Raw genomic sequence first — 114,371 nt, 5'->3', positions numbered from 1 at the left:
TCTTGCCTTCTACCAAAGCAGTAGTACTCATCGCTTTTCCTTTAGATACTCAATTCTTCACTCGCGCAAAGGCGCTGTTTCGATGGGATCGCCCAGACCGTTGCCTAGACGGTGCGCCTTACGGGCGCACACGAGGCGACATGCCTGACCCGTCAAGGTCAGACCGCCGCCGCGCCACCGACGATTTCCGACAGTTCTTTCGTGATCGCGGCCTGACGGCTCTTGTTGTACACAAGCTGCAGTTCGTTGATGACCGACTTCGCATTGTCCGAAGCTGCCTTCATTGCGACCATGCGGGCCGACTGCTCCGACGCCATGTTTTCCGCGACGGCCTGATAGACCAGCGCCTCGACATAACGCACCAGCAGTTCGTCCACCACTGCCTGAGCGTCCGGCTCGTAGATGTAGTCCCACTGGGTGCTCGGCGTCGCGCCCTGCTCTTCCTTGCGCTCGAACTGGTCTGCCGCGAGCGGCAGCAGTTGCTCGATCACCGGCTCCTGCTTCATCGTATTGACGAAGCGCGTGTATGCCAGATACACCGCCGAAACCTTGCCTTCCGAGTACAGATCGAGCTGCACCTTCACCGCGCCGATCAGCTTTTCCAGGTGCGGCGTATCGCCCAGATGCACGACATTCGATACCACTTTGGCGCGCAAACGGTTCAGGAAACCCAGACCCTTGGTGCCGATCGCGGTTGCCTCGATCGTCTTGCCCTGGCCTTCCAGTTCCTTGAACTTCTGCAGCGCTGCACGCAGCACGTTGGTGTTCATGCCACCGCACAGACCCTTGTCGGTCGTGACGAGGATGATCCCCGCCGTCTTCGCGCCTTCGTTCGACACCATGAACGGGTGACGATACTCGGGGTTCGCACGGCTCATGTGTGCAGCGATATCGCGGACTTTGTCGGCATACGGGCGAGCAGCGCGCATGCGCTCCTGAGCGCGGCGCATCTTCGATGCCGCCACCATCTCCATCGCTTTCGTGATCTTGCGCGTGTTTTGCACGCTCTTGATCTTGCCGCGAATTTCCTTCATTCCAGCCATTGCTTGCTCCTTGTCGGCCCGAGTGAGCGCCTGAGCGCTTACCCAGGTCCCATGCAAAGCGGATCGAAGCAGCGCGGGTGCATTGACATGCGGCCCGCGCCCCCCGAGGTCCTTTTATGCCTTGCGGATCACTCGCGGATCAATACGCGCCGGACTTCTTGAAGTCTTTGAGGGCCGTGTGCAGCAGGCCTTCGTCGTCCTTCGAGAGTTCCTTGTTGTCTTCGATGCGCTTGACCAGGTCAGCGTGGCTCGACTTCAGATATTCGCGCAGGCCCTTTTCGAACGGCAGAACTTGCGACACTTCCAGATCGTCGAGGTAGCCGTTGTTCGCCGCGAACAGCGAGATAGCCAGTTCCCACACCTGCAGCGGCTGATATTGCGGCTGCTTCAGCAGTTCCGTCACGCGGCGGCCGCGCTCGAGCTGCTTGCGGGTGGCTTCGTCGAGGTCGGATGCGAACTGCGCGAACGCTGCGAGCTCACGATACTGCGCGAGGTCGGTACGGATACCGCCCGACAGCTTCTTCACGACCTTCGTCTGAGCCGCACCGCCGACGCGCGACACCGACACACCAGCGTTAATTGCCGGGCGGATACCTGCGTTGAAGAGGTCGGTTTCCAGGAAGATCTGGCCGTCGGTAATCGAGATCACGTTCGTCGGAACGAATGCGGTCACGTCGCCTGCCTGCGTTTCAATGACCGGCAGTGCCGTCAGCGAACCGCTCTTGCCCTTCACTTCACCGTTGGTGAACTTCTCGACGTACTCTTCCGAGACGCGAGCAGCACGTTCCAGCAGACGCGAGTGGAGATAGAACACGTCGCCCGGATACGCTTCACGGCCCGGCGGGCGGCGCAGCAGCAGCGAGATCTGACGGTATGCCCAAGCCTGCTTGGTCAAGTCGTCATAAACGATCAGCGCGTCTTGGCCGCGGTCGCGGAAGTATTCGCCCATCGTGCAGCCGGCGTACGGTGCCAGGTACTGCATGGCTGCCGACTCCGAAGCCGAAGCGGCGACCACAATCGTGTATTCCAGCGCGCCGGTTTCTTCGAGCTTGCGGACCACGTTCATGATCGACGAAGCCTTCTGGCCGATCGCGACGTAGATACAGAAGAGGTTCTTGCCCTTCTGGTTGATGATCGCGTCGACTGCGACTGCCGTCTTGCCGCACTGGCGGTCGCCGATGATCAGCTCACGCTGGCCACGGCCAACCGGCACCATCGCGTCGATCGACTTCAGACCGGTTTGAACCGGCTCAGAAACCGACTTACGCCAGATCACGCCCGGAGCGATCTTTTCGATCGCGTCGGTCTTCTTTGCGTTGATCGGACCCTTGCCGTCGATCGGGTTGCCCAGTGCATCGACCACGCGGCCGAGCAGTTCCGGGCCCACCGGCACTTCCAGAATGCGGCCCGTCGTCTTGACGATGTCGCCTTCCGAAATGTGCTCGTACTCACCCAGAATCACGGCGCCGACCGAGTCGCGCTCGAGGTTCAGTGCGAGGCCGAATGTATTGCCCGGGAATTCGAGCATTTCGCCCTGCATCACTTCCGACAGACCGTGAATACGCACGATGCCGTCGGTCACGGAGATCACGGTGCCCTGGTTGCGAACGTCTGCGCTCGCTTCAAGGCCCTGGATCCGGCTCTTGATCAGCTCGCTGATCTCAGAGGGATTGAGTTGCATTATTCGCTCCTGATAGTCAATTCTGTTGCGTGCCAGCCGCCTGGCGCGAAGCGCTTCAGGCCGTCAGAGCCGTCTGCATGCTGGCAAGCCGCGCGCGGACCGAGGTATCGAGCACTTCGTCGCCGACCGTTACGCGCACGCCGCCGATCAGCGACGAGTCGACCTCGACCGTCGGCTTCAGCTTGCGTTTGAACTTGCGTTCGAGACTTGCGACGAGGTCGTTCAGCTGCGCGCCTTCGAGCGGGAATGCGCTGGCGATCAGCACATCGGCCGCGCCTTCACGGGCGTTCTTCAACTCTTCGAACTGCGTAGCGATTTCCGGCAGCAATTGCAGGCGATGGTTGTCCACCAGCATTTGCACCAGATTCTTCGCTTGCGCGTTGTCCTTGAGCGGCGACTTGACCGCAGCCAGCAGCAGTTCGCTGACCTGGGCGCGGCTTACTTTCGGGCTCGAGGCGATCGACAGCACTTCGGGCAGACGCGCAACCTGTGCCAGCTCCTGCACGAGCGTGGACCAGGCGGCGATGTCACCAGCTTCGGCCACGCCAAACAGCGCTTCTGCGTACGGACGGGCGATGGTTGCAAGTTCGGCCATGATCAGAGCTCGGCTTTCAGTTGATTCAGCAGGTCAGCGTGAGCCGCCTGGTCGACTTCGCGCTTCAGGATCTGTTCGGCGCCCTTCACTGCCAGTGCAGCGACTTCGCCGCGCAGGGTTTCGCGCGCCTTCACGACTTGCTGCTCCGCGTCGGCCTTCGCTTGCGCGATGATGCGAGCGGCTTCAGCTTGCGCTTGAGCCTTGATTTCGTCAGCGACTGCGACAGCGCGCTTTTCTGCGTCAGCAATACGTTGCTGACCGTCGTTGCGAGCCTGAGCGAGTTCCTGGTCGACCCGCTTGTGAGCGGCTTCGAGTTCTGCCTTGCCCTTTTCGGCAGCCGACAAACCGTCGGCGATCTTCTTCGAGCGCTCGTCGAGGGCGTTGATCAGCGGCGGCCACACGAACTTCATCGTGAACCACGCGAGGATCAGGAACACGACCATTTGCGCAAACAGGGTTGCGTTGAGATTCACGGTGTTTCCTTAAACGTTGCTAGTTCGGAATGAAACGGCAAGGCGCTCATCGATTCAGTGCTCGATCAGCGCCCAAGTGCCCGTTCCGCCCTGCGCCTTTAGTTATAGCTCAGGCGCAAACTTCCGAGGAACCTCAGCCTGCCAGCTTCGACAGCAGCGGGTTCGCGAACGCAAACAGCATTGCCACACCAACGCCAATCAGGAACGCCGCATCGATCAGACCAGCCAGCAGGAACATCTTGGTTTGCAGCGGGTTCATCAGTTCCGGCTGACGGGCACATGCTTCGATGTACTTGCCGCCCATCAGACCGATACCGATACAGGCGCCGATTGCACCCAGGCCGATGATGATGCCGATACCGATGGCGGTCAGACCCTGGATGTTGGCGATGAAAGCTTGCATGATCACTCCTTTGTGAAAAGTCTTTTAGAACTGGTTGGAACTGGGATTTAAAAACTACGATTCTTTCTACGGCAGCGCAGGTTAGTGCGTGTCGTGTGCCTGGCCGATGTACACCAGCGTCAGCATCATGAAAATGAACGCTTGCAGCAGAACGATCAGGATGTGGAAGATGGCCCACACGCTGCCCGCGATCACGTGGCCGATGAAGCCAAGCACCGTCGTGTCCGCGCCGAAGCTCCAGATGCTGCCGAGCAGGGCAATCAGCAGGAACAACAGTTCGCCCGCGTACATGTTGCCGAACAGCCGCATGCCGAGCGAGACCGTCTTCGCGACGAACTCGATGATGTTCAGTGCAAGGTTCGGGATCCACAGGAGCGGATGCGCGCCGAACGGGGCCGACAGCAGTTCGTGCACGAAGCCGCCGGCGCCCTTGATCTTGAAGTTGTAGTAAATCATCAGCGCGAACACACCGAGGGCGATACCGATCGTGCCGTTCAGGTCGGCAGTCGGGACGATACGGTGGTGCGGGATGGCTTCGGACAGACCCAGCCAGCCAATCACGTGGCCCGGCAGGTCGACGGGGATAAAGTCGAGCGCGTTCATCAGCGCGACCCAGACGAAAACCGTCAACGCCAGCGGCGCGATGAACGTACGCGTGCCGTGGATCATCGACTTGGATTGATCCTCGACCATTTCGACCAGCATTTCGATTGCGCACTGGAAACGGCCCGGCACGCCGGACGTCGCCTTACGGGCAGCGAGATGCAGAATGATGATGGTGGCCAGACCGCAAACGATCGACCAGAAAAGGGTGTCCAGATTCCACACGTGAATGTCGAAAATCGACGTTTGGTGCGCGGTGGAAAAGTTCTGCAAGTGGTGCGCGATGTACTCGGACGGATCCATTGCGCGCGTGCCTTCGCTAGCTGCCATATCGTTAAAGCCACCCAAATTGTCGAAAATCGTCTTAGGCCGCTCCCGCTGCAATGCTCTATTGCGGGAACGCGCCGGGCGCGGACCGTGTCATATCCGCACGCTCTCGCCGGCGTCACGCGCCGGCTTCAAATCTTTGCTGTTACCTGTTGCTTCCTCAGCGCCATGCCAAGGCAATCCAGTACGTCTTGAGGGTGATGAGATAAGTCACGAGCAGCGGAACCCAGCGTACTTCGTGATACCAGAAGGCGATGGCTACAAACATCGCGATCGTCGCCCCCATCTTGAGCGCTTCGCCCAGCACCCAACTCATTACTGTTTCTGCACCGCTCAGCGTTCTCAGCCGCGCCGCGAACAATGCGCCCGGCACCCAGCAAATCGCTCCCCCCAGGAACGCGGACAGCGCAGCAGCGCCCGGCGGCTCATAGAACAGCCACCACACCAGCGTTGCAACCAGGGACAAAACCATTTGCGCTGCCACGACCTTGAACGGCGTAACGCGCGATGGACGACTCACATTCGGACCGAACAGCTTTTCGGCTTCGGCCCGCGTGAGCGGAACGATATTGTTATCCTGCTCGGCATCCCACGAATCTTCGCGCGTGACTGACTGAGCGGTGGAGTCGTCCGGAACGGTGCGCTCATCGCGGTTTCCGTCGCGCCCATTGTCGCGCCCATTTTTTGGCGCTTGATTCGACGCTTTGACCGCCATCACAGTGTTCCAGAAGTCCCGTTCCGATCAGCGAGCTTTCGCTGCGCTTACGGGGTTGCCGTGCAATTAAATCCGGGCGATTGTAAGCGATAGTTGCAGGCAATTCAAGACTTTAGGCCGTTCAATAAACCGTGCGAAACGACGCTTCGCGATGTGGAAAAACCTGCATGGCAAAGCGCAGCACGTCAAATGTAAGGCTGTCGGGCAGAGGCAAAACCTGTGCGCATTCTGGCAAGTTTCCATCGCGCACAGGGGCGCGAAAAAGCGTTGCAGCGGACGTCTCGAAAATGCAACAAACGCCGATTGACGATTTAGTTCGGCGTCGTGAGCTGGTTCTCTTCCGCTAATTAGTTAGGAATCCGAGGCAGTCTGGGCGGTGCAGGCGATTTGCCTGCACCGCTAATGCGATGAACCTGCGTGCGGCCATTCCGCTCTAGGCGGTGGCATTCCCGCGCAAGCGCACCAGGATGCCTTCCAGCGCGTCCAGATCGCCAAAGTCGACCAGTACCTGGCCGCGCCCGCGTCGGCCGAGTTTGATCTTGACAGTCGCGGCAAGCAGATCGGACAGCTCTTCCTCAAGGCGCCGCGTGTCACGGCCACCGTCCGGATTGGCGCGCGCCTTGACCGCAGGCGCCGCCTTCGTGGTCGCCGTCACCAATTTCTCGGTTTCGCGCACCGACATCCGCTTGTTGACGACCTGATTCGCCAGCGTGATCTGCGTCGCGGAATCGACTGCAAGCAATGCACGCGCATGCCCCATGTCGAGGTCGCCCGCGAGCAGCATCGTCTGAACCGGCGCGGCAAGATTTAGCAGACGCAGCAGATTCGATACGGCGCTGCGCGAGCGGCCGACCGACTCGGCGGCCTGTTCGTGTGTGAAATTGAATTCGTCGAGCAAACGCTGGATGCCTTGCGCCTCTTCCAGCGGATTCAGATCTTCGCGCTGAATGTTCTCAATCAACGCCATCGCCGCCGCAGCCTGGTCGGGCACGTCCTTGACCAGCACCGGCACTTCGTCGAGTCCCGCCATGCGCGCCGCGCGAAAACGCCGCTCGCCCGCGATGATTTCATATTTATCTGCCGACACCGGCCGCACCAGGATCGGTTGCATCAGTCCCTGGGCGCGGATGCTGGCCGCCAACTCCTGCAGCGCGCCCTCGTCCATCCGCGTCCGGGGCTGATACTTGCCGGCCTGCATCTTCGACAAAGGCAACACGTTCGGCGCGCCTTCTATCGCCACCGCCTCGGTGATGTCGGCGCTGCCGCCGAGCAATGCTTCCAGGCCTCGGCCCAATCCCTTCTTTCTTGCTACTGCGTTCATTGTGCTTCCTTGATCCGCTTAGGATGCCTGGGGCGCGTCGTTCAGTGCGCGCACCCGTTCAATCATTTCGGCGCCGAACTGCACATAGGCTTGCGCGCCGCGCGACGCCCTGTCGAATACCACTCCCGGCAAACCATAACTGGGCGCCTCGGCGAGGCGCACGTTCCGCGGAATCACCGCGTCGAACACCTTGTCGCCGAAATGCTCTTTCAACTGATCTGAAACCTGCTGCTGCAATGTGATGCGCGGGTCGAACATAACACGCAACAAACCGATCACTTTCAGGTCGCGATTCAGGTTCGCGTGGACCTGCTTGATGGTATTGACGAGGTCCGACAGCCCTTCCAGCGCGAAGTACTCGCACTGCATGGGAATGACGACGCCGTGCGCGGCGCAAAGGCCATTTAGCGTCAGCAGCGACAAAGCCGGCGGACAGTCGATCAGCACGAAGTCGTATTCGCTTTCGACCGCGGCAAGCGCGGCCTTCAATTGACGCTCGCGGTTCTGGACGCTGACCAGTTCCACCTCGGCGCCAGCGAGCTCGCGGTTGGCCGGCAGCACATCATAGTCGACGGCTTCGGGGCGCATCCGCGCATCGGCCACCGAGACGCCATCCACCAGCACTTCATAGACGGTGTTCGCGCACGCAGCCTTGTCGATGCCGCTGCCCATCGTGGCGTTGCCCTGCGGGTCCAGATCGATCAGAAGGACCCGCTGCCCCTGCGCTGCCAGGCTGGCCGCCAGATTGACTGTCGTCGTCGTCTTGCCGACGCCGCCTTTCTGGTTCGCAACGCAGAAGATTTTTGCCATCGTTGGAGTGTCCCTTTTTTGCTGCTAAAGATGCTTGAGGCTGCTTGAATGTGATTGCTTGACTGCAATAACGTGGTCAATGAAAGAACGGCAGGTGCGGCTCGGGGCTAGTTCGTCTAGCGGGCCTCGTCCACAAGTACCGTGACCAGATGGCGCTCGGCGTCAAGAAACGGCACATCGAGCCGAACCATCTGTTCCATGTGGGCGCCCACCGGCAGGCGCCCGATTTCGTCGTCCGGACGCACGCCCTTCATCGCGAGAATTGCGCCGTGCTCTGCAACCAGATGACGGGCCAGTGTAACGAAATCGGCGAGTTCTGCGAATGCTCGGGAGACGATTACGTCGAACTTTGCCGACACTTCGGCGCCTGGTTGCAACGTCTCCACGCGACCCGTCACCACCGAAAGATTGCCGAGCCCCAGCTCGGCCTTCGCCTGAGCCTGAAAAGCCGTTTTCTTGTGGACGATGTCGTTCACCGTGACGCTCCACTCGGGCCGTGCGATGGCCAGCACGACACCCGGCAAACCACCGCCCGAACCCACGTCGAGCACCGTGCGCGGATTGCGCTGCGCCAGGTGCGGCACGATCGACAGCGAGTCGAGAATGTGCTGGATCAGCATTTGCCGGGGATCGCGAATGGCCGTCAGGTTATATACGGCGTTCCATTTGGCCAGCAAGGCGACGTAGTCCAGCAGTTTGGCCAATTGCGCGTCGCTCAGGTGGAGACCCAGCGCGCGCACGCCCTCCCCGAGAAGTGGCGCTAATGCCTCGCGGTCGCTTTGCTTCTGCTTCGACGTCATTGAGCCACCGGCGCAGTGTCGGCGCCGGGCTCGGCCGGCTTCGTAGCGCGGCGCCCCAACCCGCGCTTCAAGTGGACCATCAGCAACGAAATGGCTGCGGGCGTGATCCCCGAAATGCGCGACGCCTGGCCGATCGTTTCCGGACGGAATTGCATCAGCTTCTGACGAGCCTCGAATGAGAGGCCCCTCACCTCGGCGTAGTCGAGGCCTTCGGGCAGGCGCGTGCTTTCATGCGCCTCATTCCGCTCGATCTCGTCTGCCTGGCGGTCGATATAGCCTTGATACTTAATACCGATCTCGATCTGCTCCTTGATCTGGGCTAGCAGGACTTCGTCTTCCGCCAAGATCTCGGGCGCGCCGCAGGCACCTTCGCGGAGTGCGCAAACGCCGTCGTAGCTGACGCCGGGGCGCCGGAGCAAATCCGCCAAGCTGTACTCGTGATCGATCGGCTTGCCGAGCAATGCAGTCGCTTCGTCGGCGGGCAGCGTTTTCGGGTTCACCCAAGTGGTCCGCAGCCGTTCGGTTTCACGTGAAACAGCGTCGCGCTTGCGGCTGAAGGCATCCCAGCGGATGTCGTCTACAACCCCAAGCTCGCGGCCGATCTCCGTCAGCCGCATGTCCGCGTTGTCTTCGCGCAGACTCAGACGGTACTCCGCACGACTGGTGAACATGCGGTAAGGCTCGGAGACGCCGCGCGTCACGAGGTCGTCGACCAGCACGCCCAAGTAGGCCTGGTCGCGGCGCGGGCACCACGTTTCCTTGCCCTGAACGAACAGCCCTGCGTTGATGCCGGCCAGCAGACCTTGGGCCGCGGCTTCTTCATAGCCGGTCGTGCCGTTGATCTGGCCTGCAAAGAATAAGCCGTTGATAACCTTCGTCTCCAGCGACGCCTTCAGGCCCCGTGGATCGAAGTAATCGTACTCGATCGCATAACCGGGCCGCAGGATATGCGCATGCTCGAGCCCGCGCATCGATCGCACCAGCTCAAGCTGCACGTCGAACGGCAGGCTCGTCGAGATTCCGTTCGGGTAGAACTCATTGGTGGTCAGGCCTTCCGGCTCCAGAAAGATTTGATGCGATTCCTTCGACGCAAAGCGGTGAATCTTGTCCTCGATGGACGGGCAATATCGCGGCCCCACTCCTTCGATCACGCCCGTATACATCGGCGAACGATCCAGTCCGCCGCGGATGATGTCGTGCGTGCGCTCGTTGGTATGCGTTACCCAGCACGGCATTTGCCGTGGATGTTGCTCGGCGCGGCCAAGGAATGAAAACACCGGCACCGGATCGAGGTCGCCGGGCTGCTCTTCCAATTGCGAGAAATCGATGGTGCGGCCGTCAATACGCGGCGGCGTCCCGGTTTTCAGACGACCTTGCGGCAGCTTTAGCTCCTTCAGGCGTGCCGACAGCGACACGGACGCCGGATCGCCAGCGCGGCCACCCGTGTAGTTGTTGAGGCCGACGTGAATCTTGCCGTCGAGGAACGTCCCGGCCGTCAGCACCACGGCGCGCGAGCGGAAGCGGATTCCCACCTGAGTGACGGCGCCTACAACGCGATCGCCTTCGACCATCAGATCGTCGACGGCCTGCTGGAAGAGCCACAAATTCGGTTGATTCTCGAGCCGATGACGGATCGCCTGCTTATAAAGCAGCCGGTCGGCTTGCGCACGCGTCGCGCGCACGGCCGGCCCCTTGGACGAATTGAGGATGCGAAACTGAATACCGCCCTCGTCCGTCGCGGCTGCCATCGCGCCACCGAGCGCATCGACTTCCTTGACCAGATGCCCCTTCCCAATGCCGCCAATCGACGGATTGCAGCTCATCTGACCGAGCGTTTCTATGTTGTGAGTCAGCAGGAGCGTCTTATTGCCCATGCGCGCGGAGGCCAAAGCGGCCTCGGTGCCGGCATGGCCTCCGCCGACAACGATTACGTCAAATTCTGTGGGAAAAAGCATCGCGGATCTCACGCCAGATCGTCGCGTGAGCCTTCAAAGGAAAATGTATGGGCGAATTATAACGGGTTCGGTTTTGGCACGAATTCGGCCAAACGGCCAATAACAAAAAAGCGGCGTGTTTCACGTGAAACGCGCCGCTTCTGAACGCTCGCAACCGGGAAGTCAGGCTGCTTTTTTCGCCAACCCCAGATAGGTTTCGATGACGCGCGGGTTTTGCGCCAAGTCCGTCGCCGGCCCTTCCAGCGCTAGCTCGCCGGTTTCCAGCACATAGCCGTAGTCAGAAATTTGCAGTGCAGCGCGGGCGTTCTGCTCGATGAGAAGCGTGGCCACGCCGGTTTGACGCAACGCGCTGATGATATGAAAAATCTCTTTCACGATCAGCGGCGCCAGGCCCAAGCTCGGCTCGTCCAGCATCAACAGGTCCGGCTTGCCCATCAACGCGCGCCCCACGGCAAGCATCTGTCGCTCGCCGCCGGACAACGTCCCGGCCTGCTGCTTGCGGCGCTCCTTCAGACGCGGAAAGAGTTCGAAGACGGGTTCGATCTGGTCGAGAAAATTGCGCTCGCCCGCCCGTTTGCGCCGGTACGCACCCAGAACGAGGTTGTCTTCCACGGTCATCGACGCGAAAAGCTCCCGCTTCTCCGGCACGAGGCACATACCGCGCGCAACTCGCTTCTCGACCGGAATGGCGCTGACATCTTCGCCCTGATAGATAACCGCGCCCTTCGCGTGTCCGGTGGAGGGCAGGGCGCCCATGATCGCGTTGAGCAGCGTCGATTTGCCCGCGCCGTTCGGGCCGATGACCGACACGATCTGCCCGGCCCCTACCTTGATCGCCGCGCCGTGCAGCGCCTCGACCTTGCCGTATCGCACGGAAAGGCCATTCACGTCCAGAATGGGCGCCGCTGCATTCATGATCTTCTCCATTACTCCACCCCGCCCAGATAAGCCTCCAGCACCGCCGGATCCTGCTGCACTTCCTGCGGCAGGCCTTCGGCGATACGCGTGCCGAATTCCATCACGACTAGCCGGTCGGTGAGGTTCATCACGAAGTCCATGTCGTGCTCGACCAGCAGCACGCTCATTCCTTCCGCTTTCAGCCGACGCAGCAGATCGGCTAACTGCAGTTTCTCCTGATACCGCAGCCCAGCTGCAGGCTCATCGAGCAGCAGCAAGGTAGGATCGCAGCACAGCGCCCGAGCGATTTCCAGAATCCGCTGCTGGCCCAACGCGAGGCTGCCTGCCTCCTCGTACATATGCTGCTCGAGTCCGACGCGGCGAATCTGGCGCGCGGCTTCGGCCATCAGCCGCGCTTCCTCGGCGCTATTCAGACGCACAACGCTGCGCCAGACACCGGCATGCCCACGCAGATGCGCACCAATCGCGACGTTCTCCAGCACCGTCATGCCCGGCAGCAGCTTGACGTGCTGGAACGTACGGCCGATTCCGCGCTTGACGATTTCACGTGAACTCAGCGAATCGATCCGCTCGCCGCGAAAGGTAATCTCGCCGCTCGTCGCCTGCAGCACACCCGTCACCAGATTGAAGGTGGTGGACTTACCGGCGCCGTTCGGGCCGATAAGGCCGATGATCTGCCCTGCCTTCACGTCGAAGCTCACGTCGTTGACCGCGACCAGACCGCCGAACTGCTTGCGCGCCTTGTTGACTGTCAGCAGCGTTTCACCGGCTGTCGGTTTGCTGCGCTGCGGCAGCGCATCGGCACGGTCCGGCAGATGGGCGCGCGGACCGCGGGGAAAGAAACGCGCGACGAACGGCCAGACACCTTGTCGAGCGTATTGCAGCAGCAGGACCATCAAAATGCCGAAGACGATCACCTCGAAGTTACCGTTTTCGCCGAGCAACTTGGGCAGCAGGGTTTGCAGATAGTCCTGCAAGACGGTGAGGATTGCCGCGCCGAGCACTGCGCCCCACACGTGCGACACACCGCCCACCACCGCCATGAATAGAAACTCGATGCCGTGATTCAGGCCGAACGGCGTCGGATTCACTGCCCGCTGCAAATGCGCGTACAGAAAACCCGACACGGATGCCAGCACCGCCGCGTACACAAAGATGACGACCCGCATCCACGCCGTATTGACACCCATTGCCTCGGCCATCATGCCGCCGCCGCGCAGCGCGCGAATCGCCCGCCCCGGCCGGCTGTTAAGCAGATTCTGAACAGAAACCACCGCGCCAAGCACCACGAGCCAGATCAGGTAATAGATGTGCCGGCCCGATTCCAGGTCAATGCCGAAAACATTCAGCACCGGAATACCGTTGATCCCGTCGTACTTGCCGAGCATTTCCAGGTTACCGAACAGGTAGAACAGCGAAAGTCCCCACGCGATCGTGCCAAGCGGCAGAAAGTGTCCAGACAGACGCATTGTCACGAGGCCGAGGACCAGCGCGATCAACGCCGTCAGCAACACGCCGGCGATCAGCGCAAGCCAAGGCGAGACACCGAAGCGCGTCGTGAGGTACGCCGTCGCATACGCCCCGATGCCGACAAACGCCGCCTGCCCGAAACTGGTCATCCCGCCGATCCCCGTCAGCAGCACAAGCCCGATCGCGACAATCGAATAGAGCCCGATGTAGTTGAGCAGCGTCACCCAATACTCCGGCACATGAATCGGCTGCGGCAGCACCGGCAACGCGAACAGCACCACGAGAAAGAGCCAGAAGAACCTGTTTTCCATTATCCGTTTCATCGCGTCACTCCTCTTCCTCTTCAGCGTGCGGGCTGGCGAGACTGCGCCAGAGCAGCACCGGAATAATCAGCGTGAACACGATCACTTCCTTGTAGGCGCTCGCCCAGAACGACGAGTACGATTCCAGCAGGCCGACCAGGACGGAGCCGGCCGCCGCCAGCGGATAGCTGACCAGTCCGCCGATAATCGCCCCGACAAAGCCCTTCAGACCGATCAGGAAGCCCGAGTCGTAGTAGATGGTGGTCAACGGTGCGACGAGGATGCCGCACAGCGCGCCAAGCCCCGCCGCGAGCGTGAACGCGAGGCGCCCGGCTTGCGTCGTGCCGATACCGACGAGCCGCGCGCCGAGCCGGTTCACCGACGTCGCGCGCAACGCCTTGCCGGAAATCGAGCGATCGAAGTACAGGTACAGCGCGCCGATCAGCACCACGGCCGTGCCGACGACCCACAAGCTTTGCCCCGAGATCGACAGGCTGCCCAGGCTGAACGTCGCGTCCGAAAACGCCGTGGTGCGCGAACCTTCCGCGCCGAACATCACGAGACCGAGTCCGACCATCGCGAAGTGCACGGCCACAGCCACGATCAGCAGCAGCAGCGTGGTCGCCTCGGCAATGGGCTCATACGCGAGCCGGTACACGAACGGGCCCATCGGAATCACGATCAGCAGCGTCAAGGCGATCTGCGCGATCATCGGCAAAGGCTGCAGAAAGACGCCCTTGGTGAGCGCATACACCGCAACCGGAAACAACAGATACTTGCCGACCAGCACGGCCAGCGTGCGCGCTCCATGCCGGCGCCGCTCCGCATGTCGCGCGAGTCCCGCTACTTCGACGACGAAGCAGGCCGCGCCCATCGCCATCAGCAGCCAGCAGGTCGCCGGAAACTTTTGTGTTTGCAACGCGGCGAGCGTGAGCGCGCCGTACGAAACAAACTCACCCTGCGGGATGAAGATCACCCGCGTCACGGAAAACACCAGCACCAGCGCGAGCGCGAGCAACGCGTAAATCGCGCCCGTGGTGATGCCGTCCTGCGCGAGGATCGCCGCAATTGATAGATCCATACTTCCTCGTCCTGAAGCGTCGAAATCGAAACTGGAAACAGTCGTGCCGGCGCAAGCGCGGCCGTCCACGAAACTGCAGTGCTGAAAGACAACCGCCGCGCCGAAGCACGGCGCGGCGGTCGGTGCCATTGTCGTCGAACAGAATGGCAGTGCGGCGTAATGTGCCGCACTTCACGAGAGGCGCGTACCGCTTTTTGTATTAGTCGTTCTGCAGCTTCCACTTGCCGTCGACGATCTGCACGATCACGCGTGCGCGCTTGTCGAGGCCGTTGTGGTCAGTCGTGGTCGTGTTCATGATGCCGTGCGAGACCGGCAGCTCCTTGATGTTTTCCAGCGCGCCGCGCAGTGCCACGCGGAATGCCTCGGTACCCGGCTGAGCCGTCTTCAGCGCTTCCGGAATCGCACGCTGCAGCATCTGGCCGGCGTCCCATGCATGGCCGCCGAAGGTCGCCACCGAACCCGCGCCATACGCCTGCTCGTAGGCAGCCTTATATGCCAGCGACGACTTCTTCACCGGGTTCGATTCCGGCAGCTGATCGGCGACGAGGATCGGGCCCGCCGGCAGGATCTCGCCTTCGCAGTCCTTGCCGCACACGCGCAGAAAGTCGTTGTTGGCGACGCCGTGCGTCTGATAGATCTTGCCCTTGTAGCCACGCTCCTTGAGCGTCTTGGCCGGCAGCGCCGACGGCGTGCCCGAGCCGGCGATCAGGACCGCATCAGGATTCGCGCCCATGGTCTTCAGCACCTGGCCGGTCACTGAAGCGTCGGTACGGTTGAAGCGTTCGTTCGACACCACCTTCAGCTTGTGAGCAGTCGCGGCGGCGGTGAACACGTTGTTCCAGCTATCGCCGTAGGCGTCCGCGAAGCCGATGAAGCTCACCGTCTTCACGCCGTGACGCTCCATATGATCGGCAATGGCGTCGGCCATCAGGCTGTCGTTTTGCGGCGGTTTGAAGGCCCATGCGCGCTTTGTGTCCATGGGCGAGATGATCGCGGCAGAAGCAGCAAGCGAAATAACCGGCGTCTTGCCTTGAGATACAGGATCAAGCATGGCCAGTGAGTTCGGCGTCACGGTGGAGCCGATAATCGCGTCGACATGATCTTCGTCGATCAGCTTGCGCGTGTTCTGCACCGCCTTGCCCGTATCCGACGCGTCGTCGAGAATGATGTACTGCACCGTCTTGCCGCCTATCTCCTTCGGCAGCAAGGCAATCGTGTTCTTTTCAGGAATCCCGAGCGATGCAGCCGGCCCCGTGGTGGACAGCGTCACGCCGATCTTGACCTGAGCGAACGCCGCACCCGCGCCGCACATCAATGCCATCGCGATGCCAGTCCGTACCCATTGCTTTGTCTTTGTCATTGCAAGTCTCCAACGCTCCGAAGTGCGTATCTGTAATCCGACTCGTGGGTCGGGTGTCTGAATCTAGTTATAGGGTCCGGCCGTGCCAAGCATGGTTTTCCCTGCTCGACGCACGTGCCTTCGCCGCTTGTATGTCACTTTCTACTGCTGCAATGCCTGGGATGCCTTTGCGAACTCCTGCGCGGAAAACACTAACATGTTAGTAGTATTGCTTCGTGCCGCGCCGACGGTCAATAGACTGCAAGCCAAATGCGGGTTTGTCCTGAAGCCGCACCGCCACACTTTTCGCACGACACAGCAAGTCAGGCTGTACCGATTGGGCCGCAACAAGCGGGCTGCACTGATCGGGCTGCAATAAGCGGCCTGCAATAAGCGGGCAATAAAAAAGACGCGTCAACTGCACGCGTCTTTTTGTATGAGATCCCCTGTCGCTTCGCCCCTGCTCAGTCGCCGGCCAGCTTCCACTTGCCGCCGACAATCTGCACCATCACGCGCGCCCGCTGATCGAGACCGGCATGGTCGTTCGCGCTCATGTTGAAAATGCCGTGCGACGCGGGCAGATCTTTGGTGCCTTCCAGCGCCGCGCGCAGCGCTTCACGGAAGGCCGGCGTACCGGGCTGCCCTTTCTTCAGCGCGAGCGGAATCGCGCGTTGCAGCAGCAGACCCGCGTCCCATGCGTGACCGCCGAAAGTCGACACCGTGCCGGCGCCATAGGCGCCTTCATACGCGCGCTTGTAGGCGAGCGCACTCTTCTTCACCGGATTCGAGTCGGGCAGTTGCTCCGCAACGAGCAACGGACCGGCCGGCAGATACGTGCCTTCGCAGTCCTTGCCGCACACGCGCAGGAAGTCATTATTGGCGACGCCGTGCGTCTGATAGTACTTGCCCTTGTAGCCGCGCTCCCTGAGCGTTTTCTGCGGCAGCGCGGCCGGCGTGCCCGCGCCTGCGACAAGCACCGCATCCGGATTCTGCGAGACGACTTTCAGCACTTGCCCTGTGACCGACGCGTCGTTACGCGCGAAGCGCTCGTTCGCCACGACCTTGATTTTCGCGAGGTCGGCGGCCTTGCTGAATTCCTTGAACCAGCTTTCACCATAACCGTCCGAGAAGCCGATGAACGCCACCGTTTTGACGCCGTGATTGGACATGTGTTGTGCGATGGCCGTGGCCATCAGGATGTCGTTCTGCGGCGTCTTGAAGACCCATGCCCGCTTCGCGTCCATCGGTTCCACGATGCTCGCGGCAGCGGCGAGGGAGATGACCGGCGTGGTGCTTTCCACGGCGACGTCCATCATGGCGAGAGAATTCGGCACGACGGTGGAGCCGATCAGCGCGTCCACGCGATCTTCGCTCGTGAGCTTGCGGGCGTTTTTGACGGCTTGCGTGGAGTCTGTGGCGTCGTCGAGCACGATGTAGTCGATCTTCTGGCCGGCCACTTCCTTCGGCAGCAGCGCGATGGTGTTCTTCTCCGGAATGCCGAGCGACGCGGCCGGACCGGTTGCCGAGACGGTAACGCCGATTTTCACATCTGCGAATGCAAGGCTGCTCCATGCAGCCGAAACTCCGGTGGCGACCAATGCCGCGCTGATCCAACGCAATGCCGACTTCATCCCGCTCCTCTGCCCCGTTAAGACAATTCGACTTAAATTCGTAACTTAAATTCGTGACTTAAATCCCAACCCAGCGGTCGGTGAATAAGGAGTGTAGCGGACGGGAGTCGCACGCCGCAAGCGTTTTGAAGGGGATACAGCGGGGAATGGGCTGATTATCGGCGACGTAAAACAGTCGTCGACTTAGCAAAAGATTTGAATGACGCAAATGGAAAATCGGAAAATAAAAAGCGCTGTTGGATATCAATCCAACAGCGCTTTCGTGTGGGCACTTAGTGCCTCATGTCTCCTCGTTCTCCACCTGCAAATTCGTGGTGCATCAGAACTGCATGAAGGTTAAATGAGCATCGCCCATGCCACAACTAGCAATTACCCTAGTGGTGCACTGCGGCACTGAGTTGGGGCGCATTTGAGCGGCGCTGCCACATGATGCGCAAATAAGGGCTCAAGCGGGCTTTGCGGCTCATACTGCATAGCAGCGCAATTACATCGGAGGCCGAAGCATTTTGTTTCACCGCCTTTGCCAGCGCCCTGCGTCAATCTTCACGCGCGTAACGGCCGCACGCGCGCGATGACCTCGCCGACAATCCCGCGCCGGAACGCAAGCACGCACGCGATAAATATCACGCCCGTCACGATGGTCACTGATTCGCCCAGCGAGCGGAACCAATCCACGCCCGTCGTCGCGGCGAGCGCGCTGCCGATATCACCCAGGCGATCCTCGAGCGCCACGATCAGCGCAGCCCCGAGCAACGGCCCGAACAGCGTTCCCATGCCGCCGACCAGCGTCATCAGCACGACCAGCCCCGACATGGTCCAGTATGCATCGCTCAACGTCTCGAAGCCCTGCACCACAACCTTCAGCGATCCCGCGAGCCCTGCGAGCCCCGCGGACAGAATGAAGGCCAGCAACTTGAAGCGGTCCGTATCGTAGCCGAGCGACACCGCGCGCGGCTCGTTTTCCTTGATCGCGACGAGCACCTGCCCGAACGGCGAATGCACGATCCGCACGATCAGGAGGAACGCGAGCACCATGATCGCCAGCACGACGAAGTACAACGCGACATCGGACGAAAGATCCAGCACGCCGAACAGTTTGCCGCGCGGCACGCCTTGCAGCCCATCCTCGCCGTGCGTGAAGGGCGCCTGCAGGAACACGAAGTAGACCATTTGCGCAAGCGCGAGCGTCACCATCGCGAAGTAAATGCCCTGGCGCCGGATCGCGAAGATGCCGACGACAAAGCCCAGCAAGGTCGCGCAAGCCGTGCCGGCCAGCACACCCAGCTCGGGCGAAAAGCCGAGCGTCTGCATCGCATAGCCGGTGACATAACCCGCCGACGCGAGAAACATCGCGTGTCCGAACGACAGCAGACCCGTGTAGCCGATCAGCAGATTGAACGCGGCGGCGAAGAGCGCAAAGCACATCACCTTCATCACGAAGAGCGGATAGATGCCGAGCACGGGCACCGCGAGGAGCGCGAGCAGCAGCAGACCGTAGAGCACTTTTCTCTGCATCATTTTTCCTTGCCGAAGAGACCCGCCGGGCGCACCAGCAACACGACTGCCATGATGACGAACACGACGGTGGCCGACGCTTCCGGATAGAACACGCGCGTCAGCCCTTCGATCACGCCGAGCATCAGGCCGGTCAGAATCGAGCCCATGATCGAACCCATTCCGCCGATCACCACAACCGCGAACACCGTGATGATCATCGGCTGGCCCATCAGCGGCGAAACCTGGATGACGGGCGCCGCCAGCACGCCGGCAAACGCAGCGAGCGCAACGCCGAAACCGTAGGTGAGCGTAATCATCAGCGGCACGTTGATGCCGAACGCTTCAACCAGCTTCGGGTTTTCGGTGCCCGCGCGCAGATAGGCGCCAAGCCGCGTCTTCTCGATGACGAACCACGTCGCGAAGCAAACAATGAGCGAAGCCACCACGACCCACGCGCGATAGTTAGGCAGGAACATGAAGCCGAGATTGGTCGCGCCCGAGAGTGCCGAGGGCACGTCGTACGGCTGGCCGGACGAGCCGTAGATCGAGCGGAACACGCCTTCGACGACGAGCGTAAGCCCGAACGTGAGCAGCAGCCCGTACAGATGATCGAGCTTGTACAGCCAGCGCAGCATCGAACGTTCGATTACGACGCCGAACAGCCCGACCAGCAGCGGCGCGATGATCAGCATCGGCCAGTACGGCACGCCGAGGTATGAGAAGCCCATCCACGCGAGCATCGCGCCGAGCATGAACAACGCGCCGTGCGCGAAGTTGATCACGTTCAGCAAGCCGAAGATCACCGCAAGTCCCAGACTCAGAATTGCGTAGAACGAGCCGTTCACGAGCCCGAGCAGCAACTGGCTCAGCATCGCGGGAAGCGGAATGCCAAAGATGTCCATTGAAGCCTTTAACCCCTGAACGCATCGTCAAGGTGAATCAGTTGTGCGCGATCGGCCGACACGCGCTGAACACACGCATGACACCCGCCACGCGCCGCACATGAAACAGACGGAATCACGCAAACGAACGGCTGTCTGCCCGCGCGGACAGCCAGCCGTCGACCGGACCTTCAGGCCGCGCTTACTTCCACAGCGCGCAGCGCGTTTCCGTCCTGGTCGTGAACGCCTGCTCGCCCGGGATCGTCGCCGTGATCTTGTAATAGTCCCACGGTTCTTTCGACTCCGCGGGCGTCTTCACCTGCATCAGGTACATGTCGTGAATCATGCTGCCGTCCTGACGGATGTACCCCTTCGCATAGAAGTCGTCGATCTTCGTCTTCTTCAGTTGCGCCATCACCTTGTCGGCGTCGGTCGAACCGACCGCCTGCACCGCCTTCAGATAATTCATGGTCGCCGAATAGTCAGCGGCCTGCAGGCTCGACGGCATCTTGCGCATCTTGTCGAAGTAGCGCTGCGCCCACTTGCGCGTATTCGCGTCCTTGTTCCAGTACCAGCTGTCGGTGAGCACGAGGCCCTGCGTCGTTTCGAGCCCCAGGCTATGCACGTCGTTGATGAACATCAGCAACGCCGCGAGCTTCATGCTCTTGGTAATGCCGAATTCTTTCGCGGCCTTGATCGAGTTGATCGTGTCGCCGCCTGCATTGGCAAGACCGAGAACCTGCGCCTTCGAGGACTGCGCCTGCAACAGGAACGACGAGAAGTCCGACGCCGACAGCGGATGGCGCACCGCGCCCAGCACCTGGCCGCCGCTCGCCTTCACCACATCCGACGTGTTCTTTTCGAGCGCCTTGCCGAACGCGTAGTCCGCGGTCAGGAAGTACCAGGTCTTGCCGCCCTGCTTCACCACCGCGGACCCGGTGCCCTTTGCGAGCGCCGTCGTGTCGTACGCATAGTGAATCGTGTACGGCGTGCATTGCTCGTTGGTCAGCGTGTCGGCGCCCGCACCGATGCTGATGTACACCTTGTGCTTTTCACCGGCGACGGTGTTCATCGAAAGACCAGTTGCGGAATTCGTGCCGCCGACCAGCAGATCGAGACCCTCGCGGTCGAACCATTCGCGTGCGCGCGAGGCCGCGATGTCCGCCTTGTTCTGATGATCCGCATACAGCACGGTGATGGGTTTGCCGTTGACCTTGCCGCCGAAATCGGCAACGGCCATGCGGATCGCCTCGAGGCCGCCCTGGCCGTCAATGTCCGCGTAAAGCCCCGACATATCGGTGATAAAGCCGATCTTCACTGCATCGTCTGCCGCTTGCGCGCTGCTCGTGGTGATGGCGGCGCCGGCGGCGACCGCGAAACAAACTGAAGCAAGCCGCGCGAGTGGGTTCTTTTTCATTCCTGTCTCCTGGTTCTTCGCTTGTGGTTATCAGAGGCAATCGGGCGCGCGCTCTACACGCCCAGCAGATCATGCAGTACCGGCATCTTGCTTTCGAGTTCACTTGCCCCGAAGTGCTCGACGATCGTACCGTGCTCCATCACATAGAAACGATCGGCAAGTGGCGCCGCAAAGCGGAAATTCTGTTCGACCATCACAATCGTGTAGCCGCGCGCCTTCAGCGTCACGATCATGCGTGCGAGTGCCTGCACGATGACAGGCGCGAGCCCTTCGGAAATCTCGTCGAGCAGCAGCAGGTTCGCGCCGGTGCGCAGAATTCGCGCAACCGCAAGCATCTGCTGTTCGCCGCCCGACAGCCGCGTACCCTGGCTCATGCGGCGTTCCTGCAGATTCGGGAACATCGAATAGATTTCCTCGATCGACATCATGTGCGCCTTATCTCCGACGGGCGGCGGCAGCAACAGATTTTCCTCGCACGAGAGGCTCGAAAAAATGCCGCGCTCTTCGGGACAGTAACCAATGCCGTGATGTGCAATGCGATGCGTAGGCAGATTGATCGTTTCGCGTCCGCCAATGCGGATCGAGCCCGTGCGCCGCCCGGTCAGGCCCATGATCGCGCGCAATGTCGTGGTGCGCCCCGCGCCGTTGCGGCCGAGCAGCGTCACAACCTCGCCGCGATCCACCGTCAGATCGACGCCATGCAGGATGTGAGACTCCCCGTACCACGCTTGCAGGCCCGCAATCTCAAGCGCGGGCGCGCCAGCGGCCTTGCCGCTTACCTCGAGGCTTTCGCGCTCGGCAATTGTGTTCATGCGTGGGCTCCGGCGAGCGCCGCGTCGGCGCTGCCCATGTAGGCTTGCATCACGAGCGGATTCTTCGACACGTCCGCATACGTGCCCTCGGCGAGCACTTCGCCTCGTTGCAGCACGGTGATGGTGTCGGAGATGCCGGCGATCACGTTCATATTGTGTTCGACCATCAGAATCGTGCGGCCGCTCGATACCTTCTTGATCAATGCGGTCACGCGGTCGACGTCTTCGTGGCCCATGCCTTGCGTCGGTTCGTCGAGCAGCATCAGTTCCGGTTCCATCGCAAGCGTGGTGGCGATTTCAAGTGCACGCTTGCGGCCATATGAGAGTTCGACCGTCAACACATCGGCGAAATCGGTCAGGCCCACTTGCGTGAGCAGGTCCATCGCGCGGTCGTCGAGGCGACGCAACGTGCGCTCGCTCTTCCAGAAATGGAAGGACGTGCCGAGCGAGCGTTGCAGACCGACCCGCACATTCTGCAATGCCGTCAGATGCGGGAATACAGCGGAAATCTGGAATGAACGGATGATGCCGCGCCGCGCGATCTGCGCCGGCCGTTCATGCGTGATGTCGACGCCGTTGAAGACGATGTGCCCGGCTGTCGGTTCGAGAAACTTGGTGAGCAGGTTAAAGCAGGTGGTCTTGCCCGCTCCATTGGGGCCGATCAGCGCATGAATGGAGCCGCGGCGCACGCGCAGGTTGACTCCGTTCACGGCAATGAAGCCTTTGAACTCACGAGTGAGGCCGCGCGTTTCGAGAATCGTATCGCCGAGAATCATGTTCCCTTCCATACGGAGTTAGGCGAAGCATTACGATTTTTCGCGCGAAGCTCTGCGCGACTTTTATTTTGACGGCGGCACCCCGTGCACGCTCGTTGGCGTGCTGCACCAATCCGGACGGTAATCCTTGGGGCAACACGCAGCATGGCTGCCATTGTCGCGCCAATGATGCAGCGCATTCATTGGGATTTGCACTTAGTGGATGGCGGGTCTGGGCGATCTTATGTCGCAGTCTCTGATCGGAGACATGCAGGCGTGAACGTGCAGGCGATTGCATGGCACGCGCCGAGCGTGCCATGCTACGACGCAATTTGCCGCGATGCGAGGCCTGTCACACTGCGGACATCGACACCGCATGTCCCGCATGCGCGGCCACGCTGCCGCGCACACGCGCGCTACGGTCCTCGCGAATCATATCGCTGGCTCGCTCGGCAATCATCAACGTGGGCGAGTTCGTGTTGCCCGATGTGATGGTTGGCATGACGGATGCGTCCACCACGCGCAGACCGTCAACACCGATAACTCGTAGCCTGTTGTCCACCACTGCGCCGGGATCGTCGGTCGTGCCCATGCGGCATGTGCCCACCGGATGAAAGATCGTGGTGCCGACCACACCTGCCGCACGTTGTAGTTCTTCCTCCGTCTGATACTCGATGCCCGGCAAGATTTCCCGAGGCTGGTAACGCGCCAATGCCGGTGCGGCCGCAATGCGCCGAGTGAGACGGAGCGCGTTCGCGGCGACGTGCCGATCGTAGTCGGTTGAAAGATAGTTGGGCGCGATAAGCGGAGGCGCAGAAGCGTCTGCCGATTCGATATGGATGCTGCCGCGCGAAGTTGGCCGCAACTGGCACACGGACGCCGTGAATGCATTGAAGCGGTGCAGCGGTTCGCCAAAGCGATCCAGCGAAAGCGGCTGCACGTGGTATTCGAGGTCGGGTCGAGTAAGCGAGCGGTCTTCCGGATCAGACTTCGCGAACGCGCCCAGTTGCGACGGCGACATCGACATGGGACCGCTTTGAAAAAGCGCGTACTGCACGCCGATCATCAGCTTGCCCCACCAATGCGCCGACGCCGTGTTCAAGGTGCGCACGCCGTCGACCCGATACGCCATGCGCAATTGCAAATGGTCCTGGAGATTTTCGCCGACGCCGCGCAGATCGTTGACCACCTCGATACCCAGCCTTTGCAGACGCGCGCCGTTACCAACGCCGGACAACTCGAGCAGTTGCGGCGAGTTCACCGCGCCTGAAGCCAGTATCACTTCGCAGCGCGCTTTGGCGACGAAGTCGATATCGTTGCCGCGATATTCGACGCCGGTGCAGCGGCGCCCCTCGAATATCACGCGCTGCGTGTGCGCGCCGGTGATGATGGTGAGATTCGGGCGCCTCATCGCGGGACGCAAGAAGGCCTTCGACGCGTTCCAGCGAATGCCGCGCTTCTGATTGACGTCGAAATAGCCGACGCCTGTGTTGTCGCCGCGGTTGAAGTCGTCGGTGGCGGGAATGCCGGTCTCTTGTGCGGCCTTCGAAAATTCCTCGAGTATTTTCCACTTCAGGCGTTGCTTCTCGACGCGCCACGGACCGCCCGCGCCATGCGATTCGCTCGCGCCCGCGTAGTAGTCCTCGCTACGTTTGAATATGGGCAGCACCGAGTTCCACGACCACGACGCGTCGTTCGTCACGCGCGCCCACTCGTCGTAATCCTCGCGCTGGCCACGCATATAGATCATGCCGTTGATGGACGAGGAGCCGCCCAGCACCCGGCCTCGCGGATACGACAGCACGCGACCGTTCAGTCCCGGCTCGGCGCGCGTTTTATAAAGCCAGTCAGTGCGAGGATTGCCGATGCAGTACAGGTAGCCGACCGGCACGTGGATCCAGTGATAGTCGTCCTTGCCGCCCGCTTCGAGCAGCAGAACCTGCACGTCCGGATCTTCGCTCAGCCGATTCGCGAGCACGCAGCCCGCTGTCCCAGCGCCGACGACGATGTAGTCGAATTCGCCTTCGAGACGCCGCTCCGAAGACGCGGCTTGCACGTGGCCCATCGTTCAGTCTCCTAATCATTTTTTGCCGGTGGCATAACGCCCGGCTTTATCGATGCCTTCGGGGCGCCGCGCGAACAGCGCGCCCGAAGGCCAACATCTCGAACTACTTCGCGACCGGCATCGTGAATTCGGCACCCTTCGCGATGCTATCGGGCCAGCGCTGCATGATGCTCTTGTAGCGCGTGTAAAACCGCACGCCCTCCTCGCCGTACGCGTGATGATCGCCGAACAGCGACTTCTTCCAGCCGCCGAACGAATGCCACGCCATCGGCACCGGAATCGGCACGTTGATGCCGACCATGCCGATCTGGATCTGCCGCGAGAAAGCGCGCGCGATGCCGCCGTCGGACGTGAACAACGAGACGCCGTTGGCAAACTCGTTCGCGTTGATCAGTTCCACCGCCGACGCGAAATCAGGCACACGCACCACGCACAACACCGGTCCGAAAATTTCCTCGCGATAGATCTTCATATCCGTCGACACGTTGTCGAACAACGTACCGCCGAGGAAAAAGCCCTTCTCGTGCCCGTCTACCCGATGAGCGCGGCCATCCACCACAAGCTTCGCACCCGCGGCCACGCCGGCTTCGATATAGCCGAGCACTTTCTCGCGATGGGCGGCCGTCACCAACGGTCCCATTTCGGCAGCCGACTCCATGCCGTTGAGAATCTTCAGGTTCTTCACGCGAGGCGTGAGCCGCTCGATCAACTCATCTGCGATATGCCCGACTGCAACGGCCACCGAGATCGCCATGCAGCGCTCGCCGGCCGAACCGTATGCTGCGCCGATGAGTGCGTCGACGGCTTGATCGAGATCGGCGTCCGGCATCACGACGAGGTGATTCTTGGCGCCGCCCAACGCCTGCACGCGCTTGCCGTGCTTCGTGCCTTCAGTGTGGATGTACTCGGCAATCGGCGTGGAGCCGACAAACGACACGGCGCTCACGTCGGGATGCACGAGCAGCGCGTCGACCGCGACCTTGTCACCGTGTACGACGTTAAACACGCCGTCGGGCAAGCCGGCTTCCTTCAGCAGTTCGGCTAGACGGTTCGATGCCGACGGGTCGCGCTCCGATGGCTTCAGCACGAACGTGTTGCCGCACGCGATCGCAACGGGGAACATCCAGCACGGCACCATCATCGGAAAATTGAAGGGCGTGATGCCGGCGACCACGCCGAGCGGCTGGCGCAAATTCCAGTTGTCGATGCCGCCGCCGATCTGGTCGGTAAAGTCCGTCTTTAGCAGATTGGGAATGCCGCATGCGAACTCGACCACTTCGATGCCGCGCATCACCTCGCCTTTCGCGTCGGAAAACACTTTGCCGTGTTCACGCGTGATGAGCTCCGCGAGCTCGTCGTGATGGCGGTCCAGCAGTTCCTTGAACTTGAAGAGCACGCGAGCACGCTTGATGGGCGCGGTTTCGCTCCACGCGGGAAAGGCCGCATACGCGGCGGCAACCGCCGCATCCACTTCGGCGACGCTAGCGAGCGGCACACGCGCGCTCACTTCGCCGAGCGCGGGATTAAAGACGTCGCCAAAACGGCCGCTCGTTCCGTCAATGGCTTTGCCGTTGATGAAATGCGTCAGCGGCTGGACGCCGGCGCCTGTGCGAACGATTTCGTCCGGATATGTCTCGCTCATGTTTGTCCTCGCGGTTGTGGACCATCACCAGGATGGTTGCTGCGAATTTTTCCGCCACCAAAATGGCGTACTGAAACACGAGCGTACGGCGCTTCGCCTGCGGAAATCCAATGAGTAATGCTCAACTGCGCTATAAGCGGAGTTAATATCAGAGGATGGATCTCACTCTGCTACGTGCGTTTGTCACCGTTGCACGCGAGGGCAACCTCACCCGCGCGGCGGTGCAACTGCATCTGACGCAGCCGGCCGTCAGTCTGCAGATCAAACATCTGCAGGAAACGCTCGGCGTGGCGCTGTTCACGCGGACCTCGCACGGACTCTCGCTCACGCGCGACGGCCAGGCGCTGCTGCCGCATGCCGAGCGTGCCCTGGCCGCGGCGAGCGACGTACAGCGCGCGGCGCAATCGCTGCGTCACGAAGTGCGGGGACGCCTGCGCATCGGCACCATTCTCGATCCGGAGTTCCTGCGGCTCGGCGGCTTTCTGAAACAACTGGTGGAAACCTGGCCGCACATCGAGACGGCCTTGCGGCACGGCATGTCGGGCTGGGTGCTCGAGCAGGTTCGCGCCGGCGAGCTGGATGTCGGCTATTACATCGGCGTGCCTTCCGACGACGAGAGCCGCGATGCGCGCGCCTTTCACACGCTCACGCTCACACATTTCCAGTACCGCGTGCTGGCGCCGGCCGGCTGGAAAGACCGTGTCAAAGGCGCGCGCGACTGGCGCTCGCTCGCCGCCTTTCCGTGGATCTGGACGCCGCCTGCATCCGCGCACAACCGGCTGCTGTCGCGCGCATTCAGCGAGGCGGGCGTGAAGCCGGTGAAGGTCGCGGAAGTGGATCAGGAGCCTTCCATGCTCGATCTCGTCAAATCGGGCGTGGGTCTTACGCTGGCTCGCGACGCGATTGCGATTGCCGAAGCTCACGCGCATGCGCTGACCATCGTCGAAGGAATTACGGTGCCGACGCAACTAAGTTTCGTCACGCTGGCCGAACGCAAGGACGAGCCCGCGATAGCCGCTGCGCTCAAGCTGATCGAGCTGCAATGGACGAGCTGAAAAACGCCTGAGCACCGCTGGGCCGCCGCCCAAGCATCGGCCCTGGCATGATGCGCAGCGATATGAGCGGCTCTCATGACAGCGGCCGGCAATCGCCGTCAAACGCTTGCACGCCGGAGGAAACCGCGGCATCCCGCAGTTTTTGTTAGATTGGCGGTTCGCTGATGCGCCAGTCGCCACCGTTTTTTCGTTCCAACCGACTCTGTCTTTCCCGGCAGCTTCGCCCGCTCGTGACGCAAGCCGCCGGCCATCCCATTCCCGACAGGAGCCTGATATGGCACGCAACATCGAAATCAAAGCCCGCGCTCAGCATTTCGAGCAACTGCGCGAACGCGCGGCGCAACTCGCGCCGGACGCGCCGCTGATCTTCCGCCAGCAGGATTTTTTCTACGACGTGCCGCGCGGACGTCTGAAGCTGCGCCAGTTCGACGACGGCACGCCCGCCGAACTGATCTTCTATCAGCGCGACGACCGCGACGGGCCGAAAGCGTCGTACTACACGCGCAGTCCCGTGACGAACCCCGAAGCCATGCACGCGCTGCTTGCCACCGCGCTGACCACACGCGGCATCGTCACGAAGGAGCGGCACGTGTATCTGGCGGGGCGCACGCGCATTCATCTGGACCGCGTGGACGGCCTCGGCGATTTCGTCGAACTTGAAGTGGTGCTCGCGCAGGACGACAACGAGGAAGACGGCCACGCGGAAGCCCACGCGATGTTCGCGAGCCTCGGCGTAGCGGAATCGGATCTGGTGTCGGTGGCCTACGTCGATCTGCTGAGCCCGGCTAGCGAGCCGAAGCAGGCCGCATGAACCGCGCGTGCGGCCGCCGGGCCTGATTCAGGCGGCGGCCGTTCCGGGAGAAGACAGATGTGCAAGCGGCAACGGGCCGTTGCGCTTGAACGTGGTGAGCACGATGTTGGAGCGCACGCTGTCGACGCCCGGCACGCGCATGAGCTTTTTCATCACGAACGTAGACAGATAATTCAGATCGGGCGCGACGATGCGCAGCAGATAATCGGCGTCGCCCACCACCGCGTGGCATTCCAGCACTTCGGGCAGCAGGTCGATCTGCTGCTGGAATTGCTCGATGACGGAATCGCCGTGATGCTTGAGCTTGAGACTCGTAAAAGCGGTCACGCTCAAGTCGAGCTTTTCCGGCCGCAGCACGACCCGATAGCCGTCCACCACGCCGATCTGCTCGAGCCGCTGCAAGCGCCGTCCGATTTGCGACGGCGACAACGGCACCTGTTCAGCAAGCTGCTGATGGGTGGCGCGGCCGAAGCGCTGCAGTACATCGAGCAGCGCGAGGTCGAAGTGGTCGAGATCCAGCATGTAACGGTCCGGCATCAAATAGGCGCTTAATGCGCGATTATTGCATGAGCCCGCCAATCGGCCGGGATGCCGCCCAAGGCAAATCACCTGACAATGCGTGGAGCGAATGGCCTCGCGACGCAGCACATTGCACCCGGCGCGCTTCATCGGCAGTGTTGCAGCGCACACGGCCACCGCGAGGGATTCATCGTATTGAAAGGGCTTTGCAGGCCACAGCGCGCATAAACCTTCAGTTCTACAGGCTATCTTTAAGGCGCACGTAAGAATCCCACGCTTGCCCTGCAATAGCGTCCAAACGATCGCGCGATAGGGAGTTCTGACGCTGTACAATCAGGAGCGCGTACGGCTTGGAGAGCGCGCTTGCCTCCTTGCACAGAACGAGTTCGTCTCCGCTCGAAGGTGAGCGGGTGCGCCAGAAGTTGATCGCGGCTTCGAGTTCCTGAATGCTGATCTCGGACATGGCTTCGATTATCCGGAGGGCGCGAGCACGTCGGCTCGACGACTGCCTGGCAAGCGCCCCGGCGAACCGCTTGCCCGAACGCCTAAACCCATTGTACTTGAGCGAAATCCATGCGACTCCTTCTGATCGAAGATGACCGTCCCATCGCACGCGGCATCCAAAGCAGCCTCGAACAAGCCGGCTTCACCGTCGACATGGTCCACGACGGCATTTTCGCCGAACAGGCCCTCACGCAAAACCGCCACGAACTGGTGATTCTCGACCTTGGCTTGCCTGGCATCGACGGCATGACGCTGCTCTCGCGCTTCCGTCAGAGCAATCGCCATACGCCGGTGATCATTCTCACCGCGCGCGACGAATTGAACGACCGCGTGCAAGGCCTGAATTCCGGCGCCGACGACTACATGCTCAAGCCGTTCGAGCCAACCGAACTAGAAGCGCGAATTCGCGCCGTGATGCGCCGCAGTGGTCCGCACGGCGACATGCCGCGTCCGGAAGTGTCGCTGGGCGGTGTGCGTCTGTCGGGCGTGGATCGCCGCATTTTCAACGACGACAAGCCGCTCGAACTCTCGCCGCGCGAATTCGCCGTGCTCGAAATGCTGCTGCTGCGCCATGGCCGCGTGGTCAGCAAGGCGCAATTGCAGGACCATCTGACGCATTTCGGCGGCGATCTCGGCGACACGGCAATCGAAGTCTATGTGCACCGCGTGCGCAAAAAGCTCGAGAGCTGTCGCGTCGAAATCGTCACGGTGCGCGGCTTCGGCTACCTGTTGCAGGAAATCCGCCAGGCCGCATAATCGTCGTGAAGGCCGCCATTCGCTCGCGGCCTGACGGCGCCGGGCCGGCGCCGCGCACTGCGTGCGCGAGTCGCCGGCATCCGGTGAAACTTCAGGGCGCCTCGCGCCAGCCTTTTTCCCGCGCGTTCGATCATGCCCCAGCCGGCCGCCAATAGTCTGCGCCGCACGCTGCTGCGGCGCCTAGCTGCTCCCCTTTCGCTGCTCGCGCTGATGAGCGGCCTGATCGCTTACTGGCTCGCGTGGCAGTACACGCAGCATGTGGTCGACCGCTCGCTCGCGGATCTCGCGACCGCCATCTCCAAGCAGATTCAGATTGCGGGCCCGGAAGCGCCCGTTACCGTGCCGCCGCTCGCGCAAGCCATGTTTTCCGATCCGGTCGAACATCTGGTCTATCGGATCAGCGATGGCGAAACAGAAATCGCCGGCGATGAAACGCTTCCGCTGCAAGGCACGAGTGTTCGGCGTATGCACTATGCGTATGTCTTCGAAACGCAGCACCAGGGCGTGACCGTGCGCGTCGCGCAGGTGCGGGTGGATCAGCCGGTCGGCAATCCGATCGTCGTGGAGGTCGGGCAGCCGGTGCATCACCGCTTTCGCATCGCCGCCGAGTTTCTCGTTGCGATCATGATGCCGCTGTTGTTGCTGCTGCTCGCGGGCTGGGTGATCGTGTGGCGCGTGGTGAACCAGCAGCTCAACCCGCTGACCGATCTCGCGGATTCGCTGAACCGGCAAACGCACACGTCGCTTGAACCCGTTGACGAAACCTATGTGCCCGTTGAAATCCGGCCGCTGACCGGCGCCGTGAACGCGCTGCTCGGCCGTCTCAAGACCGCGCTCGACGGGCAGCGCAAATTCATTGCGGATGCCGCGCATCAGTTGCGTACGCCGCTCACGGCGGTCAAGCTGCATGCGGAGCAGGCCGCAGTCGCGCGCGACCCGCAGCAGACGCTCGCCGCGGTGCGCGAGTTGCGCGCGGCAGCGGATCGCGCGGTGCGTCTGTCGAATCAGCTGCTGTCTCTCGCGCGGGCGGAGCCGGCAGAGCAGGCCGCGCGCTTCGTCAATGTCGACATGGCCGCGCTCGCGTTCGACACCGGTGCGGAATGGGTGCCGCGCGCATTGACCTCGCACATCGACCTGGGTTTTCAGCGGCTCGACGACCCTGCCAACGATCATCCGTTGATCGTGCGCGGCAATCCGGTGCTGCTACATGAAGTGATCGCGAACCTGCTGGACAACGCGCTGAAGTATGTGCCGCCGTCGCGCTTCGACGGCGGGCGCATCACGGTCACTGTGTCGCAAACCGTGACCGACGACGTGCCCATGGCCGAGATCGTGGTGGAAGACAATGGCGCGGGCGTGCCTCCTACGCAGCAAGCAGATCTGTTCAAGCGGTTCTTCCGCGGCGACGGTCAGAGCGATAACGGCGTGGACGGCGGCGCCGGTCTCGGGCTTGCGATCGTTCACGACATCATGGTCCTGCATCGCGGCAGCGTGCATTACGAAGACGCGCCCGAAGGCGGAGCGCGCTTCATCGTGCGAATTCCGCTAGTGCAAGCCGCCGTGCTGCCGCCCAACGCCAACCACGACGCGCAAGGTCACGAAAAAAAACCGGCGCACTCGGCGCCGGTCGATATGTAGCGGTGAATCCCGGCAGCGGGCTCGCCCGGCGTCATTCGCATGACGGTCCGGGCAGCGCGTGCGTCACTTCTTTTTGGCTTTTTTCGCCGATTTCGTGGACTTGGCGGACTTGGCCGACTTCGGCGTTTTCGACGCTTTAGCTGATTTAGCCGCGCCCTTCTCCTTCTCGGGCGGCGCCAGCATCGTGCCGCGGCACTTGCGCGAGCCGCAGCGGCATTCGTATTCCTTCTTCAGCTTGTTGGTCTGGCGGGCGTCGATCACGAGGCCGTAGTCGTAGAACAGCTCTTCGCCCTCGGCGATGTCGCGCAGCGCGTGCACATACACATGTCCGTCGATCTCTTCCGCTTCGCAGTTCGGCGCGCACGAGTGGTTGATCCAGCGCGCGCTGTTGCCGTTCACCTTGCCGTCGATCACCTTGCCGCTGTCCAGCGCAAAGTAGAACGTGTGATTCGGTTCGTCAGGATTGTGCGGGTGGCGGCGCAACGCTTCTTTCCAGGAAATGCGCTCGCCCTTGTATTCGATTAGCCGCTCGCCGGCCGCAATCGGTTCGAGCGCAAACACGCCTTTGCCGTGCACACCGGAACGACGCACGGCGATCCTGCGTGAACTCATTGAATGAATCCTTGTGAAGAACTGGGGATGAAGTCCGGCAGCCGTCGGAAACGCCCGCGTCTGACGCGCTGATTTTTTCTGGCGCTCATAGCAAACGCGGCGCCCTGCGAGCGCCGCGTCGACCTGCGACGCACATGCGCCACATCCGGCATCGTACACGCTGAAGACGGCTTCGTTCAACCGTCAAAAACGTCTGCCGGATATGCCCGCGCCGTGCGCATGGGCCGCTTCATCTTTGTCCAAACGAAATCTCGCCGAACAGCGCCTTCTGTTCGCGCGGTTGCGAACGCCAGTACTGCGGCGGCGCCTCGACCGTCGCGCCAAGCTGTGCAGCCGCATGCCACGGCCAGCGCGGGTTATACAGCAATGCGCGAGCCAGCGCGATCAGATCGGCATCGCCCTGTCCGATCAGTTGTTCTGCGTGGAGCGGATCGGTAATGAGCCCAACGCCGATGGTGGTGAGGCCCGTCGCTTTCTTGACAGCCTTTGCGAACGGAATCTGATAGCCCGGTTCGAGCGGAATCTTCTGCAACGGCGATACGCCGCCGGACGAAACGTCGATCCAGTCGCACCCGCGCTTCTTCAACTCTTGCGCGAACGTAATGGTGTCTTCGAGGGACCAGCCGCCTTCGACCCAGTCCGTGGCGGACACACGCACGCCGACGGGTTTGTCGGCCGGGAAAGATGCGCGCACGATGTCGAAGATCTCGAGCGGAAAACGCATGCGGTTTTCGAGCGAGCCGCCGTAGTCGTCACTGCGTTGATTGGCGAGCGGCGACAGGAACTGGTGCAGCAGATAGCCGTGCGCGGCATGCACTTCGAGTGCATCGATGCCAAGGCGCGCCGCGCGGCGCGCAGACGCCGCGAAGGCTTCGCGGATGCGATTGAGCCCGGGCGCGTCGAGCGCGAGCGGCGGCTCTTCGCCCGCCTTGTGCGGCAACGCCGAAGGCGCATGCGGCAACCAGCCGCCCTGCGATACGGGAATCAGCTGACCGCCTTCCCATGGCACGTGACTCGACGCCTTGCGTCCCGCATGCGACAACTGCATCGTCACGTTGATATGCGAATGCTTGCGGATCGCGGCGAGCACCGGCTTGAGCGCCGCCTCTGTCACGTCGTCCCACAAACCGAGATCGCTCGGCGTAATGCGGCCGTCCGGTTCGATCGCCGTTGCCTCGATGCACAACATGCCGGCGCCGGACAACGCGAGACTGCCGAGATGAATCATGTGCCACGCGGTGGCCTCGCCTCGCTCGGCGGAATACTGGCACATCGGCGAAACGACGATGCGGTTAGGAAGCGTCACGCTGCGCAGCGTGAGTGGGGAAAATAGCGCGCTCATGGATCACCGCCCAGTAGAAACCCGAGAGCGGTCGAGCATAGCACCGTGAGTCATTTGCTGCAGGCAGGCTACCGTCGCACGGAGGTGCGACGCTTAGGCTTCGTTCAGGGTTTCGCTTCTACCTGATCCAGCCATTCGCCGAACATGCGGCACGCAGCAGCCTCCAGAGCCGGACCGAATTGCGCAGTCTCGGCGCGCAACTGGCGCGCGTCGATTCCATGACTCACGAGCTCGCCTGCATTGCCGATCAGCCAACGCTCGAAGCCGTCCGTGCGAATCTCCGGATGACATTGCAACGCAAGCACGTGGCTGCCCCATGCGAAAGCCTGGTTCTCGCACGCATTCGTGGAGGCAAGACGCGTGGCGTTCGCGGGAAGGTCGAAGGTGTCGCCATGCCAATGCAGCATGGAGGTCTGCGCGCCGTCCAGATGACGTACCGGCGAGGCACGTCCCGCATCGGTCAGCGTGAGCGGTTCCCAGCCGAGCTCGGTACGGCCCCCCGGATACACGCGAGCGCCGAGCGCACGCGCGATCAGTTGCGCGCCGAGACAGATGCCGAGTGTAGGAAGCCCTGCCTGGATGCGCTTTTCGATCATCGAAAGCAGCGGCACGAGAGTGGGATAGAGCGCGTCGTCGGTGGCGCTGATCGGGCCGCCGAGCACCACCATCAGCGACGGCGTGACCGGGTTCGGCGCCTCGATGCGTGCAAAGCCGACATCGAGATAACGGACCGGACGCCCACGCTCGCCCAGCACCAGTTCGAGACTGCCCAGATCTTCGAAGTGCACGTGGCGAATGGCCAGAACTTCCTGATGCATCAGCCTGTCACCTTCAGGTTGACTGGAGACTGCCGCTACGCGGCACCGAAAAGGCTGGCAGGCGGCGAACGCCGTCTGCCGCTGCCGGTTGCAGTGTAGCGGATTGCCAGGTGAGCAGCCGCCTTACTGGGCGAAGATCTTCCAGGTCTTTTTCTGAGTGGCGACGTCAGCGGTTTCATGCACCGCGCAATCCAGACGCAGGTCCGTATCCGCCATGTTCAGATCGAGCAGCACGCAATGATGCGGCGTCTTCTTCGGATTCTTGCTCGGCTCGAAGTGCGTGCAGCTCAGGCACATGCGGTGCGGCGGAATAGTGCCCTGCGCTTCCAGTTGATGAACCGTCTTGAGCAGCGTGCGATAAAACATCGCCTGCTCGTCGTCGCGCAACGTGCCAACTGCCTTGGCGAGGAAGTCCGGCCATTGCGCGGCGCGCTTCGCAGCCGTGCGGCCGCGAGCGGTCAGGCGCACGGCGAGCGCGCGGCCGTCATCGAGCGCGCGGCGCTTTTCGACCAGCCCCTTGGTCTCGAGCGTGCTGACGGCGTCGCTGGTGGTGGCGGCGGTCAGCGCCGTTTCGCGCGCGATTTCCCCGAGCCGCATGGGGCCCTTTCGCTGCATCAACAAAACCAGGATCTCGCCCTGCGTGGGCGTGAGGCCCGCGCCTTCCGCCCACTCCCAAGCCTGGCTTCGCATTGCCGTGCTCAGTCGCAAGAGGCTGTGGGTGACTCGCCCGGTTGCCTGTTCTCCGTATACGCCTTCGCTCATAATCTTCGATTGGTTTATTTACAGCTTTTGTGCGGTGCCGGCCGATTGCTGCCGGGAACGCCCGTAGCCTGTGTGGGGTAGCCCCGCCCAAAACAGGACGAGACGGTCTCAACTATCTCAAAAATTCACCGCCTTGCAAGCCAAAGCAGTTAAGACGACATTCTATGCGAGAGCGGCGAATCGTACAGCTAAGTTATCCAACGTAATCTGTGGATAACCGTGGGACAACATCGGGCAAGACATGTGTGCCGATTCTTGATAAGCGTGCACCCTGGGTCAACCAGTCGTTAAGTTGTCCTCGTTTACCGCGGCCGACGCACCGCTGCCCAGCCCACTTATGCTTTGCCCAGCGCCTTGACTTTGCAGGAAATTATTCAGTTGTCCACAGCCCGGGGCGATGCTTGTTAACTACTACTACGTTTGTATACGTACATATTGGAAAAACCTTAAGGGCCCCGAACTGGAAAATTTTATCGTCAAAAAAACCCGCACGCGGCGGGTTTCTTACGGTTTAACACACGCTAAGGCGCCAGGCGGCTTAGGCCCGCCACTTCAGGCACTGTTGCCTGACTACTTCATGCAGCGACTTTTCCTGTTCGGCGACGCCTCTTAGCCAGGTCGCATCGTTGATCTGACCGCGCGCGATCGCGCCGATTTCGGCCAGCGCATGGCCCGAGCCCAACGCGTCGCCGTGCGGCGCGATCCGGTCAAGCGTTTCGAGGATATCTTCGGCAATGGTCTTGCGTTCGCCGGTCTGCGGATTGATGCAGGTTCCAGCCAGACCGAAGCGGCATGCTTCGAAGCGGTTGAAGGTGTAGACGAGGTAGTCGTCTTCGTGCGGCGTGATGGGCTTGTCGAGCAGCAGATGCCGCGCGAGCGTCTGGATGTAGCACGCAATGGCCGCGGCGCGATCTACAGAAAGCGGCGTATCCATCACGCGTACTTCAATGGTGCCGAAGCCGGGCTTTGGCCGGATGTCCCAATAGAAGTCTTTCATGCTGTTGACCACGCCCGTATGGACCATCTTCGAGAAATATTCTTCGAAGCTGTCCCACGTCAGCACGAATGGCGCGCGGCCCGACAGCGGAAAGGCGAACACGGAATTCAGGCGTGCCGAATGAAAGCCGGTGTCCACGCCCTGCACGAAAGGCGATGATGCGGACAACGCAATGAAATGCGGGATGAAGCGCGACATCGAATGCAAGAGGAACAACGCGCTGTCCGCATCGGGGCAGCCGATATGCACATGCTGGCCAAATACCGTGAACTGCTTCGCGAGATAGCCGTACAGCTCGGAAAGGTACTGAAAACGCGGCGTATCCACGATCCGCCGCTCGCTCCATTGCTGAAAAGCGTGCGTGCCGCCGCCGCACAGGCCGACATTCAGATGATCGGCTGCGGCCACGAGCGTGTCGCGAATCTTGCGCAGATCGGCAAGCGCCTGTTCGTGGTTCGTGCAAATGCCGGTGGACAGCTCGATCATGCTCTCGGTGATTTCCGGCGTGATGTTGCCGGGAATCTTCTGATCCTTGACGAGGCGCAACAGATCCGAGCCGGCTTTGGTCAGATCATAGTCATGCGTATTGACGATCTGCATCTCGAGTTCGACACCGAAAGTGAACGGCTTCGAATCGATGAAGGGTTCGAGTGACATGGCGTCCCCTGAGTGAGGTCGACCGGGCGGTTGTCAGAAGCCCGGCCGTTTTTTAAAGCGAATTAATCGAATCATGTGTGGCCTGCAACGCGAGGCGTTTATTCTTCGCGCCGCTCCGCGACCAGCGCGAGGCTGCGATAAACGAGCCATGGTCCGAGAATCTGCAGCACGACAATCGAACACATGACGATCGCGCGCAATTGCGGATCGAAATTCGGATACAGGTTGTAGGTATCGTCGACGAGCAGATAGGCCAGCGCCGACATGGGCGATAACGACAGACCGAGCGCCATGCCCTGCTTCCAGTTCAGTCCGCTCGGCTTCGCGAACGCGAGCACGCCGACGAGCTTCGCGACGAGACGCGCAACAATCAGGCCCAGCGCCGCGACGCCGCCAAGCGCAATGTCTTTCCATTCGAACGAAGTCAGCGTCAGAACGAACAGAATCACTGTCAGGAGCCACCCGGCGGTGCCGAAATGCTGCGGCCACAGCTGCGGCCGCGCTTCCAGATTTTTCACGATGATGCCGGCGGCCAGCAGCGCGAGAATCGTCGACAGCTTGAACAGGTGCGCGACCGCAATTGCCAGCAGGACAAGGCCGAATAACGCGACGAACGAATGCTCGTCCTGCATGTTGAGCCGCCGATAAAAGAACGTGCAGGTACGCGCGAGCAGAAACGCGAGCACCAGCGAGCCGACCAGCAGATAAAGCGGCTGCAGAATGGTGGCGAAAACATTGCCATACGCTTCCTGATGCAGCCAGCTCGAGACGAGCTTTTCGATCACCACCGCATACATGCTGTTCAACGCGGTCAGCGTCAAAAGACGCTGCGTGACCTGGCCTTCCGCGCGCAGCTCGGTCTTGAGCTGGATGACCATTGCAGGCGAAGTTGCCATGGCGATGGCCGCGAGTACCGTTGCGACCATCAGCGGCACGTTCAGGAACAGCAGCACTGGCAGAACCAGCGCGAAGGTGAGCGTGGCTTCCGCGACGCTCGACATCACCAGCCATGGATTACGGCGGATCCAGCGCAGATCGAGCCGGCTGCCAAGTTCGAACAGCAGCAAGCCGAGCGCTACGTCCAGCAGCGGCCGCGCGGCCTTGGCCGCCTCTGCGTCGATCACGCCCGAACCGGCCGCGCCGGCAATCAGACCGATGACCGCGTAGCCGGAAATACGCGGCAAACGCCACGCGCGATAGCACAACTCGCCGCACAAACCCGCGGCGAGCAACGCTAGACCAGCCCAAAAGATGGCGTCGGGTGCGAGCGGCCAGGCTGGAAAAAATGAAAACGCCGAGTTCATCGTTATGGCTTCTCCTTAGCAGCAACGGCAGATGACACGAACCAGCGTGAGCCGGCGCGAACACCGGCGAGCGGGTGAACGCACGAGACGTCCACTGTCGCAATCGCTTCGCGTGATCCGCGTTGCGAGTTTTTCAACGATCGGATGATTCGAACGTGCCGCAGTCGTAGGGAACTCGGCGCATTCTGGAGTGCGGCCGTAGCAGCCGGCACGGCACGGTGAAAGGACGCCGTCGACGTTGAATCAGAGTCGGATTGAACGGCACCGTTCCGTAGCAGCGGGTACCGCTAGAGGCAAGGCACCACGCGGAAAAGAATGGCGATTGTGCCATAGCTTGTTTAGCTTCGACCGAAAACACGCGAACATGCAGGCAAAAAGGTAAAACGTACTTTATCTTGGCGACATGTGGAAAAAGCGACCGTTTTACCGGCCCAACGTGCACGCGTTGCCGACGTGTTCGCGCACTTGTCGAGGGAGTGTGCACCGATCGCATGTGCTTTTCAGGACAGCGCTTAGCACAAGGTTTCAGACGTTGCCTGATCTGTGCGGTGACGCACGGTCCAGCTCAGGCCTTGCTGTTTACGCGTTTACTGTATGTATACGTAGTAGCAGTTAACAAGCTGCCCCGTTTTCTGTGGATAACCGCTGTTTACCGAATCGAATCAGCGCGTTGCAGACTTCATAACCGGACGCACAGCATGTGCGGCGGCGACTCGTATACGCGGGTAACTTTTTGCGGAATTGCGCGGCGGCGGAGTTACCCCGTTTACGTCCACAACGATTCCACACGAGTTGTGCCGGTAAACAGCGCAGTTATCCACAAACTGCGGTGGATAACCGGGGCGCACGCCGTGGAGTGTTAACCGGCGACGCTTCCCTGCCGCAATGCGCGAAGCAGAAAGCGCGCGGGGTCGATGTCTTCTGCGAGGTCGCGCTCCAGCGGCCACGGCTCGCCTTCGATTTGCGAGGCAATCAGTTCGGCGCCGAGCGCGGCCCACACCAGACCGCGTGAACCATAGGCAAACGCGCCATACAGGCCTTCCGCACGCGGCAGATCGAGCGGCCATGCCCCGCGCAAGCGTTCGGCGTCGCGGGCGGCGAGCGCTTCGTCGGCGAGGTTGCCGATCATCGGCATGCGGTCGCTTGTCACGCAGCGAAAAGCAACGCGGCCCGTGAGCGCGTCGCCAGGCGAGCCGGCACGCGCCGCTTGACCGGCGCGGCTGGCCACGCGCGCGAACGCCGGCAGCATTTGCGCGACGCGCTCCAGATTTTCCAGATGACCGGCCGGACGAAGCGACGTATCAGCGTCGTCGAGTTCATAGGTCGCGCCCGTCAGCGTGACGCCGTCGGGCAGCGGTATTGCATAACCCTCGCCGATCACCGGCAATTCGAGCGACGGCGCGGCGCCGCGAGGCAGCAATGTGAGCTGGCCGCGGATGCTGCGGGTCGGCGCGTGGCGCAAGCCGGCAATGCGCGCCGCATCGTGAGCGCTCGCGACGATCACGACCGGCGCCCGCGCGAGCAACTCGCCCGCCGCGTCGAACACGCTCCATCGATTGCCCGAACGCTCGAGGCGCGCGACTTCCACGCCAAAGCGCCGCTCGAGACGGTCACCGGCGGCGGCGCATTGGGCCGCGCAAAGAGACGCCGGATCGATCCAGCCGCCGTGCGGGAAGAGCCAACCGCCGCGCGCGAGCGGCGTGCCGGCGAGCTTGTGTGCGGCGTCGGCGGAAAGCGGCCTGACGAACTCCGGCGGATAGCGCAGTGCCGCGATGGCTTCGCTCATCGCGCGCGCTTCGTCTTCGTTTTCGGCGATCTGTAGCAGACCGGAGCCGTCGCGCCGGGGCGCGTGGCCGAGCCGTTCCAGCGCCGCCCAGCGCTTGAGCGCATACAGAAAGCCGGCGCGCGTGACGCGCGAGGCGACGCTGTCGTCGCGCGAAATCATTGGGTGGAACACGCCCGCCGGATTGCCCGAGGCGTCCTGAGCCACCGACGCGTGCCGCTCCAGCGAAGTGACGCGCCAACCGCGCGCCGCGAGGCGCTCGATCACCGCGCATCCCGCAAGGCCGGCGCCGATCACCACCGCGTGCCGTTCGTCGGGCGCGAACGGCCCGAGCGCGACGGGCGGTTCGTGCCGGCGCACACGCCAACGCGGCGCGAAGTGGCCGACCAGCATCGCGCGCTTCCAGCCGAAGCCTTCAACCTTGCGATACTCGAAGCCGGATTGCGTCAGCGCGCGCTTGATGTCGCCGGCGCTGCTGTAAGTGGCGAAGGTCGCCCCCTCGCCCGCCAGTCGCGCGAGCGACTTGAAGATAGCGGGCGTCCATAGTTCGGGATTTCTGGCGGGCGCAAAGCCGTCCAGATAAAAGGCGTCGGCGCGCAGCCGGAGACTCGGCAAGCTCTGCTGGGCGTCGCCGAAAACCAGCGTCAGGACCACGCGGCCATTTTCGAATTCCAGCCGATGCGTGCCCGGCACGAGCATCGGCCATTCGTTGGCCAGTGTGTCGGCAAGTGCCGCGATCGCCGGATTCATAACGATCGCGGCATACGCCCGGCGCAGGTCATCGAGCAAGAACGGATGCTTTTCCGTCGAAACGAAATGGAGCCGCTCGCAACGTGACGGATCGGCGCGCCAGGCGGCCCACGTCACGAGGAAGTTGATACCCATGCCGAAGCCCGTCTCCAGCACGGTGAAAACGCGCCGGCGGTGCCAGCGTTCGGGCAGCGCGTTGCCGCGCAGGAAAACCTGATGGGCCTGCTCGAGACCGCCGACGGCGCTGTGATAGATGTCGTCGTAGAGAGGCGAAAAAGGCGTGCCGTTGTCCCGGAACGAGAGCACGGCTGGGATGAGCGGATCGGTCATGCGCGACGCAAAGTGACGCCCCGGGTAGCGGGTGCAACGTTACCGCCAGCGCGTGCGGCTCGCCGGGCGGCGAAAAAGACGCGCCGAGCGTTGGCAAAAACCAACGTCAAAGCCCCGTCCACACTGGGTTTCGGACTTTTCAGCGAGGCCGGAGCAGCAAAAAGTGCCGTTTCCTTGCTCAATCTGTTCCAAAACCGCGTAATTCTTCGAAACCCTTGTCCTGATTGGGTTTGCGCTGCGCTATCATAGCAAGCGCCGCGAAGGGAGCGGCAGCACGGCCGACAGACACTCGCTGTCTGGCGCTTTCGATCCGGAGGGGCTCCGGAGCCGCAGCTGCTCGACGGCGCGGCGCGCGCACGTATAATCGGCGCGTTCGCGCTGTTCGTGTCAACCTAAACTCAGAAAGGAACCTTAATGAACAAACAGGAACTGATCGACGCCGTCGCAGGACAGACGGGCGCCAGCAAGGCTCAAACCGGTGAAACGCTGGACACGTTGCTTGAAGTGATCAAGAAGTCTGTGTCGAAGGGCGACGCGGTCCAGTTGATCGGCTTCGGCAGCTTTGGTTCGGGCAAGCGCGCAGCGCGTACGGGTCGCAACCCGAAGACGGGCGAAACCATCAAGATTCCGGCCGCAAAGACCGTCAAGTTCACGGCAGGCAAGGCGTTCAAAGACGCAGTCAACAAGCGCTAAGCAGATTACTGCCAGGCAGTTGACACCCGCCCACGGCGGGTTTTTTTTCGTCTTTTTTCTGTGTGAATGGATTGCGCGCGGCGCGGGAGTGGGCCGCGCGCTGGTCTTGCGGGTAATGCCGGGACGGTTGGCAGAGCCGCCTAGTCGTGGCGATGCACGATCTGGCCGTGACCGTGACCGTGCCCGTGCCCGTGACCGTGGTCATGGTCATCGTGATCGTGATCGTGGTCGTGCCCATGCCCGTGGTGATCATGATCATGATCGTCTTCGTCGAAACCCCATGCCGGAAACGGGTCGGCGAACTGTTGCCAGCCTTGCGGTCCCAGTGCGTATTCGTCGTCCGTCAGCAGGCACGCGTCGAATTTCGCCGACCACAGCATCGGGTCGATACCGACGCCGATCAGCACCAGCTCCTGGCGACGGTCGCCGATGCTCATGTCGTCCGGCGGCCCATACCAGTCGGCGGCGATTTCGGCGGCAAGTTCGGCGTCCTGATCAGCGTCGGGCCATTCGCTGCGATCCTGCGCGGCCCACCACATGCCCGCCGGACCATGCCGGCAAGCGCCGCCCGCCTGCGACAACGAGCCAGCAATGTCGTTACGCGTCGCCAGCCAGAAAAATCCCTTGCTCCGCAACACGCCCTTCCATTCCTCGTGCAGCAGCGCCCATAAGCGTTCCGGATGAAATGGACGGCGCGCGCGATAAACGAAGTTGCCAATGCCGAACTCGTCCGCTTCGCTGTGATGGCTATGGCCGTGCTCATGTTCATGCTGATTCAGTGACGCGAGCCAGCCCGGCGCGCTGGACGCCTCGTCGAAATCAAAGCGGCCGGTGTTCACCACCTGCCCGAGCGGCACCGCGCCAAAGCGGCTCACCACCTGCACGGCCCGCGGGTTGATCCGCGCGAGAATGCGTTGCAGGCGCGTCAGCTCGTCGGCGCTGACGAGGTCGGCCTTGTTCACCACCAGCACGTCGCAGAACTCGACCTGTTCGATCAGCAATTCGACGAGCGTGCGGTCGTCTTCGTCGGTGGCGGCGATGCCGCGTTCGGCGAGCGCATCCGCCGAGCCGTAGTCGCGCAGAAAGTTAAAGGCGTCGACTACCGTGACCATCGTGTCGAGCCGCGCGACGTCGGTAAGCGCCGCGCCGTCGTCGTCGACGAACGCGAAAGTCTCGGCAATCGGCATCGGCTCGGCCACGCCGGTCGACTCGATCAGGATCGCGTCGAAGCGCTTTTCGGCGGCAAGGCGTTTGATCTCGACGAGCAGATCGTCGCGCAATGTGCAGCAGATGCAGCCGTTCGACAGTTCGACCAGTTGCTCTTCGAGATGCGACAGCGCGGCGGCCTCGCGCACCAGCGTTGCATCGATATTCACGGCGGCCAGATCGTTGACGATCACGGCCACGCGCAAGCCGGCGCGATTCGCGAGGATGTGATTCAGGAGCGTGGTCTTGCCGGCGCCCAGAAAACCGGACAGCACGGTGACGGGCAATGGCGGCTGGTTCATCGCAGTACGGGAAATCGGGAGGATTGGAAGGCGCGCCGGGCCGAGCGTCGCCGCGTGAGTCTAGCGACGGTCGAGCGCCGGCGGCAGCACGAAGCCGCATTGTGCATCAAATCTGCAAGGGCCAAGAGACAGACGGCCGGGAGGGGACGCGACTTGCCAATGACCCGGCGATTCAGCGTGCGGCCGGCATCAGATTCCACTTGCGCAGGATCGCGGCGATCTGTTGAGCGTACTTGTCGCGCAACGCGGGCGTTTCCGAGTGATACGCGCCAATGGCCTGCCAGGTGTTGCCGTACTTGTTCATCTGCCGGCGCAAATGCCAGGCGGCGATGTAGACGTTCTTGCACGGCTCCATCAGCGTGCCTTGCGAGATGCCGTATTGAGCCAGCGTGGGCAGGTGAATCGAGTTGATCTGCATCACGCCGTAGTCCGTCGAACCGTTGGCGTTCTTGTGCTGCGCGTCCGGACGGTTATGCGATTCCTGCCACGCGATCGCGCGCAGGATCAACGGGTTGACCTTCTGATATTTCGCGGCTTCGTCGAAGCAATCGGCGTGTGCAGTCCCGGCCGCTGCCAACACGGTAAATCCTGCCAGAAAGGTGACGAAGGTTCGTTTCATCGGTCAAGACGACTAGGCAAACCGCGAGGGTAAGGGATCGTAATGTTGTGTATCAGACATTGTTCAGCTCAGGCGAGCCGCGAAGCCCAGTCTGGTCGCGGCATTTGGCGGCAGTACGGGAAAACCCGCGTTCGCAGCGGTGAACCGGCGACTTGAACGGCTCGTATGATACCGGCAGACCGTGACCCGTCAAGTTGGCTAACAGACATAAGCCTGCGAAAACACGGCGTTTTCGGGCGGCTTTCGATGCGCAGCGGTTCAGCTTTCAACGCCTGGCGAGCGGCCGTGAACTTTTGGGAAAACTCTCCTGGGCTTTCCTTTTGTGACAAATCAGACATGAAAAACTGTTACTGTTCCTTCTTTTCGGACATCGGATGGCCAGCATTTTAGGGCGGGTTCGCCCACCTGGCCCGCCGGCAGACCAGCCGAGCGGCGGTTTGCTCCCCTGTCCGCGCTGCATGACCGCCGGCGGCTTCCGCTGTTGGCATCGACATTACATTCCATGAGAAGAAATCGTATGGCTTTGCGTCGCGTCGCAACGGCGTTGCTGCTGGCTGGACTGATCACCGCGCAGACCGCACACGCACAGGTGACACTCAACTTCGTCAACGCCGATATCGACCAGGTTGCCAAGGCGATCGGCGCGGCGACTGGCAAGACGATCATCGTCGACCCACGGGTCAAAGGTCAGTTGAATCTCGTGTCGGAAAACGCGGTGCCCGAAGATCAGGCGCTGAAGACGTTGCAATCGGCGCTGCGCATGCAGGGCTTTGCGCTCGTCCAGGATCACGGCGTTCTGAAGGTTGTGCCCGAGGCCGACGCCAAATTGCAAGGCGTTCCCACCTACGTCGGCAATGCGCCCACCGCGCGCGGCGACCAGGTTGTCACGCAGGTGTTCGTGCTGAAGAACGAATCGGCGAACAACCTGCTGCCGGTGCTGCGCCCCCTGATCTCGCCGAACAACACCGTGGCCGCCTATCCGGCCAACAACACGATCGTCGTTACCGACTACGCGGACAACGTGCGGCGCATCGCGCAGATCATCGCCGGTGTCGATACGGCGGCGGGTCAGTCCGTGTCTGTCGTTCAACTGAAGAATGCCAACGCGCTCGACATCGCCACGCAGCTGAACAAGATGCTCGACCCCGGCGCGATCGGCAGCACCGACGCCACGCTGAAAGTGTCGATCACCGCGGATCCGCGCACCAATTCGCTGCTGATCCGCGCGTCGAACGGCGCGCGTCTTGCCGCCGCAAAAACGCTCGCGCGCGAACTCGACGCGCCGACCAGCATGCCGGGCAACATGCACGTCGTGCCGCTGCGTAACGCCGAGGCGACCAAGCTCGCCAAGACCTTGCGCGGCATGCTCGGCAAAGGCGGCGAAACCGGCTCGGCCGCAGGCGGCAACGAGGCGAATGCGTTCAACCAGAGTGGCGGCGGAATCGGCGGCAGCAATTCGACGGGCACGGCCGGCACGCCACCGCTGCCGTCGGGCGGGCTCAACACGAGTTCCATGTCTTCGCCGATGGGCGGCGGCGGCGCGGGCGGCTATGGCGCGAACAATGCCGCTCAATCCGGCGGGCTTCTGGGCGGCGACAAGGACAAGAACGAAGACAATCAGCCGGGCGGCATGATCCAGGCGGACGCCGCGACCAACTCGCTGATCATCACCGCGTCTGAGCCGGTGTACCGCAATCTGCGCGCCGTGATCGACCAGCTCGACGCGCGTCGCGCGCAGGTCTACATCGAGGCGCTGATCGTCGAGCTCAATTCGAACACGAGCGGCAACCTCGGCATTCAGTGGCAGGTCGCGAACAACTCGGTCTTTGCCGGTACCAACCTCGCAACCGGTTCCAGCAACAGCATCATCAACCTGACGGCTGCCGCCGCGGCGGCGGGCACGACCGGCGGTCTCGCGACGGCGCTTGGCTCGCAGGGTCTCCAGCAGGGCCTGAACGTCGGCTGGATTCACAACATTTTCGGCGTGCAGGGGCTCGGCGCGTTGCTCCAGGCGCTGTCGCAAACCGCGGACGCCAACGTGCTGTCCACGCCTAACCTGATTACGCTCGACAACGAGGAGGCGAAGATCGTCGTCGGGACGAACGTGCCTATCCAGACGGGCTCGTATTCGAACCTGACGAGCGGGACCGCGAGCGCCGCGTTCAACACCTATGACCGCGTCGACGTGGGCCTGACGCTGCACGTCAAACCGCAGATCACCGACGGCGGCATCCTCAAGCTGCAGCTCTACACCGAAGACTCGGCCATTGTGAACGGCACGACGAACGCGGCGACCAACCCGGCCGGCCCGCAGTTCACCAAGCGCTCGATCCAGTCGACGGTGCTCGCCGACAACGGCGAAATCATCGTGCTTGGCGGCCTGATGCAGGACAACTATCAGGTCAGCAACAGCAAAGTGCCGCTGTTGGGCGATATCCCGTGGATCGGCCAGCTGTTCCGCTCCGAGCAGAAAAACCGCAACAAGACGAATCTGATGGTGTTCCTGCGTCCGGTCATCATCAGCGATCGTGATACGGCGCAGGCTGTCACGTCGAACCGCTACGACTATATTCAAGGTGTGCAGGGCTCGTACCGTCAGGACAACAACCTGATGAAGGACAAGGACGATCCGGTGGTGCCCCCGAAGCCGACCGGCCCGAGCCAGGGCGGCTCGACGCTGAATCTGTTCGATCTCGACCAGATGCGCCGTCAGCAGATGCAGCCGCGTGTCGCCACCCCGCAGTCGAACTCTGCTCCGACGACCGCGCCGGCCCCGGCAACCGCGCCGGCTCCGACGACCGCGGCGCCGGCCGTGAACGGCGCGGTGCAAAGCAATCCGGTGCCGGTCGCGCCGTCCACCGAATCACCAGGAGTCAAGCCGTGAATACGCCGTCCATGCCGCCGTCAGCTTCAACGTCGCCGGCATCGGCGCGGGCTGGCAGAACGCCCGCCAGTGGAATGCCGGCTGCGGGCCTTGCATCCGCGGGCATAGCGGAGCAGGCGGAACGCGCGGCGCCGTCGGCGATTGCCGCGCGGCTCGTGCCTTACGGCTTCGCTCGCAGTGGCCAGATACTGGTCGCACACCAGCACCCCGACAGCCTCGAAGTGTGGATCAGCGAGCGCACGAGCGAAGCGGCGCTCGCCGAAGTCGCGCGCAATTTCGGCGCGGTTTCGGTGGTGCGTCTTCCCGCCGATGAGCTCGCGCAGGCGATCAATCAGGCCTATGCGCGCCAGGACGGCAGCGCGGCACAGGTGGTCGGCGAGGTGGAAGGCGAAGTCGACCTGTCGCGCCTCATGCAGGACATTCCCGAGGTGGAAGACCTGCTGGAATCGGAAGACGACGCGCCGATCATCCGCATGATCAACGCGCTCCTCACGCAGGCCGCGCGCGAACAGGCGTCGGACATTCACATCGAGCCGTTCGAGAACGCGTCGGTGGTGCGCTTTCGCGTGGACGGCACGCTGCGCGACGTCGTCCGCCCGAAGAAAGCGCTGCACGGCGCGCTGATTTCGCGGATCAAGATCATGGCGCAGCTCGACATCGCCGAAAAACGTCTGCCGCAGGACGGCCGCATCACGCTGCGCGTGGGCGGCCGGCCGGTGGATGTGCGCGTCTCGACGCTGCCCACCGGCCACGGCGAGCGCGCGGTGTTGCGTCTGCTCGAAAAAGACGCCACCCGCCTGAACCTCGAGGCGCTTGGCATGGGTCAGGACACGCTCGGCAAGTTCGACAAGCTGATCGGCAGGCCGCACGGCATCGTGCTCGTGACCGGCCCGACCGGTTCGGGCAAGACGACCACGCTGTATGCGTCCATGTCGCGTCTGGAAACGGCAACCACGAACATCATGACGGTCGAAGACCCGATCGAGTACGACCTGTCGGGCATCGGCCAGACCCAGGTAAACGAGCGGATCGGCATGACCTTCGCACGGGCTCTGCGCTCCATATTGCGGCAGGACCCCGACGTCATCATGATCGGCGAAATCCGCGACCTGGAAACCGCACAGATCGCCGTGCAGGCTTCGCTCACCGGCCACCTCGTGCTGGCCACGCTGCATACCAACGACGCCGCTTCGGCCGTCACGCGTCTGACCGACATGGGTGTCGAGCCGTATCTGCTGGCGTCGTCGCTGCTCGGCGTGCTGGCGCAGCGGCTCGTGCGGCGATTGTGCCCAGTGTGCCGGGAACAGCGCGTCGAAGAAGACGGCAGCGTGCGCTGGCATCCGGTTGGCTGCGACAAGTGCGGCCAATCAGGCTATGCGGGCCGGCGCGGCGTGTACGAACTGCTGTTGATCGACGACGAAATTCGGACGCTGATTCATCGCAATGCGTCGGATGCCGAAATTCTCACCGCGGGCCGCGCGCAAGGCATGCACACGCTGCGCGAGGATGCGCAGCGCTGGCTCGAGTCGGGGCTCACATCGCTAGAAGAAGTGATTCGCGTGACGGGCGGAGCGTAAGCGCATGCCGGCATTCCGTTTCGAGGCGATCGACGCAGCGGGCAAGGCGCAAAAAGGCGTGCTCGACGCGGACAGCGCGCGCGGTGCGCGCACCAATCTGCGTTCGCAGGGACTCACGCCGCTCGTCGTCGAACCGGCGGCCACGCGCACGCGCGGCGAGCGCAATCAGCGTCTTTCGCTGGGACGGCGGTTGTCGCAGCGCGAACAGGCGATTCTCACGCGGCAGCTCGCGAGTCTGCTGATCGCGGGATTGCCGCTCGACGAAGCCCTCGCCGTGCTGACCGAGCAATCGGAGCGCGACTACATTCGCGAGCTCATGGCGGCGATTCGCGCCGAGGTGCTCGGCGGCCACTCGCTCGCCAATGCGCTGACGCAACATCCGAAAGACTTCCCCGAGATTTACCGCGCGCTGGTGGCGGCGGGCGAACATACCGGCAAGCTCGGCCTCGTGCTGTCGCGGCTCGCGGACTACATCGAGCAACGCAACGCGCTCAAGCAGAAGATCGTCCTCGCGTTCACTTACCCGACCATCGTGACGATCATCGCATTCGGCATCGTCACGTTTTTGCTGAGCTATGTGGTGCCGCAGGTGGTCAACGTGTTCGCGAGCACGAAGCAGCAACTGCCCTTCCTCACGATCATGATGATGGCGCTATCCGGTTTCGTGCGGAACTGGTGGTGGGCCGTGCTGATCGCCGTGGCCGTGCTGTTCTATGTGGTGCGCTCGACACTCAGGCAAGCCGGCCCGCGTCTCGGGTTCGACCGGTGGCTGCTCACCGCCCCGCTGCTCGGCAAACTCGTGCGCGGTTACAACACGGTGCGGTTCGCGAGCACGCTCGGCATTCTGACGGCGGCGGGCGTGCCGATTCTGCGCGCGCTGCAGGCTGCCGCCGAAACGCTCAGCAACACGGCGATGCGCGGCAACATCGACGACGCAATCGTGCGCGTACGCGAAGGCACGTCGCTCTCGCGCGCGCTCGGCAATACAAAGACGTTTCCGCCGGTGCTGGTCCACCTGATCCGCTCCGGCGAAGCAACCGGCGACGTCACGACCATGCTCGACCGCGCCGCCGAAGGCGAGGCGCGCGAGCTCGAACGCCGCACGATGTTCCTGACAAGTCTGCTGGAGCCGCTGCTGATTCTGGCGATGGGCGGCGTGGTGCTGGTGATCGTGCTGGCGGTGATGCTGCCGATCATCGAGTTGAACAACCTGGTGCAGTGACGCGGGCCCGGTGACGCGCGCGGCTGCGTTACGACAGTGCGGCGCGGCCCGGGCGATAGGACCGCTTTAACGAACGTAGATGGTCGGGCCCGCTGCGTTGGCCGGCAGGAATACTTCGGAATGGGCGCCATTGCGATCGATCACGATGGAGCGGGCGCGCACTTCGGAGAGCTTTGCGCCTTGCATCAGCGTACCGCCGAGCGAGACCGCATGCGGCGGCTCGCCGCCCACGCTGACGATGGCCGCGGCGCCTTTCTGCAGCGCGAGGATGCCGAACAGATGCACGTCCTGATTGACCGTGCGCGTGAGCTGTCCGCCGAACAGCGTGGCGGCCTGATCGGTCGAGACCTGCGCGTGTGCGGCGGCTGCCGGCAGCGGCGCGCCGGACATCGTGGTGAGCGTGATGGTCCAGTAGGTCAGCGTCGCGCAGAAAACGGCGAACAGCGCGAGCGACAGAAGTCGGATTTGGAGGGCGTTCATGCGCCTCATTGTACGGACTATTGTGAAAATTGCGTTGGGTTGAAACCCTTCAACTGCGTGACATTAAAATGACCGGCCGGGCGTGTTCAATCGCATCCAAAGTGCTAGACGCGAACTTCCGCAGTCAAAAATTTATCTGAAAAGAGGTAGCAAGCTATGCAACTGTCGACCACTCGCCGCACAGCAATCGCGGGTCTGCGCAGCCGCCGTCAACGCGGCTTCACGCTGATCGAAATCATGGTCGTGATCGCGATTCTCGGCATCCTGGCCGCGTTGATCGTGCCGAAAATTATGAGCCGTCCCGACGAAGCGCGGCGCGTCGCCGCGAAGCAGGACATTGGCACCGTGATGCAGGCACTCAAGCTTTATCGCCTGGACAACGGCCGCTATCCGACTCAGGAGCAAGGCCTGCGCGCGTTGATCGAAAAGCCCGCCACGGACCCGGTGCCGAACAACTGGAAAGACGGCGGCTATCTGGAGCGTCTGCCGAACGATCCCTGGGGCAACAGCTATCAGTATCTGAATCCGGGCGTGCACGGCGAAATCGACGTGTTCAGCTACGGCGCGGACGGCAAGGCAGGCGGCGAAGGCAATGACGCCGACGTGGGCTCGTGGCAATAGACAATACCCATGCGCGTGTCGCGACCACTCCGCCGCCTCACGCGGCGGGCGCGGCGCTGCGCGTGCGCGGCCGCGCCGGCATGAGTGCCAACGTCACCGCTAAGGTCAACGCCAACGCAAGCCGCCGGCTTCAGGCGGGTTTCACGCTGCTCGAAATGATGGTGGTGCTGGTGATTGCAGGCCTGCTGGTGTCCTTGACCGCCTTGACGATGACGCGCAATCCGCGCACGGACCTGAACGAGGAAGCGCAGCGTCTCGCGCTGCTGTTCGAGTCGGCCGGCGACGAAGCGCAAGTGCGCGCACGTCCCATCGCATGGCAGCCGCTGGACGGCGGCTTTCGCTTCGACCTGCGCACGGACGACGGCTGGCGTCCGCTGCGCGACGACGTGCTCAAGCCGCGCCAGTGGGAAGGCGGCGTGACCGGAGTGACGATCGACTATCCGGGCTCGGACTCGCACGCGAGCCGCGTGGTGTTCGGCACGGAGGCGATCGACGTGCCTGTGCGCATCACGCTGTTTTCCGCCGTGGGCCGCGCGACGATTGTCGGCACCGGCAATGGCCGCTACGAGGTGCACTGACATGCGTCGTCGCAGCAGCACGGCGGCCCGCGCGGCCGTCAACCGCGAGCGCGGTTTCACGATGATCGAGGTGCTTGTCGCGCTCGCGATCATCGCAGTCGCGCTGGCTGCATCGTTGCGCGCGGTCGGCGGGCTCGCGAGCGGCGAGGCCGATCTTCACCGGCGCCTGCTCGCCGGCTGGAGTGCGGACAACACGCTCGCGCAATTGCGTCTCACGCATGCATGGCCGAATGTCGGCTCGACGAGTTTCGATTGTTCGCAAGGCAATCTGCAGTTGATCTGTACAGAGCAGGTAACGGCGACGCCAAACCCGGTGTTTCGCCGCGTCGAAGTGATGGTGACGATGCCTGGGCGTTCCGGCAATCTCGCCCAGATGGTCACGGTGGTCGCGAATGAAACCAATCGTTCGCTCTGAGCCCCGCCGCAGTCGCAGTCGCAGCCTCGGCCGCGTGAGCCGGGGCGCGCATGGCTTCACGCTGATCGAGCTGCTGGTCGCGATCGCGATCCTTGCGGTGATCGCCGTGCTGTCGTGGCGCGGGCTCGACCAGATCATTCGGGGCCGGCAGACCATCACGAACGCCATGGAAGACGAGCGCGTGTTCGCGCAGCTGTTCGACCAGATGCGCATCGACGCGCGCCAGGCCGCCTCCGACGACGAGTCCGGCCAGCCCGCCGTGTCGCTCGCGGGCGGCGCCTTGCAGATCGTGCGGCAGATGAACTTGCCCGGCTCCGCGCCGCGTTTGCAAGTGGTGCGTTACCGCGTCACGGAAGGCCGCGTGATCCGCTATGCGTCGCCGCCGCTAGCCAATGTCGGCGATCTTCGCGCGGCCACGCGCGGCGGCGAAGGCGAAGGTTGGTCGGCCGTGCCGTTGATGGGCGGCGTCGGCGCGATTTCCGCGCGCCTCTATGTGCCGCGCGTCGGCTGGACCACGCAGATGAAGGACGTGCAAGGCGCGATCACGGAAGCCGACAACAACCTCAAGGTGCCGCAGCTTGGCAACGCGCCGCTGCCGCGCTCGGTGACGGGGCTGGAAGTGAGCGTGGGCGCGAAGTCGCTCGCGCGTCCCATCACGCGGGTTTTTCTGATTGGAGAATGAGATGAGATTCTCCTCTTTCCATGCGCGACGCCCGGCCGTTGTCTTGCGGGACGAGCGCAATTCGCGCGCGGCGGCCCGGCGTCACGCGACGCAGCATGCGCAACGTCCGCAGCAGCGCGGCGCGGCGATCATCAGCGCGCTGCTGGTGGTGGCGCTGTCGGCGATCCTCGTCTCCGGCATGTTGTGGCGTCAGCAGGTCCAGGTGCGCCGGATCGAGAACCAGCGTCTGCTCGCGCAGGCGCAATGGGTCGCGCGCGGCGCGCTCGACTGGACGCGTCTGATTCTTCGCTCGGAAGGCGATACGTCCGCGGGCATCACGTACCTCGGCGGCGTGTGGGGCGTGCCTATCGCGAAGACGCGGCTGTCCGACTTCCTCGGCCAGATCGGCGAAGTGCGCGCGCAGCAGGGTGCGGCGACCTATCTTTCGGGATCGATCGAAGACGCTCAGGCAAAGTTCAATCTGCGCAACCTGGTCGCGAGCCCCGCGCCCGGTGTGATGCAGCTCGACACGGAGCAGATCGGCGCCTATCAGCGGCTGCTGGTCTCGCTCGGCGTGAACAGCCAGCTCGCGAAAAACACGGCGGTGCAGGTGCGCGCGAGTCTGCTCCAATCGGCCACGCGGTTCCAGACCGTCACGTCGACGTCCGGCACGACGTCCACGCCGGCTATCCAGGGCGGCGCGACGGGTGGAGGCTTCACCGACAAGCCCGGTATCGAGGACAGCGAAGACAGTGCCGCGCACGCGCCGCTGCAAATGACGAGCGTCGATTCGCTGCTCGACATTCCCGGCTACACGCCGGAGATGGTCGCGCGCTTGCGGCCCTTCGTCACCGTGCTGCCCACGGTGTCGGCCGTCAACATGAATACGGCATCCGCCGAGGTGATCGCGGCGGTGGTGCCGGGCATGAGCCTGTCCTCCGCGCAGGCGTTTGTCGCGCGCCGGCAGACAGTGTTCTTCCATAACGTGGGCGATGTGCAGCTCGCGTTGCGCGGCGCGGGCGTGCAGTCCGTTTCCATCGATCCCGCCGAGCTCGACGTCAACACGAACTACTTCCTGATTCACGGCCGCGTGCAGCACGAGCGCGCCGAAGTGGATCGCACGACGCTCGTCTATCGCGATGCTTTGACTCACACTACGCGTATCGTGCGGGTACAAGACCAACTATGAACAACGCCTTTCCCAGAGAGAGTGGCCTTTGAGCACGCTGATCGTCTTATTGCCGCCGCGTGATCCGGCGGTGCCGTCGCAGGAATGGCAGCTGCCGGACTTGCCGTTCGTGCTGCTCGACAAGTCGGGACGCACGCAGCGCGCCGGGCGTTCGGCGCTTGCGCTGTTGCCGCGCGCCACATCGACGGTGCTGATGGTCGCCGCGCGCGACCTGCTGATGATGCCGGCCACGCTGCCGCCGCTGCGCGGCCCGAAGCTGCGCCAGGCGTTGCCGAATATCGTCGAGGATCAATTGATCCAGGACCCGCAAACCTGTCATATCGCCGTCGATCCACAACCGGCCGCGGGCGGGCGGCAGGTGCTCGCGATCGTCGACCGTGGATGGTTCCGCTTTATCTGCGAAGCCTTTTCCGCTGCCGGTCACCGCAGCTTGCGCGCCGTGCCCGTCACGCGCTGCCTGCCGGAGGCGCCGCTTGCGGCGCCGCTCGAAGTCGCGGAAACGGTGAGCGCGGCCGAGCCGGCACTGGCGGGCGCGGGCCCGGCTGCGGGCACCCCGGCGCGCGATACCGCGCCGGGCAGACGCGCGGCCAATGCATCGTCGGATGCCGCGCCTGAAGTGGTGCCCGAAGTCGCGCCCGAAGTCGTCCCGATGGTAGCGGCCGTACTTGGCACGGTGGTGCAAACTGCGCCGGCCATGCTGCTGGAAGGCGCCGTGGAAAGCGGCACGCCGCGCGTCGAACTGGCGATTGCACGCGGCGCGCAAGGCGAAGGACTGGCGGTGCCGGCGAGCGCGGTGAACGCGACGCTTGCCGCGCTCGCCGGCGCAACGCCGGTGTCGCTCTACATGCTGACCGAGGTGCCGGGCAACGAGCCGGGTCTCGGCGCGAGCAGCCCGGCGCGGCTCGCCGCGCATGTGCACGGCGCGAGTCCGTTGCCGTTCGAGCAACTCGCGCGGCGCGCGCTCTCGTGCCGCTTCGATCTGTGCCAGTTCGAGTTCGCGTCGCAGCCATGGCGGCTCGACCGCGCGACGCTGCGTCGCCTGCGCCTGCCGGTGCTGCTGGCGGCGGGCGCGTTGCTGGTCGCGATCGTGGGTGCGAATGTGCAGTGGCTGATGCTGTCGCGTCAGCGTGACGCGATCAACACGCAGATGACCGAGTTGCTGCTCAACGCGTTCCCGAAGACGACAGTCGTGCTCGATGCGCCCGATCAGATGTCGCGTCAATTGCAGCAACTGCGCGTGGCAGCCGGCCAGTTGTCGCCCGACGACTTCCTGTCGCTTGCCGATGGTCTCGCGCGGTCGCTGCCGCCGGTGCCCGTCAACGGCATTGCCGCACTGGATTATCACGACCGACGGCTCGACGTCACCTTCAAGCCCGAGGTCAAGCTCGATCCGGATTTCGCGAAGCGCCTCGCGCGCAACGGACTCAACGGCGCGGTGGACAGCAATACCGGCAAGTGGACCATCAGGAACGGACAATGAAAGCTGAACTCGCTCAAACTTGGGCAGGCTTCTGGGAGCAGCGGACCGACCGCGAAAAAGCGCTGCTGACGTGGGGCGGCGCTGTGCTGGCGGTGGTGATCGCGTGGTCGGTGCTGTGGGCGCCCGCGCAGGAGGGGCGCGCGCGTCTGCGTGAATCGCTGCCGACCTTGCAGCGCCAGCTCGCGCAGATGACGGCGCAAGCCAACGAAGCGCGCCAGCTCTCGGCGGCGGCTCAGGGTGTCGCGCCGACCGGCGGCGCGCTGAAGGACGCGCTTTCCGCATCGCTTGCCGACCATGGCCTTGCGGCCACGCAGGTGCAGGTGATCGGCAACGCGGTGCAGGTGCAGATGAAGAACGTGTCGTTTCCCGCGTGGACGACCTGGGTCGACGACGTGCGTCGTCAGTTCAAGGTACAGGTCGCGGAAGCGCACGTGACCGCGCTCAAGGAAGACGGCCAGGTGGATCTGACGGCGTCGCTGCAGCCATCCACGGTGAAATGAGCGCGCTGGCACGGGATCTCGCATGACTTACTGGATGCGGCGCCTGCGCGCCGCCCTGCCCTGGTTGCTGGTCGCAGTGTTGTCCAACGCGGTTGTGATGGTCGCCATGTTGCCGGCCGCGTGGATCACGCCGCAGTTCGCCCGCCAGAGCGGCGGGCACGTGAACCTCGTGGATCCGGCCGGGTCGCTCTGGCACGGCTCCGCCACGCTGATGCTGGCCGCCGGCTCCGATATGAGCGCCGCGACGCTGCTGCCTGGGCGAATCGAATGGCGCACTGCGTTCTGGCCGCTCTTCACGGGCCGCGTGCGCATGACCATGCGGCATAGCGAGGCGATGCCGGACCCGATCACCATCGACGCGACGCCGCGCAGCGCGAATCTGACGCCTGGCACGATCGCCGTGCCCGCTTCGCTGCTGACCGGTCTCGGGGCGCCATTCAACACGCTCGACCTGCAAGGCGATGTGCGGCTCTCGTGGTCCGACTGGCGCAGCTTCAACCGGGAGGCGTTCGGTCAGTTGACCGTGGCGCTCAACGACGTGAGTTCGCGGGTTTCGCCGGTGAAGCCGCTCGGCTCATACCAGCTTGCGTTTCAGGCCGAAGGCGTGTCGTCCACGCTCGAATTGCGGACCATCAAGGGGCCGTTGATGCTGAGCGGACGTGGCGTGGTGTCGCCGGCTTCCACGTCGTTTCGCGGCACGGCGACCTCCGCGCCCGAGGCGCGCGAGAATCTGGCGGGCCTGCTGAACCTGCTCGGAAGGCCGAGCGGACCGGACACCGTGACCTTGTCGTTCATGCATTGAGCGAGGTTCGGGCTCGAGGGCCCTGCGAATGTGCAGGGGAACGGAATACGTTGGACTGGCCACCATCGAAAAATCAAAGGCTTACCAGTTTACTCGCTCGCGCGTTTCACGGCCCGGAAGCGAAATAGGTTGGACTTGCCGGGTTTGCGATGCGAATTCGTTGGATTCGCACGCGAGTAGAAGTTGGCATGCGGTTCCCCTGCCACGGAAGGCTGCGTGCGGCCATGACCGGTCAATCGACGAAGCCGCATCGATCGTCGACAATATGCCTTGGTTCAACGCCCGAGCGTCCGGACGCCCATGATCCACGACTATGACCTTTCGGTTATCTTGCCGCGTCTCAGCGGCCCTCTTCGCGAGATACTCCACGCCGAGCTTTCTATCGGTAACGTGATGGTCGAGGTCAGCAGTGGTTGGCCAATGCCAAACGTGAATGTATGGCTAAAGAACCCGCTGAGCCAAAAATATGTGACCAATTATCCAGACCTCGAATACGCCTATCTCGGAGACCCGAGAAACTGGCTGGAGCATTACATCGACACCCGGATCGGAGCGATGGTTGCAGCGAAGTGCTAGCGCATGAGCCGTCAGGCTCTCGCGCCAGTGGCGTAGAGATGGTCGACGCAGTACGCGCTACCATTCAACTGATTCTTCTTGCAGCCGCTCCACATGCATTTCGCTGCTGTATTTCCTCCACGCGACTGAGCAAGATACTCCTTACGCAGAGCCTCGTCTGAAGTGCTCCAGCCTTCCACATCTGCGACCTTTACCGCAAGCTGCATCTGGTATTTTTCCCACTCATCGGCAGCCCATAGCTGTCCGCATACTGGGCATCGAAGAAGCGCTCTCCAGGAACCAGAATCCACATGCTGGAAGCCGGGAAACAGGGAAGACAAAGTTCCGTCAATCCGGCGTATCGCAGGCTGATCGTGGCAATCACATTTCATGGGTTTACCGCGGTCGCTCACCGCTGAATGAAAGGCTCAATGATGCACTATTTCGGATGACCGCTATCGCGCACAACGAACATCGCCTTTGGGCATCGCGCGTTCACCGGAGATCATCCTCGCACTCGGTCGGCGGGCTCCGGTCGGCCACAAACGGTTATTCGACACGGGCTCCTCAATCGTTGACAATGCCGACAAATTTGCCAGTTCCGTACACGAACATGAACATGAACCTACTTGGACATCGCATACTCCATCGACCAGCGACCGGGTCGGGGGGGCTACCTGCACTGAAAGAACCTCTGCGGACTTCCTGATAGACGGACAGTCTTTGCTGGAAATGCTGGTGAAAAATGTTCGAGGACACTCCGATTTCATGGGTTGCTTTGTGAGCGGGTACGGAGGAGTGCGAGCGTATTCGCGCGACGCTGCTCGACGCTCCGCCTGAGAACGGAATGCGTGTGCTGCTTTACATCTGTCCAGAGTGCGGCGACATTGTATGCGGGGCATATGCTGTCATGGTGCGACGAGAACAAGAGTCTGCATATGGGACAGCTTCGCCTACCAAACGAGCGAACGAGAATTGAAGGAGGTTGAGGCGCTTCGCCCTTTTGTTTTCAGCGCAACTATGTATGAGCCGCTGTGCTCGCTGCTGCTACGTTTGCTGGGACCCCCCTAGGTCTGCGGCAACAGGCGGCCGAGGCTGCCGCTAATCACATCAATACGCTTCACCAACAATTCCTGGGCGGTTGGTTCTCTGCCTCGGCAACGTAAAAATGAAATCTTTTCGGTCTGGTACTTACGCGTCCCTTCTGACAGCCTTCGTAACGCTAGTAACGATTTTGTTGTTGGATCGGTCCGAACCTCGGCGTTGGCCTGCCTTGCTGGGATGCTTCGCGATCTGTGTTTACGGACTTTACATAGTGTTCTGCGCCGCTGCGGGGACTGCGGTCAGATACGGGGCCATCGCGATACCGATTCAGACTAACGTTGGACGGTGCTTTCATTTCATCTCCGGGATTGCCTTCATTCTTATCGGCATCGGAATAACGTGGCGGTAGTCGGCCAACATGAGACATCGGACAAAGCCGGCAGGATCGGCGACAATCCGCTTTGGATGAAAATATTCCGCGCTACCATGTCCAACAAACAAAGACACGTTTGTCAAAGATTCGGCGCAGGCTACATGCCGCCCGAGGCGAACCAAAAGGTAGGGATCTCGCTCGCGTCGCTTGAGCATTTACCGCTTCACGCGGTTAGGCTGTCTCCCGGGAACGGTAGGAGCGGTTGGTATATCTACGGTGGCGAGTACTCACCGGATGCTGACTTCTACCAGCCGCTTTATGTCGCTCACTTGACCGAGCGTTGTCCAAACATCGTTCCTTACTTGGCACTGCCGCCGGGATGGCGTGTATTGCTGGCGCCGGACTATGAGGATGTCTGGTTCGCCGGTGAACTGCTGAAAGAACGCCATTGATAGCCTGTAACGGCCACAAGCGGCCGTTCGGCAAGAATCCGTGAATCGTCAATCCGAGCAATCAGCCTAGTTCTTAATGCCGATAGCAAAAGCGGCCCCCCCCGCCCGCAGACTATCTCTCGAAAATGCTGTTTCACAAAAGACCCGAATTTCGACGCCCACCGCTGAGTCCGTATCGGGAACGAAGTCTGGTCGATCGTGCGACCACCTTGTTCTCTTGGCTAGGTCGGGGAATATTCGGTCTTTTGACCGTTGTCTTGTTACTCGTGACAGCGGCGGCAGGGCCTGGAGCGGACTTGCCAACATCGAAGAAAGGGTGGTTCGCATTGGCTGCCATCATCGGTGGTGGCGTCCTTATTTGTATAGTTGCAGTTCGCTGGATGCGCCTTCCGGTTACTCAGTAAAGGTAATGACGTGCACAGGAGGGCTCGCCTCGGATCGGTATCTTGCTTCTTGCAGAGGGGCGCTGGCGAGGGATACTGGGACTTACGAGGCAGAGTGCGGCCACAAACGGTCATTTGAGATTGGGATTCGGATCGTCGACAATTTCCCACCTCAGCGTCACAGCGATCCCGCTCGGCAAATCAAGGTCGAATGATCGACGCGGTATGCGTCATGCCGGCAGACAGACTGCTAGCCGCTCCAGTCGCCAGAGTAAAGGTCGTAGACCATCATGTGCTGTAGCGCTTCTCGAATCTTGTCCTCGCCGACTGCGTCAAACAAGCGGGTCGGGATTGCGATCCCGACGTGTTCAGAGTCGACCGAAAATACTTCAGCTCTACCGTTGAGGAAAACCAGGCTGCGCTCAACGTCCCTCAGGGATACACCGCGAACCATAAGTTGAAAGCTCATGCCCGTTTTACTCGAATATCGGCCACGTCCCCGAGCGCCCGTTGAAGACAATCTTCAAGCTCGCCTGTCACTTTTTGTCCACGGACGTCATAGACCACCACAAATCTTGCAGCAGGCAGGGGCACGTGCTGTCGGCCAAAGAGTACACGTGCCCGAACGAACGCAAAGCTGAGGTTCAGCGCTGCTTGCGTCTCGACAAAATGATTAGCGATCAGTGTATGTTCCCTGGCGTCGGCTGTAGAAAACTCTGGCGTGAACATCATATTTTGATCCGAACATCCCAGACTGTTGAACGGCCGTTCTGGAGAAAACTGAAGGGCAGTTCAGGGTCGTAAAGCGTCTCTCGCGCTCCCGCAGGAAACGTCGATCAGTACAGTACCCAGACGGCGAACTACGCCGCCCGGTGATCCTTCGATCTGCGGTTTCAGGGCAGTCCAGTCAATCTCGTGCTTTCGAGTCCAGCCAACCGTTCCTTAGTCCAACTAATTCGGTTTCCCAACAAATGCGCGGCCAGGTCAGATTCGGTTAGTTGAAAAAAGAGGCATGACTGGTTGCGTTGACCGGCCATGCCTCTTTGCGTTTCCGCGTTCCGCGGGCGGTGCATTCGCTTCGCCCGGCGAGCTTCAATTACTTAGCGGTGGCGTCTGTGTCTGCCTGGGCGCTGTTATGGCGCCCGTTTGTGCCACCGGCGCGGCCGCTGATGCCGGCAGTGGCGCCGGTGCCGCCACGTCACCGGTTTCGCGGTTCATCTGCGACATGTCCCAGCCGCCGCCCAGCGCCTTCACCAGTCCGACCGACGACACCATGCGCTGCCCCGCGATGGTCTGCAGCTTCTGCTCGGCCGTGAACGCCGTGGTTTGCGCGGTCAGCACATTGACGTAGCCGACCGTGCCCGCCTTGTATTCGTTCGTCACGATGGCAAGCGCCTGACGCGCCGACTCCACCGCCTGCTGCTGGACCACGATTTCCTGTTCGAGGATGCGCTGCGACGCGAGGTTGTCCTCCACGTCCTGGAACGCCGTTAGCACCGTCAGACGGTAGGTAGCGACACTCTCGTCATAGGCGGCGCGGGCTGCTTCCGTTTTCGCGCGGCGCAGGCCGGCGTCGAACAGCGTTGCCGCGAGTTGCGGCCCGACCGTCCAGAACCGCGATGGCGCCGTCAGCAGTTGTGAGAACACCGAGCTTTCGAAGCCGCCGGTCGCCGACAACGTCAGCGACGGAAAAAATGCGGCAATGGCGATGCCGATCTGCTCGTTGGCCGCCGCAGCTTTGCGCTCGGCCGACGCGATATCTGGCCGCCGTTCGAGCAGCGCCGACGGCACTTGCGCCGGCACGGCGGGCGGCGTCGCGGTGAGCGGCATGGGCGGAATCGAGAAGGTGGAGGCCGGTTCGCCCACGAGCACCGCGATGGCATGCTCGTCCTGCGCGCGCTGCACGCCGTTGTCGATTGCGGATGCCTGCGCCGATTGCAACTGCGTTTGTGCCTGAATCACGTCAGAGCGCGCGGCCACGCCCGCGGCGTACTGGTTCCGCGTGAGTTGCAGCGAGCGCTGATAGGCGGCGACGGTTTCGTCGAGCAGTTTCTGGTTGGCGTCAAGCGCGCGCAGCGCAAAATAGGTCTGGGCGAGCGTGGCTTGCGCCGACAGACGCGCGTTCGCCAGATCCGCTGCCGCGCCTTGCTGGCCGGCCTTCTGCGCGTTGACCGAGCGGCTTACCGAGCCCCACAGGTCGGGCTCCCAGCTTGCGTCGAGTTGCAGGCTATAGCTGTTGGACACGCCCGAGCGGCTGACGCTCGTCGAACTCGTGGTCGACGAAGAACCGCTCCCTGAGCGCGTGGCGCCCGCCGTCAGGCCGACAGTCGGAAAATACGCCGCGCGCGCCTCGCCGACCAGCGCGCGCGCCTGCCGGTATGCGGCGGCATATTGCGCGATGGTCTGGTTGGCGGCGTTCAGTTTGTCTTCGAGCGCATTGAGCTGCGGGTCCTGATAGATCGTCCACCATGCTCCGCGGTCCTGTTGATCCGCCGGTTCCGCGACTTTCCACCCGGGCGCGGCTTCCTTGTATGACGCGGGAATCTCGGCGGCGGGGCGCTTGTAGTCGGGGCCGACCGCGCAGGCGGCGACGAGGCCCGCAGCGGCGAGCGCTACCGCCATGGTCAGGGCGCGCGGCGCAGATGTCCGCGCGGGTGAGATTAGGTCAGACTGCATGCACTGTTTCCTTCTGGACGCCACGATGCCGCCGACGACGGCGCCGGCCTGTGGATGTGCCGGCATGTTAGCGTATGAGCCCGCCAGGCGCGGGAAACAGAAAGGGTAATTCGCGCAGCGACGAAGGTGTGTTACTGACGGTGTCGCGAAGGTTACGCGCTGTTACCGGCGGGAGGAGCGGGGCGGATTTTCCTGCGCGCCAGCTTCCCGGCCGCTGCCCGGCACGGCGCTTCGCCGCGCGCCTGGCAGGCGCTCGTTGCGCCATGCGCCGTGGCGGCGACAGCGCTTGCCGGAAGTGCGGTCGGCGCCGCCATTTCCGCCGATTGTCCCTGCGCACCCTTGCGCGCCCGACGATGCTCGACCCAAGCCAGTACCGCGACGCCTACCGATCCACCGGGCAGCACGAACAGCACCGCGAACAACGCGAGCTTCCACCAGCGGCGCGGCCCCTGGAAGCTGTGCAAAGTATGCAAAGCGGAATCGGTCAGGGAGCGGCCGAGGCCGCCGAGGGTATTTTTCAGGTACAGCATGGGAGGAACATCCTTGGGTCACGCCGGGTCAGCGGCGGACAAAAAAGCGGTCAGAACATAGGCTCGGTTGGCGCGAATCGCGTAACTCGTTGCTTAACATAATATTGACTATGCAAGTAAATTTCAAGATACTGTGCGCGTTGCACGGCCCCATTGTTGTTTTTCGGCGGCTTGCACGCCTCTTAATCCGGTTTGCTGCAATGTCCCCGTACCCAAATGACTGACGGCCCCTACAAAGCCGACGAAATCCGGCTCGATACGAGCCTCGGCTATTACCTGTCGAAAGCGCGGAATGTGCTGGTCGAGCGCACGGATCGGGCGGTCAAACCGCTGGGACTGACGGCGCAGCAGATCGGCGTGATCCTGATGCTCGCTGCCGGCCGCGCGAATACGCCGTTCGAGTTGTCGCGCGTCATGTCTTACGACAGCGGTTCGATGACGCGTCTGCTCGACCGTCTTGAAAAGAAAGGCTTTCTGCTGCGCACGCGCAGCGACTCGGATCGCCGGATGGTGAAGCTCGAGCTGACGCCGCAAGGGCAGGAAGCCGCGCAGCAGTTGCCCGGCATCGGCGCCGCCGTGCTGAACGAGCAGTTGCGCGGATTCTCGGCCGCTGACCTCGCGACTCTGATCGATCTGCTTGGCCGCTTCATTGCCAACGGTATCGATTCCGGCTCGGATACCGGCTGCGGTCTGTGCCCGGACGGGGAACCGTCCGACGCAACGCTCGACGATTCATCGCCGGAAAACGGCAAGCAATAAGTGATGGGCGCCTTTCGAGGCGCAGTTGCAATCCATTCTCTGTCTGGGCAGAGTGTGATGCAGCATGTAACGGTGCTGCCCACGACGCGATCAACCTGGCGACAATCTTTTCCGCGCTGAGGAGAACAACAATGGCCGCTACGGCTTCAAACGCTGCCGAACCGGCAGCTCAACCCGCCGCCCCGTCCGCTACTCCGCCCGCGGCGGAGCCGGCGCCGCTGAAGGGCGGAGCGCTCGCGCTGCTGACCGTCGGGCTCGCGCTCGGCACCTTCATGGAGGTGCTGGACACCTCGATTGCCAACGTCGCCGTGCCGACGATCTCCGGCAGTCTCGGCGTGGCGACGAGCCAGGGCACGTGGGTGATCTCGTCGTACTCGGTTGCGTCCGCGATTGCCGTGCCGCTAACCGGCTGGCTCGCGCGGCGCGTCGGCGAGGTGCGGCTCTTCACGCTGTCCGTTCTGCTCTTCACGATCGCCTCGGCGCTGTGCGGTTTCGCGCAGAACTTCGAGTCGCTGATCCTGTTCCGTCTGGCTCAAGGTCTCGTGTCCGGGCCGATGGTGCCGCTCTCGCAGACCATTCTGATGCGCTCCTATCCGCCCGAGAAACGGGGGCTTGCGCTGGGGTTATGGGCGATGACTGTGATCTGCGCGCCGATCTTCGGGCCTGTGATGGGCGGCTACATCACGGACAACTACACGTGGCCGTGGATCTTCTACATCAACGTGCCGATTGGCCTCTTCTCCGCGATCTGCGCGTTCGTGCTGTTGCGCGGACGTGAGACGAAAACCACGCAGCAGCGTATCGACGCCGTCGGTCTCACGCTGCTTGTGATCGGCGTGGCCTGCCTGCAGATGGTGCTCGACCTCGGCAAGGATCGCGACTGGTTCAACTCCACGTTCATCGTGACACTCGCGGTGATCGCGGTGATCGCGATCGCTTTCATGCTGGTGTGGGAGATGACCGAAAAGGAACCCGTTGTGGACCTCTCACTGTTCAAGGACCGCAACTTCGCGCTAGGCGTGGTGATCATCTCGTTCGGCTTCATGGCCTTCTTCGGCTCCGTCGTGATCTTTCCGCTGTGGCTGCAAACCGTGATGGGTTACACCGCCGGGCTCGCCGGTCTTGCCACCGCGCCGGTCGGCATACTCGCGCTTTTCCTCTCGCCGATGATCGGCAAGAACATGCACCGGCTGAATCTGCGCGTCGTCGCGAGCTTCGCGTTCATCGTGTTCGCGTTCGTGTCGTTATGGAACTCCACGTTCACGCTCGACGTGCCGTTCGATCACGTGATCTGGCCGCGCCTCGTGCAAGGCATCGGCGTGGCCTGCTTCTTCGTGCCGATGACAACCATTACGTTATCGAGCGTGCCGGACGAACGGCTCGCGAGCGCCTCCGGCTTGTCGAACTTTTTCCGGACCTTGTCTGGCGCGATCGGCACCGCAATCAGTACGACGTACTGGGAAAACGACACGATCCGCCATCACGCGATGCTGGTCGATAACGTCAACGTCTACGCCGCGAACACGAACGAGTACACGAACGCGCTGGCGGGCATTGGCCTTTCCGGCGGCGGCATTACGGCGCAGTTGAACCAGGTGGTGACCGCACAGGCTTATATGCTGGCCACCAATGACTTTTTCCGCATTTCGTGCGCGGCCTTCCTCGTGCTCGCCGTACTCGTGTGGATCACGAAACCGCGCAAAGGCGTCGGGCCTTCGATGGGGCACTGAGCGCACAACGCGCCACTAATGCGTTGGTCACTGACTCGCGGCCTCTCCAGTGGATGGCACGACCGACTGCCCTTGCTGCGCCTCGGGATGCATGGCCGAGGACGCGGGCTGCGCGGGCTTCACCCCGGTTCCCTGCGTGCCCTGCGCCGCGCCGCGTACGTACTCCTTGAAGTCGGCGCCCGCTTCCCACGGGTTCGGCTTGCAGCCAAGCGAGCCGTCGCAATGCGCGGCAAAGCCTATCGTCGCGGTTCCGTCGGGGTTGGGCGCGCGGGTGATCTGATACGCGAGCGCGCGCTTGCCGCCGTCGGGGCCGGCGGTCTGAATCAGCGTGTCGGTCGCGGCTTCGACTTTGTACTTCGAGTTGTTGGTCACCCATGTTTGCGCGCGCTGCCACCAGAGGTCGCACTGCGCTTTGCCGGAACACGTGAGCGGCGTGGTGGCGATCTGCATCACGTCGGGATCGACTTGTCCGCGGGTCGAGCACCCCGCCGCGCCAACAGCCGCCGCGCCGACGCACAGTACGGCCAACAGGTTTTTCCTTATCACGTTGATCCTCCCTCTCGCTAGCGTGTCGTAAGAGTTTGGACCGCATCGTGCAGAGCGTGTTTCGTTTGGATCAGAGAAACGTGGAAGTGCGCGGAGAATTTGCCGATACGACCTATGCCTGGCGTAGTCGTTACCGCCCTGCACCACGCAACAAAAAAGCGGCTACTGGAGCCGCTTTCCTGTCTTGCCGTTTGCACGCGCCACGTGTGCGCGGGCCGCTGCGCTCACACGCTGAAGCGGTTCAACGTGTACGCCCGATAAGCGGCGACGAACGCATCGAACGAGCCGACTTCCTCGCGCTCGAGCTTCGCCTGTTGTTCGAGCGACTGCGCGGCGAGATCTGCAAACTCCTGGGCCACGCCCGCCTCCAGCGGACGCGCGCGGAAATGGGCTGCATGCGCTTCGCTCTGCTCAAGACCGAATTCGAGGAAGCTCTGCTGCTTGTCGCGCATGGTCTGCAACACGCGCGCCGACGGCGTCAGCGACGGATCGGCCAGCTTCACGCGCTGAACCGCTACGGAGCGGGCGTGCGCGTCGCCGCCTTGCAGCGCGTCGAGCGCGGCTGCCGCTGCGTCGATCTTGACGAACAGTTCGTCGGCCCATTCGCTCATGGCGATGGCGCGGCCGTCGCGCGTCAGTTCGAGGCCGGGCTTGCGGCCTTCGGTCGTCACGCGCGCGAAGTTCTGGTTGGCTTCGCAATATGCGGGCGGCGGCAGCGGCGCGCTGTCGTCGAGCGCGCACACGAGCAGATAGGCGTCGAGAAAGCGCGACGTCTCCAGCGAAATGCCGACCGGCTCGAACGGATCGATGTCCATGCAGCGCACTTCGACGTACTGCACGCCGCGCGCCGCGAGCGCATGCAGCGGACGTTCGCCGGGATACGTCACGCGCTTCGGACGGATCGTCGAGTAAAACTCGTTTTCGATCTGCAACACGTTCGTGTTGATCTGCACCCATTCGCCGTCGCGCTGCGTGCCGATTGCCTCGTACGCGGGGTACGGCTGGCTCACGGCCTTGGCGAGCGCGTCGAGATAACCGGGCAGCGTGTCGTAGTCGGCATGCAGCGCGGCTTGGGCGGTGGTGTTCGAGTAGCCGAGATCGCTCATGCGCAGGCTCGTCGCATAAGGACGGTACAAGGTGTCGGCGTCGAAAGTTTCGAGCGTATGTTTGCGCTCGCGCAAGAAGCGGCGATCGAGCGCAGGCGACGCGCCGAACAGATACATCAGCAGCCAGTTCGTGCGGCGGAAATTGCGGATCAGCGCCAGGTAACGCTCCGACTGGAAATCCACGGCGCTCGCGGTGGATTGCTGATCGGCGTGCAACAGCCGCCACACTTCTTCGTTCAGCGAATAGTTGTAGTGGATGCCCGCGATGCATTGCATGGTGCGGCCGTAACGCAGCGCGAGGCCGATGCGGTACACATACTTGAGCTTGCCGATGTTGGATGTGCCGTAGTTCGCGATCGGAATGCCTTCGTCAGTGTCGGGCAGCAGGCCCGGCATCGAGTTATTCCACAGAATCTCGTCGCCGAGCTCGGCGTAGACGAAACGATGCAGCGTATCGAGCTTCTCGAGCGTAAGCGCGACGTCGTGCTCAGCCGGCGTGATGAGCTCGAGCAGCGCTTCGGAATAGTCGGTGGTCAGCGAAGGATGCGTCAGCGCCGAACCGAGCGCTCGCGGATGCGGCGTCAGCGCGAGCTGGCCTTCGTGCGTCACGCGCAGGCTTTCTCTTTCTATGCCGCGCAGGCCGCGCAGCAGCGCGTCGCGCTGCGGCCCTGAAGTCAGCACGGACAGGCGGTGCAAGAACGCGTCGGTCGTGCGGGATGAGGTCGTGTTTGGCATTGATGCGAGTCGGGCGTTGTCGGCCGCCATGTGCCGCTTCGCTGCTTGCTGGCAGCAGCTTGCGGTCGACAACGTTCGGCGGAATTTTCAGTAGCGGGCACTTTAACATCTCGCCACTGCGCCTGCTTGAGGCCGCTACGGCGGGCTCTCGCGGGGCGCGCGCCCCTCTGTTATCACGCCGGAACCCCGACTTTGGCCCCACGGTTTCCAGGCTATTGCGGGCATTAGTGTGGGATTGCAAGCCCGCAATTCCTAACCGCCGCGCGCAGCCCCAACCCGGTCTGCCACCTCGTTCCACAGATGCATCGCCGCATAGGCACGCCATGGGCGCCACCCGTCGGTGCGCGTGCGCTGCTGCGTGGGCCGCACGAGCGACGGGTCACGCGCGCAGATCGACTGCATCAGCACCAGATCCCACGCCGGCCAGGCGTCGGGATCGCGCCACGCGCGCATCGCCACATATTCGACGGTCCATGGCCCAATGCCCGGCAGCGCCAGCAACGCGGCGCGCAGGCTGTCCGCGTCGGCGCTGGCGTCGGCGCTGTCGAGCGGCACGTCGCCGCTCGCGACGGCGCGTGCAAAGCCTTGCAGTGCCGCCACGCGTTTGCCCGGCATGCCGATTTGCACGAGATCGACGGTGGCCAACGCCTCGGGCGTCGGAAAGCGCCAGGCCGTGTTCTCATGCGCATGCCCTTCGATACGCTCGCCCGCGCGTTGCACCAGCCGTCCGATAATGGTGGTCGCGCCCTTCACGCTGATCTGCTGGCCGACGATTGCACGCACCACCAGCTCGAAACCCGACCACGCTCCCGGCACGCGCAAGCCCGGCGCCGCTTCGATCAGCGGCGCAAGCCATGGGTCCGCGGCGAGCGCGGCGCCGATTTTCTTCGGATCGGCGTGCAGGTCGAACATCTTCGCGATCGGCGCGGCGAGCGCGTCGGCGTGGCGGCTCACGGGGCCTTCGATGCTCGCGACCAGACAGCGCTTGCGCGGATGCTGACGCACGCTGAGCGTGCCGCTCTCGCCGGCCCATTCGATGGCGCGGCGATATGCGTCGTCTTCGACTGTTTCGACGCCGGGCGTCGCGCGTCCGCGGAAGAAGCGCAGCAGGCGTTGCCAGTCGAACGGGGCCTTGTAGGGAAGTTCAAGAGTTGCAACGTCGTCGAGCGTGCTCACGCGGCATGGTCCAGTTTGGTAGCGAGGATCGGATCAGAAGTGGTTTCGGGGCTGCGGGTTTGGTCGGCAGAAACGGGGTACGCGTGCTGCGCCTCGTTGTCGAGCAGCGCGGCCTTGCGCGGCAAGCCCCAACGGTAGCCGGCCAGCGCCCCGCCCTTTTGCACCACGCGATGACACGGAATGGCGAGCGCAACCGGATTGGTCGCGCACGCGCTTGCCACTGCGCGCACGGCGCGCGGCGCGCCGACCGCTTCGGCAATCTCCGTGTAGCTGCGCGTCTCGCCGTACGGAATGCGCCGCAGCGCGTCCCACACCCGCTGCCGGAAAGCCGTCGCCGCAATGTCGAGCGGCAGATCGAAATGCTGACGCGTGCCGCGCAAATAGGCGTCGATCTGGGCGATGAACGGTGCAAGGCGCTCGCCGTCTTCCAGCAGACTCGCATTGGCGAACTCGCCGCGCAGTTCGTCGACGAGAAGTGCCGTGTCGTCGCCGAAGCCGATTTTGCAGATGCCTTTGTCGGTCGCGGCCACCAGCACGAAGCCGAGCGAGGTGGGCGCGCTCGCGTAGCGCACCGTGAGCCCCGCGCCCTTGCGGCGATATTCGGATGGCGCCATGCCCAGTTCCGCGGATGCGCTGTCGTACATCCGCGAAGGCGAGTTGAAGCCGGCGTCGAGCGTGGCGCGCGTGACGTCCGCGCCGCGGCTGAGCGCATCGCGCAACGCGGCGCCGCGGCGCGCGGCCTGATACTCGCGCGGCGACACGCCCACCACCCGCTTGAAGATCCGCTGCAGATGAAACGGACTTACGTGAACGGCGTCGCTCAATTGCGCGAGCGTGAGACGCTGCTGCGGATCGGCGTCGAGCGCGGCGCACGCCCGCTTCACGATTTCCAGTTCGCGCGGCAGGCCGCCCGGCTGACAGCGCTTGCAATCGCGAAACCCGGCGGCGCGGGCCGCGGCGGCATCGGCGAAAAAGGCGACGTTCTCGCGGCGCGGCTGGCGCGACGCGCACGACGGGCGGCAGAACACACCCGTCGTCTTGACGCCGTAGAAGAAAGCGCCGTCCGCGAGCGCATCGCGGCGGGTGACGGCTTCCCAGCGTTCGTCGTCGGAATGCCAGGCTGGGGCGCTGGCGGCCGTGTCGGTTTCGGCGGAATGATGGGTGCGGTTCATGATGGTCCCGGAAAGTGCTTTCGATGCTCACCAATGTAGGCCGCATGCCGACACAGTACGCTCCGGTTCTTGCTCTGTCATTGCGGTTCCTCGTAGACGGCAGGGGCGCGCGAGTCCCGCTATATGCACGTTTTGCCTCAAGCTGCGACAAATTTGCACGATATCGGGTTTTCCCCTAAAAAGTTATTGCGTCGCACCAACCCCATGTGTATATTAGTACCTGTCTCCTCCATGTCTCCTCCTGATATGGATTCAGCCCGCTCCACATAGAGCGGGCTTTTTTTCGTCTGTACGTTCTGGACCACCCGCTCGGGCTCCGTCAACGCCCGCCCCGCTTTCCTCCTACACTGGCTGTTCACGGTGATAAACGAGCGAGAAGAGGCGTTTCTATGAAAATTCATATTCGCGAGATCGACCACGTGGTGATCCGGGCCGCGAACGTCGACGCGATGGCGCGTTTTTACTGCGACGTTCTCGGCTGCACGCTGGAGAAGGAGCAGCGCGAACTCGGCCTCACGCAATTGCGCGCGGGCCGCTCGCTGATCGACCTGCTGCAGGTCGGCGCGAAAATAGATCGCCCGGAAAACGGCGCGCCCGGCGCGGCGCGCAATATGGATCACGTGTGCTTGCGCGTCGAACCGTTCGACGCCGAAGCGCTCAAGGCGCATCTGGTCGCGCACGGCGCGCGGCTCGGCGAAGAAGGGGTGCGTTATGGCGCGGACGGCTACGGGCCGTCGCTCTATCTGTTCGATCCCGAGGGGAACATGGTCGAGTTGAAAGGCCCGCCGCAAGCGGCTCGCGCGACGTCGCTCTGAACGCCGCGCAAAGGGCCGGTGGAATGTCAGGCGTTGGCGGGCGCCTTCAACACCGTCCAGTCGATCTTCACCGCGTCGGCTTCGGCGCTGCCTAGCCACGCTTCGCCGTCCTGCACCGTGCACTGCAGGCGCATGGTGCGCTGCGCGAGCGAGCCGAGTTCGGCGGCCACGTTTTCGCCGAGCGACCACACCGTCACATTGCGCATGCGCTCGACCTTATTGCGCACGCCGTGCCACCAGATGTCCGAAGTCCTGCCGCCGTAGGCAATCAAGATCACCTCGTTGGAGCGGCCGCTGGCCTTCGCGATGCGCCGCTCGTCAGGCTGGCCGACTTCGATCCACGTTTCAATGGCGCCGGTCAGGTCCTTTTGCCACAGATCCGGCTCGTCGACATCCGACAAACCCTTGCAGAACTCAAGCCGTTCCTGCGCGAACAGTGCGAACGCGGCGACGCGCACCATCATCCGTTCGTCGGTTTCCGACGGGTGACGGGCGATGGTGAGCGAATGATCGGCGTAATAGTGCCGGTCCATGTTGGCGATCTGCAATTCCGCCTTGTAAATCGTCGATTTCAGAGCCATGCCGTTGCTGAACCAGACGCTCGCTCCACCGGAGCGAACGGAAAATGAGTCGTCGACAGCGCGTTGCCGTCTTCCGTGTTTGTTGTACATTTTGCGTCCCTCCCGCGCCGTCAGCCGGCCACTTCATGAACGGGAAGAAGCATTTAACGAGCCACGAGCGCCTCAGAAGGCGTGCCGTACACCTCGCCGGCCGCCTCGCGCAGCGCTTCCAGCACCACTGAGGCCGCCGGCGACAGCAGATGCGACTGGCGCGTGATGATACCGAAAGTGTCCATCCTGCACGGTAAATCGATCGGCAGGCGCTTCAACACGCCGTACTGTTGGTACTGACCCGCCACTTCGTTCGGCAGCACCGCCAACATGTCGCTCTGGAGCAGCAGGCTCGAAATCGCGAGAAAGTTGTTGGTGTTCACCACGTTTTGCGGCGGATTCAGGCCGATCTGCGAAAACATCAGATCGAAACGATGCCGCAACACGCTGCCGGGCGGATGCAGCACCCAGCTTGCATTGACGATGCCGCGCAAGGTGAGCCCAGTCTCGTTTTCGAGCGGATGGCCAGGCCGCGCGACCACGCACAGCGGCTCGTCGGCGAGCGGTTCATAGCGGACTTCGGTCTTGAACTGGTTTTGCCGCTCCAGCACCCGGCCAATCATGATATCTAGCTCGCCTTCCGCGAGCCGCGGCAGCATCACGTCGGAGGTCTCAACTTCCGCCCACAGTTGCAATTGCGGATAGCGCTCCTTCACGCTCGAAATCGCGCGCGGCACCATGGTGGCCGCCGCCGCCGCGATCACGCCGATCCGAACCTGTCCGGCCAGCCCCGCCCGCAGCGCCGAAATTTCGTCATGCGCGTGGCTCAGGTTGGACAGCACCATGCGCGCGTGGCGGATCATCACCTCGCCGTACAGCGTCGCATGCATGCCGTGCGGGGTGCGGTCGAAGAGACTCACGCCCAGCATGTCTTCCAGTTCCTTAAGAAGCCGCGAAGCCGCCGGCTGCGTCATGCCGAGCACGTCGGCGGCTCGGCGCACGTTGCCTTCCTCCTCCATTGCGGCGAGCAGCAGCAACTGCCGCGTCTTGAGCCGCGCACGCACGAACCAGTTCGAGTAGCTACGCGTCATGGCCTGTCTCCAACGTCTTTGTGGTTGGCTCAATCATGCCATACCGGAATTGTTATCGGGATAGCCCAAAAAGGGATTGGAAAGTTATTGCGCCCGCTCATACCATTCGTGGACTTTCACGCTTCCCATATGGCGCCATTCCGTCGATGAACCGCGATCCGCTCGTCCCGCTCGTTGCCAGCCCGCTGCGCCATTACATCAATGGCGGCTGGGAGACGGGCGCGACCACCGGCGTTTCGCTGAATCCTTCGGATCTCGACGACCCGGTTGGAGAATATGTCCGGGCCGACGTGCGGCAGACGGACACCGCGATTGAAGCGGCCAACGCCGCGTTCCGCGAATGGTCCCTAAGCCCGGGCCAGCGCCGTGCGGACGCGCTCGACGCGATCGGCGGCGAAATGCTCGCGCGCCGCGACGAACTCGGCCGGCTGCTTGCACGTGAAGTCGGCAAGACCCTGCCCGAGGCGCTGGCTGAAGCCACGCGCGCGGGCCAGATTTTCAAGCTGCTCGCCGCCGACGCTCATCGCGCGTACTCAGAGCCCGTCGCATTGGCCCGCGCTGGCGTGGAAATCGACATGACTCGCGAGCCGCTCGGCGTGGTCGGCATCATCGCGCCGTGGTGCGCGCCGCTCGCGACGGCCGCGGCAAAAATCGGCGCGGCGCTGGCGCATGGCAACTGTGTCGTCTTCAAGCCCGCCGAGTCGACGCCGGCCTGCGCGGCGGCGCTCGCGTCCATCGTGAGCCGCGCGGGTTTGCCGGCGGGCGTCTTCAATCTGGTGATGGGCAGCGGCCGGCAGGTCGGCGCGCGGATCGTCGCGCATCCGCTCGTCGGGGGGATCAGCTTCAGCGGCTCTGCGGAAACCGGCACGCGCGTGCTGCAAGCCGCCGCGGCCCGCCAGGCGCGCGTGCAACTGGAGATGGGCGGCAAGAATCCGTTCGTCGTGCTGGCCGACGCCGATCTCGACACAGCCGTCGATGCCGCGTTGACCGGCGCCTACGGCTCGACCGGCCAGCGCAGCACGGCGGCGGCGCGATTGATTGTCGAACGCGCGCTGTATGAGCCTTTTATCGACGCATTGCGGGCGAAGCTCGCAAAACTCACCGTCGACCATGCGCTCAAGCACGGCACCGACGTGGGCCCGGTCGCGAATGCCGCGCAACTCGAGCGCAATCTCGACTATGTCCGCATCGCGGCGCAGGAAGGTGCGCAGCTGCTGCACGGCGGCCGGCGGCTCGAACGCGCGACGCGCGGCTACTTCTTTGAACCGGCGCTTTTCGCTGGTGAGGCCGAGCATCGGATCGCCCGTGACGAAATTTTCGGGCCGCTCGCCGTCGTGCTGCGCGCCGACGATTACGAGCACGCGCTGCATCTCGCCAACGACACTGCCTATGGCCTGTGCGCCGGCATCTGCACGCGCTCGCTTGCCCGCGCGCGGCATTTCCGCCGTCACGTGCATTGCGGGCTTGTCGCGATCAATCTGCCGACGACGGCAACCGAACATCACGCGCCCGGTGGCGGGCGCAAGGCGTCCGCGTATGGATCGACGGACGCCGCGTTCTGGACCGCCGTGAAAACGGCTTACGTGGCGAGCTAACGGTGACTCACATGAACGGCGCCGCTCACATCGCTTTACTCGCCCGCTTTTCAAGTCCCGGCTGACGCCGTGTATCGCCTCGCTGCACACAAACGAAATCAATGCAGCTTTTCAACCTCAGGAGACAGACATGACCAGCAAGCTTCGCCGTTTGACGCTGACCGCGATCGCCGCGGCCACCCTTGCCGCACCCTTCGCGATGCAACTTTCCGCGCACGCGGACCAGCCGCTGAAGGTCGGCTTCCTCGTGAAGATGCCGGAACAGGCGTGGTTCATCAACGAACAGAAAGCCGCGACCGCGCTCGGCCAGAAAGACGGCTTTTCGGTGGTGAACATCGGCACGCCGGACGGTGAAAAAGTGCTGTCCGCCATCGACAATCTCGGCGCGCAAGGCGCGAAGGGCTTCGTAATCTGCGCGCCCGACGTGCGTCTCGGACCGGCGATCCAGGCGCGCGCGAAGCGCTACAACATGAAGTTCGTGACTGTGGACGATCAATTGGTCGATTCGACCGGCAAGCCGCTCCCCAATGTGCCGCATCTGGGTATGTCCGCGTTCAAGATCGGCAACCAGGTTGGCCAGGCCATCAGCGATGAAATGAAGCGCCGCGGCTGGAAGCCGGAAGAAGTCGGCGCGCTGCGCATCACGAACTACGAGCTGCCGACCGCGAAGCTGCGCACCGACGGCGCGACGCAAACACTGCTCGCCGGCGGCTTCAAGAAAGAGAACATCTTCGACGCCCCGCAAAAGACGACCGATGACGAAGGCGGCTTCAACGCTTCGTCGCCGGTGCTCGCGCAGCATCCGAACATCAAGAAGTGGGTGATCTTCGCGCTGAACGAGGAAAGCGTGCTGGGCGGCGTGCGCGCCACCGAACAGTTGCATATTCCGGCGGCGGACGTGATCGGCGTCGGCATCAACGGTGCGGGCGAAGCCTTTGCCGAATTCCAGAAGAAGGAGCCGACGGGCTTCTACGGCACGATCGCCGTGAGCTCGACGATGCATGGCAAGGAAAGCACCGAGAACCTCGTCGAGTGGATCAAGAACGGCAAGCAGCCGCCCGCCGACACGCAAACCACCGGCAAGCTGATGGTGCGCAGCAACTGGCAGGACGTGCGCAAGGAACTCGGCATTTAAGCCGCGTTTGATTTCTGCACGCGGCGGGCCGCGCTTCGTATTCCGCATTCCGTCTCTCGCGTGAAGCGGGAGCGGCCCGCACAGGTTGTCCACCACTGAGGTTTTTTTGATGATGTCCTCACACACTGCGTCTTCCGGCGGCGATGCTGAGCCGGTCCAGGCGCCCTCGCCTTCGCTCGCTTCCGTAGAGCCGTATCTGCAACTGGAAGGCATCACCGTGCGCTTTCCCGGCGTGCTCGCGCTCGACCAGGTGTCGCTGGAAGTGCGGCGCCGCGAAGTGCACGGGTTGATGGGCGAGAACGGCGCCGGCAAATCAACGCTGCTCAAGGTGCTGTCCGGCGTGAATCAGCCGGCCGCGGGCACGTTATCGCTCGGCGGCGTCGAGCAGCAGTTCACGACGACGAAGGCGGCGATTGCAGCGGGCGTCGCGATCATCTATCAGGAACTGCATCTGGTTCCGGAACTGACGGTCGCGGAAAACCTGATGCTGGGCGCGTTGCCGAATCGCTTCGGTGTACTGGACGAAAAGGCGCTGGTGGCGCGCGCGCTGCGTGAGCTCGAACGGCTCGGCGAAAAGATCGATCCGTCGCAGCAGGTGAAAAATCTGTCGATCGGTCAGCGGCAGATGATCGAAATCGGCAAGGCGCTGATGCGCGACGCGCGCGTGATTGCATTCGACGAACCGACCAGTTCGCTGTCGTCGCGCGAGACCACGCAGCTGTTCCGGATTATCCGCGCGTTGCGGGCCGAAGGCCGCGCGATCATCTACGTCACGCATCGCATGGACGAGGTCTACGAGTTGTGCGACCGCGTGACCGTGTTCCGCGACGGCCGCCGCATCGACACCTTCGACGCGTGCGCCGGGCTCGACCGCGACCGCCTGATCAGCTGCATGGTGGGCCGCTCGATTGCCGACGTGTATGGCTATCGCACGCGCGAACTCGGCGACGCGCAACTCAGCGTCAAGGGACTCATGGGTCCGGGGCTGCGCGAACCCGCCACCTTTTCCGCGCGCAAGGGCGAGATTGTCGGCTTCTTCGGGCTCGTGGGCGCGGGGCGTTCCGAGTTGATGAAGCTCATTTACGGCGCGGTGAAGCCGACGGCCGGCGAGATCACGCTCAAAGGCAAGCCGGTGCGTTTCGCCACACCGCGCGACGCGGTGCGCGCGGGTGTCGCGTTGTGTCCTGAAGATCGCAAACAGGAAGGCATTGTCTCGATCGCTTCGGTGTCGGACAACCTCAATATCAGTTGCCGCCGCCATTTCAGCCGCTTTAACGTGCTCAACGGCCGCAAGGAAGCGCAGACCGCGAAGGAGTTCATCGGCAAGCTCGCTATCAAGACGCGCAATGGCGAGACGCCGATCGGCACGCTCTCAGGCGGAAATCAGCAGAAGGTGATTCTGTCGCGCTGGCTAGCGGAAGAGATCGATGTGTTTCTGATGGACGAGCCCACGCGCGGCATCGACGTCGGCGCGCGCAGCGAAATTTACGGTCTGTTGTATGGGCTTGCCGAAGCGGGCCGCACGGTGATCGTCGTGTCGAGCGATCTGGCGGAAGTGATCGGCGTGGCGGATCGCGTGATCGTGATGAAGGAAGGATGCCTTGTGGGCGATCTGCCGAAAGCGCAGGCCACGCCCGATGCGCTCATCAAGCTCGCCCTGCCCCGCTGACTTCACACGTTCTCGTCATACAGGCAACTGAATCGCGCCGTAGAACCCAAAACGGCATTGAAACGGAACACACATCATGAACACACCTTCAACCGAATCGTCCACGCCAGCCGTCGCATCCGCGGGCTTCAGTGCGCGCGCCGCGCGCACGTGGGATCTGATCAACAAGTCCGGCATCGTGATGGTGTTCGTCATTCTGTTCGCGGTGCTGTCGTTTACCGTGCCGGACTTCCTGAGCTCGCGAAACATTCAGGGCTTGCTGCTTTCCGTCACGCTCATCGGCTCGATCTCGGTGACGATGATGTTCGTGCTCGCGCTCGGCGAAGTCGATTTGTCGGTCGCATCCATCGTGGCTTTTGCGGGCGTCGTGGCGTCGACGCTGATCACGGCGACGCATAGCGTGCTGCTCGGCGTGGCCGCCGGCGTGCTCGCGGGCGGCGTGGTCGGGCTCGTGAACGGCGTGCTGGTCGCGCGCTACAAGATCAACTCGCTGATCGTCACGCTCGCGATGATGGAAGTCGTGCGTGGCCTCGCCTACATCACGTCGAGCGGCGACGCGGTGATGATCTCGGAGGAACGGTTCTTCGACCTCGGCGGCGGCTCGTTCCTCGGCATTTCGTATCCGATCTGGAGCAACATCGTCGGCTTCGTGCTGTTCGGTTTTTTGCTGAAGAAAACCGTGTTCGGCAAGAACGTGCTGGCCGTCGGCGGCAATAGCGAGGCGGCGCTGCTCGCGGGTCTGCCGGTCACGCGCATCAAGATCACGGTGTTCGTGCTGCAAGGTCTCGTGACCGGATTTGCGGGCGTGATGCTTGCGTCGCGTATGAGTCTCGGCGATCCGAAAACCTCGGTCGGCCTGGAGCTCGGCGTGATTTCCGCGTGCGTGCTCGGCGGCGTGTCGCTGACGGGCGGCGTCGCGACGATTTCCGGCGTGCTGGTGGGCGTGCTGATCATGGGCTCGGTGCAGGACGCAATGAGCCTGATGAACGTGCCGACTTTCTATCAATACCTGATTCGCGGCGGGATTCTGCTGCTTGCGGTGCTGTTCGACCAGTTCCGCCGCAGCAAGCGCGTGCACTGACCGGCGCCCCGCTCTACACGTTTGCCAACAGGAGATTTCATGGCTGATTCCAATCAGACTAAAAAGCCGCTGCGCAGCCAGGCGTGGTTCGGCCTCAAGGACCGCGACGGTTTTCTGCATCGCTCGTGGATGAAAAACCAGGGCATCCCGCACGACGAATTCGACGGACGCCCGGTTATCGGCATCTGCAATACGTGGTCGGAACTCACGCCTTGCAACGCGCATTTCCGCGAACTCGCCGAGTATGTGAAAAAAGGCGTGCACGAGGCAGGCGGCCTGCCGCTGGAGTTTCCGGTGATGTCGCTTGGCGAAACGAATCTGCGGCCGACTGCGATGCTGTTTCGCAACCTCGCTTCGATGGACGTCGAGGAGTCGATCCGCGGCAATCCGATGGACGGCGTGATTCTGCTGGTCGGCTGCGACAAGACCACGCCCGCGCTGCTGATGGGCGCGGCGTCGTGCAATCTGCCGGCGCTCGCGGTGTCGGGCGGACCGATGTTGAACGGGCGCTTTCGCGGCAAGCATATCGGCTCGGGCACGGGCGTCTGGCAGATGTCCGAGGAAGTGCGCGCCGGCACGATGACGCAGGAGGAATTCACCGAAGCCGAGTCGTGCATGAACCGCTCGCGCGGCCATTGCATGACGATGGGCACCGCTTCGACGATGGCCTCGATGGTCGAATCGCTCGGCATTGGCTTGCCGCACAATGCGGCGATTCCCGCGGTCGACGCGCGCCGTCAGGTGCTCGCGCATCTGGCCGGCCGGCGCATTGTCGACATGGTTCGCGAAGATCTGACGATGGACAAGATCCTCACGCGCCAGGCATTCGAAAACGCGATTCGCACGAACGCGGCGATTGGCGGCTCGACGAACGCGGTCGTGCATCTGATCGCGCTGGCAAAGCGCATTGGCGTGGAGCTCTCGCTGGAAGACTGGGAGCTTGGCTCGAACGTGCCGTGTCTCGTGAACTTGCAGCCGTCGGGCGAATACCTGATGGAAGACTTCTACTACGCTGGCGGTTTGCCGGCAGTGCTGAAGCAACTCGGCGAGCAAGGTCTCCTGCATCGCGAGGCGCTTACGGTGAACGGCAAGACCATCTGGGACAACGTGCGCAACGCGCAGAATTACGACGAAAAGGTCATTACCAGGTTTGAGGAGCCGTTCAAGCCGAAGGCGGGCATTGCGGTGCTCAAAGGTAATCTGGCGCCGAACGGCGCGGTGATCAAGCCGTCGGCGGCGACTGCGGAACTGCTCAAGCATCGCGGCCGCGCCGTGGTGTTCGAGAACATCGAGGAACTGCACGCGAAGATCGACGACGAGTCGCTCGACATCGACGAAAACTGCATCATGGTGCTCAAGGGCGCGGGGCCGAAGGGTTATCCGGGCTTTGCGGAAGTGGGCAACATGCCGTTGCCGAAGAAGGTGCTGCAAAAAGGCATTACGGACATGGTGCGCATTTCCGATGGACGCATGAGCGGCACGGCGTACGGCGCGGTGGTGCTACACGTGTCGCCGGAAGCGGCTGCGGGCGGCCCGCTTGCGCTCGTCCAGACCGGGGACATGATCGAGCTGGACGCGGAAGCCCGGCGCCTGCACCTGGAAGTCAGCGACGAGGAACTCGCGCGCCGGCGCGCCGCATGGCAGGCGCCCGAGTCGCCCAAGCGCGGCTATTACAAGCTCTATGTGGAGCACGTGCTGCAGGCCGACCAGGGCGCGGACCTCGACTTCCTCGTCGGCTCGAGCGGCGCGCCGGTGCCACGGGATTCCCATTGAACGGCGCGAGCGGATCGACGAAATAAACGGTGTTTTCTGCGCTTTGCGAGAAGGCGTACTGCCGATGCGGGTGACATGCCGCATCGGCTTTTTTATCTCGCTGCGTACTCGAGTGTGAGAAAAATAAAAATCGGCTTGACACATTAACAGTGCCCAGCCGATTTTTTAATTGCAAGCTCACCGTCTCCGGCTTTTTAAAGCCAGAGAATTCGCTAATGCGCCATAACGTTCCGGCGCTTTTGCCGGAATGTCACCGCATCCAGTGCTACAAGGTTTATTGCTTAATGAATCGATCGTTCGCCCAAAGGCCTTGCGTGTCGCTATTGCCGGCATTCACGAACTCGAAATCGTGGCCGACCACGCGCACGACGCGGAAGCTCGAATTCTCCGGCGTGGAAACGCACTGGTATCCGGAAAAGAACTCCTGCATTTTCTGCTGTTCACCGGCCTGCGCATGCTGATTGACGGCGTCCAGCTTGTCCTTGGACAGACAGCCGTATGCGTTGGCCTTGAACTGAATGGTTTGCTGCGGCTTGATCACGACGTCTTGCGCCTGAACGGTCGTTGCGGCAGCCAGACTTGCAATGGCGAAAACAAGGGCGAGTCGAGTTTTCATAGGTTCCTCCGGTGCGGGCCAAATGCTCAGGTTAGCTATGTATTTAACTCCATCGTCTAACCCGCACATTGCACTTTAGGAGAACCGCGAAGAACAACAAGCACATCTTGTGTGCGGTTGCAACAGCGGCGAATTGTCGCACCGCGCGCCGCACGTGCCTAAACCTTAGGCAGCACCGAAAAGCAGGGGAACTACGACGGATAACTAAACGATGCGTGCCGCGCAGTGCTTTAACCGGTAAAGCTTTGCGGCCTGTATTAGCGTAAACGCGGTATCCGATTTAAGCGATTTAATACATCGATAAAGCGCGCTTGGTGCATTGCACACAAAGTCGTTCGTGTAACGCCAGGCGGGAAGCGCAATAACGCTGCAAATGCAGAAAATAAACAATGCCAGCTGTCGCTTCGCATTGTGTGCCGGACTTAACGGCAGTGGCCGTTAGTGCTGGTACGTGCGCTGCTCTAGAATAAGTTCAATGCTCGTGCAAACGGAGGCTACCGTGATCGAGAACGTGATCCTGGGCGTTTTTCTTGTTCTTCCGCTAATCATCGTCGCGTTTCTTTTTTCCGACGAATTGTGGCAGGAGCACCGCCATTTGCACGACATGCGGCCCATGCACGCAAAGCCGCGGCGGCTCGACTGGCGTCATCCGCTGCGGCGGTCGCGGCATAGGCTGTAAGTAAGTGGTGTGCGTGCGGCTTCGTCAAGGAGCAAATGCGCGGCACACGGGCGCCTGAGATGCGCGACCCGTCAATCCGCGCGCCATTGCGCGCGAATGCGTTTGGCGAGCGCTTCCAATGTGTCCGCGTCGGCGACATCACGCGCATGCATGCGTAGCGGCTGACCTTCCCAGCGCGGAATCACATGGAAGTGCACATGCGGCACCGTCTGGCCCGCCGCCGCGCCGTTGAACTGACCGATGAACACGCCGTCCGGACGCAACGCCGCGCGCACAGCGATGGCGAGCTTCTGCGTCATGCGCATGCACGCGACCGTCGCCGCGTCCGACAGGTCGAAAATTTCCGCGGCGGCTTCCTTCGGCACGACGAGCAAGTGACCGTCGGCTTGCGGCATCAGGTCCATGAAGGCGAGAGCCGCATCGTTTTCCGCGACTTTGATGCACGGTAGTTCGCCACGCAGAATCTTCGCAAACGGGTTGCTGTCGTCGTAATTCATTGCCTTTTTCTCCAGATGGTCATTGCGGTTTTGCTTCGCGCGCAGGCGAGCCGCCGTTTCGGCGTTAGCGCCAGTCGGTCGCGACATCGTCCGGATCCGTCAGCGTCAATCCCGACGCCGGCAGCGGCAGCGCGGTCTTGTAGCGCACCTGCTTGAGCGCGAAACTCGAACGGATATTGGAAATGCCGGGAATCTTCGTCAAATGATCGACGATAAAGCGTTCCAGCGTCTGCATGTCCGGCATCACCACGCGCAGCAGATAGTCGGCGTCGCCCGTCATCAGATAGCACTCCATTACCTCGGGGCGCTCCGAAATCGCCTGCTCGAAGCGCAGCAGCGCGTCTTCCACCTGTTTTTCCAGACTCACCTGAATGAACACGTTGATGCGCAGCCCGAGCGGTTCCGGATTCAGCAGCGTGACCTGCTGTTTGAAGAGGCCGAGCTTTTCGAGCGCGCGCACGCGGTTGAAGCACGGCGTGGGCGACAGATTCACGGACCGCGCCAGGTCGGCATTGGTGATGCGCGCGTTCTGCTGCAACTGGCTCAGGATGCCGATGTCGATGCGGTCGAGCCGTCTGGGTGGCGTGGTCATAGATGAAATATTCCGTGAGCGATGCGAAATCCGGAACAAATAGCCTATCGCAGCCCGAGATCGCAAGCAAATGAGACGCTCATTTTGTGAACCCGCAAGTACCATTGACTCACTCGATCCTGAGCCGAACGTGTCGATGCGGGAGTGGTGCCATGACGGATTTGTCCAGCGGTAACGAGCGGTTGCGGTCTCTCGGCGGTGAGCGGGCCGACGCGGTGGACGCCGATCCGCAAGAAACCGCCGAGTGGCTGGAGGCGCTCGACGCCGTCGTCGAACACGTGGGCCGCGAGCGCGCGCAGTTTCTGTTCGACAGGCTGGCGAGCCACGCCGTCGCGCTTGGCGTCGAGTCGGCGCGCAGCAACGTCACGCCATACCGCAATACGATCGCCGCGGAAGACCAGCCGCGCTATCCGGGCAATCTGAAGCTCGAAGAACGGCTTGCGGCCGCGCTGCGCTGGAACGCGCTCGCAATGGTGGTGCGCGCGAATAAGGCGTATGGCGAACTCGGCGGGCATATCGCGAGCTACGCTTCGGCGGCGGATCTGTTCGAGGTCGGCTTCAACCATTTCTTTCGCGCGTCGGCGCCCGGCGCGGGCGAGCAGGCAGGCGAGGGTACGGGCGATCTCGTGTACTTCCAGCCGCACTCGTCGCCTGGTGTGTATGCGCGCGCGTATCTGGAAGGCTTTCTCTCCGAGGAGAACCTGCAGCATTACCGCCGGGAGATCGGCGGACCGGGCCTGTGTTCGTATCCGCATCCGTGGCTGATGCCGGATTTCTGGCAGTTCCCCACCGGCTCGATGGGCATTGGCCCGATCAACGCGATCTACCAGGCGCGCTTCATGCGCTACCTCGCCAATCGCGGCCTCGCCCAAACGGAAGGGCGCAAAGTGTGGGGCTTTTTCGGCGACGGCGAGATGGACGAGCCCGAGTCGACTGGCGCTTTGTCGCTGGCCGCGCGCGAAGGGCTCGACAATCTCGTGTTCGTGATCAACTGCAACTTGCAGCGTCTGGACGGGCCCGTGCGCAGCAACGGCCGCATCATCGACGAACTCGAGGCGCACTTTACTGGCGCCGGCTGGAACGTGATCAAGGTGATCTGGGGCTCGGACTGGGACGCACTCTTTGCGCGCGACCGCAGCGGCGCATTGCTGCGCGCGTTCGCGCATACCGTCGACGGTCAGTTCCAGACTTTCTCGGCCAACGACGGCGCGTACAACCGCGAGCGCTTCTTCGGCCAGAACGCCGAGCTGGCGGCGCTCGCCGCCCAATTGAGCGACGAGGACATCGACCGCTTGCGGCGCGGCGGCCACGACGTGCGCAAACTGCACGCCGCTTACGCGAAGGCGCTGGCGCACCGTGGCCAGCCGACCGTGATTCTCGCCAAGACAATGAAGGGCTTCGGCATGGGCACGGCCGGGCAGGGCCGCATGACCACGCATCAGCAGAAGAAGCTCGATTACGACGACCTCAAGGCGTTTCGCGACCGCTTCCGCCTGCCGCTGACCGATGCCGACGTCGAACAGTTGAAGTTCTACAAACCCGCGCAAGACAGCCCGGAAATGCAATACCTGCATGCTCGCCGGGCTGCTCTCGGAGGCTATCTGCCCAGAAGGCGGAGAGTTGCATCGGAGGGGCTGATCGTCCCTCCGATGTCCTCCTGGAGCCAATTCGCGCTTGAATCCAACGGCCGCGAGATGTCCACGACGATGGCGCTCGTGCGCATGTTGACGGCGCTGCTGAAAGACGCCGCAGTGGGCCCGCGCATCGTTCCGATCGTCGCGGACGAAGCGCGCACCTTCGGCATGGCCAACATGTTCCGCCAGGTCGGCATTTATTCGCCGCTTGGCCAGTTGTACGAGCCCGAGGATCTCGGCTCGATGCTGTACTACCGCGAAGACACGCAAGGCCAGATCCTGGAGGAGGGCATTTCGGAAGCGGGCGCGGTGTCGTCGTGGATCGCGGCCGCCACTTCCTACAGCGTGCACAACCTGCCGATGCTGCCGTTCTATATCTACTACTCGATGTTCGGTTTTCAGCGTATCGGCGACCTGATCTGGGCGGCGGCGGATCAGCGCGCTCGCGGCTTTCTGATCGGCGCGACGTCGGGCAAGACGACGCTCGGCGGCGAGGGCTTGCAGCATCAGGACGGCACGAGCCATCTGGCGGCATCAACCATTCCGAATTGCCGCGCGTACGATCCCGCGTTCGCTTATGAAGTCGCGGTGATCGTCGACGAGGGCATGCGCGAGATGGCCGAGCGCCAGCGCGACATGTTCTATTACGTCACGGTGATGAACGAGAACTACCCGCAGCCTGGCGCGCCGGGCGGTGATCCTGGCGCCGTGCGCGAGGGCATTCTCAAGGGCATTTACGCGCTTTCCGCCAGCGCCGGGGAGAGGGCGGCGGTGCAGGTTCAACTGCTCGGCGCCGGCGCGATTCTCGGCGAGGTCATAGCGGCGCAGCGCATGCTCGAAGACGACTGGCAGATCGCCGCGGCCGTGTGGAGCGTGACGAGCTTCAGCGAATTGCAGCGCGACGGGATGGCGGCGGAACGGCTCGCACGTTACGGGGAGCCGTCGGTACAAGCGCCTTACGTGACCCGCGTGCTCGGCGACTCGCAAGGGCCGATTGTCGCCGCGACGGATTATGTGCGCGCCGTGCCGGAGTTGATCCGCGCGTACGTGCCGCGCCGCTACGTGACGCTCGGAACGGACGGGTTCGGCCGCAGCGATACGCGTGCAGCACTGCGCGGGTTCTTCGAAGTGGATCGCAAGGCTATTGCGCTCGCCGCGCTGAAAGCGTTGGTAGACGAGGGCGCGATTGAGGAACAGCTGCTGGCCGACGCGCGCCGCAAGTATCACGGTGATGCGCCGGTGCAAGCCGCGTCGTGGCAATGTTGACTCCCGGCCGGTGAGCGGCGACGGTGGCCATAGCAATAGAGGTCGGCAATGCTCGGGACTCCGGCAGTTACAGAGGTAATGTGTCGTTACCACTTGCAGCATCTATTTCTGCGCGCGTGGCCGACAATTCGTTCCATGCCTCAACGGCGGGAGCGGAAAAATGAAAAAGTTAGCAGTGGCTTTGGTGATGGCGGGCAGCCTGGGTGTCGCGGGACAAGCGTCGGCTCATGGGCATGACGGGGGCGATCTGGTCGGCGCGCTGATCGGCGGCGCCGTGCTGGGCGCGGTGGTGACTTCGGTTTTGAATCCGGCGCCGGCGGTGGCCTATCAGCAGCCGGTTTACGCGCAACCGGTATACGCGCAGCCGGTGTATCAACCGGCGCCGGCTTACTCTGGTCCTCCGCCGGGCTACTGCTATGACCAGTACCAGCGCGCGTATGTGACGTGTGAAGCGCCGCCGCGCCAATACGAATATGCGGACCCGGCACCGAGGTGGTAAGCCGCGGGCGCGTCATGACGGCGCGCTGCACACAGAAAGGCCGTCGCTCGCCGCGACGGCCTTTTCATTTGAGGCGCCGCCTCGCGCTGCCGCTCAGTGCCTGTGATGCAGCCACTCCGCGTAATGCGTATCGAGCCAGCGCTCGAGCTTCTGCGGCCCCGCCTTGTGGTGATAGCGGGACGCGGCCCAGATTGCCGCGCCGACCAGCAGCATGACAGTCGGCCCAAGCAGGTAAGCGATCAACGATTCGGACATGGCAGCCTCCTTGGAAAGGTTGCATCGTTGCTCCAGTGTAGGCGATCGATTGCAGGAGAAAAGTGCTGTGTGAAGCGGCGGCATGGTGTGGCGCTTCCGGGCGGTATGCAGTGTTTTAGTAACCTTATGAACGCATCGTTTTTCAATGCAGGTACAAAGGTTTGCAAAGCCGGCTTGTAGTCCTGTGTACCTAAAATCGGAGCGCGGCAGTATACCCTCGCTGCGCTCCGAGCCTGGGGCAAGCTCAGTCGCCGCCACTTGCTCCTGTCCGCGCTGCGTCAAGCTGGGCGCCGACATAGTCCGCCCAGCGCTGCGCGATTCGCCGCTGTTCGTTCGCATCGCTTCGCGCCTCGGCTTGCGACACGCTTTGTCGCGTTCGCGCTGAGGTTTTGTCCTCTTGTGCGTGCTGCGCCATCTCACGCAAATGTGTCGACGCCGTTCGCCGGAAGTCGTGCAGAACGAAATGCTCGACCGCGAGGCCGAGCGCCTTCACCGCCTGGTTGAGCGTACTCCTGGCGATGGGCTGGTCGTCGCCCCTCACGCTCGGAAAGACAAACTTGGTCGCCGCTCGCGTGCGATGCAGCTCGCGCAGCATCGCCACCGCTTGCTGCGGCAGGTAGATCAACTGGTCGGCCTCCTGCTTCAGACGTGCGGCCGGGATTCGCCACAACGCGTGGTCGAGGTCGAATTCGTCCCACGTCGATTCCACGAGGTCCGACTTGCGCACCATGGTCAGCACAAGCAGATGCAGCGCGATTTTGAGCGGCCGGCGGATGCTCGATGTTTCGATTGCATGCAGCATTGCGCCGATTTCGTCGCCGGACAGCACGCGAGTACGGCTCTCGAAGGTGGCGATGGAGCGGGCCGGCACGACCTCCGCCGGATTGGCCGTCGCGAGTTGCCGCGCGATCAGGTACTCGTAGAGGCGCTTGATCACGTTGCGGGTGTGCAGCGCCATTTTCGGCGAGCCGCGGCTTTTGATGCTGTCGCAAATGGCGACGACGTGCTCTGCCGTCACGCTCTTCACCGGCAGGCCGCCGATGGCGGGCAATACGTCCTTGTCGAGCGCGCGCCGCGTCGTGCGGCGATATTCGGCGGACTTGCCGGCCATTTCGGTGGCCATGTAGAGCTCGGCGGCTTCTCGCAGCACGTCGGCTTTCGCCTCGGCGCCGCGGTCGCGGCGCGCGCTCGCGACCGGAGAAATGCCTTGCGCGACCAGCTCCGCGTACTTCTGCGCCTTGGCTCGCGCGACGCGCAGCGAAATCATCCGGTAATCGCCGATGGTCGCGAGCGGCTGGCGCTTGCCGTTCAGCGAATAGCGGAAGCGCCAGACTTTCGTGCCGGTTGTCATCACCTCGATCACGAGGCCGTTGCCGTCGGCGATGCTGTAGCGGGTGGCGCGCGGTTCGAGCGCGCGGATTTGGGATTCGGTGAGGGGGACGGCTCGGCGGGGCATGCTTTGAAGGGCTCGTAAGCGACAGCGCGAGTTTAAACTTTCTGGCTTTGTGTACCAAGCATTAGCGGTTTTTATGGCCTACAGCATTGAGCGCTGGGATGTGCTTAAGATTCGCGGATGGCCCGGGTTACGAAGCTTGTCAAGCGATGAAGGCGTCCTTCACGCCTCGCCCTACTTGCCGATGCAAAACCTGCTAAAAATCACTCCGAGCAGATCATCCGAGCTGAACTCGCCAGTGATCGAGTTGAGCTGATCCTGCGCAAGCCGCAGTTCCTCGGCGAACAGATCCAGTGCCTGCGAGTTCTGGTCGGCATGGGCGGCGGCTGTCGCAAGATGTTCCTGTGCCGCGCGCAATGCGATCAGATGACGCTCGCGCGCAAGATACACGCTCTCCGCGCCAGCCTGCCAGCCGGCGATGCGCAGCAGCTCGTCGCGCAGTAGACTCACGCCGTCGCCCTGTTTCGCCGACAAACGTACTTCGCTGAGGTCGAGATCGGCGTCGAGCGCGCGCGTCTGCGGCGGCAAGCCGACCAGATCTGTCTTGTTCAGCACGCGCACGACCGGCACGCCGGCGGGAAAGCGCTTCGCGATGGTTTCGTCCTCGGCGGTCATGCCGGTGCGCGCGTCGAGCAGATGCAGCACCACGTCGGCCCTCTCGATCTCGCTCCACGTACGCGCAATGCCGATTTTTTCGACTTCGTCTTCCGTATCGCGCAGGCCGGCGGTGTCGATTACATGAAGCGGAATGCCCTCAATCTGAATGGTCTGCGCCACCTTGTCGCGCGTGGTGCCCGCAATCGGCGTGACGATGGCGAGTTCCGCGCCCGCGAGCGCATTCAACAGCGACGACTTGCCGACATTCGGCTGCCCCGCGAGCACCACCGAGAGCCCCTCGCGCAACAGCGCGCCTTGCCGGGCCTCGGCGAGCACGCTCGCGAGGCGCTCGCGAATGCGCACGAGTTTGCCGCGGGCGTCGGCGGCTTCGAGAAAGTCGATCTCTTCTTCTGGGAAATCGAGCGTGGCTTCGACCAGCATGCGCAGCGTGATAACTTCCTCGACCAACGTGTGGATGTCGCGCGAAAACGCGCCGTCGAGCGAACGGCCCGCGGAGCGCGCAGCGGCCTCGGTGCTCGCCTCGATGAGGTCCGCGACCGCTTCTGCTTGCGCGAGGTCGAGTTTGTCGTTCAGAAACGCGCGGCGCGTGAATTCACCCGGTTCGGCTAGCCGCAGACCGAATGCGCGCCCGGCGTCGATGCAACGTTGCAGCACGAGCTGCAGCACGACCGGCCCGCCGTGGCCTTGCAACTCGAGCACGTGCTCGCCGGTGTACGAATGCGGCGCGGGAAAGTACAGCGCGATGCCGCGATCGAGCGGGTTGCCGCCGCCGTCGAGAAACGGCACGTAGCTCGCGTGGCGAGCCGCGAGCGCCTGACCGGTGAGCGCCTGCATCAGCGGCTGCGCGGCAGCCTCGCCCGCGCGACCGAACGAAATCCGCACCACGCCGATGCCTCCCCGGCCGGGCGCAGTGGCAATGGCAACGATGGGATCGGAGTCGGTGGTCAGCATGTGAGAGGCGGCAGCGAAATCGGAAGAATGGAGCAGGGCGGCGCGTGGGCTTCACGCGGCGCTGGGCATTGTAACGCGGGGCTAGGGGCAAGCCTGGCGGCGATCCGCCTGCGCATGTACGTGCGCGGTTTTTGCGGCGCGCTTAAGATTGATCCTAATCAAGCTAGGATTGTTACTACGCCAATAGGACGAATCCAAATTCGGCGCGAAGGGTGGATCGCCCAAGCTCAAGCCCAGTAAGGAAATTTCGCAAATTTTGACATCCCGCCGGAGTGCCGATGCGTTGGGCGGCTCAGGCTAAATCTATCTCAAATACGCTAAACATGAGCCTGTTCAGTTGTCAACTGGGAGGACGCTGAATTGCACAATCTGGCCCATGCCGACCCCCAAAGAAAAAGCCGCCTTCGCCAGGAGGCTGAAGGACAGCCTGGAGCCGCTGAAGATTCGCGGCGGGACCAAGCTCGCCGAGCAGTTCAATCTTCGCTATCGCGGCGACCGTCCGGTCACGCCGCAAACCGCCCACAAGTGGCTGACTGGCACGACGATTCCCAAGCCCGACAAACTCCGCACGCTAGCCGAGTGGTTGAACGTCAAGGAGCATTGGCTCCACTATGGACCTTCGCCTGGCGCGAGCGCCAGACCCATGGCGCGCGGCGAGAAATATCCGCCGTCGCAGGAGACGATCGAACTGGCTTCGAAGATTCAGTCGCTGGCGCCGAAAGACCGGTTTCTCGTCGAAGAAATGATCGTGCGCTTCTACGGTGAGGATACCGAAGAAGGATAACCAATGCGCTGTTTGCACTCGCATGGCACATAAAAAAGCCGCCCGGTTCATTGAACCGGGCGGCTTCGTTTTTGCGGCTGTGTAGCCGCGTCTTTTCAGGCTGCGATCAGGCCGGCTTCGCTTTCGACTGACCCATCATGCGCGTGATGTAGTACTGCTGCGCGATGGACAACACGTTGTTCACCACGTAGTACAGCACGAGACCCGCCGGGAAGAAGAAGAACATGACCGAAAACGCGATCGGCATGAACATCATCATCTTGGCTTGAACCGGATCCGGCGGCGTGGGGTTCAGCTTCGTCTGCAGGAACATGGACACGGCCATCAGCACGGGCAGGATGAAGTACGGGTCCTGTTGCGACAGGTCGTGAATCCACAGAATCCACGGCGCGCCGCGCATTTCCACCGACGACAGCAGCACCCAGTACAGCGAGATGAACACCGGAATCTGAATGACGACCGGCAGGCAGCCGCCGAACGGATTCACCTTCTCGGTCTTGTACAGCTCCATCAGCGCGGCGTTCATCTTCTGCGGATCGCCCTTGAAGCGTTCGCGCAGCGCCTGCATGCGCGGCGTGATCGCCTTCATGCGCGCCATCGACTTGTAGCTCGCGGCCGACAGCGGGAAAAACACCGCCTTGATCAAGAGCGTGAGCAGCACGATCGCCCAGCCCCAGTTGCCGACATAGCTGTGGATCTTTTCGAGCAGCCAGAAAAGCGGCTTGGCGATGATCGTCACCCAGCCGTAATCCTTCACCAGTTCGAGACCCGGCGCGATGCCTTCGAGCATGCGCTCTTCTTCCGGACCGGCGAAGAGGCGCGCGGACACGTCGACCGTCTGCCCCGGCGCAATCGCCGCAACCGGCTGCTTCACGCCGACGCGGTACAGCGCCGGATCGATCTTCTCGACGTAAATGTCGCGCTTTGCGCCCTGCTGCGGAATCCACGCCGACGCGAAGTAATGCTGCACCATCGCGATCCAGCCGTTATCGGCCTGCTTCGCGTAGTCTTCCTTGTTCTTGTCGATGTCGCCGAACGTCATCTTCTGGAAGTGATGCTGGTCGGTGTAGACAGCCGGCCCGATGAACGTGTGCGAGAAGCGCGGCGTTTCCACCGGCTGGTCGTCGCGCACCAGTTCCATATAGACCGACGGGCTCACCGGGGTCGTGCCGACGTTCTGAATCTTCGTATCGACGCCGATCACATAGCTGCCGCGCGTGAACGTGTAGGTCTTGATGACCTTCAGGCCACCCTTGACCGGCGACTCGAAGCTGAGGCTGAACGATTTCTGGTCGCCCTTCAGATCAGTCTGCTGATTCGGCATCAGCGTGTAGACGTCGTTGTGATTCGGGAAATCGCCGCCGAGCAGACCCGTGCGCGCCAGGTACGTGTGATTACCGGCGCGGTCGAACAGCGTGATGACGAGATCGGGCTGCTTGCCGTCGCCCTGCTTGACGAGCGACAGCTTCGACAGCGTGCCGCCGCGGGTGTCGATTTCGCCGTTATAGACGTCGGTGCTGAACTTGACGAGCTGCGATTGCGCGGCCGCCGGCGCGTTGGCCGGCGCGGTTGCGTTGGTGGCCGGCAAATCGGCGGGCTGGGTTCCCGGCGTCGTGGTTCCCGGTGCGGCGCTGCCGGCCGTTTTAGTCGGCGTGGCGCTCGGGAAGAACATCGACGGGCGTCCGTGGTCACGTTGCCAGTTGTCGAACAGCATGACCGCTGACATGAAGAAGATGACCCATAGGACGGTGCGTTTGATATCCATGCGTTGTCTCAGTGTCGATGGAACGGCGCGTCAGCGCTTTTCAGAAGTGGGAGGCGGGACGAGATCGATGCCGCCCGCGGAAAACGGATGGCAGCGGCAAATACGCCTGGCGGCGAGATAAGTCCCGCGCGCGGCGCCATGATACTGGATTGCTTCGCGCGCGTAATCAGAGCAGGAAGGGTAAAAACGGCACCGATTGCCGAGCATGGGGCTCACGGCAAGCTTGTAAAAGCGCAATAAAGCGATGAGTACCGTTTGCATGGCTCATGCGGCCGGACGGCGCCGCGCAACGTAAAGTACCGGACGACGCCCGCTGCCGGCGGCCGACGAAGCTACGGCGGCACGCGCGAAAAAGCGGGCGGTCACCGGAGCGTCATTCCGTCTTCGGCGCTTCCGCTGGCGGCGCCTGACGACGGACAATTTCGCGCGCTGCCTTGTCGAGCAGCGCCTCGATCTCACTGCGGCACAACGCCTTCAACGGTGGCGACGAGGCGCTCGGCAACGCTTTTTTGTCGAAGCGCGTGTGCAAACGCAGCAGCACATCCCAACCGCCGAACTCGGCGCGCCGCAGCCGGAAGGCTTCGCGCGCGATTCGACGTACCAGATTACGCGTGGCCGCGCGCGGCGCATACTTCTTGCCGATCACGAGGCCTAGGCGCGCGTCATTGCCGGTGGGTCGCCCGTACACGACGAAGTGCGCGGTGCGGCGCCACGGGCGCAAACGAAAAACGGATGAAAATTCATCCGTTTTCAGTAGCCTTGCGGCTTTGGGGAAGGCGGCTTGCGCGCGCAACGGTACGGAGCCCTGCTGCGCCGCCTCTGCCGGTTCCGCTTTGCCGCGTGGGTTGCCGCGGGTGTCATCTGGCACGTTCAAACCTTGCACGTTCAAACCCGGCGCAGCCACGCCTCGCGCAGACAGAGCGCGCAATCCGCTTGCCGGCCTTAGATGGCGAGGCGCTTGCGGCCCTTCGCGCGACGTGCGTTGATGACCTTGCGGCCGCCAGCGGTCTTCATGCGAACGCGAAAGCCGTGGGTGCGCTTGCGACGGGTAACGGAAGGTTGGTAAGTACGTTTCATGTTGCTCTCACTTGATCGAAAAAAAACCGCGCGATCATCGCTGAAAGCGCAATGGCCGGAGGTTTGCTGAATTGGTTTTCGCGGAACCCGCTATTTAAACCCGTTTTTCGTTGACCGTCAATAGCTTAGCCGGTGCCGCCCGCGCGCGCCGGCGGCTGGCCGAGATGATCAGTCCCTGTGGATAACTCACTTCCGGCTCCGATTTGGCGTTAGAATCTCGCCTTACTTCCCAAAAATGATGCACGCCGCTCCGGCTCGCTTGCCCCGCAAACCCTTGTGGCACAAGCGCCTGGGGCTGTTACGCCTGGCTGCTCCGGGCCTTGTTGCGTGCGCGCGACGGGGGCAGCGGCGAACCCCGTGCACACCATAACGACAGCAACTTGATGAACGAATTCTGGCAACACTGTTCCGCATTGCTGGAGCGTGAACTCACGCCCCAGCAGTACGTGACGTGGATCAAACCGTTGGCCCCGGTCGCCTTCGACGCCGCTGCGCACACGCTCAGCATTGCTGCGCCGAACCGCTTCAAGCTCGACTGGGTCAAGAGCCAGTTCTCCGGCCGCATCGCGGATATGGCCCGCGATTTCTGGCATGCCCCGATCGACGTGCAATTCGTCCTCGACCCGAAAGCCGGCATGCGCGCGCCTGCGGCAGCGGCGCCGGCTGCGCCGCGCGCGGGTTCCTCTTCGGCGCATGCGGGCGGCAATTTCGGCAGCAATTCCGGCGGCAATGCGGCTGTGAATGCCGCCGTCGGCGCGGTGCAAGCGGCGCAGGCCGCGCGCGCCAATCCGACCCTCGCCGCACAGAACGCGAACGCGCGCGCGGCCGCGGAAGACGCAGCCGACCTCGACCTGCCGAGCCTCGACGCAAACGAAGCCGCGGCGGCGCGCCGCACTTGGCGTCCCGGCCAGAGCGCGAGCTCGAACGGCTCGGGCGACAACGACTCGATGTACGAACGCTCCAAGCTGAACCCGGTACTGACCTTCGACAACTTCGTGACCGGTAAGGCCAACCAGCTGGCGCGCGCTGCGGCGATCCAGGTCGCGGACAATCCCGGCATTTCGTACAACCCGCTCTTCCTCTACGGCGGCGTGGGTCTGGGCAAGACTCACCTGATTCACGCGATCGGCAACCAGTTGCTGATGGACAAGGCCGGCGCGCGGATTCGTTACATCCACGCGGAACAGTACGTGTCCGACGTGGTGAAGGCGTATCAGCGCAAGGCGTTCGACGACTTCAAGCGCTACTACCACTCGCTGGATCTGCTGCTGATCGACGATATTCAGTTCTTTTCGGGCAAGTCGCGCACGCAGGAAGAGTTCTTCTATGCGTTCGAGGCGCTCGTCGCGAACAAGGCGCAGGTCATCATCACGAGCGACACGTATCCGAAGGAAATTTCGGGTATCGACGACCGCCTGATCTCGCGCTTCGACTCCGGCCTCACGGTGGCCATCGAGCCGCCCGAGCTGGAAATGCGCGTGGCGATTCTGATGCGCAAGGCGCAGTCGGAATTCGTCAGCCTGAATGAAGACGTCGCCTTTTTCGTCGCCAAGCATTTGCGTTCGAACGTGCGTGAACTGGAAGGCGCGCTGCGGAAAATTCTCGCGTACTCGAAGTTCCACGGTCGCGAAATCACCATCGAACTGACGAAAGAAGCGCTGAAAGATCTGCTGACGGTGCAGAACCGGCAGATTTCAGTGGAAAACATTCAGAAAACGGTGGCTGACTTTTACAGCATCAAGGTCGCGGACATGTATTCGAAGAAGCGTCCGGCGAACATCGCGCGGCCGCGGCAGATTGCCATGTATCTGGCGAAGGAGCTCACGCAGAAGAGTCTGCCGGAAATCGGCGAACTGTTCGGCGGACGAGACCACACCACGGTGCTCCACGCGGTGCGCAAAATTGCCGACGAACGCAGCAAGGACGCGCAGCTGAATCACGAATTGCACGTGCTGGAACAGACGCTGAAGGGCTGAGCGGCGCGGGTGGAAAAACGACCTGTTTATTTCCAAAGTCGCCCCCAATTTAGTGAGGCGGTTCCTTTTTCAGGCACAATACAGGTTTAACCGCCCGGCGCGGCCGCGGGCGGATTTCACGCCGTGACAGGCGCTGCGTGGCGCCGGCGGGGAGCCACGGCTGCGTGCGGAAATGCCTTGAACGGCTCGAAGGCGCGCAGACCGTTATATCAACGAAGGAACTCTATGCAACTGGTCAAGACCGAACGCGATAACCTCCTCAGGCCGCTGCAAACCGTGAGCGGCATTGTCGAACGCCGCCATACGTTGCCGATCCTCGCCAATTTGCTGATTACCAAGAACGGCGCGGACGTGTCGTTCCTGTCAACCGACCTGGAGTTGCAGATCACCACGCGCGCCGATTTCGGCGTGGGCGGCGAATCGGTGGCGACGACGGTGGCAGCGAGAAAGCTCCTCGACATTCTGCGCGCCATGCCCGACGGCCAGGTCACGCTCACGCTGAACGACAAGCGTCTGACGGTGCAATCCGGCAAGAGCCGTTTCGCGCTGCAAACGCTGGCCGCGGACGAGTTCCCGACGGTCGCGCAAGCTAAAGACTACGGTGCGAGCCTCGTGGTTCCCCAAAAGACGTTCCGCCAGTTGCTCGGCATGGTCCATTTTTCGATGGCCCAGCAGGACATCCGCTACTACCTGAACGGCATGCTGCTGGTGGTGGATGGCGACCAGCTGATGGCAGTCGCGACAGACGGCCACCGCCTCGCGTTTTCGTCGATGAAGATCGAGGGCTCGTTCGCGCGCCAGGAAGTGATCATTCCGCGCAAGACGATTCTCGAACTGCAGCGCCTGCTCGAAGACATCGACGACACGCTGAAGATTGACATCGCGCAAACGCAGGTGAAGTTCACGTTCGGCCAGGTGGAACTCGTGTCGAAGCTCGTGGAAGGAAAATTCCCCGACTTCCAGCGCGTGATTCCGAAGTCGCACAAGAATCAGTTCGTGATCGGCCGTGAAGAACTGCAGCGTTCGCTGCAACGCGCGGCGATTCTGACGTCGGACAAATTCAAGGGCGTGCGCTGCATCATCGAGCCGGGCCAGTTGAAGATCATGTCGACCAACGCCGATCAGGAAGAGGCGCAGGAAGAACTGGAAATCGCGTACGACGGCGACAGCGTCGATATCGGGTTCAACGTCACGTATCTGCTCGACGTGCTCGCGAACCTGAAGGTCGACATGCTGCAAGTGAGCCTCGGCGACGCCAGCTCCAGCGCGTTGATCACGATTCCCGAGAACGACGAATTCAAATACGTGGTGATGCCGATGCGCATCTGACGCGTCCAATACCAGGAACACACCAAGGGGCGCAGTGCCCCTTTGGCGTTTTTATGGCGTTTTGAAAAGTCCCGAGCAGCAACCCAGCAGTAATGCAGAACCGGAAAAAATCCATGACTGAAACGAACAATACGCAACCCGACAACAGCTACGGCGCCTCGTCCATTCAGATCCTCGAAGGTCTGGAGGCGGTGCGCAAGCGGCCGGGGATGTACATCGGGGATACATCGGATGGCACCGGTTTGCACCACCTCGTGTTCGAAGTGCTCGACAACTCGATCGACGAAGCGTTGGCCGGGTATTGCAACGACATCCAGGTGATCATTCACGCCGATAACTCCATCTCGATCACCGACAACGGCCGCGGCGTGCCGACCGGCCTGAAGATGGACGACAAGCACGAGCCCAAGCGCAGCGCCGCTGAGATCGTGATGACCGAGCTGCATGCCGGCGGCAAGTTCGACCAGAACAGCTACAAGGTGTCGGGCGGCTTGCACGGCGTGGGCGTTTCGTGCGTGAACGCGCTCTCCGCTTGGCTGCGCCTGACCGTGCGCCGCGACGGCAAGAAGCACTTCATGGAGTTCCACCGCGGCGTGCCACAGAACCGCGTGATTGAAGAGATCGACGGTGTGGCCGTGTCGCCAATTCCGGTAGTGGGCGAGACCGAAAACCGCGGCACGGAAGTGCATTTCATGGCCGACGAGACGATCTTCGGCAACGTCGAATATCACTACGACATTCTGGCCAAGCGCATTCGCGAGCTGTCGTTCCTGAATAACGGCGTGCGCATTCGCTTGACCGATCAGCGTTCGGGCAAGGAAGACGATTTCGCGTTTGTCGGCGGCGTGAAGGGTTTTGTCGAGTACATCAACAAGACCAAGAGCGTGCTGCACCCCACCATTTTCCACGTTAGTGGCGAGAAAGACGGCGTGGGCGTGGAAGTGGCCATGCAGTGGAACGACAGCTACAACGAAAACGTGCTGTGCTTCACGAACAACATTCCGCAGCGCGACGGCGGCACGCACCTCACCGGTTTGCGCGCGGCCATGACGCGCGTGCTGAACAAGTACATTGCCGATCACGAAGTCGCGAAAAAGGCGAAGGTCGAGACGTCCGGCGACGACATGCGCGAAGGCCTTTCGTGCGTGCTGTCGGTGAAGGTGCCCGAGCCGAAATTCAGCGCGCAGACCAAGGACAAGCTGGTGTCGTCGGAAGTGCGCGCGCCGGTGGAGGACGTGGTTGCCAAAGCGCTCGAGGAATTCCTGCTGGAAACGCCGAACGACGCGAAGATCATTTGCAGCAAGATCGTCGACGCAGCTCGCGCGCGCGACGCGGCCCGCAAGGCGCGCGAGATGACGCGCCGCAAGGGTGTGCTCGACGGCGTCGGTCTGCCCGGCAAGCTTGCGGACTGCCAGGAAAAGGATCCGGCGAAGTCGGAGATTTATATCGTCGAGGGCGACTCCGCAGGCGGCTCGGCGAAGCAGGGCCGCGACCGCAAGTTCCAGGCGATCCTGCCGCTGCGCGGCAAGGTGCTGAACGTGGAGAAGGCGCGTTACGACAAGCTGCTTTCTTCGGAACAGATCGTCACGCTAATCACTGCGCTCGGCTGCGGCATCGGCAAGGAGGACTACAACCTCGAGAAGCTGCGTTATCACCGCATCATCATCATGACCGATGCTGACGTGGACGGCGCGCACATCCGCACGCTGCTGCTCACGTTCTTCTATCGTCAGATGCCGGAGATGATCGAGCGTGGGTATATCTATATCGCGCAGCCGCCGCTGTACAAGATCAAGGCGGGCAAAGACGAGCGGTATCTGAAGGATGAGACCGAGGTCAATGCTCACATTCTGAAGCTCGCGTTGCAGGGTTCGGAGCTGCTGCCTTCCGAGAACGCGACGCCGATTACCGGCGACGCGCTCGGCGAGTTGGCTCGAGCCTATTTGCTGGCGCAGGCGGTGGTGGACCGGTTGAGCCGCTTGTACGACGCGGGCGCGCTTGAGGCCGTAATGGATGGCGTGGTAATCGACCTCTCCAGTGAAGCTGCGGCTGAGGCATCGGCCAGGGCTCTTGAAGCAAAGCTGCGTGATGATGCTTTGAAGCCCGAGGTTACCGTGACTACGATGTACGACCCGGTGCGCGAATTGCGCTCGCTGAAGGTTGCGCGGACGCATCACGGCAATCAGAAAATCTCTGTGCTCGACGAAGAGTTTCAATTGACTGCCGACTATCAACAGTTGGTGAACACCGCGAATACGTTCAAGGGATTGATCGGCGCCGGCGCCGTTATCAAGCGTGGTGAGCGGAGTATGGCTGTTGGCGACTTCAAGTCTGCGATGAAGTGGCTGTTGGCTGATGCTGAGCGGAATGTATCCAAGCAGCGCTATAAAGGCTTGGGCGAGATGAACCCGGAGCAGCTTTGGGAGACGACGATGGATCCGGCTGTGCGTCGATTGCTTCGCGTGCAGATTGAAGATGCTATTGCAGCCGATGGTATCTTTACGACGCTGATGGGGGATGATGTGGAGCCGAGAAGGGCTTTTATTGAATCTAATGCGTTGCGGGCGGGGAATATTGATGTTTGAGGGGTGTTGTAGAAGATAGCCTCATAACCTGAGAAAAACAGACCCATAAGTTGAGAAACTTATGGGTCTTTTCTATTGGTAGCTTGGATTTATCGAGACTTCGTCGACGGCACCGTATTAGCCGGAACTAGCGGTCGCACGCCGTAGCTGACATCTCAAGCGTGCGTTTTGCGACGCGAGCTGTAACAAGAGCCACTCGAACGTCCCTTCAGATAACCTTGCCACCAGCCCTTTGTGAGCAATTCCACTGCAGCTCGGGACATTCGTGGCCAGGTCCGCTGTGGAGCGAAAAAAGCCCGCCGATTAGGGGGCTATCCACAAGCGAGGGCATCGCTTGTTAACTATTACTACGTATACATATACAAAGACTATAAAAACACAGACGCACCTGCAGCCGCGGCGCGATAAACGAGCAACCGGCAGGGATTCCCAAACCGGGCCCCGCCCACCCGCCCAATCAAGCCTGCTGGGACGGAACCCCAACTTTGCCGAATTTCGATAACACATCGAATAATGGCTCACTACCATCGGCGAAAGCCTGCCCGCCCATGCACCGCAAAGCCTTGCGGTGTCCAGCAAGCGGCAAACTCAGGGAGCGTCCGATGAAGTCAGAGTCCAACAGTCAGCACGTCGGTAAAGTCACGCATCACGAGTTAAAGCAGACGCTCGGCACGTGGCAACTTTGGGGCATCGCGGTCGGCCTCGTGATTTCCGGCGAATATTTCGGCTGGAGCTACGGCTGGGCGAGCGCGGGTACGCTCGGCTTCGTGATCACGGCGATCTTTATTGCCGCGATGTACACCACTTTCATTTTCAGCTTCACCGAACTCACCACTTCGATCCCGCATGCGGGCGGCCCGTTCGCCTACGCGCGTCACGCGTTCGGCCCGACCGGCGGCTATCTCGCGGGCGCGGCCACGCTGGTCGAATTCGTGTTTGCGCCGCCGGCCATTGCGCTTGCAATCGGCGCGTATCTGCACGTGCAGTTTCCGGGGCTCGAACCGAAACACGCGGCAATGGGCGCGTATCTCGTCTTCATGGCCTTGAACATAGTCGGCGTGCAGATCGCCGCGGCCTTCGAGCTATGCGTTACGTTGCTCGCCATTTTCGAATTGCTGGTGTTCATGGGCGTCGTTTCGCCGGGCTTTCAGTGGTCGAACTTCACGAAAGGCGGCTGGGCCGGCGCGGATACCTTCAGCATGGGCTCCTTCAATGGCATGTTCGCGGCGATTCCGTTCGCGATCTGGTTTTTTCTCGCCATTGAAGGCGTCGCGATGGCCGCGGAAGAAGCGAAAAACCCCAGGCGTTCCATTCCGATCGCGTACGTCGCCGGCATTCTGACGCTGGTGGTGCTGGCCATCGGCGTGATGGTGTTCGCGGGCGCGGCCGGCGACTGGACGAAGCTGTCGAACATCAACGACCCGTTGCCGCAAGCGATGAAGTTCATCGTCGGCGAAAATAGCGGCTGGATGCACATGCTCGTGTGGCTCGGTCTGTTCGGTCTCGTCGCGTCGTTTCACGGCATCATCCTCGGCTATTCGCGGCAGATTTTCGCGCTGGCTCGCGCCGGCTATCTGCCGGAGTGGCTTTCGAAAGTGCATCCGCGCTTCAAGACGCCGCATCGCGCGATCCTGGCTGGCGGTGTGATCGGCATCGCGGCGATCTACAGCGACGAGCTGATCCAGTTCGGCGGCCAGACGCTCACCGCGAACATCGTGACGATGTCCGTGTTTGGGGCTATCGTGATGTATATCATCAGCATGTTGTCGCTCTTCAAGCTGCGCCGCGCAGAACCGGACCTTGAGCGTCCGTTCCGCGCGCCGCTTTTTCCGCTGTTCCCGGCGTTCGCGCTGGTGGCCGCGGTCATCTGTCTGGCGACCATGGTGTACTTCAACTTTCTGGTCGCCGTGGTGTTTGCCATCTTCCTCGCGCTCGGCTACGTCTACTTCCTCATGACGCGCCAACAACGCGAGGCCGCGCCGGCGGACGCATTGCTCGAAGAATGACGGGAATGACGAACCAGGCCGCTGCGCGCGCAGCGGCGCTGCACACGTAAGCTGGAGTCGCGACAATGAGCTATACGGAGACAATCGGCAGCCGCACTTATCGCTTTGCCGATCTGAAAACACTCATGGCGAAGGCGAGCCCGCAACGTTCCGGCGATCAACTTGCGGGCGTCGCGGCGGCGAGCGAGGAGGAACGTGTCGCCGCGAAAATGGCGCTGGCGCAGGTGCCGTTGCGCACGTTCCTGAATGAAGCGTTGATTCCCTACGAAAGCGACGAAGTCACGCGTCTTGTGATGGACGATCATTCGCCGCAGGCATTCGCCGAGATTTCGCATCTGACGGTAGGCGACTTTCGAAACTGGCTGTTGAGCACGTCGACGGATGCGGATGCGCTCACACGTATCGCTTCAGGCCTCACACCGGAAATGGTGGCAGCCGTTTCGAAGCTGATGCGCAATCAGGACCTGATCGCAGCTGCGCGCAAGCGTCCGGTGATTACGCGCTTTCGCAACACGGTTGGCTTGCCGGGTCACATGTCGGTGCGTCTCCAACCCAATCATCCGACGGATGACGTAAAAGGTATTGCGGCCTCTATGCTCGACGGCCTCATGTACGGCTGCGGCGACGCGATGATCGGCATCAATCCCGCCAGCGACAACCTCGCCGCCATCACCAGACTGCTGCTGATGATCGACGATTTCCGTCAGCGCTATCAGGTACCCACTCAGTCCTGCGTGCTGACGCACGTCACCAACACAATCGCCGCGATCGAAAAAGGCGCGCCCGTCGACCTCGTGTTCCAGTCGATTGCGGGCACGGAAAAAGCCAACGCCGGTTTCGGCATTTCGCTGGCGCTGCTGCAGGAAGCATACGAAGCAGGACTGTCGCTCAAGCGCGGCACCGTCGGCAGCAATCTGATGTACTTTGAAACCGGACAGGGCAGCGCATTATCGGCGGATGCGCATTTCGGCGTCGATCAACAGACTTGCGAGGCGCGCGCCTATGCTGTCGCGCGCAAGTTCAATCCGTTTCTCGTGAATACCGTGGTGGGTTTTATCGGCCCCGAGTATCTGTATGACGGCAAGCAGATCACGCGCGCGGGTCTCGAAGACCACTTCTGCGGCAAGCTGCTCGGCGTGCCGATGGGTTGCGACATCTGCTACACGAATCATGCGGAAGCCGACCAGGACGACATGGACAACCTGCTCACGCTGCTTGGCGTGGCGGGCATCAACTTCATCATGGGCATTCCCGGTGCGGACGACGTGATGCTCAATTATCAAAGCACGTCGTTTCATGACGCACTGTATGTGCGCGAAGTGCTCGGCTTGCGCCGCGCGCCCGAATTCGAGGAATGGCTGGAGTCGATGCAGATCACCGACGCACGCGGTGCACTGGTGAGCGCATCGGCACAGCAACCGCTGCTCGAAGGCGCGCGCGACTGGATGGGTATCGCATGAGCGACTTTGTCGACAAGAACCCGTGGAATGCGCTGCGTCAGTTCACCAACGCGCGCATTGCATTGGGCCGCGCGGGCAACAGCGTGCCGACAGCGCCTTTGCTCGCATTCAATCTTTCGCACGCGCAGGCGCGCGACGCCGTGCATCATCCGCTTGATACGGACGCATTACATCAGCAGTTGCACGCGTTGTCGTTCAGCACGCTTGATGTGCATAGCGCCGCGCCTGATCGCGAGCATTATTTGCGGCGTCCCGATCTCGGCCGGCGATTATCGGAAGAAAGCCGTGCCGCGCTCGCGCAATTAGCGGACGAATCGCCTGATGTGGTGTTCGTGATCGGCGACGGGTTGTCGGCGTTCGCTGCATCGAAGCAAGCGGTTCCGCTGCTGCAAGCCGTGGTCCCGCAACTCGCGGATTGGAAGATCGCGCCTGTGGTCGTCGCGCGGCAGGCACGCGTTGCGCTTGGCGACGAGATCGGCGAGTTGCTGCACGCGAAGATCGTGGTGATGCTGATCGGCGAGCGGCCAGGGCTAAGTTCGCCGGATAGCCTCGGCATTTATCTCACGTACGCGCCGAAAGTGGGCTGCAGCGACGCGCAGCGCAATTGCATTTCCAACGTGCGCCCCGAAGGGCTCGACTATCCGCTCGCTGCGCACAAGCTGCATTATCTGCTTACGCATGCGCGGCGTCTGGAGCTCACCGGCGTCGGACTGAAAGATGACAGCGACGCGTTGCTGCCGGCCGCGCCTGCCGCGCCTGCGATCGGCGGCGCGGCGAGCTCAAACGCCAGTCCAGACCCGACGAGCCCCGACGCAAACGCCAGCGCGACCTAGCAGCGAATTCACGCATCGGCGCGCAGCACAGGATGCGATGCGAGCCACGCGTTCTCGTCGTCGGCGAATAGACGCGAGCGCGTGAGAAAGCGCAGACCAGTCGGCCGTTCGAGCGAGAACATGCCGCCGTTGCCCGGCACCACGTCGATAATCAGCTGCGTGTGCTGCCAGTACTCGAACTGCGAATCGCTCATGTAGAACGGCACGCCCGCAATGGTGCCGAGCTTCACGTCCGACGAACCGACCATGAATTCGCCTTGCGGAAACATCATCGGCGCGCTGCCGTCGCAACATCCGCCGGATTGATGGAACAGCACATCGCCATGTTGCGCGCGCAATCTGTCGATCAACTCGATTGCAGCGGGCGTTGCAATCACGCGAGCCACTTCCTTTTCGTCGGCCATCATATGTCCTTGCAGAAATGAAGCGAGCCGCGCATAGCGGCCCGCATCAGCACAATTCTCGTGTTTGGACGCTTAGAAGAAACCGAGCGGTTTCTCGCTATAGCTGACGAGCAGGTTCTTGGTCTGCTGATAATGGTCGAGCATCATCTTGTGATTCTCGCGGCCAATGCCCGATTGCTTGTAGCCGCCAAACGCCGCGTGCGCCGGATACGCGTGATAGCAATTGGTCCACACGCGGCCAGCCTGAATCTGCCGGCCGAAGCGATAGGCGCGCGTGCCGTCGCGTGTCCAAACGCCGGCGCCGAGACCGTAGAGCGTGTCGTTGGCAATCTCGAGCGCTTCTTCTTCGGTCCTGAACGTGGTGACGGAAACCACTGGCCCGAAGATCTCTTCCTGGAAGATGCGCATCTTGTTGTTGCCGCGGAACACGGTCGGCTTCACGTAATAGCCCTTGCTCAACTCGCCGCCCAGCACGTTGCGTTCGCCGCCAATCAGACACTCGGCGCCTTCCTGCTTGCCGAGGTCGACATACGAAAGGATCTTCTCCAACTGCTCCTGCGAAGCCTGCGCGCCGATCATCGTCTTCGTATCCAGCGGATGACCCTGCGTAATGGCCGCGACGCGTTTCAATGCACGTTCCATGAAGCGGTCGTAGATCTTTTCGTCGATCAACACGCGCGAAGGGCACGTACACACTTCGCCCTGGTTCAGCGCGAACATCGCGAAGCCCTCGAGCGCTTTATCGAAGTAGCTGTCGTCCTGATTCATTACATCGGCGAAAAAAATGTTGGGGCTCTTGCCGCCAAGTTCGAGCGTGACCGGAATGATGTTCTGGCTTGCGTACTGCATGATCAGGCGGCCGGTCGTGGTCTCGCCTGTGAACGCGATCTTCGCGATGCGCTTGCTCGATGCGAGCGGTTTGCCCGCTTCCAGACCGAAACCGTTCACGACGTTCAGCACGCCCGCGGGCAGCAGATCCTGGATCAGTTCGACGAGTACGAGAATCGACGCGGGCGTTTGCTCGGCGGGTTTGAGCACCACGCAATTGCCGGCCGCGAGCGCGGGCGCGAGCTTCCATACGGCCATCAGGATCGGGAAATTCCACGGAATGATCTGGCCGACCACGCCGAGCGGCTCGTGAAAGTGATAGGCCACGGTGTCGTCGTCGATCTCGGAGATCGAGCCTTCCTGCGCGCGCACGGCGCCGGCGAAGTAGCGAAAGTGGTCGATGGCAAGCGGAATGTCGGCGGCCATCGTTTCGCGCAGCGGCTTGCCGTTGTCGATCGTTTCGGCGACGGCAAGGCGCTGCAGGTTTGCTTCCATGCGGTCGGCAATGCGGTTCAGAATGTTCGCGCGATCCGTCGTCGAAGTTTTGCCCCACGCGGCTTTGGCGCGGTGCGCTGCATCCAGTGCGAGTTCGACGTCTGCTTCACGCGAGCGCGGAATCGAGGTGAAGGGCTCGCCGGTGACCGGCGATACGTTGTCGAAGTACTCGCCGCCCACGGGCTGCACCCATTCGCCGCCGATAAAATTCGCATACTGCTTTTTGTACGGGAATTCGGTCGTCAGAAACTGCATCTCCGCGTGATTCATCTCAGTGCTCCTCACATGTTTGAATGGGCTATAGTCCGCGCGATGTCGCGCTCGGTTGCAATCCGTTGAAGCTGGCCGCGACACCCGTAGAGCCAGAACCATGCCAATGCACCCGGCTGGTGAGCCGTGCACGCGCGGCAGGCACGAGCGCACCGAAGCATGTGCCGTGAGACCTGATTAGCGGTGGGCAGGCGCGTCGTTTCTGATCAATGCAGTTGTTGCTGTTCATGAATTGAACAGGGACCTGGCCCATGCTGGAGCAATCGGTGCGGTGGCTGGGCGCACATGACCGGCATGACACTTGCCTTGTTTTTCTCCTCGATAATCAATCGCGCGGAATCGCCATGACGATCGAAACCCTCAGCGACAGCTTCGCCAGCCTGGCCACCGGTGTCCATTCATCGCCTGCACCGCAGGCCGGCTTTCGCGTGCAAACCTGCGTCGCTCATGACGCGGACGAACAGGCGCGCAACCTTCATGGCTGGCATCAGACCTACGATCAGCTGACCTCGGGCAGCTTCGTGGGTGGCCTGACGGAGCTGTGCCTCGATCACATGCAGGTGTTCGTCGAAACGACGAGCCACACGTTGCGGCAAACCTGCGAGGTGCAGAAAGACGCCTACTGGTTCGGCATTCCGACGTGTCAGGCCGGCTCGGGACGCATCGATACGCAGATGATCAGCGGCGACGCCCTCGCGTTTCGTCCAGGCGGCATCGAATTCGAACTGCTGACATCGTCGGGCTACGAGATTTTTGGCGTGGTGGTGAAGGGCGACGTGTTGCGCCGATACGCGGCGGAAGTGGAGCACGTAGGGCTCGCCGAAGCGTTGCCGGACAGGGAGGTGGTCTCCATCGGCATGGACCGCAAGCAGCGTTTGTGTGCTTCGTTGCGCGAGTTTCTCGAACGGAGTGCGGCGAGCGGCGCGCCTTTGTCGCCGTCCGCACGCGACGACCTGCAGGCCGCGGTGCTTTCGTCGCTGTTCGACGCAGGCGCCTTGCCCGCGTCCTCTGAGCAGATTGCGATACCGGTTCGCGCGCGGCGTCAGTCGATCGTCTCGGAAGCGCGCGATTATGTGCTTGCCCATCGCGACCGCGCGGTCGGAGTGCCAGAGCTTTGCGAGCGTTTGCATGTGAGCCGGCGCACTTTGCAGTACTGCTTTCAGGACGTGCTCGGCATGGCGCCCGCCCATTATGTGCGGGCGCTTCGCCTTAACGGCGCGCGGCGCGATCTCTGCAACGCCTCGCGCGATTCGCGCTCCGTGCAGGACGTGGCGGCCGCCTGGGGCTTCTGGCACTTGAGCCAGTTCGCCGCGGACTACCGCAAGCTCTTCGGCATGCGGCCTTCGGATACCTTGAAGGCTGCAATCGGCGCGCACGCTGCAACGAATAGCCGCTCGTTCGCGCACGAAGCGGCTTTCAATGAACGGCGCGTGGGCTTGCGTCGTGTCCTCGGCGCTTCATTTGCGCAGCAGCCGCAAGCCGTTCGCGACAACCAGCAGGTTCGCACCGACGTCGGCGAACACGGCCATCCACATCGTGCCGAGACCCATCACCGTCAACACCAGAAAGACGCTCTTGATGCCGAGCGCGAGCGCAATGTTTTGCACGAGCACTAAATGCGTCGCTTTCGACAGGCGGATGAAGAGCGGAATCTTGCGCAGATCGTCGTCCATCAACGCGACGTCGGCGGTTTCGATCGCCGTGCCGGTACCCATTGCGCCCATCGCGAAGCCGATGTCGGCGCGCGCAAGCGCGGGCGCGTCGTTGATGCCGTCGCCGACCATGCCCACTGTCGCGCCTTCGGCCGACCACTGCGTCACAGCGTCCAGCTTGTCTTGCGGCAACTGGTTGCCGCGCGCTTCGTCGATGCCGACCTGCGCAGCAATGGTCGCGGCTGTGTGCGGATTGTCGCCGCTGAGCATGGCGGTGCCGACGCCTGCGCGATGCAGTTCGGCGATAGCCGCGCGGCTCGTCTCCTTGACGGTATCCGCGACCGCGAAGAGCGCGAACACACGTTGTGCGTCGCTTAGCAGTACGACGGTTTTCCCCTGACGCTCGAGCGCGTCGAGCCGTGCTTCGAGCGATGGCGAGCATCGCCCGAGTTCTTCGATAAGCCGATGATTGCCGAGCCAGTACGTGAGACCGTTTATCTCGCCGCGCACGCCGCGTCCGGCGAGCGATTCGAATGAATCGACAGTGACGGTTGCCACGCCGTTCTTTTGCGCGGCGCTTGCAATTGCCATCGACACGGGATGGTCCGAACGCGCCGCAAGACTCGCGGCAAGCGTGCGGCAGCGTGTGATGTTTGCATCGGCGTCTGCATCGGCAACGGCATCCGTTTCGGCGAGCATCGCGAAATCGGTTTGCACCGGCTTGCCATGCGTGATCGTGCCGGTTTTATCGAACGCAAGGCGGCTCAGCTTGCGGCCCTGTTCGAGGTAGACGCCGCCCTTGATGAGAATCCCCTTGCGCGCAGCCGCCGCGAGACCGCTAACGATCGTGACCGGCGTCGAAACGACGAGCGCGCACGGACACGCAATCACCAGCATCACCAGCGCCTTGTAGATCCACGCCTGCCACATCCCCCCGAAGAAGAGCGGCGGCACGAGCGCGACCGCCAGCGCGACTGCGAACACCAGTGGCGTGTAGACACGCGCGAACTGATCGACGAAACGTTGCGTGGGCGCTTTGCTGCCTTGCGCCTCTTCGACTGCATGAATGATGCGCGCGAGCGTGGTGTTGCTGGCCGCGGCCGACACGCGATAATCGAAAGAGCCGGCCTGGTTGATGGTGCCCGCGAACACGGCGTCGCCGACGCTCTTGTCGACCGGCAGGCTTTCTCCGGTGATCGGCGCCTGGTCGACGCTCGAGCGTCCCGCGACGATCTCACCATCGAGCGCTATCCGCTCGCCCGGCTTCACGCGAACGAGCGCGCCCGGCGTAATCGCCTGGAGACCGGTGAGCCGCCATTCGCCGTCTGGCTGCTGCACGCTCGCCTGTTCAGGCGTGAGTTGCATCAAACCCTGAATCGCGTTGCGCGCCCGGTCGAACGATCTCGCCTCGATCAATTCCGCGACGGTGAAAAGCACCATCACCATCGCCGCTTCCGGCCATTGGCCGAGGATCAACGCGCCGCTCACCGCGATGCTCATCAACGCGTTGATGTTGAGGTTGCCGTGGCGAAGGGCCAGCCAGCCCTTGCGATATGTTGAAAGGCCGCAGGAGCCGATTGCAAAGAGCGCAAGACCCGCTGCCATCCAGGCAGGCGCGCCAAGCCAGCCAGCGGCCTCTGAAGCCGCCGCAGCGACGGCCGCGAGGGCGAGCGGCCACCACGTCCGCGACCTGGGCTGAGCGGGCGATGCGTCCGGAGCGGCTCCCAATGCGCGTTGCGAATCGGCATCCGCGAGTTCGGGCGTAAAGTCGAGCGAGCGCAGCGCGCCGACAATCGAGTCGAGCTCACCCGGCGCATGCACGACGGTCAGCACGCGCTGCATGAGATTGAACTCCATGCTGCGCACCTCGGACATGCGGCTGAACTTCTTGCGGATCAACGCTTCTTCGGTCGGACAATCCATTTGCATGATGCGGATAGCCGTGCGCACATCGCCCGCCACGGCTTCGGATTGGGGCAAATCTGCGCGCAACGTCGCCGGGGCATGACCTGCAGCGCCGCAGCAGGCCGCGCGTGCGGAGGCGTCTGCATGACCTTCATGCACATGCTCATGCCCGTGCTCATGCCTGTCAGCGTGGGTTTCCGGTTGTCCAGTGTGGTCGGCGTTCGCCTCGTGCGCATGCTGCATGGTGGCTTCCTCGTTCGATTTGTGGTCTAGTAAACACCTTGAAGCCACTACAAGGTCAAGGCCAGTATCGGAGGGCTTATGAAAATCGGCGAATTGGCGAAAATTGCCCATTGCACGACCGAAACCATCCGCTTCTACGAGAAGGAAGGGCTGCTGCCCGAAGCGGAGCGCACCGAGGCCAATTACCGCAGCTATACGGCGAGGCACGTGGAGCGGCTGCGCTTCATTCGCAATTGCCGCGCGCTTGACATGACGCACGACGAAATCCGCGCGCTGCTGCGTCTGACCGACGCGCCGGCCAACGGCTGCGGCGGCATCAATGACCTGATCGACGAGCACATCGCGCACGTCGATACGCGCATCGACGAACTGCAACAGCTCAAGGCGCAATTGCATGCGCTGCGCGAGCAATGCCACGGCGAACAGGCAGTAGAAGACTGCGGCATCGTGCAGGGTCTCAGCGACATGGACGTGAGCGCGCCGCGTGCGCGGCACACGCATCTCGGTTGATGCAGCCAGTCGAATCAACCATCGAATCCAGTTGGAGAAACAACGTGTTTACATGTAGAAACCAGTCCTGCGGCGCGCAGTGGGAGCAGTCGGACGTCGTCATCAAGAACGAGGGGCAGGGGCTCCTGTTCCGTTGCCCGCTGTGCGGCGCGCGCAATTACGTCGAGCGTTTCGAAAGCGACGACGGCGCGGTGCTGTACGAGCAGATGGAAGGCCGCCCGTCGCCTGGGCCGATGGCCGAATAGTGTCTGGTCGTCGCCGGTAGTCGCCAGCAGTCGCCAGTAGTTGCAGTCTTCAGTCTTCCAGCCTTGAGCCGATCACGAGTCATCATCTTATGAACAGTCCCATCACGGCCGGCGCGCCGTTCAGCCAACTGCCGCTGCCGCCCGCCGCGCTCGCGAATCTCACGCAGCTCGGCTATGTCGAGATGACGCCGATCCAGGCCGCGAGTCTGCCTGTTGCGCTCGCCGGCCACGACCTCATCGCGCAGGCGAAAACGGGCAGCGGCAAGACCGCGGCATTTTCGTTGGCGCTGCTCGCGCGTCTGGATGCGCGCAATTTCGCCGTGCAGGCCATGGTGCTCTGCCCGACGCGCGAACTCGCCGATCAGGTCACGCAGGAAATCCGGCGTCTTGCGCGCGCGGAAGAAAACATCAAGGTACTGACCTTGTGCGGCGGCACGCCGATGCGTCCGCAAACCGCGAGCCTCGAACATGGCGCGCATATCGTGGTCGGCACGCCGGGCCGCATCATGGATCACCTCGAGCGCGGCAGCCTGTCGCTGCAATCGCTCAATACGCTGGTGCTCGACGAAGCCGACCGCATGCTCGATATGGGCTTCTTCGACGACATCGCAACGGTCGTCGGGCAATGTCCGAAGGAGCGGCAAACGCTGCTTTTCTCGGCCACTTACCCGGAAGGCATCGTCAAGCTCAGTCAGAAATTCCTCCGGAATCCGAAGGAAGTGAAGCTCGCCGAGCGGCACGACAATACCAAGATCCGCCAACGCTTCTATGAAGTGGCCGAAGATGAGCGTCTGCATGCCGTTGGACTGTTGCTCAATCACTATCGTCCGGTGAGCACGCTCGCGTTCTGCAACACGAAGCAGCAATGCCGCGATCTGCTCGACGTGCTGCGTGCGCAGGGTTTTCATGCGCTCGCGCTGCATGGCGAACTCGATCAGCGTGAACGCGACCAGGTGCTGATCCAGTTTGCAAATCGCAGCTGTTCGGTGCTGGTCGCCACCGACGTCGCCGCGCGCGGCCTCGACATCGCGCAACTGGAGGCGGTAATCAACGTGGACGTGACGCCCGATCCCGAAGTGCATGTGCACCGCATCGGCCGCACGGGCCGCGCCGATCAGGAAGGCTGGGCGTTGAGCCTCGCCAGCATGGACGAAATGGGGCGCGTGGGCGGCATCGAACAGGCGCAAAAGCGCGAGGTCGAATGGCACAAGCTCTCCGAACTCACCGCCACGAGCAATGAGCCGCTTTTGCCGCCCATGGAAACGCTGCAGATTCTCGGCGGCCGCAAGGAGAAGATCCGTCCCGGCGACGTGCTGGGCGCGCTCACGGGCGAGGCAGGTTTCGCCGGTTCGCAGATCGGCAAGATCAATGTGACCGAGATGTCGACCTATGTGGCGGTCGAGCGCAGTATTGCGCGCGAAGCAGTGCGCAAGCTGAGCGCGGGCAAGGTGAAGGGCAAGAAGGTCAAAGTGCGGTTGATGGACGACGCGTGATGTCGGGGCACGCGCTGCGCGTGCGGTCCGCCTCGCACGCAACACCGCGCCAGCGCTACAGCCATGACATAAACGCATGCGCCGCATGACAAAGTTTCGATTGTGATGCTTCTTTGGCTGATGCCTAATCACTCAACCGGCACATAAGCACACTGGACGGCCGCGTGGTTCGCCGCCGCCAGTGCGCCGCCGGATGAGGATAGGGAGAAGCCATATGCAGAGCGCCATGCAAGCCCGCTCGAAATTGCCTGACGTCGGCACGACGATTTTTACCGTGATCGGCCAACTGGCCGCGCAACACGATGCGCTGAATCTGTCGCAAGGCGCGCCGAATTTCGCGCCGGATGCGAAACTGATCGACGGCGTGGCGCACGCAATGCGCGCTGGCCACAACCAGTACGCGCCCATGTCGGGCATCGCGGCGCTGCGCGAAGCGCTCGCCGACAAGGTGCAAACGCTCTACGGCGTGCGCTATGACGCGGCAAGCGAAGTGACCGTGATCGCGAGCGCGAGCGAAGGTCTTTATTCGACGATCAGCGCATTGGTTCATCCGGGCGACGAAGTCATCTACTTCGAGCCTTCGTTCGACAGCTATGGACCCATCGTCCGGCTGCAAGGCGCAAAGCCGGTGCCGATCAAACTGTCGCTGAGCGATTTCCGTGTGGACTGGGACGAGGTCGCCGCCGCGATCACGCCGAAGACGCGCATGCTCATCACCAACACGCCGCACAATCCGACTGCCACCGTGTTCAGCGAGGCCGACATCGAACGCCTCAAGGCGCTCACGCGCAACACGGACATCGTGATTCTTGCCGACGAAGTCTACGAGCACGTGGTGTTCGACGGCGCGAAACACCAGAGCATGGCGTGCCACAGCGAGCTTGCCGAGCGCAGCGTGATTGTGTCGTCGTTCGGCAAGTCATATCACGTTACCGGTTGGCGCGTCGGCTATTGCCTGGCACCCGCCGAGCTGATGAACGAGATTCGCAAGGTACATCAGTTCATGGTGTTTTCCGCCGACACGCCCATGCAGTACGCGTTCGTCGATGCATTGGCGAATCGCGAAAGCTATCTCGGCTTGTCAGCGTTCTATCAGCAAAAGCGCGATCTGCTCGCGCACGGTCTTCGCGAGTCGCGCTTCGAGCTGTTGCCAAGTGAGGGCAGCTTCTTCATGCTCGCGCGTTTTCGCGGTTTCTCCGACGAAAAAGACAGCGACTTCGTGTTGCGCCTGATTCGCGATGCGCGCGTCGCGACCATTCCGCTGTCCGCGTTTTACAGCGACGGCACGGATTCGGGCCTGATTCGCCTGAGTTTCTCGAAGGACGACGCGACGTTGATTGAAGGTGCGCGCCGTTTGTGCGAGATCTGAAACTGCTTGCATATCCGCGCGACAGCGGTATTTTTGAAGGCAGTAAGATCGTCGCGCCATTTCACATTCACACGCTGCGTGTTCGCATTACAACGAAACCGAAGGGAAAAGGGACCTGCTATGAAACTGCTCAAGCCTTTGTTGGCGCTGGCCTGCGCTTTCGCATCGGTGGCGGCATCGTCCGCCGCAATTGCCGCCGATACATCGACGCTGCGTTTCGGGCTCGAAGCGCAGTACCCGCCGTTCGAATCCAAAGGTCCTAACGGCGAGCTGCAAGGACTCGACATCGACGTCGGCAATGCGGTGTGCGCCGCCGCGCATATGACGTGCAAGTGGGTGGAGACGTCGTTCGACGGTCTGATCCCCGCATTGCAGGGCCGCAAATTCGACGCGATCAATTCGGCAATGAATGCGACCGAGCAGCGTCGCCAGACAATCGACTTCACGACGGTCGTCTACCGTGTGCCGACGCAACTCATTGCAAAGCGCGACAGCGGTCTCCTGCCGAGCGCCGAGGCGCTGAAGGGCAAACGCGTAGGCGTGTTGCAGGCGTCGATTCAGGAGACGTTTGCGAAGACGCATTGGGAGCCGGCGGGCGTGACCGTCGTAGCGTATCAGGACCAGAATCAGGTCTATACGGACCTCGTCGCGGGGCGTCTCGACGCAACGCTCGTGCTCGCGCCCGCGGGACAAACCGGCTTTCTGTCGAAGCCGAACGGCAAAGACTACGCGTTCGTCGGACAGCCGGTGCGCGACGACAGGATTCTCGGCAGCGGTATCGCATATGGCATTCGCAAAGGCGATACGGCGTTGCGCGAGCGCCTGAATGCGGCGATCGCAAAGGTGCAGGCTGACGGCACCGTGAAGACACTCGCGACGAAATACCTCGGCAATATCGACGTTTCCGCGAAGTAGGCGTTTGAGACTGGCGGTGTGCGGACTGAGCAGCGCATGAGTCCAGCTTGTTGGTTGCGCGTTTGACGGCTACGATAAGTGGCCTCGCGAGGTTGCGGCTCTGGGCTGCGTCCTTCTGCGAGGTTTACGCACACCGGAGGCGCGCAAATGAGCACGACGACAGCGGCGATAACTCACGTGAACCGCGCAAGCGCTCAGGCAAAGCGCGCAAGCGAGCCGCGTTTCTGGCGCAGCGAGGCGTTGCCATACATCGAGGCGCGCTCCATCGAAGACGGTCGCGACGTCTGCTACGCGAAGCATTCTCACGAGAGCTTTTCCATCGGCGCCGTCACCGGCGGGCGCAGCGTGTACGTGAATCGCCACGCGCGCGAGTGGATCGGCGCGGGCGCGGTGGTTCTGATGAATCCCGACGACGTGCATGCATGCAATCCAGTCGCCGACGAGCGCTGGTCGTATCGCATGCTTCACGTCGACGTGGCGTGGCTCACGGGTCTGCAACACGAGCTTGGCTTCAGCGCGAACCGCGCGTTTCGCGCGTTCTCGCAGACCATGACCACAGACGCCGCACTGTTCGACGGCCTCAACTGGCTGCACGGCATTCTCGTCGACAGCGATACCGATGTGCTGCACAAGCAAAGCGCAGCGGTGACGTTCTTCACGGAAGTACAGCAGCGCCTGAACCGTGCTCCTCTTTGCGACGACGACGCGAGCCGTCAGCTCGCGCGTGCGGCCGAATTCATCGCCGACAATTGCACGCTGGCGCTCAGGCTCGAGGACATATGCGAGGCGGCGGGCCTGTCGGCGTCACATCTGATTCGCGCATTTAAAGAGCGCTATGGCATGACGCCGCACGCATATCTGATCAATCGCCGGATTCAATACAGCCGCGCTCAACTCCGGCGCGGCCGCCTGATTGCCGAGGTCGCGCTCGACGCGGGCTTTGCCGATCAGGCGCATTTGCAGCGCACCTTCAAGCGGTTGGTCGCAGCGACACCCGGGCAGTATCGTAGTTGAGCGCGGCCGCGTTCAGGCCCGCGTCCGCGTTCGCGCTGGAACGTGCGTCCGCGTTCGCGCCAGCGTCTGCTTTTCGCGCCTACGCGAGCCCGCACCGTGCCCACCACACCGCAGCGTCGCGACGCATCAAAACGCAACCAGGTACAACGCGCTGGCACCAAGCAACGCAGCCATGACCCTGTTGAACAGCCTCACACGCCGCGGCGCATGTAGATACTTGCGCAGGAACGTGCCGGCATACGCCCAGCTCGCAATCGACACATAGCAGATCACGAAGTAAATCACCGCAAATTGCCAGACGAGCTTGCCGTCGCCGTCGGCTGCATAGGCGCCCATGCCGGCCAGCGACGCGAGCCATGCCTTCGGATTCAACCATTGCATCGCCGCGCCGTACGCGAACGATGGGCCGCGCGACGGCGTGTCGGCGCCGAGCCGGCCGTCGTCGACGGCGAGTTTGTAGGCCATGTACAGCAGAAAAGCCACGCCAGCCCATTTGACGAGGTCAACGAGAGCGGGCACATGCGTGAGCAGTTCATGCAGCCCGAGGCCAACAAGCAGAAGCAGCAACGTAAAGCCGACGGTCGCGCCGCTGACGTGACGCAGGCTGGCGGCGAAGCCGTGCTGCGCGCCGGCGCTCAACGCGACGACGTTAACGGGGCCTGGCGAAATTGACGAAGCCAGCGCGAACGCGGCCATGGAAAGCAAAGCGGACATCAGTGCCTCGATACGTGAATGCGCAGGAT

The 114,371-nt window shown here is 62.5% G+C and carries 103 protein-coding genes and 1 pseudogene (1 of these 104 cut by a window edge); 44 read left to right on the top strand and 60 right to left on the bottom strand.

What is annotated here, in order from left to right; all coding sequences use genetic code 11:
• The 24 genes from atpD to A3AC_RS0107455 form a co-directional block, all read right to left on the bottom strand.
• Positions 1–31, bottom strand: partial view of a F0F1 ATP synthase subunit beta gene (gene atpD, locus A3AC_RS0107575; RefSeq protein WP_013340936.1) — the beginning only. Its footprint begins 1,364 nt before the window's first position; only the first 31 of its 1,395 coding nucleotides appear in the window; it begins with the start codon at positions 29–31; its stop codon lies beyond the left edge, outside the window.
• A gap of 127 nt (positions 32–158) precedes the next feature.
• A complete protein-coding gene (gene atpG / locus A3AC_RS0107570; RefSeq protein ID WP_013340937.1) occupies positions 159–1,043 on the bottom strand; it encodes a F0F1 ATP synthase subunit gamma in 885 nt (294 codons plus the stop codon).
• Positions 1,044–1,182: 139 nt separating this feature from the next.
• Complete coding sequence (gene atpA, locus A3AC_RS0107565) at positions 1,183–2,724, bottom strand: F0F1 ATP synthase subunit alpha (RefSeq protein WP_015004083.1); 1,542 nt, start codon at positions 2,722–2,724, stop codon at positions 1,183–1,185.
• A 55-nt stretch (positions 2,725–2,779) separates the two neighbouring features.
• On the bottom strand, positions 2,780–3,319 hold the full coding sequence (locus tag A3AC_RS0107560; RefSeq protein WP_025598166.1) for a F0F1 ATP synthase subunit delta: 540 nt from the start codon (positions 3,317–3,319) through the stop codon (positions 2,780–2,782).
• A 2-nt stretch (positions 3,320–3,321) separates the two neighbouring features.
• Positions 3,322–3,792, bottom strand: coding sequence for a F0F1 ATP synthase subunit B (locus tag A3AC_RS0107555; RefSeq protein WP_006050845.1), 471 nt, complete (start codon positions 3,790–3,792; stop codon positions 3,322–3,324).
• A gap of 133 nt (positions 3,793–3,925) precedes the next feature.
• Positions 3,926–4,195, bottom strand: coding sequence for a F0F1 ATP synthase subunit C (atpE, locus tag A3AC_RS0107550; RefSeq protein WP_007180033.1), 270 nt, complete (start codon positions 4,193–4,195; stop codon positions 3,926–3,928).
• 81 nt (positions 4,196–4,276) lie between these two features.
• Positions 4,277–5,128: a F0F1 ATP synthase subunit A gene (gene atpB, locus A3AC_RS0107545; RefSeq protein ID WP_025598165.1), complete on the bottom strand. Its 852-nt coding sequence runs from the start codon at positions 5,126–5,128 to the stop codon at positions 4,277–4,279.
• Between the two features lie 157 nt (positions 5,129–5,285).
• Positions 5,286–5,840, bottom strand: a complete 555-nt coding sequence (locus A3AC_RS0107540) for an ATP synthase subunit I (RefSeq protein WP_025598164.1) — start codon at positions 5,838–5,840, stop codon at positions 5,286–5,288.
• Positions 5,841–6,273: 433 nt separating this feature from the next.
• Positions 6,274–7,161, bottom strand: a complete 888-nt coding sequence (locus A3AC_RS0107530; RefSeq protein WP_025598163.1) for a ParB/RepB/Spo0J family partition protein — start codon at positions 7,159–7,161, stop codon at positions 6,274–6,276.
• A gap of 18 nt (positions 7,162–7,179) precedes the next feature.
• Positions 7,180–7,971, bottom strand: coding sequence for a ParA family protein (locus A3AC_RS0107525; RefSeq protein WP_025598162.1), 792 nt, complete (start codon positions 7,969–7,971; stop codon positions 7,180–7,182).
• A gap of 116 nt (positions 7,972–8,087) precedes the next feature.
• Complete coding sequence (gene rsmG, locus A3AC_RS0107520) at positions 8,088–8,771, bottom strand: 16S rRNA (guanine(527)-N(7))-methyltransferase RsmG (RefSeq protein WP_025598161.1); 684 nt, start codon at positions 8,769–8,771, stop codon at positions 8,088–8,090.
• Positions 8,768–10,726: a tRNA uridine-5-carboxymethylaminomethyl(34) synthesis enzyme MnmG gene (mnmG, locus tag A3AC_RS0107515; protein WP_025598160.1), complete on the bottom strand. Its 1,959-nt coding sequence runs from the start codon at positions 10,724–10,726 to the stop codon at positions 8,768–8,770. Before mnmG ends, rsmG begins: the two co-directional genes overlap by 4 nt.
• A gap of 162 nt (positions 10,727–10,888) precedes the next feature.
• Positions 10,889–11,641 (bottom strand): ABC transporter ATP-binding protein, encoded by a 753-nt coding sequence (locus A3AC_RS0107510; RefSeq protein WP_025598159.1) that lies wholly within the window; start codon positions 11,639–11,641, stop codon positions 10,889–10,891.
• Between the two features lie 11 nt (positions 11,642–11,652).
• Positions 11,653–13,437: a branched-chain amino acid ABC transporter ATP-binding protein/permease gene (locus A3AC_RS0107505; RefSeq protein WP_035474863.1), complete on the bottom strand. Its 1,785-nt coding sequence runs from the start codon at positions 13,435–13,437 to the stop codon at positions 11,653–11,655.
• Positions 13,438–13,441: 4 nt separating this feature from the next.
• Entirely contained in the window at positions 13,442–14,497 is a 1,056-nt protein-coding gene (locus tag A3AC_RS0107500) for a branched-chain amino acid ABC transporter permease (protein ID WP_025598157.1), read from the bottom strand.
• A 199-nt stretch (positions 14,498–14,696) separates the two neighbouring features.
• Entirely contained in the window at positions 14,697–15,857 is a 1,161-nt protein-coding gene (locus tag A3AC_RS0107495) for an ABC transporter substrate-binding protein (protein ID WP_025598156.1), read from the bottom strand.
• 443 nt (positions 15,858–16,300) lie between these two features.
• A complete protein-coding gene (locus tag A3AC_RS0107490) occupies positions 16,301–17,467 on the bottom strand; it encodes an ABC transporter substrate-binding protein (RefSeq protein ID WP_025598155.1) in 1,167 nt (388 codons plus the stop codon).
• Between the two features lie 543 nt (positions 17,468–18,010).
• Positions 18,011–18,982, bottom strand: a complete 972-nt coding sequence (locus A3AC_RS0107485) for a branched-chain amino acid ABC transporter permease (RefSeq protein WP_025598154.1) — start codon at positions 18,980–18,982, stop codon at positions 18,011–18,013.
• Positions 18,982–19,866: a branched-chain amino acid ABC transporter permease gene (locus A3AC_RS0107480; protein ID WP_025598153.1), complete on the bottom strand. Its 885-nt coding sequence runs from the start codon at positions 19,864–19,866 to the stop codon at positions 18,982–18,984. The genes A3AC_RS0107485 and A3AC_RS0107480 overlap by 1 nt, the downstream gene beginning before the upstream one ends.
• A 181-nt stretch (positions 19,867–20,047) precedes the next feature.
• On the bottom strand, positions 20,048–21,262 hold the full coding sequence (locus tag A3AC_RS0107475) for an ABC transporter substrate-binding protein (RefSeq protein ID WP_025598152.1): 1,215 nt from the start codon (positions 21,260–21,262) through the stop codon (positions 20,048–20,050).
• 53 nt (positions 21,263–21,315) lie between these two features.
• Positions 21,316–22,074, bottom strand: coding sequence for an ABC transporter ATP-binding protein (locus A3AC_RS0107470; RefSeq protein ID WP_025598151.1), 759 nt, complete (start codon positions 22,072–22,074; stop codon positions 21,316–21,318).
• Positions 22,071–22,850, bottom strand: coding sequence for an ABC transporter ATP-binding protein (locus tag A3AC_RS0107465; RefSeq protein ID WP_025598150.1), 780 nt, complete (start codon positions 22,848–22,850; stop codon positions 22,071–22,073). The genes A3AC_RS0107470 and A3AC_RS0107465 overlap by 4 nt, the downstream gene beginning before the upstream one ends.
• Before the next feature lie 331 nt (positions 22,851–23,181).
• Positions 23,182–24,894 carry a GMC family oxidoreductase gene (locus tag A3AC_RS0107460; RefSeq protein ID WP_025598149.1) on the bottom strand — a complete coding sequence of 571 codons (1,713 nt, stop codon included), beginning with the start codon at positions 24,892–24,894 and terminating at the stop codon, positions 23,182–23,184.
• 103 nt (positions 24,895–24,997) lie between these two features.
• On the bottom strand, positions 24,998–26,536 hold the full coding sequence (locus A3AC_RS0107455) for a CoA-acylating methylmalonate-semialdehyde dehydrogenase (RefSeq protein WP_025598148.1): 1,539 nt from the start codon (positions 26,534–26,536) through the stop codon (positions 24,998–25,000).
• 155 nt (positions 26,537–26,691) lie between these two features.
• Here A3AC_RS0107455 and A3AC_RS0107450 point away from each other — a divergent pair, with 155 nt between their 5' ends.
• Positions 26,692–27,591, top strand: a complete 900-nt coding sequence (locus A3AC_RS0107450; protein ID WP_025598147.1) for a LysR family transcriptional regulator — start codon at positions 26,692–26,694, stop codon at positions 27,589–27,591.
• A 274-nt stretch (positions 27,592–27,865) separates the two neighbouring features.
• Positions 27,866–28,402 carry a class IV adenylate cyclase gene (locus tag A3AC_RS0107445; protein ID WP_025598146.1) on the top strand — a complete coding sequence of 179 codons (537 nt, stop codon included), beginning with the start codon at positions 27,866–27,868 and terminating at the stop codon, positions 28,400–28,402.
• Positions 28,403–28,429: 27 nt separating this feature from the next.
• Here the strand turns inward: A3AC_RS0107445 and A3AC_RS0107440 are convergent, their stop codons facing one another.
• Both A3AC_RS0107440 and A3AC_RS0107435 read right to left on the bottom strand, forming a co-directional pair.
• Entirely contained in the window at positions 28,430–28,924 is a 495-nt protein-coding gene (locus A3AC_RS0107440; RefSeq protein WP_025598145.1) for an Lrp/AsnC family transcriptional regulator, read from the bottom strand.
• Positions 28,925–29,159: 235 nt separating this feature from the next.
• Positions 29,160–29,384, bottom strand: a complete 225-nt coding sequence (locus tag A3AC_RS0107435) for a DUF3717 domain-containing protein (protein ID WP_025598144.1) — start codon at positions 29,382–29,384, stop codon at positions 29,160–29,162.
• Positions 29,385–29,494: 110 nt separating this feature from the next.
• On the opposite strand from A3AC_RS0107435, the gene A3AC_RS0107430 reads away from it, so the two are divergent.
• Positions 29,495–30,181 (top strand): response regulator, encoded by a 687-nt coding sequence (locus tag A3AC_RS0107430; protein ID WP_007180058.1) that lies wholly within the window; start codon positions 29,495–29,497, stop codon positions 30,179–30,181.
• A 132-nt stretch (positions 30,182–30,313) separates the two neighbouring features.
• Positions 30,314–31,819: a sensor histidine kinase gene (locus tag A3AC_RS0107425; protein ID WP_025598143.1), complete on the top strand. Its 1,506-nt coding sequence runs from the start codon at positions 30,314–30,316 to the stop codon at positions 31,817–31,819.
• A 63-nt stretch (positions 31,820–31,882) separates the two neighbouring features.
• Here A3AC_RS0107425 and A3AC_RS0107420 read toward each other — a convergent pair whose 3' ends face one another.
• From A3AC_RS0107420 to mnmC, 7 genes are all read right to left on the bottom strand, one after another.
• Positions 31,883–32,431, bottom strand: coding sequence for an SET domain-containing protein (locus A3AC_RS0107420; protein WP_025598142.1), 549 nt, complete (start codon positions 32,429–32,431; stop codon positions 31,883–31,885).
• A 229-nt stretch (positions 32,432–32,660) separates the two neighbouring features.
• A complete protein-coding gene (locus tag A3AC_RS0107415; RefSeq protein WP_025598141.1) occupies positions 32,661–33,773 on the bottom strand; it encodes an NADH:flavin oxidoreductase/NADH oxidase in 1,113 nt (370 codons plus the stop codon).
• Between the two features lie 104 nt (positions 33,774–33,877).
• On the bottom strand, positions 33,878–34,591 hold the full coding sequence (locus A3AC_RS0107410) for a glutamine amidotransferase (protein WP_025598140.1): 714 nt from the start codon (positions 34,589–34,591) through the stop codon (positions 33,878–33,880).
• A gap of 123 nt (positions 34,592–34,714) precedes the next feature.
• Positions 34,715–35,353, bottom strand: coding sequence for a MarR family winged helix-turn-helix transcriptional regulator (locus tag A3AC_RS0107405; protein WP_025598139.1), 639 nt, complete (start codon positions 35,351–35,353; stop codon positions 34,715–34,717).
• 538 nt (positions 35,354–35,891) lie between these two features.
• A complete protein-coding gene (locus tag A3AC_RS0107400) occupies positions 35,892–37,007 on the bottom strand; it encodes a YbdK family carboxylate-amine ligase (protein WP_025598138.1) in 1,116 nt (371 codons plus the stop codon).
• A 98-nt stretch (positions 37,008–37,105) separates the two neighbouring features.
• Positions 37,106–38,311, bottom strand: a complete 1,206-nt coding sequence (locus A3AC_RS0107395; protein ID WP_025598137.1) for a cation:proton antiporter — start codon at positions 38,309–38,311, stop codon at positions 37,106–37,108.
• Positions 38,312–39,170: 859 nt separating this feature from the next.
• On the bottom strand, positions 39,171–41,174 hold the full coding sequence (gene mnmC / locus A3AC_RS0107390) for a bifunctional tRNA (5-methylaminomethyl-2-thiouridine)(34)-methyltransferase MnmD/FAD-dependent 5-carboxymethylaminomethyl-2-thiouridine(34) oxidoreductase MnmC (protein ID WP_025598136.1): 2,004 nt from the start codon (positions 41,172–41,174) through the stop codon (positions 39,171–39,173).
• Between the two features lie 414 nt (positions 41,175–41,588).
• Here mnmC and A3AC_RS0107385 point away from each other — a divergent pair, with 414 nt between their 5' ends.
• Positions 41,589–41,867, top strand: coding sequence for an HU family DNA-binding protein (locus A3AC_RS0107385; RefSeq protein ID WP_006050811.1), 279 nt, complete (start codon positions 41,589–41,591; stop codon positions 41,865–41,867).
• A gap of 140 nt (positions 41,868–42,007) precedes the next feature.
• Here A3AC_RS0107385 and A3AC_RS0107380 read toward each other — a convergent pair whose 3' ends face one another.
• Both A3AC_RS0107380 and A3AC_RS0107375 read right to left on the bottom strand, forming a co-directional pair.
• On the bottom strand, positions 42,008–43,375 hold the full coding sequence (locus A3AC_RS0107380) for a GTP-binding protein (RefSeq protein WP_025598135.1): 1,368 nt from the start codon (positions 43,373–43,375) through the stop codon (positions 42,008–42,010).
• 172 nt (positions 43,376–43,547) lie between these two features.
• Positions 43,548–43,994 carry a lytic transglycosylase domain-containing protein gene (locus A3AC_RS0107375; RefSeq protein WP_025598134.1) on the bottom strand — a complete coding sequence of 149 codons (447 nt, stop codon included), beginning with the start codon at positions 43,992–43,994 and terminating at the stop codon, positions 43,548–43,550.
• Between the two features lie 517 nt (positions 43,995–44,511).
• Between A3AC_RS0107375 and gspD the strand changes: the two genes are divergently transcribed.
• The 3 genes from gspD to gspF are packed head-to-tail and all read left to right on the top strand — an operon-like array spanning position 44,512 to position 49,677.
• Entirely contained in the window at positions 44,512–46,878 is a 2,367-nt protein-coding gene (gene gspD / locus A3AC_RS0107370; RefSeq protein WP_025598133.1) for a type II secretion system secretin GspD, read from the top strand.
• On the top strand, positions 46,875–48,455 hold the full coding sequence (gene gspE, locus A3AC_RS0107365; RefSeq protein ID WP_025598132.1) for a type II secretion system ATPase GspE: 1,581 nt from the start codon (positions 46,875–46,877) through the stop codon (positions 48,453–48,455). The genes gspD and gspE overlap by 4 nt, the downstream gene beginning before the upstream one ends.
• A 4-nt stretch (positions 48,456–48,459) precedes the next feature.
• Entirely contained in the window at positions 48,460–49,677 is a 1,218-nt protein-coding gene (gene gspF / locus A3AC_RS0107360; protein WP_025598131.1) for a type II secretion system inner membrane protein GspF, read from the top strand.
• A gap of 66 nt (positions 49,678–49,743) precedes the next feature.
• Here gspF and A3AC_RS0107355 read toward each other — a convergent pair whose 3' ends face one another.
• The gene (locus tag A3AC_RS0107355) at positions 49,744–50,157 is read right to left on the bottom strand and encodes a type II secretion system protein N (protein WP_025598130.1); all 414 of its coding nucleotides are present in this window, start codon (positions 50,155–50,157) and stop codon (positions 49,744–49,746) included.
• A 156-nt stretch (positions 50,158–50,313) separates the two neighbouring features.
• On the opposite strand from A3AC_RS0107355, the gene gspG reads away from it, so the two are divergent.
• The 10 genes from gspG to A3AC_RS0107295 all read left to right on the top strand — a co-directional run bounded on the left by gspG (position 50,314) and on the right by A3AC_RS0107295 (position 58,827).
• Positions 50,314–50,778 (top strand): type II secretion system major pseudopilin GspG, encoded by a 465-nt coding sequence (gene gspG, locus A3AC_RS0107350; RefSeq protein ID WP_013340976.1) that lies wholly within the window; start codon positions 50,314–50,316, stop codon positions 50,776–50,778.
• A complete protein-coding gene (locus A3AC_RS0107345) occupies positions 50,769–51,356 on the top strand; it encodes a GspH/FimT family pseudopilin (RefSeq protein ID WP_156924582.1) in 588 nt (195 codons plus the stop codon). The genes gspG and A3AC_RS0107345 overlap by 10 nt, the downstream gene beginning before the upstream one ends.
• Position 51,357: 1 nt before the next feature.
• Positions 51,358–51,771 (top strand): type II secretion system minor pseudopilin GspI, encoded by a 414-nt coding sequence (gene gspI / locus A3AC_RS0107340; RefSeq protein ID WP_025598128.1) that lies wholly within the window; start codon positions 51,358–51,360, stop codon positions 51,769–51,771.
• The gene (locus tag A3AC_RS0107335) at positions 51,749–52,453 is read left to right on the top strand and encodes a prepilin-type N-terminal cleavage/methylation domain-containing protein (RefSeq protein ID WP_025598127.1); all 705 of its coding nucleotides are present in this window, start codon (positions 51,749–51,751) and stop codon (positions 52,451–52,453) included. The genes gspI and A3AC_RS0107335 overlap by 23 nt, the downstream gene beginning before the upstream one ends.
• Position 52,454: 1 nt before the next feature.
• Positions 52,455–53,621 carry a type II secretion system minor pseudopilin GspK gene (gene gspK, locus A3AC_RS0107330; RefSeq protein WP_025598126.1) on the top strand — a complete coding sequence of 389 codons (1,167 nt, stop codon included), beginning with the start codon at positions 52,455–52,457 and terminating at the stop codon, positions 53,619–53,621.
• 28 nt (positions 53,622–53,649) lie between these two features.
• Positions 53,650–55,101 (top strand): type II secretion system protein GspL, encoded by a 1,452-nt coding sequence (gene gspL, locus A3AC_RS0107325; protein WP_025598125.1) that lies wholly within the window; start codon positions 53,650–53,652, stop codon positions 55,099–55,101.
• Entirely contained in the window at positions 55,098–55,601 is a 504-nt protein-coding gene (locus A3AC_RS0107320) for a type II secretion system protein M (protein WP_025598124.1), read from the top strand. Before gspL ends, A3AC_RS0107320 begins: the two co-directional genes overlap by 4 nt.
• Positions 55,602–55,623: 22 nt before the next feature.
• On the top strand, positions 55,624–56,403 hold the full coding sequence (locus A3AC_RS0107315) for a type II secretion system protein N (protein WP_025598123.1): 780 nt from the start codon (positions 55,624–55,626) through the stop codon (positions 56,401–56,403).
• Between the two features lie 300 nt (positions 56,404–56,703).
• Positions 56,704–56,979, top strand: a complete 276-nt coding sequence (locus A3AC_RS0107305) for a hypothetical protein (protein WP_025598122.1) — start codon at positions 56,704–56,706, stop codon at positions 56,977–56,979.
• Positions 56,980–58,488: 1,509 nt separating this feature from the next.
• Positions 58,489–58,827, top strand: a complete 339-nt coding sequence (locus tag A3AC_RS0107295) for an immunity protein Imm33 domain-containing protein (RefSeq protein WP_025598120.1) — start codon at positions 58,489–58,491, stop codon at positions 58,825–58,827.
• A 633-nt stretch (positions 58,828–59,460) separates the two neighbouring features.
• On the opposite strand, the gene A3AC_RS0107290 is transcribed toward A3AC_RS0107295, so the two are convergent.
• The 4 genes from A3AC_RS0107290 to A3AC_RS0107280 form a co-directional block, all read right to left on the bottom strand.
• A complete protein-coding gene (locus A3AC_RS0107290; RefSeq protein WP_025598119.1) occupies positions 59,461–59,679 on the bottom strand; it encodes a hypothetical protein in 219 nt (72 codons plus the stop codon).
• Complete coding sequence (locus tag A3AC_RS30345) at positions 59,676–59,942, bottom strand: hypothetical protein (protein ID WP_156924581.1); 267 nt, start codon at positions 59,940–59,942, stop codon at positions 59,676–59,678. Before A3AC_RS30345 ends, A3AC_RS0107290 begins: the two co-directional genes overlap by 4 nt.
• Positions 59,943–60,302: 360 nt before the next feature.
• A complete protein-coding gene (locus tag A3AC_RS0107285; protein ID WP_025598118.1) occupies positions 60,303–61,886 on the bottom strand; it encodes an efflux transporter outer membrane subunit in 1,584 nt (527 codons plus the stop codon).
• Positions 61,887–62,038: 152 nt separating this feature from the next.
• Positions 62,039–62,416 (bottom strand): hypothetical protein, encoded by a 378-nt coding sequence (locus A3AC_RS0107280; protein WP_025598117.1) that lies wholly within the window; start codon positions 62,414–62,416, stop codon positions 62,039–62,041.
• 216 nt (positions 62,417–62,632) lie between these two features.
• On the opposite strand from A3AC_RS0107280, the gene A3AC_RS0107275 reads away from it, so the two are divergent.
• Complete coding sequence (locus A3AC_RS0107275) at positions 62,633–63,175, top strand: MarR family winged helix-turn-helix transcriptional regulator (RefSeq protein WP_025598116.1); 543 nt, start codon at positions 62,633–62,635, stop codon at positions 63,173–63,175.
• Positions 63,176–63,306: 131 nt separating this feature from the next.
• Positions 63,307–64,905, top strand: a complete 1,599-nt coding sequence (locus A3AC_RS0107270; protein ID WP_025598115.1) for a DHA2 family efflux MFS transporter permease subunit — start codon at positions 63,307–63,309, stop codon at positions 64,903–64,905.
• A gap of 27 nt (positions 64,906–64,932) precedes the next feature.
• Here A3AC_RS0107270 and A3AC_RS0107265 read toward each other — a convergent pair whose 3' ends face one another.
• From A3AC_RS0107265 to ada, 4 genes are all read right to left on the bottom strand, one after another.
• Positions 64,933–65,451 (bottom strand): hypothetical protein, encoded by a 519-nt coding sequence (locus A3AC_RS0107265; protein WP_442856478.1) that lies wholly within the window; start codon positions 65,449–65,451, stop codon positions 64,933–64,935.
• A 224-nt stretch (positions 65,452–65,675) separates the two neighbouring features.
• Positions 65,676–67,292: a glutamate--cysteine ligase gene (gshA, locus tag A3AC_RS0107260; protein WP_025598113.1), complete on the bottom strand. Its 1,617-nt coding sequence runs from the start codon at positions 67,290–67,292 to the stop codon at positions 65,676–65,678.
• Between the two features lie 252 nt (positions 67,293–67,544).
• Positions 67,545–68,468, bottom strand: a complete 924-nt coding sequence (locus tag A3AC_RS0107255; RefSeq protein ID WP_025598112.1) for a DNA-3-methyladenine glycosylase family protein — start codon at positions 68,466–68,468, stop codon at positions 67,545–67,547.
• Positions 68,465–69,640, bottom strand: coding sequence for a bifunctional DNA-binding transcriptional regulator/O6-methylguanine-DNA methyltransferase Ada (gene ada, locus A3AC_RS0107250; RefSeq protein WP_025598111.1), 1,176 nt, complete (start codon positions 69,638–69,640; stop codon positions 68,465–68,467). The genes A3AC_RS0107255 and ada overlap by 4 nt, the downstream gene beginning before the upstream one ends.
• Before the next feature lie 389 nt (positions 69,641–70,029).
• Here ada and A3AC_RS0107245 point away from each other — a divergent pair, with 389 nt between their 5' ends.
• Positions 70,030–70,455, top strand: coding sequence for a VOC family protein (locus A3AC_RS0107245; RefSeq protein WP_025598110.1), 426 nt, complete (start codon positions 70,030–70,032; stop codon positions 70,453–70,455).
• Between the two features lie 26 nt (positions 70,456–70,481).
• On the opposite strand, the gene A3AC_RS0107240 is transcribed toward A3AC_RS0107245, so the two are convergent.
• Positions 70,482–71,036 carry a YaeQ family protein gene (locus A3AC_RS0107240; protein WP_025598109.1) on the bottom strand — a complete coding sequence of 185 codons (555 nt, stop codon included), beginning with the start codon at positions 71,034–71,036 and terminating at the stop codon, positions 70,482–70,484.
• Between the two features lie 143 nt (positions 71,037–71,179).
• Complete coding sequence (locus tag A3AC_RS0107235) at positions 71,180–72,157, bottom strand: LysR family transcriptional regulator (RefSeq protein ID WP_025598108.1); 978 nt, start codon at positions 72,155–72,157, stop codon at positions 71,180–71,182.
• 146 nt (positions 72,158–72,303) lie between these two features.
• Here A3AC_RS0107235 and A3AC_RS0107230 point away from each other — a divergent pair, with 146 nt between their 5' ends.
• From A3AC_RS0107230 to A3AC_RS0107210, 5 genes are all read left to right on the top strand, one after another.
• On the top strand, positions 72,304–73,752 hold the full coding sequence (locus A3AC_RS0107230) for an aldehyde dehydrogenase family protein (RefSeq protein ID WP_025598107.1): 1,449 nt from the start codon (positions 72,304–72,306) through the stop codon (positions 73,750–73,752).
• A gap of 130 nt (positions 73,753–73,882) precedes the next feature.
• Entirely contained in the window at positions 73,883–74,887 is a 1,005-nt protein-coding gene (locus A3AC_RS0107225) for an arabinose ABC transporter substrate-binding protein (protein ID WP_025598106.1), read from the top strand.
• Between the two features lie 109 nt (positions 74,888–74,996).
• Positions 74,997–76,556, top strand: a complete 1,560-nt coding sequence (gene araG / locus A3AC_RS0107220) for an L-arabinose ABC transporter ATP-binding protein AraG (RefSeq protein ID WP_025598105.1) — start codon at positions 74,997–74,999, stop codon at positions 76,554–76,556.
• A 76-nt stretch (positions 76,557–76,632) separates the two neighbouring features.
• Positions 76,633–77,637, top strand: a complete 1,005-nt coding sequence (gene araH / locus A3AC_RS0107215; RefSeq protein ID WP_025598104.1) for an L-arabinose ABC transporter permease AraH — start codon at positions 76,633–76,635, stop codon at positions 77,635–77,637.
• A gap of 39 nt (positions 77,638–77,676) precedes the next feature.
• Complete coding sequence (locus A3AC_RS0107210) at positions 77,677–79,410, top strand: IlvD/Edd family dehydratase (protein ID WP_025598103.1); 1,734 nt, start codon at positions 77,677–77,679, stop codon at positions 79,408–79,410.
• A gap of 274 nt (positions 79,411–79,684) precedes the next feature.
• On the opposite strand, the gene sap1 is transcribed toward A3AC_RS0107210, so the two are convergent.
• Complete coding sequence (gene sap1 / locus A3AC_RS0107205; protein WP_025598102.1) at positions 79,685–80,026, bottom strand: surface attachment protein Sap1; 342 nt, start codon at positions 80,024–80,026, stop codon at positions 79,685–79,687.
• Positions 80,027–80,525: 499 nt separating this feature from the next.
• Here sap1 and A3AC_RS0107200 point away from each other — a divergent pair, with 499 nt between their 5' ends.
• Positions 80,526–80,705 carry a hypothetical protein gene (locus A3AC_RS0107200; RefSeq protein ID WP_025598101.1) on the top strand — a complete coding sequence of 60 codons (180 nt, stop codon included), beginning with the start codon at positions 80,526–80,528 and terminating at the stop codon, positions 80,703–80,705.
• A 71-nt stretch (positions 80,706–80,776) separates the two neighbouring features.
• On the opposite strand, the gene A3AC_RS0107195 is transcribed toward A3AC_RS0107200, so the two are convergent.
• Together A3AC_RS0107195 and A3AC_RS0107190 are read right to left on the bottom strand one after the other, a co-directional pair.
• A complete protein-coding gene (locus tag A3AC_RS0107195; protein WP_025598100.1) occupies positions 80,777–81,202 on the bottom strand; it encodes an HIT family protein in 426 nt (141 codons plus the stop codon).
• Between the two features lie 64 nt (positions 81,203–81,266).
• Positions 81,267–81,794, bottom strand: coding sequence for an Lrp/AsnC family transcriptional regulator (locus A3AC_RS0107190; protein WP_025598099.1), 528 nt, complete (start codon positions 81,792–81,794; stop codon positions 81,267–81,269).
• A gap of 152 nt (positions 81,795–81,946) precedes the next feature.
• Between A3AC_RS0107190 and mdeB the strand changes: the two genes are divergently transcribed.
• Together mdeB and A3AC_RS0107180 are read left to right on the top strand one after the other, a co-directional pair.
• Positions 81,947–84,694 carry an alpha-ketoglutarate dehydrogenase gene (gene mdeB / locus A3AC_RS0107185; protein WP_025598098.1) on the top strand — a complete coding sequence of 916 codons (2,748 nt, stop codon included), beginning with the start codon at positions 81,947–81,949 and terminating at the stop codon, positions 84,692–84,694.
• A 160-nt stretch (positions 84,695–84,854) separates the two neighbouring features.
• Positions 84,855–85,193: a hypothetical protein gene (locus A3AC_RS0107180; RefSeq protein WP_025598097.1), complete on the top strand. Its 339-nt coding sequence runs from the start codon at positions 84,855–84,857 to the stop codon at positions 85,191–85,193.
• A gap of 93 nt (positions 85,194–85,286) precedes the next feature.
• On the opposite strand, the gene A3AC_RS30630 is transcribed toward A3AC_RS0107180, so the two are convergent.
• From A3AC_RS30630 to mnmE, 3 genes are all read right to left on the bottom strand, one after another.
• The gene (locus A3AC_RS30630) at positions 85,287–85,448 is read right to left on the bottom strand and encodes a hypothetical protein (protein ID WP_198017974.1); all 162 of its coding nucleotides are present in this window, start codon (positions 85,446–85,448) and stop codon (positions 85,287–85,289) included.
• Between the two features lie 244 nt (positions 85,449–85,692).
• Positions 85,693–86,904: a tyrosine-type recombinase/integrase gene (locus tag A3AC_RS0107170; protein WP_025598096.1), complete on the bottom strand. Its 1,212-nt coding sequence runs from the start codon at positions 86,902–86,904 to the stop codon at positions 85,693–85,695.
• A 171-nt stretch (positions 86,905–87,075) separates the two neighbouring features.
• Positions 87,076–88,470 carry a tRNA uridine-5-carboxymethylaminomethyl(34) synthesis GTPase MnmE gene (mnmE, locus tag A3AC_RS0107165; protein WP_025598095.1) on the bottom strand — a complete coding sequence of 465 codons (1,395 nt, stop codon included), beginning with the start codon at positions 88,468–88,470 and terminating at the stop codon, positions 87,076–87,078.
• A gap of 376 nt (positions 88,471–88,846) precedes the next feature.
• Between mnmE and A3AC_RS0107160 the strand changes: the two genes are divergently transcribed.
• Positions 88,847–89,254 carry a transcriptional regulator gene (locus A3AC_RS0107160; RefSeq protein ID WP_025598094.1) on the top strand — a complete coding sequence of 136 codons (408 nt, stop codon included), beginning with the start codon at positions 88,847–88,849 and terminating at the stop codon, positions 89,252–89,254.
• Between the two features lie 106 nt (positions 89,255–89,360).
• Here the strand turns inward: A3AC_RS0107160 and yidC are convergent, their stop codons facing one another.
• From yidC to rpmH, 4 genes are all read right to left on the bottom strand, one after another.
• On the bottom strand, positions 89,361–91,019 hold the full coding sequence (yidC, locus tag A3AC_RS0107155) for a membrane protein insertase YidC (protein WP_025598093.1): 1,659 nt from the start codon (positions 91,017–91,019) through the stop codon (positions 89,361–89,363).
• 30 nt (positions 91,020–91,049) lie between these two features.
• Positions 91,050–91,280: a membrane protein insertion efficiency factor YidD gene (yidD, locus tag A3AC_RS0107150; protein ID WP_006050604.1), complete on the bottom strand. Its 231-nt coding sequence runs from the start codon at positions 91,278–91,280 to the stop codon at positions 91,050–91,052.
• A 112-nt stretch (positions 91,281–91,392) separates the two neighbouring features.
• On the bottom strand, positions 91,393–91,902 hold the full coding sequence (locus A3AC_RS0107145) for a ribonuclease P protein component (RefSeq protein WP_198017976.1): 510 nt from the start codon (positions 91,900–91,902) through the stop codon (positions 91,393–91,395).
• A gap of 59 nt (positions 91,903–91,961) precedes the next feature.
• The gene (gene rpmH / locus A3AC_RS0107140; protein WP_004198824.1) at positions 91,962–92,096 is read right to left on the bottom strand and encodes a 50S ribosomal protein L34; all 135 of its coding nucleotides are present in this window, start codon (positions 92,094–92,096) and stop codon (positions 91,962–91,964) included.
• 383 nt (positions 92,097–92,479) lie between these two features.
• On the opposite strand from rpmH, the gene dnaA reads away from it, so the two are divergent.
• The 6 genes from dnaA to eutC all read left to right on the top strand — a co-directional run bounded on the left by dnaA (position 92,480) and on the right by eutC (position 102,285).
• A complete protein-coding gene (gene dnaA / locus A3AC_RS0107135; RefSeq protein WP_025598091.1) occupies positions 92,480–94,072 on the top strand; it encodes a chromosomal replication initiator protein DnaA in 1,593 nt (530 codons plus the stop codon).
• Between the two features lie 225 nt (positions 94,073–94,297).
• Entirely contained in the window at positions 94,298–95,401 is a 1,104-nt protein-coding gene (dnaN, locus tag A3AC_RS0107130; RefSeq protein WP_025598090.1) for a DNA polymerase III subunit beta, read from the top strand.
• Positions 95,402–95,514: 113 nt separating this feature from the next.
• Positions 95,515–97,986: a DNA topoisomerase (ATP-hydrolyzing) subunit B gene (gene gyrB, locus A3AC_RS0107125; protein WP_025598089.1), complete on the top strand. Its 2,472-nt coding sequence runs from the start codon at positions 95,515–95,517 to the stop codon at positions 97,984–97,986.
• Positions 97,987–98,588: 602 nt separating this feature from the next.
• Positions 98,589–99,992, top strand: a complete 1,404-nt coding sequence (eat, locus tag A3AC_RS0107120) for an ethanolamine permease (RefSeq protein ID WP_025598088.1) — start codon at positions 98,589–98,591, stop codon at positions 99,990–99,992.
• Positions 99,993–100,057: 65 nt separating this feature from the next.
• Positions 100,058–101,452: an ethanolamine ammonia-lyase subunit EutB gene (locus A3AC_RS0107115; protein WP_025598087.1), complete on the top strand. Its 1,395-nt coding sequence runs from the start codon at positions 100,058–100,060 to the stop codon at positions 101,450–101,452.
• Positions 101,449–102,285 (top strand): ethanolamine ammonia-lyase subunit EutC, encoded by an 837-nt coding sequence (gene eutC, locus A3AC_RS0107110; protein WP_025598086.1) that lies wholly within the window; start codon positions 101,449–101,451, stop codon positions 102,283–102,285. Before A3AC_RS0107115 ends, eutC begins: the two co-directional genes overlap by 4 nt.
• Positions 102,286–102,293: 8 nt before the next feature.
• Here eutC and A3AC_RS0107105 read toward each other — a convergent pair whose 3' ends face one another.
• Together A3AC_RS0107105 and adh are read right to left on the bottom strand one after the other, a co-directional pair.
• Positions 102,294–102,689 carry a DUF779 domain-containing protein gene (locus A3AC_RS0107105; RefSeq protein ID WP_025598085.1) on the bottom strand — a complete coding sequence of 132 codons (396 nt, stop codon included), beginning with the start codon at positions 102,687–102,689 and terminating at the stop codon, positions 102,294–102,296.
• 72 nt (positions 102,690–102,761) lie between these two features.
• On the bottom strand, positions 102,762–104,282 hold the full coding sequence (gene adh, locus A3AC_RS0107100) for an aldehyde dehydrogenase (protein WP_025598084.1): 1,521 nt from the start codon (positions 104,280–104,282) through the stop codon (positions 102,762–102,764).
• 344 nt (positions 104,283–104,626) lie between these two features.
• On the opposite strand from adh, the pseudogene A3AC_RS0107095 reads away from it, so the two are divergent.
• A pseudogene (locus A3AC_RS0107095) lies at positions 104,627–105,688 on the top strand (helix-turn-helix domain-containing protein); the annotation flags it as partial.
• 51 nt (positions 105,689–105,739) lie between these two features.
• Here A3AC_RS0107095 and A3AC_RS0107090 read toward each other — a convergent pair.
• Entirely contained in the window at positions 105,740–107,914 is a 2,175-nt protein-coding gene (locus A3AC_RS0107090; RefSeq protein WP_232231910.1) for a heavy metal translocating P-type ATPase, read from the bottom strand.
• Between the two features lie 69 nt (positions 107,915–107,983).
• Here A3AC_RS0107090 and A3AC_RS31160 point away from each other — a divergent pair, with 69 nt between their 5' ends.
• The 7 genes from A3AC_RS31160 to A3AC_RS0107060 all read left to right on the top strand — a co-directional run bounded on the left by A3AC_RS31160 (position 107,984) and on the right by A3AC_RS0107060 (position 113,628).
• Positions 107,984–108,112 carry a hypothetical protein gene (locus A3AC_RS31160; RefSeq protein ID WP_269663535.1) on the top strand — a complete coding sequence of 43 codons (129 nt, stop codon included), beginning with the start codon at positions 107,984–107,986 and terminating at the stop codon, positions 108,110–108,112.
• Positions 108,113–108,160: 48 nt separating this feature from the next.
• Positions 108,161–108,592 carry a Cd(II)/Pb(II)-responsive transcriptional regulator gene (cadR, locus tag A3AC_RS0107085; protein ID WP_025598081.1) on the top strand — a complete coding sequence of 144 codons (432 nt, stop codon included), beginning with the start codon at positions 108,161–108,163 and terminating at the stop codon, positions 108,590–108,592.
• A 44-nt stretch (positions 108,593–108,636) separates the two neighbouring features.
• Positions 108,637–108,837: a hypothetical protein gene (locus tag A3AC_RS0107080; RefSeq protein ID WP_025598080.1), complete on the top strand. Its 201-nt coding sequence runs from the start codon at positions 108,637–108,639 to the stop codon at positions 108,835–108,837.
• An 89-nt stretch (positions 108,838–108,926) separates the two neighbouring features.
• On the top strand, positions 108,927–110,330 hold the full coding sequence (dbpA, locus tag A3AC_RS0107075) for an ATP-dependent RNA helicase DbpA (RefSeq protein WP_025598079.1): 1,404 nt from the start codon (positions 108,927–108,929) through the stop codon (positions 110,328–110,330).
• 214 nt (positions 110,331–110,544) lie between these two features.
• Positions 110,545–111,699: a pyridoxal phosphate-dependent aminotransferase gene (locus tag A3AC_RS0107070; RefSeq protein WP_025598078.1), complete on the top strand. Its 1,155-nt coding sequence runs from the start codon at positions 110,545–110,547 to the stop codon at positions 111,697–111,699.
• Positions 111,700–111,819: 120 nt separating this feature from the next.
• Entirely contained in the window at positions 111,820–112,614 is a 795-nt protein-coding gene (locus A3AC_RS0107065; protein WP_025598077.1) for an ABC transporter substrate-binding protein, read from the top strand.
• A 147-nt stretch (positions 112,615–112,761) separates the two neighbouring features.
• The gene (locus tag A3AC_RS0107060) at positions 112,762–113,628 is read left to right on the top strand and encodes an AraC family transcriptional regulator (protein ID WP_035474855.1); all 867 of its coding nucleotides are present in this window, start codon (positions 112,762–112,764) and stop codon (positions 113,626–113,628) included.
• A gap of 126 nt (positions 113,629–113,754) precedes the next feature.
• Here A3AC_RS0107060 and A3AC_RS0107055 read toward each other — a convergent pair whose 3' ends face one another.
• Positions 113,755–114,342, bottom strand: coding sequence for a LysE family translocator (locus A3AC_RS0107055; RefSeq protein ID WP_025598075.1), 588 nt, complete (start codon positions 114,340–114,342; stop codon positions 113,755–113,757).
• Between the last annotated feature and the right edge of the window lie 29 nt (positions 114,343–114,371).

Source organism: Burkholderia sp. WSM2230, assembly GCF_000472445.1.
Lineage (GTDB): Bacteria > Pseudomonadota > Gammaproteobacteria > Burkholderiales > Burkholderiaceae > Paraburkholderia.
The sequence above is the reverse complement of the archived record's forward strand: the minus strand, read 5'-3'. Positions and strand labels throughout refer to the sequence as shown.

Excerpts from the sequence above, each read along its gene's own strand:
- A3AC_RS0107460 (WP_025598149.1), bottom strand. The coding sequence starts at position 24,894 with ATGGGCCACGTGCAAGCCGCGTCTTCGGAGCGGCGTCTCGAAGGCGAA.
- cadR (WP_025598081.1), top strand. The coding sequence starts at position 108,161 with ATGAAAATCGGCGAATTGGCGAAAATTGCCCATTGCACGACCGAAACC.
- A3AC_RS0107195 (WP_025598100.1), bottom strand. The coding sequence starts at position 81,202 with ATGAATTACGACGACAGCAACCCGTTTGCGAAGATTCTGCGTGGCGAA.
- A3AC_RS0107245 (WP_025598110.1), top strand. The coding sequence starts at position 70,030 with ATGAAAATTCATATTCGCGAGATCGACCACGTGGTGATCCGGGCCGCG.
- A3AC_RS0107065 (WP_025598077.1), top strand. The coding sequence starts at position 111,820 with ATGAAACTGCTCAAGCCTTTGTTGGCGCTGGCCTGCGCTTTCGCATCG.
- A3AC_RS0107180 (WP_025598097.1), top strand. The coding sequence starts at position 84,855 with ATGAAAAAGTTAGCAGTGGCTTTGGTGATGGCGGGCAGCCTGGGTGTC.
- eutC (WP_025598086.1), top strand. The coding sequence starts at position 101,449 with ATGAGCGACTTTGTCGACAAGAACCCGTGGAATGCGCTGCGTCAGTTC.
- A3AC_RS0107210 (WP_025598103.1), top strand. The coding sequence starts at position 77,677 with ATGGCTGATTCCAATCAGACTAAAAAGCCGCTGCGCAGCCAGGCGTGG.
- rpmH (WP_004198824.1), bottom strand. The coding sequence starts at position 92,096 with ATGAAACGTACTTACCAACCTTCCGTTACCCGTCGCAAGCGCACCCAC.
- A3AC_RS31160 (WP_269663535.1), top strand. The coding sequence starts at position 107,984 with ATGACCTTCATGCACATGCTCATGCCCGTGCTCATGCCTGTCAGCGTG.
- A3AC_RS0107335 (WP_025598127.1), top strand. The coding sequence starts at position 51,749 with ATGAAACCAATCGTTCGCTCTGAGCCCCGCCGCAGTCGCAGTCGCAGC.
- A3AC_RS30630 (WP_198017974.1), bottom strand. The coding sequence starts at position 85,448 with ATGTCCGAATCGTTGATCGCTTACCTGCTTGGGCCGACTGTCATGCTG.
- A3AC_RS0107355 (WP_025598130.1), bottom strand. The coding sequence starts at position 50,157 with ATGAACGCCCTCCAAATCCGACTTCTGTCGCTCGCGCTGTTCGCCGTT.
- A3AC_RS0107560 (WP_025598166.1), bottom strand. The coding sequence starts at position 3,319 with ATGGCCGAACTTGCAACCATCGCCCGTCCGTACGCAGAAGCGCTGTTT.
- A3AC_RS0107405 (WP_025598139.1), bottom strand. The coding sequence starts at position 35,353 with ATGAGCGAAGGCGTATACGGAGAACAGGCAACCGGGCGAGTCACCCAC.
- A3AC_RS0107115 (WP_025598087.1), top strand. The coding sequence starts at position 100,058 with ATGAGCTATACGGAGACAATCGGCAGCCGCACTTATCGCTTTGCCGAT.
- A3AC_RS0107455 (WP_025598148.1), bottom strand. The coding sequence starts at position 26,536 with ATGAGCGAGACATATCCGGACGAAATCGTTCGCACAGGCGCCGGCGTC.
- sap1 (WP_025598102.1), bottom strand. The coding sequence starts at position 80,026 with ATGAAAACTCGACTCGCCCTTGTTTTCGCCATTGCAAGTCTGGCTGCC.
- A3AC_RS0107430 (WP_007180058.1), top strand. The coding sequence starts at position 29,495 with ATGCGACTCCTTCTGATCGAAGATGACCGTCCCATCGCACGCGGCATC.
- A3AC_RS0107485 (WP_025598154.1), bottom strand. The coding sequence starts at position 18,982 with ATGCAGAGAAAAGTGCTCTACGGTCTGCTGCTGCTCGCGCTCCTCGCG.
- gspD (WP_025598133.1), top strand. The coding sequence starts at position 44,512 with ATGGCTTTGCGTCGCGTCGCAACGGCGTTGCTGCTGGCTGGACTGATC.
- A3AC_RS0107280 (WP_025598117.1), bottom strand. The coding sequence starts at position 62,416 with ATGCTGTACCTGAAAAATACCCTCGGCGGCCTCGGCCGCTCCCTGACC.
- gspF (WP_025598131.1), top strand. The coding sequence starts at position 48,460 with ATGCCGGCATTCCGTTTCGAGGCGATCGACGCAGCGGGCAAGGCGCAA.
- adh (WP_025598084.1), bottom strand. The coding sequence starts at position 104,282 with ATGAATCACGCGGAGATGCAGTTTCTGACGACCGAATTCCCGTACAAA.
- eat (WP_025598088.1), top strand. The coding sequence starts at position 98,589 with ATGAAGTCAGAGTCCAACAGTCAGCACGTCGGTAAAGTCACGCATCAC.
- A3AC_RS0107525 (WP_025598162.1), bottom strand. The coding sequence starts at position 7,971 with ATGGCAAAAATCTTCTGCGTTGCGAACCAGAAAGGCGGCGTCGGCAAG.
- mnmG (WP_025598160.1), bottom strand. The coding sequence starts at position 10,726 with ATGCTTTTTCCCACAGAATTTGACGTAATCGTTGTCGGCGGAGGCCAT.
- A3AC_RS0107305 (WP_025598122.1), top strand. The coding sequence starts at position 56,704 with ATGATCCACGACTATGACCTTTCGGTTATCTTGCCGCGTCTCAGCGGC.
- A3AC_RS0107295 (WP_025598120.1), top strand. The coding sequence starts at position 58,489 with ATGTCCAACAAACAAAGACACGTTTGTCAAAGATTCGGCGCAGGCTAC.
- A3AC_RS0107445 (WP_025598146.1), top strand. The coding sequence starts at position 27,866 with ATGGCACGCAACATCGAAATCAAAGCCCGCGCTCAGCATTTCGAGCAA.
- A3AC_RS0107490 (WP_025598155.1), bottom strand. The coding sequence starts at position 17,467 with ATGAAGTCGGCATTGCGTTGGATCAGCGCGGCATTGGTCGCCACCGGA.
- A3AC_RS0107495 (WP_025598156.1), bottom strand. The coding sequence starts at position 15,857 with ATGACAAAGACAAAGCAATGGGTACGGACTGGCATCGCGATGGCATTG.
- A3AC_RS0107450 (WP_025598147.1), top strand. The coding sequence starts at position 26,692 with ATGGATCTCACTCTGCTACGTGCGTTTGTCACCGTTGCACGCGAGGGC.
- A3AC_RS0107070 (WP_025598078.1), top strand. The coding sequence starts at position 110,545 with ATGCAGAGCGCCATGCAAGCCCGCTCGAAATTGCCTGACGTCGGCACG.
- A3AC_RS0107105 (WP_025598085.1), bottom strand. The coding sequence starts at position 102,689 with ATGGCCGACGAAAAGGAAGTGGCTCGCGTGATTGCAACGCCCGCTGCA.
- dnaA (WP_025598091.1), top strand. The coding sequence starts at position 92,480 with ATGAACGAATTCTGGCAACACTGTTCCGCATTGCTGGAGCGTGAACTC.
- A3AC_RS0107500 (WP_025598157.1), bottom strand. The coding sequence starts at position 14,497 with ATGGATCTATCAATTGCGGCGATCCTCGCGCAGGACGGCATCACCACG.
- araG (WP_025598105.1), top strand. The coding sequence starts at position 74,997 with ATGATGTCCTCACACACTGCGTCTTCCGGCGGCGATGCTGAGCCGGTC.
- A3AC_RS0107465 (WP_025598150.1), bottom strand. The coding sequence starts at position 22,850 with ATGATTCTCGGCGATACGATTCTCGAAACGCGCGGCCTCACTCGTGAG.
- A3AC_RS0107160 (WP_025598094.1), top strand. The coding sequence starts at position 88,847 with ATGCCGACCCCCAAAGAAAAAGCCGCCTTCGCCAGGAGGCTGAAGGAC.
- A3AC_RS0107475 (WP_025598152.1), bottom strand. The coding sequence starts at position 21,262 with ATGAAAAAGAACCCACTCGCGCGGCTTGCTTCAGTTTGTTTCGCGGTC.
- A3AC_RS0107235 (WP_025598108.1), bottom strand. The coding sequence starts at position 72,157 with ATGACGCGTAGCTACTCGAACTGGTTCGTGCGTGCGCGGCTCAAGACG.
- A3AC_RS0107400 (WP_025598138.1), bottom strand. The coding sequence starts at position 37,007 with ATGTCACTCGAACCCTTCATCGATTCGAAGCCGTTCACTTTCGGTGTC.
- A3AC_RS0107505 (WP_035474863.1), bottom strand. The coding sequence starts at position 13,437 with ATGAAACGGATAATGGAAAACAGGTTCTTCTGGCTCTTTCTCGTGGTG.
- mnmE (WP_025598095.1), bottom strand. The coding sequence starts at position 88,470 with ATGCTGACCACCGACTCCGATCCCATCGTTGCCATTGCCACTGCGCCC.
- A3AC_RS30345 (WP_156924581.1), bottom strand. The coding sequence starts at position 59,942 with ATGATGTTCACGCCAGAGTTTTCTACAGCCGACGCCAGGGAACATACA.
- atpA (WP_015004083.1), bottom strand. The coding sequence starts at position 2,724 with ATGCAACTCAATCCCTCTGAGATCAGCGAGCTGATCAAGAGCCGGATC.
- A3AC_RS0107230 (WP_025598107.1), top strand. The coding sequence starts at position 72,304 with ATGAACCGCGATCCGCTCGTCCCGCTCGTTGCCAGCCCGCTGCGCCAT.
- gspG (WP_013340976.1), top strand. The coding sequence starts at position 50,314 with ATGCAACTGTCGACCACTCGCCGCACAGCAATCGCGGGTCTGCGCAGC.
- A3AC_RS0107055 (WP_025598075.1), bottom strand. The coding sequence starts at position 114,342 with ATGTCCGCTTTGCTTTCCATGGCCGCGTTCGCGCTGGCTTCGTCAATT.
- A3AC_RS0107375 (WP_025598134.1), bottom strand. The coding sequence starts at position 43,994 with ATGAAACGAACCTTCGTCACCTTTCTGGCAGGATTTACCGTGTTGGCA.
- dbpA (WP_025598079.1), top strand. The coding sequence starts at position 108,927 with ATGAACAGTCCCATCACGGCCGGCGCGCCGTTCAGCCAACTGCCGCTG.
- atpB (WP_025598165.1), bottom strand. The coding sequence starts at position 5,128 with ATGGCAGCTAGCGAAGGCACGCGCGCAATGGATCCGTCCGAGTACATC.
- A3AC_RS0107290 (WP_025598119.1), bottom strand. The coding sequence starts at position 59,679 with ATGAGCTTTCAACTTATGGTTCGCGGTGTATCCCTGAGGGACGTTGAG.
- gspK (WP_025598126.1), top strand. The coding sequence starts at position 52,455 with ATGAGATTCTCCTCTTTCCATGCGCGACGCCCGGCCGTTGTCTTGCGG.
- A3AC_RS0107470 (WP_025598151.1), bottom strand. The coding sequence starts at position 22,074 with ATGAACACAATTGCCGAGCGCGAAAGCCTCGAGGTAAGCGGCAAGGCC.
- A3AC_RS0107315 (WP_025598123.1), top strand. The coding sequence starts at position 55,624 with ATGACTTACTGGATGCGGCGCCTGCGCGCCGCCCTGCCCTGGTTGCTG.
- dnaN (WP_025598090.1), top strand. The coding sequence starts at position 94,298 with ATGCAACTGGTCAAGACCGAACGCGATAACCTCCTCAGGCCGCTGCAA.
- A3AC_RS0107385 (WP_006050811.1), top strand. The coding sequence starts at position 41,589 with ATGAACAAACAGGAACTGATCGACGCCGTCGCAGGACAGACGGGCGCC.
- A3AC_RS0107420 (WP_025598142.1), bottom strand. The coding sequence starts at position 32,431 with ATGAGTTCACGCAGGATCGCCGTGCGTCGTTCCGGTGTGCACGGCAAA.
- yidC (WP_025598093.1), bottom strand. The coding sequence starts at position 91,019 with ATGGATATCAAACGCACCGTCCTATGGGTCATCTTCTTCATGTCAGCG.
- A3AC_RS0107275 (WP_025598116.1), top strand. The coding sequence starts at position 62,633 with ATGACTGACGGCCCCTACAAAGCCGACGAAATCCGGCTCGATACGAGC.
- ada (WP_025598111.1), bottom strand. The coding sequence starts at position 69,640 with ATGAACCGCACCCATCATTCCGCCGAAACCGACACGGCCGCCAGCGCC.
- A3AC_RS0107285 (WP_025598118.1), bottom strand. The coding sequence starts at position 61,886 with ATGCAGTCTGACCTAATCTCACCCGCGCGGACATCTGCGCCGCGCGCC.
- A3AC_RS0107530 (WP_025598163.1), bottom strand. The coding sequence starts at position 7,161 with ATGAACGCAGTAGCAAGAAAGAAGGGATTGGGCCGAGGCCTGGAAGCA.
- gspI (WP_025598128.1), top strand. The coding sequence starts at position 51,358 with ATGCGTCGTCGCAGCAGCACGGCGGCCCGCGCGGCCGTCAACCGCGAG.
- A3AC_RS0107440 (WP_025598145.1), bottom strand. The coding sequence starts at position 28,924 with ATGCTGGATCTCGACCACTTCGACCTCGCGCTGCTCGATGTACTGCAG.
- mdeB (WP_025598098.1), top strand. The coding sequence starts at position 81,947 with ATGACGGATTTGTCCAGCGGTAACGAGCGGTTGCGGTCTCTCGGCGGT.
- yidD (WP_006050604.1), bottom strand. The coding sequence starts at position 91,280 with ATGCAAACGGTACTCATCGCTTTATTGCGCTTTTACAAGCTTGCCGTG.
- A3AC_RS0107395 (WP_025598137.1), bottom strand. The coding sequence starts at position 38,311 with ATGAACTCGGCGTTTTCATTTTTTCCAGCCTGGCCGCTCGCACCCGAC.
- rsmG (WP_025598161.1), bottom strand. The coding sequence starts at position 8,771 with ATGACGTCGAAGCAGAAGCAAAGCGACCGCGAGGCATTAGCGCCACTT.
- atpE (WP_007180033.1), bottom strand. The coding sequence starts at position 4,195 with ATGCAAGCTTTCATCGCCAACATCCAGGGTCTGACCGCCATCGGTATC.
- A3AC_RS0107380 (WP_025598135.1), bottom strand. The coding sequence starts at position 43,375 with ATGAACCAGCCGCCATTGCCCGTCACCGTGCTGTCCGGTTTTCTGGGC.
- gshA (WP_025598113.1), bottom strand. The coding sequence starts at position 67,292 with ATGCCAAACACGACCTCATCCCGCACGACCGACGCGTTCTTGCACCGC.
- A3AC_RS0107410 (WP_025598140.1), bottom strand. The coding sequence starts at position 34,591 with ATGCATCAGGAAGTTCTGGCCATTCGCCACGTGCACTTCGAAGATCTG.
- A3AC_RS0107415 (WP_025598141.1), bottom strand. The coding sequence starts at position 33,773 with ATGAGCGCGCTATTTTCCCCACTCACGCTGCGCAGCGTGACGCTTCCT.
- A3AC_RS0107225 (WP_025598106.1), top strand. The coding sequence starts at position 73,883 with ATGACCAGCAAGCTTCGCCGTTTGACGCTGACCGCGATCGCCGCGGCC.
- A3AC_RS0107060 (WP_035474855.1), top strand. The coding sequence starts at position 112,762 with ATGAGCACGACGACAGCGGCGATAACTCACGTGAACCGCGCAAGCGCT.
- A3AC_RS0107170 (WP_025598096.1), bottom strand. The coding sequence starts at position 86,904 with ATGCCCCGCCGAGCCGTCCCCCTCACCGAATCCCAAATCCGCGCGCTC.
- gyrB (WP_025598089.1), top strand. The coding sequence starts at position 95,515 with ATGACTGAAACGAACAATACGCAACCCGACAACAGCTACGGCGCCTCG.
- A3AC_RS0107425 (WP_025598143.1), top strand. The coding sequence starts at position 30,314 with ATGCCCCAGCCGGCCGCCAATAGTCTGCGCCGCACGCTGCTGCGGCGC.
- atpG (WP_013340937.1), bottom strand. The coding sequence starts at position 1,043 with ATGGCTGGAATGAAGGAAATTCGCGGCAAGATCAAGAGCGTGCAAAAC.
- A3AC_RS0107435 (WP_025598144.1), bottom strand. The coding sequence starts at position 29,384 with ATGTCCGAGATCAGCATTCAGGAACTCGAAGCCGCGATCAACTTCTGG.
- A3AC_RS0107510 (WP_025598159.1), bottom strand. The coding sequence starts at position 11,641 with ATGAATGCAGCGGCGCCCATTCTGGACGTGAATGGCCTTTCCGTGCGA.
- araH (WP_025598104.1), top strand. The coding sequence starts at position 76,633 with ATGAACACACCTTCAACCGAATCGTCCACGCCAGCCGTCGCATCCGCG.
- A3AC_RS0107320 (WP_025598124.1), top strand. The coding sequence starts at position 55,098 with ATGAAAGCTGAACTCGCTCAAACTTGGGCAGGCTTCTGGGAGCAGCGG.
- A3AC_RS0107190 (WP_025598099.1), bottom strand. The coding sequence starts at position 81,794 with ATGACCACGCCACCCAGACGGCTCGACCGCATCGACATCGGCATCCTG.
- A3AC_RS0107480 (WP_025598153.1), bottom strand. The coding sequence starts at position 19,866 with ATGGACATCTTTGGCATTCCGCTTCCCGCGATGCTGAGCCAGTTGCTG.
- mnmC (WP_025598136.1), bottom strand. The coding sequence starts at position 41,174 with ATGACCGATCCGCTCATCCCAGCCGTGCTCTCGTTCCGGGACAACGGC.
- A3AC_RS0107540 (WP_025598164.1), bottom strand. The coding sequence starts at position 5,840 with ATGGCGGTCAAAGCGTCGAATCAAGCGCCAAAAAATGGGCGCGACAAT.
- A3AC_RS0107270 (WP_025598115.1), top strand. The coding sequence starts at position 63,307 with ATGGCCGCTACGGCTTCAAACGCTGCCGAACCGGCAGCTCAACCCGCC.
- A3AC_RS0107240 (WP_025598109.1), bottom strand. The coding sequence starts at position 71,036 with ATGGCTCTGAAATCGACGATTTACAAGGCGGAATTGCAGATCGCCAAC.